The following is a 114,138-nucleotide window of genomic DNA, read 5'->3' as shown; positions in this document are numbered from 1 at the left end:
CCTACCGCTGCGGCAGCCAGGCCGGCGCACCGTACTGGTTCCGCACGGCCGCTCCCGGCGCGACGAGCACCGTCGCCAACCCCGGCGCGAGCGGCGCGCCGCAGGGCCGATTCAGCGCTGGTGCACGGCAACCCGGCACCAGCTACAACGACTACTGCGTGGGCTACCAGCTGATCCCCGGCACCGACGACGTCTACCAGGTGGTCCGCCTCCCCGACGGGCGGATGTTCTGGAAGGCCGCCGCGCCGATCTCGCAGTGGCCGTTCGCCGCGAGCGGGCCGGATTCGGTACGGCCCGCCGAGACCTGGCGCAGCACCAGCTCGTGCAACGACGGCAACATGGCCTGAGGCGGCACGGTTTCGCCCGAGAGAGTGGCGGGGCCAGATCGCCCTGTCAGCTGTCCGGCCTGGTCGATCCGAGGCAGGGCCGGTTGGTGCTACGCGGGCGACGCGGCCTGATCCGGACCGGTCGCGAACCGCATGACGGTCAGTGGCAAGCCCGCCATGGTGAACCAATCCCTTTCCGGCGCATGGACGAACCCGATGCGGTCGTACATGCGCCGGGCATCCACCATGGCGGGCATGGTGGTCAGCACCACCGCGTCGAAACCCTCGGCGCGGGCGATCTCGAAGACCGCGTCCACCAGCGCCGTTCCGACCCCGAGCCCGCGCGCGGCCTTGGCGACCGCGAGCATTCGAAACTCCAGCTCGCCGGGGCGGGCGATGTCGGCGAACGCGGTGCCGGGGCGGGCCACCGTGAGCGAGCCGACGATCTCGCCCTCGTGCACCGCGACCAGGATCTGCGCGGCCCGGGCACGCGCGGGCGTGTCGGCGAGCTCGGCGACGTACGCGCTGGCCGGGTTGATGAAGCCCTCGCCCACGTAGGTGTCGACCGTGACCCGGCCGACCGCGTCGTACTCCCCGGCCCGCGCGTCACGGATCTCGACGACACGCTCCCGTGCACCCATGCTCACCACTCCGTTCACCTCACCGATCCCGAACGCCGACGCGTCGGCGACAAGCCTCGCACCCGATTCGACCACGGGCGCCACTGGCGGCAACGCGGTTGTGGAGACCATAGATTCCCGCGCGGTGAGCACCACGAGCGATCCGCGGTCCGATGAGGTTTCCGCCCGCACCGTGGCGGCCCGTGGCAACTCGGGGGCGCTACGCGACAACGCGGCGCGACATCGGGAAGGCGCACCGGCCCCCGCACCTCGTGCCGGGGCGGCGTCGCCTACTCGTCCGGCTGGGTCACGGCGTCGGGCCCGTCTTCGAGGAGGCGCTTGAACCCCTCCTCGTCGAGGATGGGCACGCCCAGCTCCTCGGCCTTGGCGGCCTTGGAGCCGGGGGCGTCGCCGATCACCACGAAGGCGGTCTTCTTGGAGACCGAGCTCGCGGCCTTGCCGCCGCGCAGCAGAATCGCCTCCTTCGCGCCGTCGCGGGTGAAGTCCACGAGCGAACCCGTCACCACGATGGACAGGCCCTCCAGATTGCGGGTGATCGACTCGTCGCGCTCGTCTTCCATCCGCACCCCCGCGGCGCGCCACTTGTCGACGATGTCGAGGTGCCACGGCACTGTCAGCCATTCCTCGAGCGCCGTCGCGATGGTCGGGCCGACGCCGTCCACGGCCGCCAGTTCCTCGGCCGAGGCCTCCTGGATGCGCTCCATGCTGCCGAACGCCGAGGCCAAAGCCCGTGCGGCCGTTGGCCCGACGTGCCGGATGGACAGCGCGACCAGCACCCGCCACAGCGGACGGTCCTTGGCCGACTCCAGATTCTGCAGCAGCCGTTTGCCGTTCTGCGACAGCGTGCCCTTGTTATTGGTGAACAGCGATGTGGTGAGCAGCTTGTCCGCGTCGAGGTCGAACAGGTCGCCTTCATCGCCGATGGCGTTCGACTTCAGCAGATCGACGGCGGCCTCGTAACCGAGCGCCTCGATGTCGAACGCGCCGCGCCCGGCCACGTGGTAGACGCGCTCACGCAATTGGGCCGGGCAGAACCGCTGGTTCGGGCAGCGGATATCGGCGTCGCCCTCCTTGGCCGGGGCGAGTTCGGTGCCGCATTCGGGGCAGAGCGTCGGCATGACGAATTCGCGTTCGGCCCCGGTGCGGGCGTCGACCACCGGGCCGAGCACCTCGGGAATCACGTCACCGGCCTTGCGAATGGTGACGGTGTCGCCGATGAGCACACCCTTGCGCTTGACCTCGGAGGCATTGTGCAGGGTCGCCATCGAGACGGTGGACCCCGCGACGGTGACCGGGGCCATGACCGCGAACGGTGTCACCCGGCCGGTGCGCCCGACGTTCACCTGGATGTCCAGGAGCTTGGTCGTCACCTCCTCGGGCGGGTACTTGTAGGCGATGGCCCAGCGCGGCGCGCGCGAGGTCGCCCCGAGTCGGCGCTGCAGCGCGAAATCGTCGACCTTGACGACCTGGCCGTCGATCTCGTGCTCGATGTCGTGCCGGTGCTCGCCCCAGTAGGCGACACGCTCCAGCACCGCCTGCACGCCCCGCACCCGCATGGTGTGCGCGGACACCGGCAGGCCCCAGGCCGCCAGCGCCCGGTACGCCTCGTGCTGCGAGGCGGCGGTGAACCCCACCGAACGGCCGAAACCGTGGCAGATCATGCGCAGCCGCCGCCGGGCGGTGACCGCCGGATCCTTCTGCCGCAGCGATCCGGCCGCGGTGTTGCGCGGATTGGCGTACGGCGCTTTGCCTTCCGCGACGATCGAGGCGTTCAGATTCGCGAAGTCCGCGAGCGTCATGTACGCCTCGCCGCGCACCTCCAGCAGCTTCGGGATCGGGAATTCGGCGGTGCCGGTCAGCGTGTGCGGAATGTCGTCGATGGTGCGGGCATTGAGGGTGACGTCCTCCCCGGTCGCGCCGTCGCCGCGGGTGGCCCCGCGCACCAGCCTGCCGTCCTCGTAGACCAGGTTGAGCGCGACGCCGTCGATCTTGACCTCGCAGACGAAGTCCGTGTCCGCGCCGGTCTCGGTTTCCACGCGCGCCACCCAGGCGCGCATCTCCTCCGCGTTGAAGACATTGTCGAGCGAGTACATGCGCTCGAGGTGATCGACCGGTGCGAACTCGGTGGTGAAGCCGCCGCCGACCACCTGGGTCGGGGAATCCGGGGTGCGCAGATCCGGATGGGCGTCCTCGAGCGCACTCAGGCGCTGGAACAGCTCGTCGAATTGGCCGTCGGAGATGGTGGGTGCGTCCCGGACGTAGTACCGGAACTGGTGATCGCGCACCTGCTCGGCCAGCTGCTGCCACCGCACGCGCTCGTCGCCACTCGCCGGGGTGATCTCGATTTCCGATTCGCTCACAACCCCTACGATAGTCCAGGCCACCGACAGGTTCGTGCGACATTCCCGCACGTCGGGGCGCATTTTTCCGAGATTTTCGGAGCCCGGTTCGCGGTCCGGTGCGGGCCGCGCGGGCCCGGCGGCCGAGTGCCGGATTCGGCTCTCGCGGGCGTGATTTCGCGGTCGCCCGGCAGCGGCATTCCGGCCGCGGGCGCGCAGACGGCAGAACTCCCGGCTTGGCCGGGCGGCCCGGTCTCGTGTTGGCTGTCGGCGTGGAGTCTGCAGGGTGGGCGAAGTCCGTGACATCGGTGCGGCTCGCGAAATCCAAGGGTGTGCGAATCGCCGTCGAGGTGCTCGGGTGGGGCGCGGTGGCGGCCGGGGCGCTCGGAATCGGCTTGCACTTCAGTCGATCCGACGCGCAGCCGCTGGTGCTCGCGGCCTCGCTCGCGCCGTATCTGATGGCTTGCGCGCTGGTGGGCGCGGTGGTGTTCGGGGTCGCGCGGCGCTGGGCCGGAGCCGGGATCGCGGTCGCGGTGCTGGGCGTCGCCCTGGCGACGCAGGTTCCGCTGTTCGCCGGCGATCCCGCGGGCGAGGGGCCCGAGATCACGGTCATGCAGGCGAATCTGCTGTTCGACGGGGCGGATCCGGGTGTGCTGGTCGAGCAGGTGCGGAGCCGGAACGTCACGCTGCTGACCGTCAACGAGCTCACCGCGCCGGCGATCGAGGCGCTCGGCCGGGCGGGACTGGATCAGCTGCTGCCGTACAAGTACGTCTCCCCCGCGAAAACAGCTGCCGGAACCGGGATCTGGAGCGCGTATCCGCTCACCGACACCGTCGAGTACGACGGCTACATCCTGAATCAGCTCTCGGCCACGGCGACCCTGCCCGGGATCGGGCCCGTCACCGTCTTTGCCCTGCACCCGGTTCCGCCGGTCTACGGCACCGACGTGTGGGCCGACGAGCTGTCCCGGCTGCGCGCGATTCTGGACGCGGCGCCGGCCGACCGGCCCGTCATCGCGGGCGGCGATCTGAACGCCACCTACAACCACGCGCAGTATCGCGCAATGGTTTCCGGCCGCTACGCCGACGCCGCCGAACAGGCCGGAGCGGGCTACCTGCGCACCTATCCGACCGATAAGCCCTGGCCACCCCTGGTCGGGATCGATCACATCCTGCTGTCCGGCGCGCACGCGGCGGCGGTAGAAACGGTCGAGTTGCCGGGCGCGGATCATCGCGCGCTCGTGGCGCGAATCCAGCTGAGGCCCCGTTAATCCGGTGTGTCGCGGACCCGTGCCGGTGTGTCGCGTTCACCGGGACGGTTGTCCGAAAGGTGAGAGTCGCATTTCGGGCTCGCTACCGGCAGGATGACCAGGGTGTTGCGCAGTTTTCAGGTGACGAACCACCGATCCCTCGCCGAGCCGCAGGAGCTGCGACTCACCCGCGGCAATGGCCCGGTTGCCGCCCCGGTCACCGCCGTATACGGTGCGGCCGCCACCGGGAAGACCGGGCTGGTCGACGCCCTGGACCGCATGCGTGACGCGGTGCTGAACTCGGTCACCGGCTGGGACCCGTTCTCCGGGCCCGTCCGGACCCCGCATCTCGGATTCGCGGACCGCCCTTCGGAATTCGTCGCGCACTTCGTCGCCGAGGGATGCCCGTATACCTACGGGTTCAAACTCGACAACGCCGATGTGAGCGCGGAATGGCTGCATTCGCATCCGCACAACCGCAAGCGCGTGGTCTTCGACCGGCACGGGGACGACATCCGCATCGGGCCCATGTTCGAGGCCGCCCGCTACGGACTGGGCGCGGTCGTGCCGCTGGTGCGGCCGAACGCCCTACTGCTCAGCCTGTCCGGGCAGCTGTACGCCGAACCGCTGGTCCCGGCCTACCGCTGGTTCCAGTCGCTGCTGGAAGTGCAGGTGGGGCAACCCGATCCGAGCGACATCGCGCACCGGGTCGGCGCGCACATCTCCCGCTCCACCGAGCACGCCATGCGATTGCTGACGCTGCTGCGCGGTGCGGACCTGGGCATCACCGATCTGCTGCTGCCCGAGGACGATCCGATGTACGCGGACTACCTGCGCGACCTGGACACCGATATCGCGGCCACCACCAAGGAGGTCGAGAACTGCACGATCTCGGCCAATTACGCCGAGGAGATGTTCCTCGAGCACGGCATCACCGTGACCCTGCTGCGCCGCGAGCTGGCGAATCTGTACGCCGCGCGCGACGCCCTGTACTCGCGGATGGTGGCGCGGCGCGGGGTGGGCCTGGGCCTGTCCCATGAAGGGATCGAGACCGCGTTCGACATCACCGACGAGTCCAGCGCGACGCTGTCGATGCTACGGCTGCTGCCGCCGATGCTCGACGCCCTGGACGCGGGCGGGGTGCTCGCGGTCGACGACATCGACGCGCACCTGACCCCCGAGGTGGCGGATCGCCTGATCCAGCTGTTCCAGAACCCGGAGACGAATACCCAAGGCGCGCAACTGGTGTTCACCACCGCGAATCGCAGTCTGATCGACCGCGGCAACGGGCGGTCCCAGACCAAGCGGACGACGGTGTGGCAGCTGCGGCGCGGGGAGTTCGGGATCACGGACCTCACGCCGCAGTGAGGGTGGTGCGACGGCGGTGGACGCCGGCGGCCGGTCTGTGCCGAACCCCCACCGCGTAATTTGGTGGCCCGCAGGTCCATACGTGAGCGCAGCTCCGGACAGCGGGTGGCCGCGCCGCGCACGCTGGCGGGCGTCGGCCCACGCGGCGCATCGAATGACCGGTGCGGCCCACAACGGATTCACCACAGGTTGCGGGCGAGGAAATGACGCTGGTCGCGTAGCAGGGCGGCCGGGTGCGGCTGTCGTCGGCGCGGGTGGTCGCCGGTCGCGGCGGAGCTCTTCGCGGGTGTGGTCGCCGCGCGGGGGCGGGGTCGGGGCGAAGAAACGGACATCCGGGGGCCTAGCATGGGCTTCATGCTGGAGCTTGCGTTCGTCGTGTTGCTCGTCGGCGTGCTGGTCGCGTCGCTCATGTACTACCGGCGGGCGCGGGACGGCGCGCCGTTGGGGGCGAACGCCGAAGAGGGGACGCTGTACGTCCACGGGGTCAGCCCGCATCCGCAGGTGACCGGCGAGCAGTACGTCACCCTCACCGGGAGCATCTCCGGGCCGTCGGTGGTCGCGCACGAGGTGTACGGGCGATTCGCTTGGGATACCGCGCAGTGGCCGTCGGTCGGCGACCAGATCGCGGTCGTGTACCCGGCGGGGAAGCCGGACAGCTGGTCCATCGCGCATCCGGGGGCGCGGCCGTACTTCGGGTCCAAGCAGTCGCGGGAGCAGCAGGGCCCGGGGCAGCAGGGTTTCCCGCAGCACGAGCAGCTGAACCAGGACCCGTTCGGCACGCCCGGTCAGCCGGGTCAGCCGGGCCAGGATCCGTTCCGCAAGCCCGACCAGCCGGGCGACCAGCGCCCCTGAGTCTCGACCGGCGACGCCGCGCACGGCGACCAGCGCTACCGGGTATCGAACCGCGAGGCCGCGGCCGGCAACCCCGCGGCCCTGGCCATCCGGGCGGCTCGTGCCCTGTCGTACGGTGCGATACCGCGTCCATCGGCGGCCTTCGGACGCGCCACCGATTGCCCCGCGTCAGCGAGTCGCCGGGTCCGTGAAGTCCAGGGACTCGGGCTCGTCGGCGTAGACGGCGGCCGTCTCGGTGGCCAGGGTCAGAGCCTTGCGGGCCCAGTCCAGCGATGCCCCGGCCAGGCCGCAGGCGGGTGAGACCAGGATCTGCTCTGCCAGCAGGCGGCGGGGGAAGCCCAGGCGATCCATCAGGCGCACACCGGGTTCGGCTACGTCGCGCCAGGTGATGGGCAGGTCGGGCGGCGTGGTGGGGACCAGGCCGAGCACCAGATGCCTGCCGTCGTCGAGCAATTCGCCGACGCGGTCGAGGTCGGCGACGCCGATCGTGGCCATGTCGAAGGCGACGCCCGCGGCGGCCGACTTGCGCAGGAACCCGAGCGCCGGGCTCGCCGAGCAGCTGTGCAGCAGGACCGGGCCGGGCTGGGCGGTGATGACCGTGTCGAGGATGTGCAGCGCCTCCGGTTCGGGCAGGGCGCGCACCGTGTTCAGGACGCTGACCCCGCGCAGGGTCCCCTCCAGCACCCGGGTCAGCAGTGGCTCGTCCAGCTGCAGCAGGACTTTCGCGCCGAGTCGCTTCTCGACCTCGGCGACGTGCCGGGCGATGCCCTCGGTGAGCGACTCCGAAAGATCGCGCACCGCACCGGAATCGGTGAGCACCCGGTGCCCGTGCGGCAGCTCCACCTCCGCCGCGAGGGTCAGCGGTCCCGTGACCTGGAGTTTGACCGTCCGCCCCGAACCCGCGAGACCCGCTGTCTCCCAGGCTTCTTCGAGCCGGTCCAGATCCTCGCGCAGCAGATCGTGCGCGCGCCGCGCCACCGCGCCCGGCCGGACCGCGAGCCGGTACCCGCGCGTGGTGCCGTCGAAGCGCATGTCCACCAGCAGCGGCGACACCCGGCCGATCATGTCGGCCCCGACGCCCCGGGCGGGCAACTCCACCAGATGCGGCAGGCCGCCGAGTTCCCCGACCACGGTCGCGGCGGACTCACGCGCGTCGACGCCGGGCCAGGAGCCCATGCCGGTCGCGATGCCGCCGCGCAGCACCGAAACCCCGTCGTCGACGTCACTCATCCGCGCCACCACCGTTCACTCGGTCGTACCCGATATTTCGCAGCCGCCCGGTGACGACTACGCGAACCTTCGCACAGGCCCGCATCCGTGCGACGGACCGGGCACAACATTTCGGAGAACAGCCACCGGACCCGGACTCACAGCGCTCACGTTCCGCCAATTCGCGCGGAACGGCCGCGCTCCATTGTGCTCAGGACATGAATCCCGGCCAAATGCGCGGCCGGAGACCCCGGGTGGACGAAATCCGTGTCAGTCGAGCACGGGCGCGGGCGCGGCCCCGGGCGGCGAACATATCCGTTCACACTCGGTACAGCGCGGTCACCGCGGCGCCCCCGCGTTCGACCCGACTCCCGGCTACGCCTTGTCGGAGACCAATTCCCCCGCGTACGAATGCCGTTCGCGATCGGTGCCGGAGATCGTGCCACTGCCGAGGACCTCGTCACCATCGGTGTCGGGGCGGTAGAGGACCACGGCCTGGCCGCGGGCCACGCCGGTGAGGGGCTCGCGCAGGCGGACCACCAGGCCGTCGCCGTCGGGTTCGGCCACCGCGGGGGCGGTGCCGCCGTGGGCGCGGACCTGGGCGACGCACTCGATCGGGCCGTCCGGGGTTTCGCCGGAGGTCCAGATCGCGCGGTCGGCAAGCACCGTCCACACCTCGAGATCCTGGGCCGAGCCCACCGTCACCACGCCCGAGTCGGGGTCGATCCCGGTGACATAGCGGGGCTTGCCGTCGGCGGCCGGCCCGGGCAGGCCCAGGCCCTTGCGCTGACCGATCGTGAACTCGTGCACACCCTTGTGATCACCGAGCTTGGTGCCGTCCGCGTCGAGCACCGCGCCGGGGCGGATGCCGATCTTCGCGCCCAGGAACGCCTGGGTGTCGCCGGAGGGGATGAAGCAGATGTCGTGGCTGTCCGGCTTGTTCGCGACGGCGAGCCCGCGCTCGGCGGCCTCCTCGCGAATCGCCGGCTTCGGGGTGTCGCCGACCGGGAACATCGCGCGCGAGAGCTGATCCGCGGTGAGCACCGCGAGCACGTACGACTGATCCTTGTCCGCGTCGACCGCGCGGCGCAGCACGCCGTCCTCGAGCCGGGCGTAGTGCCCGGTGACCACGGCGTCGAAGCCGAGCGCCACCGCGCGATCGGCCAGCGCCGAGAACTTGATCTTCTCGTTGCAGCGCAGGCACGGGTTCGGAGTCTCCCCCGCGGCGTACGCGGCGACGAAGTCGTCGATGACGTCTTCCTTGAAGCGGTCGGCGAAATCCCAGACGTAGAAAGGGATTCCGAGCACGTCCGCGGCGCGCCGGGCGTCACCGGCGTCCTCCTTGGAACAGCAACCGCGCGATCCGGTGCGCAGCGTGCCCGGCGAGGCGGACAGCGCCAGGTGCACGCCCACCACCTCGTGTCCGGCGTCCACGGCGCGGGCGGCCGCTACCGCGGAATCCACACCACCACTCATCGCGGCAAGTACTCGCACTAGAAGCCTCCTTTCGCCCCGGCCATGCCGGCCGCCTTCGCCCGTTCGACGACCTGCGGCAGCGCGGCCAGCGCGGCGTCGATGTCGGCGTCGGTCGAGTTGTGTCCCAAGGTGAATCGCAGCGACCCGCGCGCCAGCCGCGGTTCCACACCCATGGCGAGCAGCACATGGCTGGGTCCGGCGACACCGGCGTTGCAGGCCGATCCGGTCGAGCATTCGATCCCGGCGGCGTCCAGCAGCATGAGCAGCGAATCGCCCTCGCAGCCGGGGAACGTGAAGTGGGCGTTGCCCGGGAGCCTGCGCTCACCGGTCGCGCCGTTGAGGATGGCGTCGGGCACCGCGGCCCGCACGCCGTCGATGAGCCGATCGCGCAGCCGCTCCAATTCGACGGCGCGGACTCGCATTCCGGCGACGGTCTCGCGCACGGCCGCCGCGAGCCCCACCGCCGCGGGCACATCGGAGGTGCCCGAGCGCACGTCGCGCTCGTGCCCGCCGCCGTGCAGCAGCGGCACCGCACCGACCTGCCGGCCCAGCAGCAGCACCCCGACCCCGTGCGGCCCGCCGACCTTGTGGCCCGCGAAGCTCGCCGCGGCCAGTCCGCTGCGGCCGAAGTCGATGGGCAGCTGCGCCGCCGCCTGCACGGCGTCGCTGTGCATGGGAACGTCGAATTCCTGTGCCACGGCGGCCAAGTCGACGATCGGCTGGATCGTGCCGACCTCGTTGTTGGCCCACATGACGCTCACCAGCGCGACCTCGTCGGGGTGCGCCGCGAGGGCGTCGCGCAGCACGCGCGGGGTGATGATGCCGTCCGCGTCGGCCTCGAGCCAGGTGACCTGCGCGCCCTCGTGCTCTTCGAGCCACTCCGCGGTGTCGATCACCGCGTGATGCTCGACCGAGCTGACCAGGATCCGGGTGCGCCGGGGATCGGCGTCGCGCCGCGCCCAGTAGATGCCCTTGATCGCGAGGTTGTCGCTCTCGGTCCCGCCGGACGTGAAGATCACTTCCGAGGGCCGGGCGCCGAGCCCCGCGGCGATGGATTCGCGCGCTTCCTCGAGCAGCCGCCGCGCCGCGCGCCCCGACCCGTGCAGCGAGGAGGCGTTACCGCCCGACCCCAGCACAGCGGTCATCGCCTCGACGGCGACCGGGAACATGGGAGTAGTGGCCGCGTGATCGAGGTAGACCGTCTGGGCACCGATGGACCCCGGGAAAGCCGACTTCATGACTGATAAAGGATAGCCGCCGCCGTCTCGCCGATATTCCCGCCGTGCCCGCCAGCCACACAACCCCACCCCGATACCTCCGCCAGGTCGATCATCACGCAGGCAAGACAACCACAATCGGGGCTTGCTCAGGACTGCCGGGCACGTTCGGCGAAACACCGCGGATGCGGGGCGCGACCGGGCGATCACCGGGCGCGGGGCGGCTCGGGGTCAACCGCGAGTGTGCCGTGCCGCGCCCACTGCCGTCGTTTCGTGCCCCGCGCCCGGGTCGGGCGTCATGACGGGCAGTATTCGGTCGAGCACCTTCGGGGCATCGCAGCCGCGCACCTCGGGAGCGTTCGGTTCGACGGCGGCGGACTCCCGCTGCTCTCCCCCACCGGCGCGCAGCAGCCGCTGCCGGGAGAGTTGCGAGTCGATGACCGCGCCGAGCAGCAGCGCGAAGTTGGACAGCCACATCCAGACCAGCACGATCACCGCGGCGGCCAACGAGCCATAGAGCCGGTTGAAGGAATCGAATCGGTCGGCGTAGAAGGCGAACCCGAGCGATCCCGCGATCCAGGTCGCCACCGCGAGCAGACTGCCGGGCGTCAGCCACCGCAGGCGCTGTCCCGTCACATTGGGTGCGGCCCAATACAGCAGCGCCAGCACCACACTCGCGATCAAGGCCAGGAGAGGCCAGCGCAGGACCCGCCAGACGTCGAGCACGGTCGAGCTGACGTGCAGCGAACCGCCGACCCGGGTCGCCACACCGGCGGTGAGGGCGAATCCCACGACGACCATGACGATCGCGGCGACGAGCAACACGCTCAGCACCAGACGGAGCACGATCGTCTTTGCCGCCGAGCGACTTTCGGGAACCCCGTACAGCGCGTTCGCCGCGCGCATGAAGGCCCCGAGGTAACACGAGACCGTCCAGACCGCGAAGACCAGCCCGATGATCGCCACCGGTCCCGACCAGTTCGCCGAGGGCTGCAGGTGTCGAATGGACTCCGCCAGCGCCGTTCTGCCGTCGGCCGGGCCCAGCCGCCCGGCCGCCTCCGCGATGGATTCGGCCGACCGGGGTTCGAGCAGCCCGAGCACCGCCATCGCGATCAGCAAGGCGGGGAACAGCGACAGCATGCCGTGGTAGGTGAGCGTCGCCGCCCGATCGGACAGCTCGTCGGACCAGGCCGCCCGGACCGTATGAATCGCCACCCGAACCGATCGCGCCCGCATGATCGAGTACCGCCGGCCCCACTGCTGCTTGACAGTCAACCCCACACCTCCCGCACCGTCGTGACCGACCACGCCCGTTTCTGTACAAGGACGTATGACCCACGACCGGCCTCCGGTAAACGCCCGGCGGCCGAATTGCCAGCACCGGCACATCTCCGCTTGCCGCTACCGCCCGCGGAACGAGCACACGGGCCGAGCCCGCCGCTCGCCTAGTGGTCAGCGGTAGTCAAGGCGGTATCCGAGCACAGCGGAGCGATGTTCCGCAGTCCGCCGGTGGTCGGTGAGGTGAGGTACAGGCAGGGATCTTCGCCGGCGTCGGTGATGGCCGTGCGGACCCGGTCCCACTGGTCGGGGGCCAGGGCGGGTGTGCGCGACAGGACGAAGCCGGACAACCGATAGGGGTCGGTGACCAGTGCCCACGAATAGTCCGCGCCGAGGGCGGTGACGATGTAGTTCGTCGGGCCGTATCGCATGTCCTGGGTGGGCACGCCCGGAAAACTGACATGCAGCTGCGCGCCCGTGTCCGGATCGTTGACCGTTGCCGTACCGCGGATCTCGTTCAGGGTTCCGCCCCAGGTGGTGCAGGTATTGCGCACCGAAACATCACCGGCGGCATCGAGGTCGTACTCGGCGCGGGTGTCGCGCGCGCAGACCAGGTTGAAGTACTGCGGGATCGCGGCGAGCTGATTCCAAGCGCCCAGGTAGCGGTCGAGTTCCAGTTGCGGAACAGGTGCGGGCGGCGCGGCCGAGGCCGGTGCGGACAAACCGGCGGCGGCGATGGCGGTGGCCAGCATGGTCAGGGCGACGGTCGAGCGAGCAGGACTCACGATGTTCCTCCTTGGTCACTTGCTGCCATCCTAGCCATTATCGATGCATAACCGATGCATTCATCCTGGAGCGCGAATGATCGCGGTCGACGCCGAAGTTCACCCGCGCCGGGCGAAGCGCCGTCGCCGAGCCCGGTCGTATCCTTCCGCCGAGGGTCTTCTCGATATGCGTCAATCACCCAACGAGGAGCGGGCATGTCGGTGCTGGTACCCGAGAGCCAGCGGCGCACGCTGGACGAATTGGTCGACCGGCTCGACCTGAGCACCGGGGACACCCGCGCCAAACGGTCCGCGTTCTGGATCATGCTCACCCTGTCCGCGGTGATCGCGGTGTCGGGCGTGGTCGGGGACTCGACGGCGACGGTGATCGGCGCGATGATCGTCGCGCCGCTGTCCGTGCCGATCCTCGGTGTGGGACTGGGCATCGCCACCGGCCGGGCCGCGCTGATCGGGCGCAGCCTGCTGTTGGTCGGCGCGGGCATCGCCCTGGTGGTCGCGATCGGGTTCCTGTTCGCGCAGGTGCTGCCGAGTCCGGACGACGTGCTGTCCAATTCCCAAGTGCTGGGCCGCACTTCACCCAAGCTCATGGATCTGACGGCCGCCCTGGCGACGGGGCTGGTCGGCGTGATCGCCATGACCCGCCGCGACGTGGGCGATGTCCTGCCGGGCGTGGCTATCGCCATTTCGCTGGTGCCGCCGCTGGGTGTGGTGGGCGTCTGCCTGGGCTCGCACGCACCGGGTCTGGCGCTCGGAGCCTTCGTGCTCTTCGCCTCCAACATGGTGGCCATGATCATCACCGCCACCGTGGTGCTGATCGCGACCGGCTACGGCCGCCAGGCCGGGGTCGCCGCCGCCCGCCGCGGCCGGGCCTACGTCGTGCTGACCGCCGCCTTGATCCTGGTCGCGGTGCCGATGGTGATCAACACCATGTCGACCCTGTGGGCGGGACAGATCTCCGACGCCACCCGCGCCTGGCTGAACGGGATGCCCGGCGCCGAGGTCACCGGCGTGACGCTGCACAGCGACACGGCCACCATCTCGGTGCTCGCACCGGGCGATCTGCCGCCGGCCGACGACCTGCAGAGCCGGGTGAACGAACTGGTCCCCTGGAATCCGCGGGTCGTCATCGTGCACACCGTCGGCAGCCGCATCGGCGACAGGTGATCGCGGGGTCAGTCCTCGCTCGGGGTGGTCAGGCTGCTGGTGCCGTGCAGGCTCAGGGCGGTGACGGTGAGCACGGTCCCGCCGATCATCAGGAAGCCGACGAGCGCGGCGACGACGAGCGGGGAACGCAGACGGGCGAGGGTGCGGCGGACGATCGTCATGACGGCCTCCTGGGACGTGGACTCGTTCGCAGCCCACCTTGACAGCCCGCGGCCGACACGAGGGGCGATGACACCTGAAGGGTTCTTCAGGAAGGATCTGCCACGCTTGACCGCATGCGCCTGCTGATCGTGGAGGACGAGAAGCGGTTGGCCGACGTGCTGGCCAAAGGGTTGACCGCGGAGGGGCTGGCGGCGGAAGTCGCCTACGACGGCCTCGACGGACTGCACAGAGCCCGGGCCGGGGACTACGACCTGATCATTCTCGACATCATGCTGCCCGGTATGAACGGCTACCGCGTGTGCTCGGCGCTGCGCACCGCCGGGATCCCCACCCCGGTGCTGATGCTGACCGCCAAGGACGGCGAGTACGACGAGGCCGAGGGCCTGGACACCGGCGCGGACGACTATCTGCGCAAGCCGTTCTCGTACGTCGTGCTGCTGGCCCGGGTGCGGGCGCTGCTGCGCCGGGGCGGGCGCGAGCGGGCCACCGTGCTGCAGGTCGGGGATCTCGTGGTCGACCCGAACACGCACGGCTGCCGGCGCGGGATCCAGGAGCTGCCGTTGACGGTGAAGGAGTTCGCGGTGCTGGAGTACCTGGCGGCACGGGCGGGGCAGGTGGTGCCCAAAAACGAGATCCTGGACCATGTTTGGCACAACGAGTACGACGGCGACGCGAACATCGTCGAGGTCTACATCAGCGCGCTGCGGCGCAAGATCGACGCCCCGTTCGGGTGCAGGTCGATCACGACCGTGCGCGGCGCGGGATATCGACTGACATCGGGCCATGACTGAACCGCGGTGGCTCGGCTCGGTTCGCGCGCGCACCACGTCGGTGGCGACCATGGTGGTCGCGGCGGCGATGATCGTGGCGGGGGCGGCGGTGCTGCTGGTGTTGCGGCACAACCTGATCGATGCGGCGAGCCTGCACGCGGAGATGACGGCGCGCGAGGTGGCGGCCCAGATCACCACGGGCGCCGAGTATTCCGCGCTCAGGCTGCCGGATCCCAATGACCAACCGGTGCAGGTTGTTTCGGCCGACGGGCGGGTGCTCGCCGCCGACGAGGAGCTGCTCGGGCTGCCGCCCTTCGCGAGTTTCGCGCCCGCCGCGCCGGTCGAGGACGCGAGCGCGGACGACCTGTGGGAGGACGGTGAACTCGAACCGGGCTCGGTGACGGGAGCGACGTTCCGGGACATGAAACTGCCCGTGGCCGAGGAGGATACCGGCAGCTACGACTTCCGGGTTGCGGCGATCGCGGTCACCGGACCGGACGGGCGGGCGGTGACGATCTATTCGGCCGCCTCCCTCGCCACCGCGGACGAAGCGGTGCTGGAGGTCCGCGACGCCATGCTCATCGGACTGCTCCCGCTGCTCGCCCTGGTGGCGACGGTGACCTGGTCGGTGACCCGGCGCGCGCTGCGGCCGGTGGAATCCATCCGGGCCGAGCTCGTGGAGATCATGGGCGGCGACCTGTCACGGCGCGTGCCGGAACCCTCGTCGCGGGACGAGATCGCCCGGCTCGCGGCCACCACCAACGCGACGCTGGCGGCGCTGGAGGAGTCCGCGCGCCAGCAGCGGCAGTTCATCGCGGACGCCGCGCATGAATTGCGCAGTCCCATAGCGAGTTTGCGCACGCACCTCGAGATCTCCCAGGCGCATCCGAACCTGCTCGATCTGGACGGGCTGCTCGACGACACCGTGCGGCTCGGGCAGCTCGCCACCGATCTGCTGCTGCTGGCTCGCCTCGACGCGGGTGAGCGGCCGCGACCGGATCGGGTGGATCTGGCCGTGCTCGTGCGAGAGACGCTGCTGCGGCGCATCGCCGATCGCCAACCCGTACGCGCCGATCTGCCGGACGCACCGGTTGTCGTGCTGGGCAGCCGAATTCAGCTCGGTCGCGTGCTGGACAACCTGGTGGACAACGCGCAGCGGCACGCGTCGAGCACCGTCCACGTCACCGTCCGCGCGGGCCGGACCGTCGAACTGGCCGTGGCCGACGACGGGCCGGGCGTACCCGAGGCCGACCGCAAACGGATCTTCGAACGCTTCGTGCGCCTGGACAACGCGCGCAGCCGGGACCACGGCGGAACCGGGCTGGGACTGGCCATCGCGGGTGATGTGATCAGGCGGCACGACGGGTCGATCGAGGTGAGCGAATCCGCTTGCGGGGGCGCGTTGTTCATCGCTCGCTTCCCTGCCGCCGACCACGAGAGCGGCGTGACCCGTGGGCCGGCGACCCGGCCGGGCGCGATCGGGCAGCACGCCCGGCACGCCGAGCAGCCCGGGATCGGCGGGTGCGCGCTCGACGCGAATGCCCGCGTCCCGGAGCATCTGGAGACGGCGGGCGGAAGCTGACGAGCGAACCGGGATGCCCGGGGTTCGAGCGTGGTGGCGGCGGCCGGCTCGCTATCGAAGGTCGAGGCGGATCAGGTCGCCGGACTCGGTGGCCAGAACCAGTTCGTGCGGAGCGTCCGGCGCGGACGCGAGGGCGGTCGCGGGCTGGCCGGACAGGACCGTGCAGGTCGCGCCGGTGCGCGGATCGAGCCGGATCACCTGGCCGAGTGTCGTTGCCACGTAGAGCGATTCGCCCGCCGCCAGCAGGTCGTCGGGGAGGGCGGTGCCCGCGAAGAGCAGATCGGCCGCGACCTCGGCGCGGTCCGGGGCGTCCAGCGGGATGCGCAGGACCCGGGCCGTCGGGCTCGAGGTGACGGTGACATACAGGTCGGAGCCCAGGATCGCCGCGCCGTTCAGGGTCATGCCGTTGACGTTCTTGGCCAGGTCGAGGTTCTTGGGGGCGGCCGCGTTCCATGCCGAGTCGGCCGCGCCGCCCGGCAGCAGCCGGAGGACGCCGAGTCTGCTGTCGGCGATGTACAGGCGCCCGGCGGCGTCGAAGTCGAGGCCGTTCGGCATGCCGAGTCCGGTCGCGTACGGCTGCGCCACGGGGGATTCCGCGTCCGGGTCGAAGCGAACGACCGACCCGTTCAGGGTGGGGGTGACCAGATTCCAGGGCAGCACGCCCGACGCCACGTACATCCAGCCGTCCGGGCCGAGCCGCACCGCGCCGGGGGCGGGGACCGCGACCGTGGCGGTCAGCCGGCCGGTGGCGTCGTAGCGCTGCACCTCACCGCGCAATATCCGGGCGACCCACAGGTTCCCGCGAGCGTCGTAGCCGAGGTTCTCCGCCCAGTCGAGCACCGGCGCCGTCGCGCGCACGCCGCCGACCTGGACGGCCGGGGCACAGCCCGGTGCGGCGACCCCCGCCACGTCCCCCGGCCGCGCGGACGCCTGCGCACCGCCGGTCGTGATCACTGCCAGCGCGAGCAGCGCCGCGATCGGCAGTCCGCCCCCGGTTCGGTTGCCGCGCATAGTCGATCGGCGCACGCGCCCACCCCTCTTCATTTACGATACGATCCGTAAATTAAGTAGCATGATCGGGTGCCGAGTCAAGACCCCGCCGCCCCGCCCCCGCGCGGCCGCCCCCGCCGCCCCGGCATCGACCACGACATCCTGCGGGCGACCCTGAACATCCTGGCGGCCCAGGGGTACTCCGCGCTCTCCCTGGAGGCGGTCGCGAAGGCGGCGGGCGTCACTCGCCCGACGATCTATCGCCGCTGGCCCGGCAAGGCCGCCCTGGTCGCCCACGCCCTCGCCGCGGGCCTGCCGCCCCTGGCCGCCCCCGACACCGGCGATCCCCTCGCCGACCTGCGCACGGTGGCCACGAACTTCATCACCGCATTCACCGAAAGCCCGCACGCCCCCGTGACTTTCGTCCTGCACGCCGAGGCCCGCCACGACCCCGAGCTGGCGAACCACCTGTTCGCCTCCTACCTCGCGCCCCGAGCCGCCGCCGTCCACACGCTGATAACCCGGGCGCAGGCCACGACCCAGCTCCGCGCCGATCTCGCCCCGGACCTGATCCGCGACCTGATCTTCGGCCCCCTGGTCTACCGCTGGCTGGTGGCGGGCGAGCCCATGACCCGCGCGGCCGCCGACCAGCTCGTGGAGCTGTCCTGCCGCGCGGTGGCCCCGTAACCTCCGGCAGCTTCCCGCCGTGGTCGTACCCCGTCGAATCGGCTGTATCTCAAGTTGTTTCGATCGTCCGCTCGGGATCGGCGGCGTTCAGGGTCAGCACGGTGTCGGCGAGGCGGTCGATCACCTCGGTCTGGTGGCTGATCAGGATGAGTGCCGTTCCGGCGGAGCGCAATTCGTCCAGGAGATCCACTATGCGGGCGCGGGTGCGGGGGTCGAGGGACGAGGTGACCTCGTCGCAGATGAGGACGCGGGGTTCGGCCGCCAGCGCGCGGGCTATCGCGGCGCGTTGTTGCTGACCGCCGGAGAGGCGGGCGGGGTGGCGGTTCACCAGGGGCGGGGCGAGTTCGACGCCGGTGAGGAGCTCGAGGGTTCGGGTGCGGGCGGCGGAGGCGGAACTGTTGCGCAGCAGGCGTTGTGGACGGTCGATCTGATCACCGATGCGGTACGACGGGTTGAGCGAGGTGGCTGGGTTCTGGAAGACCAGCTGAATCGCCCCGCGCTGGTCGAGGGTCCGGCGATCGACCCGGGGCGGCAGGACCGCGCCGTCCAACTCGATCTCACCCCGTACCGGAACGTGCAGGCCGGCCAGCGCCCGGGCCAGGGTGGTCTTGCCCGCCCCGGATCTCCCGGTGATGGCGAGGCACTCCCCCGCCCGCAGCGAGAACGACACCCCCTCGACGACCGGAGCGGCACTACCGCGATGCGCCACGGTCAGATCCCGCACCCCGATCACCGGCCGGCTCCCCGGCTCGCCATCGGAATCCCGCACTTCGGATGCCGACAACTCCTGTCCGACAACGTTGTTCACCGATTGGGCGGCCGTCGCGGACGGCGCCCGCGCAGGCGCCACTCCTGCCGGATCTTCCGCACGCGTCATCCGCGTGCTCTGGCCGGAGGCCGAATCCCGCACGTGCGGCGGCGAGAGCGCGGCTTTCGGCGTCGGGACGAGGACGCCCGCCGCCGCGCCGGACGCGGTCAGGGATGCGACGCGGCCCGAATCCAGTTCCAGCACCTGATCAATGAGCGGGGAGAGGGCGTCGAGATCGTGGGTGATCACCAGCAGGGTGGTCGAGGTGGTGGCGCGGACCCGGGTCAGGGTGTCGAGCAGGAGGGATCGGGTCCGGGCATCGAGGCCCGTGGTCGGCTCGTCGAGCACCAGCAGGGCCGGATCGCCGAGGAGAGCCTGGGCCAGCAGCACCCGCTGTTGCTGGCCGCCGGAGAGCTGGTGCGGATAGCGGCGGACGAAGGCGCGATCCGCGGGGAGATCGACGCGGCGCAGGGCGTCGGTGATCACGGCGTCGCCGTCGACATTCCCGTGCAGTCTTGCCATCTCGCGCAGGGCGACGCCGATGCGCAGGGCGGGGTTGAGGCCGGTCGCCGGGTCCTGCGGCACGTAGCCGACGCTCCGGCGGCCCGCCCGCCGGTGCAGGCCGACCGCACCGGAGACGGTCATACCCGCGGGCAGCGCGCCGAGGGCGGCCAGCGCGAAGGTGGTCTTGCCCGCGCCGGACGGGCCGACCACCGCCAGGCTCGAGCCCATCGGCAGTTCCAGCGAGATGTCCTCCAGCACAGCGTGTCCGCTCGCATCGCGGACGGTGAGCCCGGTCATCGACAAACCCGTGCCGGCCGCCGCGTCGACCGGCCGGGGCGGCACACTCGGCGCGCCCGCGCCGTAGGCCCGATCGGTCACCATGTTCACCGACACCACCAGCACCATGATCGCCAGCGCCGGGGCGAGCACCGCCCACGGCTGCACCCCGAACCCGGGCCGGTTCTCGGTGATCATCAGCGCCCAGTCCGAGGACGGCGGGCGCATGCCCAGGCCGAGGAAGCCGCTCACCGCGACCAGCGAGATGGTCGCCGACATGCGCACACCCGCGTCGGCGAGCAGCACCGGCCGGAGATTGGGCAGCACCTCGACCACGGCCAGCCGCCACAGCGGTTCGCCCCGCGCGCGAGCGGATTCCACGTAGCCGGATGGGGCGAGTTCCAGTACCCGGGTCCGCACGATCCGGATGATCCACGGCACCGACGCCAGCGCCGCGGTCAGCGCGATGGCGACCGGTCCCGCCCCGACGGCGGTGGCGATCACGGCGATCAGCAGAAACCAGGGAAGCACGATGACGGCGTCGGTCGGCCGCATGATCCAGCGGTCCCAGCCGCGGCGCAGGCCCGCGAGCAGGCCGAGCCCCACACCCAGCACGTACGCCAGCACAAGGGCGGGCAGCGCGATGGCCAGCAGCGGCAGCCCGCCGTGCAGCACCCGCGAGAACACATCGCGCCCGACCACATCGGTTCCGAACAGATGCCGACCCGAAGGCGATTGGAACGGCGGCCCCGCCGAGGCCGTCGGGGAATGCGGCGCCAGCACCGGTCCCAGCACCACGAGCAGCAGCATCGCCGCCAGAATCAGCAGCCACAGCGACCGGAGACGACCCGTCATACCCGCCCCCCCATCGCCGCGTGCCGCGCACGCGGACTCACCAGCAGCGTGAGCAGATCCGCCAGCAGGTACACCCCGATCCCGACCCCGGCCAGCAGCACCGCCGCCGATTGCACGAACGGGAAGTCACGAGCCTCGATGGCGCGCAACAACTCCTGCGAGAGCCCGGGGAACGCGAAGAGCGTCTCCACCACCGCGACGCCGCCGATCAACCCGACCACCGATCCGGCCAGCGGATGAATCGAGGCCGACAGCGCATTGGGCGCGACATGGCGCAGCATGAGCCGCGGCCCGCCGATTCCGTTGAGCCGCAACGTCTGCACGTAGGGACTCGCCATGACCTCGGTGGTCTGCGCGCGCACCATCCGCACGGGATGCGGCAGCAGCCCCAGCAGCAGACAGATCACGGGCAGCACCAGGATCTCCGGCCGGCTCCACACGCTCGCACCGGTCGGCAGCAGCGACACCGCGGGCAGCAACCGCAACGACAGCGACACGGTGGCGACCAGCAGCACGCCGAAGACGAAGGAGGGCATGGATTCCACCGCCAGCGACCCGACGCTGATCAACCGATCGGTCCGCGTCCCCGGCCGCGCACCGGCCAGCAGACCGAGGGCCAGCGCGATCGGGATCAGCAGGGCCGCGGTGACGGCCGCGAGCGCCACGCTGTTGCCGACCCGCCCGAGCAGCACCTCGGCCACCGGCCTGCCCGAGATGAGGGAGTCGCCGAAATCGCCGTGCACGAACCCGGCCAGCCATTCGGCGAACCGCACCGGCGCGGGCCGGTCCAGTCCCAATTGCGCACGCAGGGTGGCCAATTGCTCGGGCGTGGGGTCGCCGCCGCCCGCCCGCGACAGGATGACCGTCGCCGCGTCGGAGTCCAGCGACTCGAACAGCCCGAAGATCAGCAGCGCGACGACGAACAGTACGACGATCCCGCCGCCGGCCCGCCGGGCGGCATAGGCGATCACGACCGCCGAATCATTGCTCGGCCAGCCAGGTGGTCGCGTAGTTGGCCCAGTCGTCGGTGCCCGGCACACCGTCGCGCACCCCGCCCACATGGATGCGGGCGGCGTCGGGCCGCTTGGCGAAGCTGTGCAGGATGTAGCCGCCCTCGTCCCAGAGTTCCTGCTGGAGTTCGCGATACAGCGTCGCCCGGCGGGCCGGATCCATGGCCGCGCGCGCCTGCGCGAACTTGGCGTCCCAGCCGGGCCGCTTCCAGCCGGTGCCGTTGCTGGGCGCGTCGCTGGTCATCGTCTGGCCGTAGAAGTAGTCGAGACTGTAGTTCCACCAGCCGATGTGGGACAGTGCGGCCTTCCCGCTGACCTGTGAGAAGTACGTATCGGCGGGAACCGATTCGAGCTTGATCGTGATGCCCGCGGCCTTGGCCTGCTCGGCGAACAGCGTCGCGGATTCCAGCATGCCCGGGAAGCCGTCGGCGGTCGGCAATGTGACCGTGAGGTTCTCCTTGCCCGCCGCGCGCAGCAGTTCACGCGCGCGCTGCGGATCGTAGGCGCGCTGGGGCAGAGCGTCGTTGTAGAACGGCGCACCCTTGCCGTAGATGTCGTTGCCGAGCTCGGCGTAGCCGTAGTACACCGAATCGACCATCGCCTGACGATCCACCGCCAGCCGCATGGCCTGGCGCACCCGCACGTCGTCGAACGGCGCGGTGTCCACCCGCATCTGGAACGCGCCCATGAGACCGGCGGGCGGGGTCACGACCGTGATGTCGCCGTCCCCCGACAGGTTCCGCGCCTGCAGGTACGAGATCTCGTGCACCACATCGGCTTCCCCGGACAGGAAGGCGTTCACCCGGGCCTCGGTCTCGGCGATCTGGATGATCTCGACCTCGTCGAGGAATACCTGCCCGCCCCAGTACTTCTCGTTGCGGCGCAACAGGGTCCGGTCCCCCGGCGACCACTTGACCAGTGCGAACGGGCCGGTGCCCACCGGCAGCACCGAGCCGTCGATGGCGCCGGTGCCGTCCTTGACGATGTAGCAGTACCAGCCCGCGAGCACCGAACCGAAGTCCGCCAGCGGGGTTTTCATCTGCACGGCCAGCACGAGATCGCCCTCGGTGCGGGTGCGCGACATGTCGACCGCCGACAGGTCACCGGAGGACTTCTTCGCCGGATCGAGCATGCGCTGGAAACTCCACAGCACATCGCGGGCGGTCAGCGGGGAACCGTCGCTGAACACGACGCCCGGGCGGAGCTTGATACGCCATTGGCTGCCGTCGGCATTGGGCTCGATCGATTCGGCGAGCCGGTACCGCAGGGTCAGGTCGTTGTTGTACGCGACCAATTTGTCCCACACGTTCTTCGATACCGCGCCGCCGGCCGAGCTGCCGGCCTGATGCGGATCGAGCACGTCCGCGCTCGCCGAGCGCCCCGCGATCACCGTCCGCAGGCGGCCGCCCGGCCGGGGCGGACCCGAGGCCGCGGTCCGCGCGGCCGTATCCGAGCCGCAGCCCGCCAGGACGCCGGTGGTACCCAGCAGGACGGCTCCGAGCGCGCCCGCGCTGCCGAACAGGAATGTACGGCGGCCGGCAACCGGCCGCCCCGGTGTGTAGTTGTTCATCAATCCTCGTTGGTGTGATCCCGATACCGCGGGCGCAGGTATCCTGGCTCCCGGATCGACACACCCCGCCGGCCTTCCAACCTGGGCAGGTCGTGGCCATTACTCGGCGGATTGCTCCCCGGTGACAGTTGCGGGACAGCCCCGGATTCACACCGGTGTTCCCTACGCCGGGTACCGACCCTACGGGACGGAACGGGCGCGCGGGGACGCACATCCGGCGGCCGGCGACCGCCGCGCGCGGGTTACTCGACGACCGCCGGGGCGGCGCAGCTGTCCGGTACGGCGACCAGCGAGCACGTCACCGGCGCGCGCGTCGGCCGGTAGCCGCGCGGGACCCCGCCGTGCGCGGTGATGTCGCGGTAGGCGGCGACGCCGTCGGTGGGATGCCTGGTCAGGCTCGGATCATGTTGGGCGTCAACGGTGTACAGGCCGAAGCGGGCCGCATAGTCGCCCCATTCGTAGTTGTCGGTCAGGCTCCAGTAGTTGTACGAGACGACGTCGACGCCGTCCTGTTTGGCGCGCTGCAACCAATACACGGTGTCGCGCAGATGATCCCCGCGCGTGTACCCGTCGTCGCGGACGCCGTTCGGGCCCGTGGCCAGTCCGTTCTCGATCACGCGGATGGGTTTGCCCGGGAAGCGGGACGCTATGTGGCGCAGCACGTAGTAGATGCTCTCCGGGGCCTGGGTGCTCTTCCAGAATTCGCCCGTCGCACCGTAGGCGGCGGACAGGTCGGTGATCGAGGTCGAGTAGTAGTGATCCACGCCGATGAAATCCAGGGTGTCGCGCATCGGCTCCGGAAAGAGCTGCTCCAGCATCGATTGCACGCCCGGGATGGGAATGTAGGCCAGGTTGGAGGACACCTCGGCGTCCGGCTGCACGGAATGGATGTAGCGGTAGATCTCCCGGTGCGCGGAGACGATGCCGTCCGCCATGCGCCCCGCGTTCTCCAGGCGCAGGCCGCCGTACATGAGTTCGCGCCGGACGTATTCGGTCGGCTCGTTGAAGGTGATCCACAGCGGGCGCGCCCAGGAGTATCGGTCGACCACCCGCCGCGCGAAATCGACCAGTTCCGAGGACATCTCCGGTCGGTTCCACCCGCCGCGATCCACCTCCCACCCCGGATGGACCCAGTGGTTCAGGGTGATCATCGGCCGCATGCCGGATTCCACGATCCGGGCGATGACCGCGTCGTAGAACGCCCATCCCGCCGAATCGTCGCTGCCCGGAGCGGTTTCCACGCGGGACCACTCGACCGAGGTGCGATAGATCCGCACCCCCAGCCCCCGTGCCCGCTCGATGTCCGCCGCGTAGTTGTGGAAGAAATCCACCGAGTTCCCGATGGGCTCGCGCACCCGCCCCTGATCCCCGTAGCGCAGCCAATTGGAATCGGCGCTGTACCCCTCGGACTGAAATCCGGACTGCGCGACGCCGAACTCGAACTCGGGCCCGAGCCCCGGCGTCTCCGCCCCGGCGGGAGCGGTCCCCACCACCGCCATCGTCGCGAACGAGAAGGCCGCCGCCACCCCCGCCGTACACACCTTCGACCACCGCTGCCGCACTTCGACCCTCCGGTCCACCGAGCTCTACCGATACACCGGCGCATCGAAACACGCCGGTGTACGCGGTAGTATGCGGCGCGTCCCGCGATGTGCGCCAGGAATCGCGAACAAGACTCCGGGACAGTCGAATCCGTGTCCGGGCGGCCGGACGCGCCTCAGCCGCGGTCGGACAGGGTCGCCGAGGGTTGCAGCAGGCGTTCCTCCAGCGCCGCCACCTGGGCCGCGACGCGCTCGTGCTCGGCCAGGTGGACCAGGTCGGCGAAGGTGCGGTCGATACCCGCGTCGGCGATGGCGCGTTCGCAGCGGCGGGCCAGGTCGTGCCGGTCCGTGCCGGGGGCGAGCACCGGGCGCAGCGTGATCTCGGCGACGACGCCGCGTGAGCGCAGCACCCGCCGGATCGAGTCGGCCATGGTGTCGATGCCGACGAACGCGGGCACGGTGGACACCTCGCCGTGGGCGTCGAGATAGCGCAGCTGGATCGGCTGCACCGGCGTGCCGGTGTCCACCGCGGCCTGGAAGAGAGCGGGACGCAGGTGACCGTGGGCGCGGCCGCACCAGGTGGTGCCCTCGGGGAAGATGCCGACGCGTTCGCCCGCGCGCAGGCGGGTGGCGATCTCGGCGATGACGCCGGGCAGGGCGCGCAGGCGTTCGCGTTCGATCGGGATGACGCGGACCTTGCGGGCCACCGCGCCGAGCACGGGCCAGTCGATGAGATCGGCGCGGGCGACGAAGGACGTGGGCTCGACCGCGGACAGGGCCATGACGTCGGTCCAGCCGATGTGCGGGGCGACCACGAGCACGCCCCGTGCGGCGTCGGTCGTACCGGACTCGGTATCCGACTCCCCCGCGCGAACCGTGTCGGCGCTGTCCCCGGAGGTGCGGTTGTCGATCACTCGGACGCGGATTCCGCAGCAGTGCAGCAGGGTTCGCGCATAGCCGCTCTGCAGCGCCGCGCGGCGACGGCGCGGGGTGAGCACGTGGGCCAGCGGGAAGGACGCCAGGACCGCGCCGAACCCGAGGATGCGGGCCGCCATGAGCAGCGTGCTCGCCTCGGGCGCGGTGCGCACGCATTCGGGACCGCAGGGGCTGTGCGGCATCCACGCGTGCGCGCTGGATTCAGCGGGCGGACAAGACAATCCGGCCGTTCCGGGGGAAAGCAGGGCAGGCATCATGATTCATCACCGGGCATCCATACTGGCGACCGCGGACTGCAGGCGCTCCAGGTAACGGGTATTGACGGTCGACAGACCGAGCAGGGCAACGAAATCGGCGACCGCGAAATCCGGGTCGTGTGCCGGTTCGCCGCAGATCTGGGCGTTGAGTCGCAGGTAGCCGTTCATCAGCGCGGGCAGCTTGGGGCGCGCCGGCGGCTCGATCTCGTCGAGTGTGCGGCCCTGCACGACGACCGGGTTGTACGGGCGCACATGCCGTTCCGGCGCCAGGCCGTGCTTGCGCAGAATCAGGTCGCGGACCCCGCGCACGTTCGAGCCGGGCAGATCCTCGGGCGTCTGCTGCATGGGGACCGAGACGCAGCCCATGATCCATTCGTAACCGGTCAGCTGGATGTAGTGCAGGATGCCCGCCCACATCAGCGTCAGCACCGAACCGTTGCGGTGATCGGGCACCACGCAGGCGCGGCCCATCTCCACCATCCGGTTGCCGACCGGATCCAGTGCGCTCACATCGAATTCGGTGGCGGTGTAGTAGCCGCCGGCGGCGGTCACCTTGTCCGGGGGCAACATGCGGTAGCAGCCCACGAACTGATCGGTGAGTTCGTCGCGGACCAGCAGGTGATCGCAGTGATCGTCGAAACGATCGGCGTCCAGTCCGTGCTCGTTGTCGGGGATGGCGAAACCCGGTTCGGCGGCGAACACCTGGTAACGCAGCCGCTGCGCGGCCTCGCGATGCTCGGCATCGGAGGAAACGACCAGGGAGTACTGCGAACCACCCGGGGTACGAGGGGGTTCCGGGCGCACGAGGGGGGAAGACGCTGCGGGGAGCAGGCTGGACTTCGACACTGCCATGCTGGTCATGTCGTTGATCAAGCCAGGCCCAAACTGCGCCGGAGCGACCGCCAGATGGCGCGTCGATGCCAGTCCGATGAACGCGGCGGGGCCGCAACCCGGAGTTCATCGGATCGCTTCCGAACGTTCCCTACCAGGACAAACGCTCGTATTCCGGGTGGGTACCGGGCCCGATTCGAGGCTGCCGCGACGCCCGGCTTCGGGGCGCGGTCCGCCTCGGGCTGCGGATGAGAACGCGAGCCTACGCCACCGCCGCGCCCGGGTGCGCACCGGGTCGGCGGCGGAACAGCAGTGCGGTGTCACCGAATTCGTGCCAGAGGTATCCGGTGTCGACGGCCGCACGGTAGGCGCGCCCCACCACCTCGGCCCCGGCGACCGATTCCAGCAGGTGCAGGTGCGAGGCCCCGGGCGCGTGCCAGCCGGTGATGAGGCCGTCCACCACGCGGGCCGGGCGCGAACCGTCCAGCACCAGCGCGGTCCAGCCTGCGGTGGCGTGCACCCGGCCCCGATCGTCGGCGGCCGACTCCAGGGCGCGGGTCACGGTGGTGCCGACCGCGATCACCCGCCCGCCCGCCGCGCGGGTCAGATTCACCAGGCGCGCGGTGAGATCGGGGACGACGAGCCGTTCCGGATGCGGCGGCTCGCCCGTCTCCGGCGAGGAGACCCCGGTGTGCAGGGTGATCGGAGCCAGCGCGATACCGCGGGCCACCAGCTCGGTGACCAGCGTCTCGGTGAACGGCCTACCGGCGCTGGGCATTTCGGCGCTGCCGGGCTCGCGGCCGAAGACCGTGCGGTAATAGTCCGCCGACCACCGTTCCGGGACATAGGAGTAGGTGATGGGGCGGCCGTGCCGGGCGAGCAGCTCCCGGACCTCGGAGTCGACCTCGGCCACCCACAGGCGGGTCGCGCCGGGCAGCCACGGCTCCCGCAGCACCGCGGTGGCGTCACCCGGAAGCCGCAGCCGGGCACCGGATTCCGGCGGCCGCCCGGCCCACGGGGTGCCCGCCGGATCCCGAACCTCCACCACCCAGCGGTGTCCGGTCAGCCACGTGGAGAAGTGCAGCACCGCGGGCACGCCGTCGAGTTCGGCGTCCACCGCCGCGGCGAGCATCGCCGAATTGTTCACCACCACGAGGTCTCCCGGACGCAGGAACGCCGGCAGCTCGCGGAAACGGGCGTGAGTCAGGGTGTCGCCGTCGCTGACCAGCAGGCGTACTTCGTCGCGCGCGACCCCGCGCGCTTCGGGCGGCCTGGTCGCCGACAGCTCGGCGGGCAGGGTGAAGTCGAGGCCCGCCAGATCGACCGTCATGACGCCACCACCAGTTGCGAGGCCGCGTAGCGTCCGCTGGGCAGCTCTCCGCCGAGCAGGCGCAGCAGGGCGGGGACGACCGTATCGGGCTCGGGCCGGTCGGAGATGTCCTCACCGGGGAACGCCGCCTGATGCATCCCGGTGCGCATGTCGCCCGGATCGAAACCGTAGATCCGGAGTTCGGGATGCTCCACCGCCAGCACGGCGGTGAGTTGATCCAGCGCCGCCTTGGTCGCCCCGTACCCGCCCCAGCCCGCGTACGCGGCGACGGCGGCGTCCGAGCTGATGTTCACCACGACGCCGTCGGCGGCGCGCAGCGCGGGCAGGGCGAGTTGGGTCAGGGCGAGGGGCGCGATGACATTGGTGTCGAACAGGGTCCTCAACTCGGCCAGGGGGTAGCGCTCGAGCGCGGGCAGCGGACTGGGACCGAGCCCACCGGCGTTGTTGAGGACCAGGTCCACCGGCTCGCCGCCGAGCGCCCGGACCAGTTCGCGCCGATGCGCCGGATCCGCGATGTCCCCGGCCACGGCCGTCGCGCCGGTCGCGGCCCCCACCCGCGCCAGGCGTTCGGCCCCGCGTGCGGAAATGACCAATTGCCAGCCCCGGGACGCCAGTTCGAGCGCGACGGCCCGCCCGAATCCCGCCGACGCCCCGGTGATCAGTGCCTTCTTGTTTCGCTCCATACGGCCATGGTTCAACCTCAACTTATATTGAGGTCAATGGCATCGGCCCGCCTTCTGCCCAGGGCAGAACCGGGGCCTCCATCTCGTTGCCGGCGCCGTCCCGCGCTCGGGACTCACCCACGCCTGCCTACGCGAATTTCGCCGCAGCGGGCCGGGTTCGGCGAAGGGGGCGGCGGCGAGTGGCCGCGGTCCGCAGCGGGAGCGCACCCCGGATCAGCGCCCGGACCGTGCGCGCCAGGCCGCGGCGGACTCCAGATTCGCCAGCGGATGCAGCATCTCGTAGTCGAAGTCCGCCAGCGCGACACCCGATCGAACACGCTGCGGCAGATCGGGATTGGCGAGCGCGCCGCGTCCCAGGGTGAGCACGTCGGCGTGCCCGCCGGTCAGCACCGCCGCGGCCTGCTCGAGCACGTGCATGCCGCCGTTGGCGATCACGGGCCGGCCGGATACCGCCCGCGCCAGCTGGGTGATGGTGTCGCCGCTCGCGAAGCGCGAGGTCTCGATGAAATCCTTTCCCTCACTGGCGACGTGCAGGTAGTCCGCCGCGCTCAGCGCCGCGAACACCACGCGGGCGTCGGCCTCGCCGCCGGGCCAGCGGTAGCCGAAATCGTTGACCTTGGTCTGCGACAGGCGCACGCCGACCGCGAGGTCGCCCCCCGCCGCGCGCACCGCGTCCAGCACCCGGGCGGTGAGGCGGATGCGATCGGCGACCGCGCCGCCGTACTCGTCGGTGCGCAGATTCGTGTAGTCGGTCAGGAACTGGTCCAGCAGATAGCCGTTGGCGCCGTGGATCTCGACGCCGTCGAAGCCTGCCGCGCGGGCGTTCGCGGCGGCGGCCGCGAATCCGGCGACGACCTCGTCGATGTCGCGGGCGGTCATCTCCCGGGGTGCGGACCAGGCGCCGCCCGCCCCGCCGTAGTCGGCCATCATCTGCCCGCGCGGCGGGACCGCCGAGGGGCCGATGGTCTCGAATCCGCCGGCGTTGCCCTGCGAGATCGCGCCCGCGTGCATCAGCTGCGCGATGATCACCGCGCCCGCCTCGTGGGCGGCCTCCACCACCGGCCGCCACCCGGCCACGTGCGCGGCGGTGACCAGGCCCGGCTGGCCGAAGTAGCCCTGGCTGTGGGTGGCATCGGTGTAGACGCCCTCGGTGATGATCAAACCGAAACCGCCCGTGGCGTATTCGCGGTAGTACTCGGCCATGGCCGCCGTCGGGGTGCCGTCGGCGGCGGCGGACACCCGGGTCATGGGGGCGACCGCGAGCCGGTTGCGCAGGCGCAGCGCACCGAGTTCGACGGGCTCGAGCGCGGGATGGGTGGACTGCCTGGCGGCGGTGGTCATGCGAAGGTCTCCTCGAAAAGCGTTCGACGTTGTTCGGGAAAACCCTCATCGACCGCGCGCACGGGCGCCAGCGCCTGCCTCACCGCTGACTCGCCAACCTGGGTCCGGCAGAACTACCCTGGCTGTTCGACCTGGTCGGCGGACGGCGAATCGGGGTTGTCCGCGGACAGGAAATCCCGCAGCGCGCGGTGGGCCGGGGTGCCGGGCACGGCGGTGTAGGTCACCAGTGCGCGAGCGCCGGGATCGCCTATCAGGGGCAGGAATTCGTAGTTCAACTCGATCGGGCCCAGCACCGGATGCCGGAAGCTGTAGCTGCCGAACGCGACGTCGGTGACATCGTGACTGCTCCAGAGTTCGTCGAATTGCCTGCTGTTCGACCGCATTCGCGCGATGAACTCGGTGAACTCCGGATCGCCGGGGCGATGGCCGGCGCGCAGGCGCAGGTCGTTCGCGATCTGGCGGGCCAGGCCGGGCTGCTGTTCGGCCAGCAGCGCGTGGATCTGCGGATCCAGGAAGACCAGGTGTGCCCAACTCCGGTGCGCGGGAGGCACTCCGGCGAAATCCACGCCGAAGAACAGTTCCGCGGCCCGGTTCCAGCCGAGGATGTTGGTGTGGTGGCCGACGATGTAGGCGGGGATCTGCTCCATCGCGGCGAGCAGCGCGTGCAGCGCGGGGCGCAGGGCGGGAGCGTCGTCCGTATCGCCGGGGGTGTGCGGGGGACGGGCCAGGTTGTACAGGTGGGTGCGCTCGTCCGCGCTCAGGCGCAGGGCGCTCGCCACGGCGTCCAAGATCGCCGGTGAGACGTTCTCCAGTCTGCCCTGTTCGAGCCGGGCGTAATAGTCGACGCTGACGCCGGCCACCTGGGCGAGTTCCTCGCGCCGCAGACCCGGCACGCGGCGCCGGGTGCCGAAGAAGGGCAGGCCGACGTCCTCCGGGCGCAGGCGCGCACGACGGGAGGCCAGGAACCCTCCGATGTGCTCTGCGCTGTCCACGAGTACCGAATTCTAGGGTGGGTCCGGCAGACCTCGGTTCGGCGGCCATCGGTTGCGGCGGCACTGGTACCCCGATCCGCCGCCGGACAGGCTGATATCCGGCGCCGCGCCGGTGCGCCAGCCGACCAACCGTGAGGAACCGCCCGATGAGCGACCGCAATCCGCGTATCCAGAAGATCGCCACCAGCCCCGACTGGTACCACCCGTACCGGATCTCCCAGGCCATCACCGCGGGCGGCCTGATCTACGTCTCCGGCCAGGCCGGGTTCACCGAGGACGGCGGCACGGTCCCCGGCGGCTTCCTGAACCAGGGCCGCCAGGCCTTCCGCAACGTCGAACGGGTCCTGGCCGAGGCGGGCGCGAACCTCACCGACGTGATCAAGGTCGGGATCTTCGTCCGCGACCTGCCCGCCAACCTCCCCCACGTGATCACCCTGCGCACCGAGTTCCTCGCCGAGCCCTACCCCGCCGACACCCTCCTGGAGATCACCGCCCTGGCCCAGCCCGACTGGCTGATCGAGGTGGAGGTAATCGCCCTGGCCCCCAACTGACTCCGAAACCCTCAGTGCCCCATGCCGATCCCACCATCGACATTGATGACGGTGCCGGTGATGTACCCGGCGTCCGGGGAGAGCAGGAAGGCCGCGGCCGCGGCGATCTCCTCGGGCGTGCCGAATCGTCCCAGCGGAATGTGCGAGAGCGCGGTCTCGACCATCTTGGCGCTGACCGTCTCGGCCATATCGGTCTCGGTGAAACCCGGGGCGATCACGTTCGCGGTGATGCCGCGTGAGCCGAGTTCGCGGGCCAGCGACCGGGCGATGCCGACGACTCCCGCCTTGGCCGCGGTGTAGTTGACCTGGCCCGGCATGCCGGACAGCCCCGACGCGGAACCGATGATCACGATGCGCCCGGCGCGCTGCTTGAGCATGTTCCGGGTGGCGCGCTGCACGACCCGAAAGACGCCGGTGAGGTTGGTGTCGATCACCCGCCCGAACTGCGCGGTGCTCATCCGCATGACGAGCCCGTCCTCGGTGATGCCCGCGTTGGCGATGACCGCCTCGACCGGACCGTCCTCGGTCTCGACGAGCTTGAACGCCCGATCCACCGATTCGTCGTCGGTGACATCGCATTCGACCCCGCGCACACCGTCCGGCACCGCAGCGCCGCGATGGGTGCCCCACACCGTATGCCCTTCGGCGGAAAGACGACTGGCGATGGCGGCTCCGATGCCGCGATTGGCTCCGGTCACGAGGACACGCACGGGTACAACCTCCGGGATATCACTGGCTGAAACTGCCGCGCCCGAGCTGGATTCGGGGACGGCGGAGGAATCCGGCGATCACGTTCGCAATCCGGCTCGCCGGTACACCCCCTGTCCCACAGCATAAGTGAGGGTTGTGTCGTGGACGCCTACGGCACGGCGGGCTCGCAAACCAGGGCGCGTATCGGTCAGATCGGTTTCGGGGCGGGGGCTTGCGGGGTCATCGCGACGCGGAGGGTGTCGGGGTCCAGGGGAGCGCCGGGGAGGGGGTGGGCGGCCTCGGCGCGCAGGGCGTCGAGCAGGATCGCCACGTGGCGGCGCCAGGCGTCGGGGGCGAGGGGGCGGACGGTTTCGGTCGCGCGGACCACCGACCAGAGCATCAGGCCGACATCGGTGAGGTCCACGTCGGGACGGAGTTGGCCGCTGTCCCAGGCGCGTTGCAGGAGTCGCTGAAAGAGTTGGTGGCCTTCGGATTTCGCCTGTTCGATGGGACTGTCGGGGGGCAGGGAGCGGACGCAGATGTCGGTGAAGCCGCGGTCGGCGGCCTGCCATTGCGCCAGGGCCGTCAGGTGATTGACCAGGCCGGTCCAGGGGTCGGGGACCGCCAGCGACCGTTCGGCGTGGCGAACCGAATCCAGGACAAGATCGCGCAGGGCCGCGTCGATGAGCAGATCGCGGGTGGGGAAATGGTTGTAGAGGGTGCCGATGCTGACGCCGGCCGCCCGCGCGATCGCGGACAGCGAGGCGTCCAGGCCCTCGGCCGCGAAGTGGCGCCGGGCCGCGGCGAGCACCCGATCGCGATTGTCGCGGGCATCGCGCCGCCGCTGCCGGTCCGCCACCGCCCGCACCTCGCTCATACGGCAGATCCTAACAAGTTGAGCGCCCCCTCGATTTCTGCGCTAAGTTGAGGGCACACTCAAATTTGAGTGCTCCCTCAACTTAATTGCCGTTCGATTCCAAGGAGTCAGCAATGCCGCATCTGGCCCTGTTCGGCGCGGGTCCCGCGCTCGGACTCTCCACGGCGCAGCGCTTCGGCCGCGCCGGATACTCGGTCACCCTCATCGCCCGCAACACCGAGGTGCTCGGGCAGCTCGAGCGACAGCTCACCGCCGCGGGCGTCACCGTCGACCACCTGGTCGCCGACCTCACCGACACCGTCGCGGTCACCGCCGCACTCGACGAACTGCACGCCAGGCACGGACTGCCGGACGCGGTGGTCTACAGCCCCGGCGACGTCAGCCGCCTGCCCGTCAACGCGACCGCCCTGGACCTGGACACCCTGCGCAGCTGGCTGCCGCTGCACCTGCTCACCCCGGTCCACCTGCTGCACACGCTGCTGCCCGCCATGACCGAACGCGGATCGGGCGCGGCCCTGATCGCCCTGGGTTCCGGTGCGCGCCAACCACAATCGGCCCTGGCCAGCGTCAACGTGCCGCAGTCGGGACTGCTCACCTACCTGCACACGGTGAACGAGGAGGTCCGCCCGCACGGCGTGCGCGTCGGAGGCCTGCTGATCGGCCGCCTGATCGAGCGCAGCGCGGCCGCGAGCCTGGTCGAGTCCGGCCATTTCGACGAGGTGACCACCGAAGAGTTCCCGCGCGTGCACCCCGACGAGCTCGCCGAGGAGCTGTACCTGATGGCCACCACGGACACGGAGGTGGAACGAGCCGCCTGACCCGGCCCGACGTCATCCGGGAACGTCGCACGACGGACTCGAGGGACTTTGCGCGAGAGAGCCGCCCGGGGTGACCCGGGCGGCTCTCTCGATCTCTTGTGCTGCGAGCGGGCGCTGCGAAGCGTCACGCCGCCCGCGGCGGCTCCACTCTTCGTGCGGCGGAAGCCTTCTCGACCTCGGCGAACCCGGGCCGCCCGGTCCCGATGAACGACACCAGCCACGAGAACACCGCGGCGAACCGGTTGCGGAATCCGACCAGGTAGAACAGATGCACGGCCAGCCAGGTGAACCAGGCGATCGTGCCGGTGAACTTGATCTTGTCGTTCAGCTTGGTGACCGCGCTGAAACGGCTGATCACCGCCATGCTGCCCTTGTCCCAGTAGGTGAACTCGGTGGCCGTCTGCTTCTTGCCGCGAATGATGTCCGCGACGTGGCGGCCCTCCTGCATCGCGACCGGCGACTGCCCGGGGTATCCCTTGAGCGAGGTCATGTCGCCGATGGCGTAGATGTCGGCGTGCCCGCCCACGGTGCAGTCCGGATTGATCAATAGTCGCCCGGCGCGGTCGGTTTCGCAGCCGGTGGCCTCGGCCAGGATCTCGGCGAACCCGCCCGCCTGCACGCCGGCCGACCACACCACGGTCTCCGCGGCGATCCGGCGCTCGACCCCGTCCTTGCTCTTGACGGTGACCTTACCCTCGTCGATATCGGTCACGAAGGTGTCGGTCAGCACCTCGACACCACTCTTGGCCAGCGAGTTCTTCGCGTACTCCGAGAGCCCGCCGCCGAACGGCGGCAGCACCACACCCGCGCCCTCGACCAGGGTCACCGAGTCGTCGGTGTTGTAGTACCGCTTGGCGAGCTCCTTGAGCTGGCCCGCCACCTCGACGCCGGTCGCACCCGCGCCCACCACCACGAAGCTGAGCAGCCGGCGGCGGGTCTCGGGGTCGGCGTCCTTGGCCTCGGTGAACACCCGGTCGATCTGCGCGCGCAGCGCCTTGGCGTCGTCGATGGTCTTGAGCGAATAGGTCTTGTCGGCGAAATCGTCACGGCCGAAATAGGACTGGCTCGCACCGGTCGCGGCGATCAGCGATCCGTAGCGGATCTTGCGCGGGCCCTCGGGGGTCTCGTAGGTGAGGATCGCGTTCGGGGCGTCCAGCGCGACGACCCGGCCGAGCCGCGTCTCACCGTTGCGGTGGTGCCGAAGGATGTTCTTGATGGGCGGGGCGATCTCGTCGGAGGCCAGCACACCCGTCGCAACTTGGTAGAGGAGAGGCTGGAAGAGGTGCTCGGGCGTGCTCGAAATCAGAACGTAGGGCACTCCCGACTTATTGAGCTGCTTGGCGGCACTGAGCCCACCGAACCCCGAACCAACGATGACAACCTCTACGGACTCGACACCCGCATCCGCGATCTGCATGACAGCCTCCTTCTCTCATGACTAACCGTGATTCGAAGTGCGAATGTTCCAGGGGTCAGGGCGCATAATCAATATGACTCTTATCTAGATTGATCATGAATTGGAGAAGTGCCGTGGAGCTGCGACAGCTGGCCTACTTTGTCGCCGTTTGCGAAGAACTCAGCTTCAGCCGGGCGGCGACCCGGTGCTTCATTTCGCAATCGGCCATCAGCCACCAGATCGCACGGCTCGAACGCGACCTCGGGGTACCGCTGTTCGAACGCTCGACAAGATCGGTCGTACCCACCGACGCGACCACTCGGCTACTTCCTCTTGCGAAGCAAATGCTGAGCCTGGAATCCGCCATTCGTGCAGCTGTAAGGGCATCCGGACCGCGCATTCGCCTCGCGGCCAATATGAGCTTCGCAACAAGATCGCTCTCCGCCATCGCCGGAGCACGCGAAGCGCATCCCGGCGCGGAGATCGAATTCGTCATCAAACCGTTCCGCCAGCGCATCCAGGCGGTGGCCGACGGGGACTGCGATCTGGCGCTGATCCGGGGCAGCGTCGATCAGCCGGGACTGACCGTGGAGAAGCTCTGGGTGGAGGATCTGGTCATCGCCACCTCCACCGCGCACCCCCTGGCCGGCCGCCAGGATGTGGTCCTGACCGAACTCGGGGCCTACCCGCTGCTGCTGCCGCCGGAACTGGATCAGGTGCTGTTACACAATGTGGTGCGCGCGGCCTTCGCCGATCTGCCCACCGGCCCGGCCTACGGCCCGCCCATTCCGCCGGACCACACCGCCACGATGGAGCTCATCAATCGGCCCGACGCGTGGACCATCCTCTACGCGGACTCGCAGACCGAGGGCATCGCGACCCTGAAGCTCGCGGGCCACCCGTTGCGGGTGCCGGTTTCCGCGGTGGTGCGCAGCGATATTCGCCAATCGCCCATCCTGGCCACGCTGCTCGCGGCCCTGCACTGCGCCTAGTCCCCGGACTGATTAGCGGGTGCACCGATTCGTAGCGCGGGAGACCGCGTCCGACCTAGTCTGTGGTCGTGACCCAGGAGAACATGCGGGCCTCCGATGCCGACCGCGAACAGATCGTCACCCGGCTCCAGGCAGCGATGGACGAAGGCCGGCTCACCATCTACGAATACGACGCCCGGCTCAAGGACGTCTACGCCGCGAAGACCTACGGCGAACTGGCGCCGATCCTGTCCGACCTGCCCGCCCAACGGAATTCGCGGTCGCCGCAACTCGGCGGGGACGCCGTGCCGCAGTGGGTCGTCATCATGTGGATCCCGTGGGTCGTGGTGAGCCTGCTGGTCACCGGGATCTGGCTGGCGACCGGCGCCGGATATTTCTGGCCCGGCTGGGTGGCCGGACCGTGGGGCGCCGCCCTGTTGATTCCGACATTCATCGGCATCGTCACCAATCGCGGCGGCGGGGGCAAAGGTCCGCACAAGCGCTGAGCGACAGCGCTTCCCGTCAGCCCAGCAGCGCCGTCGCCACCGCCAGGTGCAGGCGCAGATCCTCCGGCTCCTCGTCCTGCTCCGCCCAGACGACCTCCTCCAGCGCGCGCATGAACGCCCACCCCCGTGCCCGATCCGCGTCGATCTCCAACGCGGCCGCGGTCCGATCCACCACCGCGCGTGCGTGTTCCGGGGTGGGCGCGCTCTGCACCTGAATCATGATCAGAAATCCGGCGTCGAACGCCGCCTCGCCCAGATAGGGCTTCGGGTCGATCATGAGCCACGGCTCCCGCTCGGCCGCAACGATATTGCCCAGATGGGTATCACGATTGACGATCAGCAGCGGGCCGTCGGGAACCGACAATTGTGCGCACCGGAACGCGGCGTGCGCCAGCAGTGCGGCCGGAATCAGCCGCGCGACCGCGGGTTCGGGATCGAGGAACAGTTCCCGCCATTCGGCCACCATGTCCGCCGCCGCCGGAATGGCCGGGTACTCCGGCGGAATCGCGGTGGCGGGGCGGCGCAAACGCCGATACAGGCGGCAGGCCAATTCGACCCTCTCGATATTCTCCGGCCTGCCCTCATTGCTCGGGAATCCGGGCTGAACCACCAATTCCGTTCCGGGCCGGGCCCATTCGAGCAGCATCGCGCCGGAGCCCGGATCGTATTCGTACAGTCGCACCGCGCCGTCGCCGGCGTAGGCCCACATTCCGGCGGGCTCGCCGATATTCTCCTCGTCCACCACCGGAACCTTCAGCACCGCGACCGAACCATCCGCGCGCCGGACCGGCGCCACATAGGAGTGCGTTCCGCCGCCGAAGGACTCGCCGGTGATCTCCAGCTCCCAGGCCGCGCACCGCTCGGCCACCACCCCGGGCAGCTCCGCCAGCCACCGCTTCCCGCGTTCGGAGAATACTTCGGCGATGTTCTCGGCGACCTCGGGCGGCAGGGTGATGGGCATGGCGCCAGCCTCTCAAATCCCGCCGCGCGCGGCCATCGGTTAATCGCCCGGCGCGTCCGAGGCGTACCCCGCGCCCGGTAGCCTCGCGGGGTGCAAGGGATGACAGAGGAACAATTCCGGGCCGTGCTGACCGGGCTGGCGGCGGATTTCGGCGCCTGGAGCCGGGCCGATGTGGCGACGGTGAGCAAGGCGGCGGGCTGGACGCTGACCGGCGACGGCATCGACATCCCCGGGATCGGGCGCCCGGCGTGGATTGCGGAGAACTCGATTCCCGGGCGCTCGGGCGCACCGGAGATGGAGGCGGTGGGCATTCGGATCACGCAGGCCGATCCGGAGGAATTCCACGAATACCTCGACACCGCGATCGACGTCTGGGGTGAGCCGTCCTGGTTCGGCGGCTGCCGCAACGTCTTCGTGCGCTGGCGGGACGCGGCGACCTTCCGGGAGCTGTCGCTGGACCGCAACGGCGCGCTGTCCGTGCGCGCGGGATCCACCCCGGCCTTCGAAGCCTGGTACGAGCGCGCCTGGGAACTCGAGGACGACCTGAACGAGGTGCCGTTCACCTGGATGGCCGATATGGACGGCCCCGGCATGGACGATTTCACCTACGGCGAGAAGGTGCTCTCGCAGTGGGACGACGTCACCGACACGCTGGCCGACACGCTGCTCGACGTGCACCTGGCCATGCGGGCGCTGGGGACCGAGGACGACGATTCGGTCGCGGGGCCGGACCGGCTGGTCATCACCCTGCAGGGCAATCCGGACGCGTACCGGGGCCCGGACGATCAGGACGACCCCGACGACGAGGACTGGACGACGGTCGATCCGGAACTGAAGGTGCAGATCGCGCTCTACCCGGACTCGGTCACCCTCGCGGTCAGCGAGCACCCGGAGTGGCGGGCCGAGCTCAAGGCCAAGGCCTTCAACCCGGGCCAGGACGGCGTGCAGGTGCGCCAACTGCCCGATGACCGGGCATCGCTGATCGAGGTCGCCGAACTCACCGTGCACTTCCTGCGCCGCTTCGGATTCGCCTCGCCCGAACACGTCGCCCACGATTCCTGGCGCTTCCCCAGCCCGTTCGACTTCTTCACCCTGACCAGCGTCGGATTCTTCGAAACCGAAGCGCCAGAAGAAGATTAGGACTCGGCGGGCGTACTCGTCTCGTGGACCGAACGCCACAGATGGGTGCGCCCGTCGGTCACCAGCACGGCGGTGGACACGCGCCGCGTGACGACGCCCGCCATGCGGTTCTCCGCAGTGAACCGCACGATCACGAGATTGCCGCTGCGCGCGATCTCCCGCACGTCGGAGACCGCGATCTCCAACCCCGGCTGCGTGTTTCGCGCCGACCACACCCCGGTCAGCAGCATCTCGCGGTCCACCGTCTGCCCGGTCGTGACCACCGAGGTGAACTGCTCGTCCAGCGCCGCCGCTACCCGGTCGAAAACCTTGGGCGCGCAGTCGGTTCCGAGAACTTCCGCCAGGTCGAAGTGCAGCGCGGCCACCACCGCGGTGAGCTCGTCGCGGTCCGGCGCCCCGCGCTCGGCCGATCCGCCGGCGTCGTCCGGCGCCTCCCTGGATCGTCGCCCCATGTACCGCTCCCCCGCTCGACCCAGCCGATTACCGATCCTCACACGAGAACCTCGCTGTTCGCATTGGGAGTCGGCACAATCCGCGCCACCGGCGCCGGTGCGAACGGCCGACGGCCCCCGGTCGTTTCGACCGGGGGCCGCCCACCGCAGCGAACTCGCGTGACCATGGTCCGCGATGCTACGGAACAGTGTGGAATCAGTTCGTGCCGGGGATACCGCAGCCGCTGATGACCGCGCACGCGGTGACGGCGGACGAACCGAGCAGGAACAGCACCGCGTAGGCGGTGCTCGCCGAGCCGGACAGCTCGGGCTGGTCCTGCGCGACCTGTGTCGTCGACGGTTCGGTCAAGGTCAGCGGCGCGGCCGTGGCCTGCCCGGCCCCGGCGATGAGGATGCCGGAGACACCTACGGCGGCAATGAGAGAACGCATGGCGGAACACCTTTCAAGTTCAAATACAGCAATTTCACTATGCTGTAGCATCACTCGCGCCTCGTGCCCCCAATTTTCGGGGCGCCGAAACCACTGTCCCCGAGTCGTTTCCGGCACGATCCGCGCCCATCGCCCGGCTACCGCCCGCGGTGCTCGGCGGTCGATACCGCCACAGGTGGGTGAATTGTCCACCGGCAGCCGACGATTCGGGACCGGAGGTCGCGCGGGGCACCGCTGCCGGGGCGGCGAGGACGCGGATCGCCACCCGTCCGGAGCGGACACCGGGTGCCGCGGCATCGCGCTGGCGGCACCTCCCCATCGACGACGATGACCCCCGGCCGTTTCCGGCCGGGGGTCATCGAATCAGCTTGCGCCCGTCAGGGCGTCAGCGTCAGCCCTTGTGGGACTTCACAGCCTCGGTGAGCTGCGGGGCGACGTTGAACAGGTCGCCGACGATGCCGTAGTCGCTGATCTCGAAGATCGGAGCTTCCTCGTCCTTGTTGACAGCGACGATGGTCTTCGAGGTCTGCATGCCCGCGCGGTGCTGGATCGCGCCGGAGATGCCCAGGGCGATGTACAGCTGCGGGGAGACCGTCTTACCGGTCTGACCGACCTGGAACTGACCCGGGTAGTAGCCGGAGTCGACCGCGGCGCGGGAAGCGCCGACGGCGGCACCGAGGGAGTCGGCCAGCGGCTCGACGACCTTGCCGAAGTTGTCGGCCGAGCCGACGCCACGACCACCGGAGACCACGATCGCGGCCTCGGTCAGCTCGGGACGATCGCCACCGGCGACCGGCTCCCGCGAGACGACCTTGGTGACGCCCTCTTCCTGGGCGGGGATCTCGACGGCGACCTTCTCGCCGGCGCCGGCCTGCGGGGCGGCCTCGACGGCGCCCGGGCGGATCGAGATGACCGGGACGTCACCGGTGGCCTTGGCGGTCACGGTGAACGCGCCACCGAAGATCGAGTGCACGGCGGTGCCGTCGGCGTCGACCGAGATGACGTCCACGAGCAGGCCGGAGCCGATGCGCGCGGCCAGACGGCCCGAGATCTCCTTGCCGTCCGCGGTGGCGGCGACCAGGATCGCGGCCGGAGCGGCCGACTCGGACAGACCGGCGAGCACGTCGACCTTCGGGGTCACCAGGAAGCCTTCGGCGTCCTCGGACTCGGCGACGTAGATCTTCTCGGCGCCCGCGGCGGTCAGGGCGTCGGCCAGCTTGTCAGCGGTGCCGGGGGCGGCGACCACGACGGCGGCCGGGGTGCCCAGGGCACGCGCGGCGGTGATGAGCTCGGAGGTGACCTTCTTGGGCGCACCCTCGGCGTGCTCCACGAGCACGAGTACTTCTGCCATTGTTCTTTCTCCTGAAGTTGGTTCGGCTCGAGGGGCTTTAGATGATCTTCTGACCAACGAGGTAGGTGGCGATCTGCTGGCCGCCCTCACCCTCGTCGACGATCTTCTCGCCCGCCGTGCGCGCCGGCTTCGGGGTCACACCGGTCACCTGGGTGCCGGCGTTCGCAACGCCCACGGTCTCCGGGTCGACGCCCAGATCGGCCAGGGTGAAGGTCTGAACTTCCTTCTTCTTCGCGGCCATGATGCCCTTGAAGGAGGGGAAGCGGGGCTCGTTGATCTTCTCGGTGACCGAGACGATGGCCGGGAGGCTGGCCTCGAGCTTGAACACGCCCTCGTCGGTCTCGCGCTCGCCGGAGATGCGGTCGCCGTCGACGGTGAGCTTGCGCAGGTGGGTCAGCTGCGGCAGGCCGAGGTACTCGGCGATGATCGCGGGGACGGCACCGGCGCGACCGTCGGTCGCCTCGTTGCCGGCGATGACCAGCTCGACGCCCTCGATCTGGCCGAGAGCGGCGGCCAGGACGTAGGAGGTCTGCACGGCGTCCGAGCCGTGGATGGCGTCATCCTGGATGTGGATGGCCTTGTCGGCGCCCATGGACAGCGCCTTGCGGATGGCATCGGTGGCACGGGCCGGGCCCATGGCCAGCACGGTGACCTCGCCGCCCTGGGCCTCCTTGATCAGCAGCGCCTCTTCGACGGCGCGCTCGTTGATCTCATCGAGGATGGCGTCGGCGGCTTCGCGATCGAGGGTGTAGTCACCATCGGTCAGCTTGCGCTCGGACCAGGTGTCAGGAACCTGCTTGATCAGTACGACGATGTTTGGCATGGGTCTTCGTCGACCTCCTGTTCTGGGTGGCACGGGTGTGGCGGTCGCACGATCGGGTTGTCCGTACGTCCACAGGTAGCTCGGCCAGGAGATTACCCTACGTTAAGTTACTCGCGGGTAACTTAGGCTGTGATGTTTCTCCACCATCGGATCCGGGTGCCGCTGTGATATGGACAACCGCTAACGTCGGACCCATGAGCGAGGCCGTGATACCCACCGAAAACCACACCGATCCCCTGCCTTTGACCGGTGAGCGGACGGTGCCCGGCATCGCCGAGGAAAACTACTGGTTCCGCCGCCACGAGATCGCCTACGTGCGTTTGCTGGAGCGTTGCGAAGGCAAGATCGTGCTCGAAGCGGGTTCGGGAGAAGGCTACGGCGCCAACATGATCGCCGGAGTTGCCGAGCGTGTGATCGGCCTCGACTACGACGACAGCGCCGTCGCGCATGTGCGTGCCAAGTACCCCGCGGTCGAGATGATCCAGGGCAATCTGGCCGACCTGCCGCTCGACGACGCGTCCGTGGACATCGTGGTGAATTTCCAAGTCATCGAACACCTTTGGGATCAGTCACAATTCATCCGCGAATGCCTGCGGGTGCTCAAGCCCGGCGGCAAGCTGCTGATCAGCACGCCCAACCGGATCACCTTCTCCCCCGGCCGCGACACCCCGCTCAACCCCTTCCACACCCGCGAGCTCAACGCCGCCGAACTGACCGAACTCTGCGTCGAGGCCGGTTTCCGGCTCGAGCTGATGGCGGGCGTGTTCCACGGCGCGCCGCTGGTCGCGCTGGACGAGAAGTGGGGCGGGTCGATCATCGACGCGCAGATCGAGCGCGCCCTGGCCGGTGAGCCGTGGCCCGCCGACCTGACCGCGGACGTCGCCGCCGTGCGCACCGACGACTTCGACCTGCTCGCCGACACCGAGAGCGACATCGATGCCAGCCTCGACCTGGTCGCCATCGCGGTGAAGCCGTGACCTCGTCCTCGAACTCCGTGCCGGGCCAGTTCACCCTGGTCCTGCACTCCCACCTCCCGTGGCTGGCCCATCACGGGCGCTGGCCGGTCGGCGAGGAATGGCTCTACCAGTCCTGGGCGGCCTCCTACCTGCCCGTCGCCGAGGTGCTCGGAAAGCTTGCGGCCGAGGGCCGTTCGCATCTGCTGAGCCTGGGCATCACGCCCGTGCTGGCGGCGCAGCTGGACGATCCGCATTCGCTCGCGGGCATGCACCACTGGCTGGGCAACTGGCGGTTGCGCGCGGACGAGGCGTCGATGTCCGGCAACACCGCGCTGGGCGGACACGAGCACCGGCTGGCCAACGCCGCGCTGGCCGATTTCGAAACCAACTGGCGGCACGGCGCGTCGCCGGTGTGGCGCGGGCTCATCGACGCCGAGGCCATCGAGTTGCTGGGCGGACCGCTGGCGCATCCGTTCCAGCCGCTGCTCGACCCGCGACTGCGGGCCTATCAGCTCAGCGAGGGACTCGCCGACGCCCGCCAGCGCTGGGGTCACACCCCCGCCGGCATCTGGGCGCCCGAGTGCGGGTTCACCCCGGGCATGGAACGCGGATACGACGCCGCGGGTGTGACGCACTTCATGGTGGACGGGCCCGCGCTGCGCGGCGACACCACCCTGGGCCGCCCGGTGTGGGATTCGGACGTCGTGGCCTTCGGGCGCGATCTGCACGTCAGCTATCGCGTGTGGTCGCCGAAATCCGGCTATCCGGGCCACGCCGCCTACCGTGATTTCCATCACTACGATCACGCCACGGGTCTCAAACCGTCGCGGGTCACCGGCAAGACGGTCGCGGGTGCGGACAAGGCTCCCTACGATCCCGAACTCGCCGCGGCGGCCGTTCGCGAACACGTCGCGGACTTCGTGGAAACGGTGCGTGAACGATTGATCTCCGAGTCCGAGCGCATCGGCCGCCCGGCGCTCGTGGTGGCCGCCTTCGACACCGAACTCTTCGGCCATTGGTGGCACGAGGGACCGCGGTGGCTCGAGCAGGTCCTGCGCGCGCTGCCCGGGGCAGGCATCGAGGTCGGGACCCTGGCCGACGCCCGAGCCAAGGGTTATGTCGGGGAATCGGTGCAGCTCAGCGACTCCTCGTGGGGCTCGGGCAAGGACTGGCGCGTGTGGGCCGGGGACCAGGTTCAGGATCTGGTCGACCTCAACGCGGAGGTGGTGCAGCTGGCGCTGGACACCCTCGACAAGATGCGGGTGGAAACCGGCGCGAACGCCTCGGAAACCGGCGAAACGGGTTTGCAGGGCCTCCGGAATCCGGTCGCCGACCAACTCCTGCGGGAGGCGATCCTGGCGGTCTCCAGTGACTGGGCGTTCATGGTGTCCAAGGACTCCGCGGCGGGGTACGCGCGTGACCGTGCCCACGAGCACGCCCACGCGGTGCGCGAGATCGCGGCCGCAGTTTCCGGCGGGCAACTCGCCAAAGCGGAGCAGTTGGCGGCAGGATGGTATGCGGCCGACGGATTCTTCCCAGCGCTGGATGCGCGCCGGCTCGGCCCCTCCTCAGAAGGACCCCAATGAAGATATTGATGGTGTCGTGGGAGTACCCACCCGTCGTTGTCGGCGGGCTGGGCCGTCACGTCCATCACCTGGCCACCGAGCTGGCCGCCGCCGGGCACGAGGTCGTCGTCCTCGCCCGACGTCCCATGGGCACCGATGCCTCCACCCATCCCACCCACACGTTCATCGAGGACGGCGTGCTGGTGGTCGCGGTGGCCGAGGATCCGCCCTGCTTCGATTTCGGCGACGACATGCTGGCCTGGACCCTGGCCATGGGACACGCCATGGTGCGGGCCGGGATCGCGCTGAACAAGCCCGGCATCGGCGAGGGCTGGACCCCCGATGTGGTGCACGCGCACGACTGGCTCGTCGCGCACCCGGGTATCACGCTGGCCGAACACTATGACGTGCCACTGGTTTCCACGATTCACGCGACCGAGGCGGGCCGGCACAGCGGCTGGGTCTCGGGGCGGGTGAACAAGCAGGTGCACTCGGTGGAGTGGTGGCTCGCGCACGACTCCGACGCGCTCATCACCTGTTCGGAATCGATGAAGGACGAGGTCGAGCGGCTGTACCGGCCCGAGCGCTCGCCGATCACGGTGATCCGCAACGGCATCGACGTGAGCTCGTGGACCTTCCGCGAACGCGCGCCGCGTTCGGGACCGCCGCGGCTGCTCTATGTCGGGCGGCTCGAGTACGAGAAGGGCGTGCAGGACGCGATCGCGGCACTGCCGCGCATTCGCAAGCAGTACCCGGGCACCACCCTGACCATCGCGGGCATCGGCACCCAGTTCGATTGGCTGCGCGAGCGCGCCCGGGCCGCACGGGTGGCGCGCGCGGTGAACTTCGTCGGCCGCCTGGACCACACGGATCTGCTGGGCTGGCTGCACGGGGCCGACGCCATCGTGCTGCCCAGCCGCTACGAACCCTTCGGCATCGTGGCGCTCGAGGCCGCGGCCGCGGGCACCCCGCTGGTCACCTCCACCGCGGGCGGGCTCGGCGATCTGGTCACCGACGGCGTCACCGGCGCGTCCTTCGAACCGGCCGATGTGAACGGCATCGTCGAGGCCGTGTGCACGGTGCTGGACGATCCGGCCGCCGCGCAGGATCGGGCCTGGGCGGCGCGGGAACGTCTCACCGCCGATTTCGCCTGGGACGTGGTCGCGCAGGAGACCGCCCTGGTCTACCAGTCCGCCAAGCGCGGTGTCCGGAACCCGCTGGGCCGGCCCGAGATCTCCGAACGTCCGCTGCCGGAACGGGATCCGAACCAGCCGTACTGAACGAACGGAACCGGCGACGGTTCCGCGGGACACCCTTCTGCCATGAACTAGAACGTGTTCTAATTCATGGCATGGGTGGACAGGTCGACGGCTTCGTGGATCCGAGATTCCGGGCGGTCCGCGACATCTTCGAGGAGAGTTTCGCGGACGGGCAGAACCTGGGCGCGGGACTGACGGTCTACGCGAACACGCGATTGGTCGTGGATCTCTGGGGCGGAGTGGCCGATTCGCGCACCGGGCGGCGCTGGGAGCGGGGCACGCCGTGCCCGACGTTCTCGTGCACGAAGGCCGTGACGGCCACCGCGGCGTTGCAGGTCGCCGCGAAGCACCGCGTGGATCTGTACGCGCCCGTCACCCGGTGGTGGCCCGAATACGGCTGCGCCGGAAAGGAAGCCACCACGACGGCCGACCTGCTCGCCCATCGCGCGGGCCTGCCCGCGTTCGATCGGCCGATCTCCGCGGCCGAGGCCGCCGATCCCGCGCACATGGCGGGACTGCTGGCCGCGCAGACCCCGGTCTGGGAGCCCGGCACCCGGCACGGTTACCACGCACAGACATTCGGCTGGCTCGCCGGGGAACTGGTACGGCGGCACACGGATTCGACGGTCGGCGAATACGCGCTGCGGTATCTGAAAGCCGGCCTGTACATCGGGGCGGACGAGGCCGTGCGCGCGGAGACGGCCCGCACCGAGTTCCCGCACGCCGACCAAATGGCCTGGGACGACATCGATCCCATCCCCCGGGAGACCGCGGACCGGATGGCCGCCGCCTTCCGCGATCGCGATTCCCTCACCCTGCGCGCCACCGCGAACCCCCTCGGCCGCTACAACGATCCCGAGGTCCTGGCGGGCGGCTGGCCCGCCACCGGCCTGGTCACCACCTCCGACACCCTGGCCAGGTTCTACCGAACCCTGATGCAGGGCAGATATCTGCACCCCCGGTACCGGATGGAGGCGACCGCCGAACAGGTGCGCGGCCCCGACGAGGTCTTGCTCTCCGAGAGCGCTTTCGCCCTCGGCTACATGCTCCCCTGCGAGAACTTCATCGTCCCGCCCGCGGTCCCCGCCGGCGTGTTCGGCCACCCCGGCGCCGGCGGCGCACTGGCCTTCGCCGACCCGAACTCCCTCCTGTCCTTCGCCTTCATCCCGAACCTGCGCCGCGACTGGATGGCCGGCGACCGCCGCGCCTACAACCTGGTCGAGGCCGTCTACGCCGCGCTGTGACCGGCGTGGCCGGCCCGGTGCGACGGGGCGCGGCGTATTCGGTTCGGCGGGGTCAGGATTCGAGTTTCTTCAGGGTGCGTTCCACAGTCAGGTAGGTGCGGGTCGTGATGTCCTTGCCGTAGGTCTTCTCCAGCCAGGCCATGAAGGTGGTGGTGCGGGGGTCGCTGTTGTCGACGATTGTGAGGATCGCGGCGGCGGGCCTGTCGTAGCGGACTATCGAGACCGCCTCGGCGAGGGTGTCCGAGGGTTTCGCGGGCGGGCCCGCCTCGGGGTCCTTCACGAAGGTGACGGTCAGGTAGGTCTCGCGGCAGTGGGTCAGGCCGGGGAAGGGGTTGGTGTCCACCAGCTCGCGGAGTTGTTCGCGGCTGCGGATCAGGGTGCCGCCGCCGATCCCGAGCTCGGCTTGCAGGGCGTGCTGGATCCGGTCCTCCAGGGCGGGGACATCGGTCTCGGGGCTGTCGAAATACACGTTGCCGCTGGTCAGCAGGGAGCCCACCCGCTCGAAACCCAGGCCCTCGAACACGCCGCGCAGCTTCTCGTTCTTCATGTTCGGGTTGGTGGGCATGATCCCGCGCAGGAAAGCGGCGTAGCGATTCATGCCCCGAACCTATCGGGTGGGAACGACAATGGCCGGACCCGAGAGCCCGGCCATTCGTGGTTTGCGCGATTCAGGAAGCGCTGACGCCGTTCTTCTTTCGCTCGATGTCCTCGAGGGCCGCCATGTGCGCGGCGCGCGCCTCGGCGGCCGCGTCCCAGGCGTCCTTGCGGTTCTTGACCACCCGGGCGGGCGCGCCCACGGCAATGCCGAAGTCCGGGATATCGCCCTTGACCACCGCGTGCGCACCGAGCACACAGCCGCGGCCCACGCGAGTGCTGCGCAGCACCGTCACCTTGGCGGCGATCCAGGTGTCGGGGCCGATGCGCACCGGGGACTTCACGATGCCCTGATCCTTGATCGGCATGTTGATGTCGTCGACCACGTGGTCGAAGTCGCAGATGTAGCACCAGTCCGCGACGAGGGTCGATTCACCGATCTCGATGTCGAGGTAGGTGTTCACGACGTTGTCCTTGCCGAACACGACCTTGTCGCCGATGCGGAGCGAACCCTCGTGGCAGCGAATGGCGTTGCCGTCGCCGATGTGCACCCACTTGCCGATTTCCAGGCGGGCCAGTTCGGGGGTCGCGTGCACCTCGATGTTGCGGCCGAGGAAGACCATGCCGCGCAGGATGATGTGCGGGTTGGCGGCCTTGAACTTGAAGAGCCGGTAGTAACGCACCAGGTACCAGGGGGTGTAGGCGCGGTTGGCGAGCATCCATTTGAAGGAGGCGACCGTCAGGAAGCGGGCCTGCTCGGGGTCGCGGCGCCGCGACCCGGCCCAACGCGTGCGCAGCGGTGCGCCCCACATGCTCGTCACGAACTTGCTCCCTGTGATTGTGGCCGGGTTCACGCCCCGGCCGGGCCTGCTACGAGTACACACCATACAAGCCGCGCCGTCGGCGCCTCGCGCGTCGTCCGGCCCGCTACCGCCGTGCGATATATCGCCGATCGTCGCGGCGGCGCTGCGACAACGTCGCGGTGACCGCGCCCGCGGCCGCGATGGCGGCCAGCCCGAAGGCGAGATAGCGCGCGGAATCGAGCAGGACCGGACTGCCCAGATTGACCAGGACCCCGGCCAGCGCGGAGGCGATCGCGTTGGCGATGAGCTGGGTGACGCTGATGCCCGCCGCGGCCTTGCCCGCCTCCGAGTCGTCGTCGGTGCTGCTCATGGCCGCCACGCTCAGATGTGGGAAGGCGAAGCCGATGCTGACCCCCGACAGGAACAGCAGCGCGACCCAGCCCAGAATGCGCGGGCCACTCGCGAATTCGGCCTGCAGCATCCCGTATCCGGTCATCGCGGCGGTCAGGGTCAGCGCACCGGCCACCACGGCCCGGCGCCGCGCCGGCGCGGTGGTGATGCCGACGCTGGTCAGCTGCCCGGCGATCCAGCCGACCGCCAGGGTCGCCCCGAAGAACCCGGCCACCACCGGGGTGAGACCGCCGAGCCGCTGACCGAACAGCGGCAGGAACGCCTCCACCATGGCCACGCCGCTCAGCGCGGCCAGGGTCAGGTACACCCACTTGAGCGGATTGCCCGCCCGGTAGGTGAGCCGCGGCAGGACCGAGGTGGCCGAGCGGCGTTCCACCAGCACGAAGGCGATCAGCAGGCCGATACCGGCCGCCAGGCCCGCGACCGTCGCGATTCCCCTGGGCAGCACCGCGGTCACGCTGAACAGCGCGGCCGCGGCGGTCAGCAGTATCAGCGCCGTGACCGGCAGCCGGGGACGCTCGCCGGCGGTGACCGGCGCCGCGGGCAGGACCCTGCGCGCGATCACGGCCAGTGCCAGCGGCAGCGCGATCATCACCGCGAATGCCGCCCGCCACCAACGCAATTCGGCGAACACCCCGCCGAGGGAGGGCCCGAGCAGATTGCCCACCGCCCACATGGCGGACACGAGCGCGGTCGCCCGCGCCCACAGCGGCGCGGGCAGGGCGGACCGGATCACCGCGTACCCCAGCCCCGAGAGCAGGCCGCCGCCGAAACCCTGCACGGCCCGCCCCGCGACGATGATCTCCATCGCGGGGGCGACGGCGTTGATCAGCGACCCCAGGGCGAAGATCCCGAATGCCACCGCGTACGCGCGCCGCGCACCCCACAGCAGCAGCGCCCGCGGGACGAGCATCGCCGACACGACCGAGGCTGACAGGAACGCGGTGGTCACCCACGCGTAGAACCGATCCCCGCCGAGTTCCGCCACCGCCGAGGGCAACAGCGCCGCGGTGACGTATTCGTTGGTCGCGTACAGCGCCACGCCACCCGCCAGCACGGTGACCGCGGCCAGCCGCCGCGCCTCGAACAGCGCTCGCCACCCGTCGCCACCCGCGCCGGTCTCGTCCTCGGATCGGCCCGCCACGGGCTCCCTGACTTCGGTCATGCGCCCGACCGTATTACCTGAACCACTATTGAGGTAAAGCCTTCGTGACCAGCGTCGATCTGCCACCGAAGGCTTTGCATAGCCCGGACTTTCAGCGTAACGACATCGATCAGCAGGGTTGAACCCGAGGCGGCGGCGGCACCCCGTTCGCGAATCCGGACCACGGACACGCGCCGCCCGCACCGACGCGGAGCGGATGCCCTGCCGTCGCCCGCCCGCGGTACCCCGCACCCCAGAAATCACCCGCGCGCAGTCAGATGCCGGGCGTGCGCGATCACGACGTTCGGCGACCGCCGCAACGGACGGCCGCCGCCGGCGATGTCACGGCCTGACTTGGGTGGGGGTATGCCGCCCGAACCGCTTGTGTGGCCCATTCTCGGGCATATGGTCCGCGCACACACGCGGACCGGGGATGGGGTAGACGAAACCCCGGCGGGGGTGCGGGTAGCCGTGCCGGGGGCTCCTCTGCGGGTTGTGTCTGTGGAGCAACTCGCTGTGCAAATCCTTAGTCATCGTGGTTTCTGTGCCGTGATCACCTGACCTTTCTCCCGAACGTGTTGGAGTGGTCTTTCAGTCGTCCCCTTCAGCGGTTTTGCTGCGGTGATGGCTTCGGATCGGAGCCGGTCTTGTTCGTGGTGGATCTCGGTCCGCAGGTTCGCCGCCACCGCACACAGATCCGATTCGACCAGTGGCATTCCGGTCGCCTGACACCATGCCCGGATATCCGGACCCAACGGAACTTTGCGACCTCGCTCGATCGTCGAGACCTTCGACTGTGACCAGCCCAACCGGCGTGCGAGCGCCCGCCCCGAGATTCCCGCCGCCTCACGCAACGCACGCATCCGCTCTCCGAACCGCTCTCGATCCTCGGCAAGCTCATCGGTCATGTCGATGGCAGATCGCATCGGAACACCGATGCCTCACGGGCATAGGTGCGCTCCGGGTGCACGGTGACCACATCCACTCGCGTGGCCAGCGAATCGGGTACTACATCCATCAAGTGCGCGAGCGACGGAACGAATACCGCTTCCGCGTCCAACCGGGTGATCTGGGCGTTGAGCCGGGCCAACGGCGGCCGGCCGAACTTCGGTTCGTAGACGATCATGTCGGAGAAGTCGTAGCCGAACCGTTCGGCAAGTGCGCGGATCGCGGTCTCGTCCCGCTGGCGGCTCGCCCCGGAGATCTCGAGGTTCACGTACCCCAGACATGTTGGCCGATAGTCCATCTCATCCCCTGATTCCTCATCCGGACTCACCGCGGATTCTCGATCCGTGCGGGGCCGCCATTCCAGGTAGACCCCCGCATCGTCGGCCTCGCCGTAGGCGTCGGTTTCCAACACCCCGCCCTCGAAGGTGTAGAGCCTGCGCCGTGCGGTCACGGTCACCACCTCGCCTGTGCGTGTGGGTGTTCGGGCGGTTGTTCGGCCCACTGGTTCATCGCGTCGGCGAACCTCAGCATGACCTCGATCGAGGGCATCGGGAACGTCCACGCGATCAACCGGAACTGCGACGGTTTCGGTTGCGGTAGTTGATGACTCACGATCTCTCCCCGGCAGACGACCCACGATTGGTGAGGCAGTCCGAGGCCGAGACTCCAACGACCCCGGACGCCCAAATTCGACCGTATGAAACGCACGGTCCCGGGAGCCATGCCTATGCCGAACTATGCTGAAATCGATCTAATTCGTGGTGGCGCAGCACATTTGAGAGGGACAATCAGGACACGCAAGCATAGATGCGCGTAGTCCAGATAGGAGACCGATCATGTTGTTGCAGTTTCTCGGCAAGGGCGGTTCAGGCGATGGTGAGTGCCCAACCCTGTACGCGACGGACAGTGAGACGTACGTGGTGGTGGGGTGGAAGACCGCGACCCCAGGAACGATCGAGATTCCTCACCTGCTGCTGGGATTCGCGGAGCCGGACACGTTCATCGGTGCCACGATGAGCGACACCGGACGGGGGACGTTCCTGCTGTCCGGTCAGCCTGTCATCGATCCCGAGACGGTTGAGAAGATGGACATGGAACCCCACGAGACCGCCGTCGAAGTTCCAAAGGCGGGGAGGACTTTCTACGGTGATATTGCGGCAGCCTAGCCCGTGGCCCGAACTGTTCAGTGCCGCCAAGCAGGAAGCGTTCCACATGGAGGTCCGAGACACGTACTCGGTGCCTTCCGAGTCGGAGCCGTTGCGGCGCTTCTTGAACGGTGAGCCGCCAGCGCCGGAGTACGACAAGCGTCCCTGGAATGAGCTTGTCCACGAGACCGTCAGTCGAGGCGTCCGGGTTACCCGGATCCGAGTGGTCACTGAACCTCACTCGGACTACCAGCGTTGGCTACTCTCCATCACAGCGGGCAATGTCGAGGCCGGAGAAGATATCCGGTACCTGCCCCGCCACCTTGCCGGGGACGTGCCCACGGATGACTGGTGGTTGTTCGACGGTTCGACCGTCGGTTTCAACCTGGTGGATGGTGACGGCAAGCCTGCCGGTGCAGCAATTACGACCGATCCAGGGATTGCGGCGTACTGCCGAAGCGTGAAGGACAAGCTATGGGAATCCGCGGTGACCTTCCGCGAGTACGCCGGTGATGTCTGACCGGTGGCGGATTCGGTACAGCAACAGCGTGAAGTGCTCGGGGAACGTCTCCGGGCGCTTCGCCAGTTTGCCGGGCTGAGCGGTAGTGAGCTTGCCCGCCGGGCTGGCTGGCATCAGACCCGGGTTCCCAAGATCGAGTACGGCAAGACCAAGCCATCGGTTGCAGATATTCGGGTGTGGTGCAAGCTCACCGGGGCTGAGGGGGAGATACCGGGGCTTGTCGCATCGCTCCAGAACATCGACACGGCGTACCGCGAGTGGCGCAGAACGCTCAGCGGTGGGACCAAGGTCAAACAAAATGAGATCTTGCGCCTGATGCAGCAGGCCAAGGTGATGCGGGTGTATCAACCGTCGCTGGTACCTGGATTGCTCCAGACTGCGGAGTACGCCGCAGTGACCTTGCAGCGGTCTATCAGATTCCATCAGATACCCAATGATCTGGATGAGGGTGTAGCCAAACGTCTGGAGCGGCAACAGATCCTCTACCGGGGCGACCACCGGATTCATCTCCTGATGGGCGAACAAGCCCTGTACAACGATGTCGGTGGAGATCCAGTAATGAGAGGACAGCTAGACAGACTGATAGCAGCGATGGGCTTACCGCGATTGACGTTCGGAATCGTCCCTCTCGACGCCGAACTCCCGATGCAGCTGACGAACTTCGTCATGTTCGATGAACGCCGGGTCTCCGTCGAAGGGATTGCAGCGGAGCTGACCATCATTCAGCCAGGAGAGATCAGGGTCTATCACCGGACGTTCGATATGCTGGCCAACCAATCAATGACCGGTGATGCGGCCCGAGCGTTGATCCGTAAGGCCATCGACGCCCGGACCTAAGGTCGGAGCTTACTGAGCGATCAAGAACCTCTACCCGTACCTCGGTATGGGAAAGATAATTTCGTGGCTTGGAAGCGAAACCAGCCCCCGATTTTAGTCGGGGGCGTGGATCTTAGCCCTATCGGTATTTCGGGCAAATATCAGCATATGTTCGCGCGGGAGCATCCGTAGGCGTGCATATCTAGGGGGATGAAAGGAGTGTAAGGACAGGGATGGATCAAAATCGAAAATTCTGAGCGATGAACCTAGTGCTAGTTTATGTACAAGGATCTTGTCTAGGAACTCTTCCAGCGTTGCAAGCTTGATCTCCAGGCTAGTGCTGGACCAGTACTGAGGGCTTTCCGTAAGCTCTACGAGTGCTTCGTCATCGGACAAAATCGCGTGTAGCGAATATTTTCCGAGAGTATCGCGCAGAGGCCAGAGTCCCTTCATCTGCTCCCGCCACGCATATGAGGTCCGGGAAACCCACTCCCAACATTCGCGCATCACCTGTTCGAGCTCGCGCTGTTGCCGCTCGAAGTCGCCCTCTTGATAAGCAGTCTTGCGTGGTGCCGACTGGTATTTTAATCGCAAAGACCAATCATGGACTTCATTTCGCAAGCTGGTTAGAAATGGGTGCAAACCTGCCCAAAGGTCGTGTTCTGCCACTCTGACGATCTCGCACGCCTCCCCACTTTGCATCCCACAATGGTGCTGCGGAGATCGCCCGAGCGCAAGAGGCGCAGAACCGTCCGCCTGTTGGGCCTATGCATGACTATGGGGTCATTGTTCGACAGGTAGCGATACACGGTCGCCCGGGAGCATCCGAGCATCTTGGCGATGTCCGGGGCGCTAAGCCCCTTAGCCTTCAGGTCCTTAGCCTTAGCGGCGTCCGCGTCGTCCACCTTGCGAGGACGCCCCCCCCTTGCGGCCGTCCCGAGTGCTGTTTCCCCAGCACGCCGAACGATCATGCGGAAGCCGTCTCGGGTCTCATCAACCGATCGTTTATGAGACACGCCCGCAGTATCAGTAGTCGAAGCGTTCTGCGTCCTTCGGCGAACCGACGATCCAAGCGCCGGTGATGAACTCGTGGCCCTCATCGCAGCGGCGCACCTCGCCGCGTTCCGGACCTAGGTATCGGATCGGCTCCGTGTCTATCGTGTCATCGCAAACTGGGCAATGCATCGTCCGATGCTCCCGAATCCACTTGCCGTATTCCTTTGTCACGCTCAACCTTTCGAGGTCAGGGATGGTTAACAGTACTCCCGCTGGGCGTGTAAAGCAGGGGCTCAAAGGGGTGGCAACATGTGGATGAGGCCGATCCGGCGGGGTGCTGCTACCTGCCTCGGGTAGCGCAGGTGGGTGCACCTCTCCTGGGTGCAGGGCAGCGAGGATGGGCGCCCTCAGAGTGGGGGTGTGCCAGGCGCCCCGGGTGGGCACCGGCCAGGGAGTGCAGGCGGGTTGCGTGGGAGCACTCGGCTGTGCCGGAGTGTGCCTGCCGTGGTGCTGGAGACCGGGTCCGCGCGTCCATTCCGGGCAACCCTTGGTGTGTGTGGAGGCGTGAGTGCCGGGTGGTGTGGTGTCCGGCACCGGGCCGGGTCGGCACCCAGGGGGTATGCCCCTGCCCCCGGGCTCGAAGACCGCCTCATTATGCGGCTGCCAACTTCTGTACGGGTTTAAGGTCCGGAACCCGCGCATCTTGGTCGAACTGACGCGCGGCTCCTGCTTCACCTACAGAACTGCTGCTAGCGCCTTGAGTACCGCAGGTCGGTCCGGCCCGGACACACCGTCCAGTGCCTCACGTACGAGCCGGACTTTGATCCGGGTAGTGACTATGTGAGCCGTGGCGGCGGATACAGATGCCGAGCCTGCCGAGATAGCTCCAATGACGACGAAGGGGTCCATTGCGCTTTCCTCTCTCGTTGGCCGAGAAGAGGAGGCACGCGCACCTCAGCTCGACCAGTGCATTTCTGCCTGGTTGAGCCAAGGCCCGCCCTCCCGTTGGGCAGACACCAGCATGGCTTTCGATCGTCCGCGTTAGTTGGAGTCATCAGTCGTGCGTTAGTACGTCTACCGCCGGGATCCCCAGCGGCACTATGACACTGGGAACTGAAGCAGCCTTCACGGCCACGCTATGCCCCAGGCGCTAGTGGCGCAATACGCCCACAGTGAAATCTGCTCCGACCTTGGGAGGTAAAGCTAGACAACCGAGTACTCGGCCGTGCTCATGCTGCTGGACCCACGCCGGGAGCAGGCGCAACTGCTTACGGCCGCACCGGAAGCGGACGGAAGAGCTGTCCTGGGAGCGCGGGCCGCGCGGCTGGGGCCGGAGGTGGTGACCGCGAGGCACCCGCCGACCGCCGAGCGGGATCAGCCGTGGCCCATATGGCCGGAGTCGCTCATACCCGGCATGCCCGGCACTTCGGCCATTTCCATGGGCGCGGGTTGTTCGCCGGGGGCCAGGACCAGGAACTGGCCCATCATGCCTTTGTCCTCGTGCAGGAGCAGGTGGCAGTGGAACATGTACGGGTAGGTCGGGTCGCTGTGGCCGGTGAACCGCATAGCGAGGGTGTAGGTCGAGCCGGGGGCCGTGTAGACGGTGTCCTTCCAGCCGGACAGCTCCGGTGGCGGGGTGCGGCCGTCGATGTCGGTGATCTGGAACTGGACGTCGTGGACGTGGAAGTTGTGCGGCCAGTTGTCACTATTACGGACGGACCAGACCTCGGTGGTGTCGACGGGGATGGTCATGTCGATGCGGTTCATGTCCATGCGCTGGTTGTTGATCATGAACCACTTCAGGTCGAAGTGCCGGGCGGGCTTCGTGCCCGCGGGCACCAGGGGTGCGATGACCGCCAGCGAATCAGTTAGGGCCGCAGCCGGTTTCAGCTGCGCGGTGGGTCGCAGGCGCAGGATGTCGAAGGCGTCGTCGAAGCCGAACGCGGCGGCGTGATCGATCCCGGCGCGCTGCTCGATGGGCAGCGAGCGCAGGGTGACGGGTTCGCCGCCGCGCAGGTCCACGACGATCTCGACGCGTTCGCCGGGGCTGATCTGGATGGCGCGCAGGGGAACCGGGGCCGCGAGCAGTCCCCCGTCGGTGCCGACCAGCCGGAACTCGCGCCCGTCCGAGAGGGCCAGCCGATAGAGGCGGCCGGAGGAACCGTTGAGAATCCGCAGGCGGACCCGTTCGGTGGTCACGTCCAGGTGCGCGCCGGCGATGCCATTGGTGACGATGACGTCGCCGAGCAGGCCGACATCGCTGGGATCCGACTCGTCCAGCGCACCGGCCGGGGTGAACCGGCGATCCTGGATGACCAGCGGAATGTCGTCCACGCCGTAGTCGTTCGGGAGACCGGGGGTCGCGGCCGGATCATCCACCAGAAAGAACCCGGACAGGCCGCGATAGACGTGTTTCTCGGTGGAGCCGTGCGGATGCGGGTGGTACCAGAGCGTGGCGGCCGGCTGATCGACGGTCCAGCTCGGCTGCCACGTCCCGCCCGCGGCGATCGTCTGATGCGGGCCGCCGTCGCAGCTCGCCGGGACGTGCATGCCGTGCCAGTGCACGGTGGTGGGCTCCGGCAGGTCGTTGCGGATATCGAAGGCGACGGTCTCCCCGCGCCGGGCGCGCAGCGTCGGTCCCAGCACCGAGCCGTTGTACCCCCAGGTGGTCGTGGACTTTCCGGGCAGCATCTCGGTCGTGCCCGCGGCGGCGCGCAGGGTGAAGCGCCGCACACCGCCGGGGCCGACCGTCGAGTCGGCCAGCGGCGGAACGGGCAGCGGGCGGGTCGAACCCGACGGACCGGGCGCCGCCGAGCCCGACGGACCGGCGGATCCGCCGCGACCGGCGCATCCGGTCGTCAGGGCCACCGAGGCCACGGCGAATCCGGTGAGAAAGCCTCGTCTCGAGACCACGACCAACTCCTACTCGTCCACCGGCGATCGACTGCCGCCGAGTTACCTCCAGCATCGATTGCCCCGGGGTAACCGCGACTCCTGCGCGCGGCCGGGTCCCCGCCGCGCACGCCTCCTACCCACGACCCTTGTGGCGGTCTCCGAAACGTGCTAACCAGCGCTTTCGACGGCGTTTCACCCGAGCCTCGGCCGCACGCCGCCACACCCGGTCCCCTACGGTGGGGGCGTGAGCGAGATGTGGTCCCGATGGCATCCGGAGGCAGCCGTGCGCTGGCTGCCGGTGGTGCTGGTCCCACTGCTGCTGGCGGCGAGCACCTTCCCGGGGCAGTACCGGGTGCCGTGGGTTTACTGGATGTTGTCCATGGCCGCGAGCGTGCTGTTCGCGCTGGGCGCGCAGTGGCCGCTGGCGGTGTCGCTGCTGCTGGCGGCGCTGGCCGTGCCCATGTTCCGGATTCCGGCGTGGGGGCTCTCGGGACTGGTGCCGTTCCTGGGCGCGGTGGCGCTGGTGGATGTGATTCGCCGGACGCCCCGCAACGCCCCGGTGCTGCTCGCGATCGTGGGCTGGACGGCGGCGGTGGTGATCGGGCGCGGGGCCACCCATGATCCGGGCGTCTCGCGCGCCACCCTCGTCCTCGAGGTCGGCACCTACGTCGGGCTGCCGGTGCTGCTGGGGCTGTTCCTGCGCGGGCAGCGAGAGTTGGCCGCCACCCTGCGATTACGCGCCGCCGAGGCCGAGATGCGCCGCGCCGACGCCGAGCAGCGCACGCGCTCGGCCGAACGCGAGGCCCTCGCCCGCGAACTGCACGACCTCGTCGCCCATCACATGGCCTCGATCGTGCTGCGCATCGGAGTCGCGCGGCACGTGCTCGCCGACGCGGGGGCGAGCACCCCGGATGCGCGGACCTTCCCGGACGGCTCCACGACAGCCCACGGCGCGGCCGAGATCGTGGTGTCCGAATCCGAAGCGGTCGAACCACATTCGAGCGCGAGACCGGGCGGGTCCGGGTTGCCCGCCGTGCTCGACGATGTGCACGGCACCGCCGCCGCGGCGCTCGCCGACATCCGCCGGCTGCTGACCGCGCTGCGCGATCCGGCGCTGGGCGAGGTCGCGCTGGTGGACGCCGAGGCGGTGCGGACCGAGATCGGGGCCGCGGCCGATCGGGTGCGGGCGGCCGGCTTCGACGTGCGCGCCGAGATCCGCGCGAGCGTGGCGGGATTGGATGCGATCGGGCGGCTCACCCTGCTGCGGCTGGTCCAGGAATCGCTCACCAATGTCATGAAGCACGCCGATCCCGCGCGCCCGGTGCTGCTCACCGTCGACGACGCCGACGGGGGTATCGCGCTGACCGTGCGCAGCGGCCGCCACGAGCGCCGGGCGAATGCCGGGACCGGGCACGGCATCATCGGCATGCGCGAACGGGTGGAACTCGCGGGCGGGCGGCTCGCCATCGACGGCGCGGACCCCGCGAAGACCGATCACGGTGGACGCGAGCACCGATTCCCCGCCGACGCCGCATGGACGGTCCGGGCGTGGCTGCCGAATATTCCGACTCAGGAGGCGGGCCGATGACGACCGTGCCGCAGGTGATCACCGTGTTGCTGGTGGACGACCAGCGCCTGGTGCGCGCCGGACTGCGCATGCTCATCGAATCCACCGCGGATCTGCGCGTGGTCGGCGAGGCGGCGAACGGCGTGGAGGCGATCCGGCTCGCGGCCGAACTCTCCCCCGATCTCGTACTCATGGATCTGCGCATGCCCGGACTCGACGGCGTGGCCGCCACCGAGCGCATCACCGCGAGCGGCGCCCGATCGAAGGTCCTGGTGCTCACGACCTTCGACGACGACGAGCACCTGTACCCGGCGCTCGCGGCCGGGGCGACCGGCTATCTGGTCAAGGACACCGAGCCGGGCGAGCTGCTGACCGCCATCCGCCGCACCGCCGAGGGCGACATGCTGTTCTCGCCGCCGCTGCTGCGCCGCCTGGTCGAACGGGTGGTCGCCGTCACCGAACCCGCCGAATCCGTTCCCGCGCAGGCGGATACGACCCCGCGCGAGCGGGAGGTCCTGACCCTGGTCGGCGAAGGACTGAGCAATCAGGAAATCGCGGACCGCCTGCACCTGGGAGTGACCACGGTCAAAACCCATGTCGCCAATCTGATGGACAAGACCGGCTGCGACAATCGCGTGCGACTGGCGGTGTACGCGTTCCGAACCGCCCGCACACCACCGCGATAGGCACTCCGCATGGGGTATCGATCCCGGCGGTCGGTACCGAAAGTAGGCTGTGCTCCGGTTGCATCAGCCCCACGAGAAACCAGAGACTCCGTACTGGCAGAAGGGACACCAGCAGGTGCGAAACGGCAGGCGGCAGACCGGGCGTGACGAGCGGCGATCGTATTCCGGACCTCGCGTCCCCGATCGCGGCGCCCTGTCCTGGCGCCGGACGGGTCCCCTCGCGGTGGCGGCGGTGAGCGTGCTGGCCCTGAGCGCGTGCGGCAGCACGACGGTCGACGACATCCGGGTCGGGCCGGGCGATGGCTGGCCGCTGGCGTTCCACGACGCGCGCAACAGCGCGGCGAGTCCGGTCACCGGTTCGCGTGCGCTGACGCTCAGCTGGTCGCGGCCCGTGGGCGGGCCGATCGCGGCGCCGGTCACGATCGGCCCGGAGGGTCAGCTCTTCGTCACCACCCGCACCACCTCCTGCAACATCTTCTCCTTCCTCATGCCCACGGGGCGCAAGCGTTTCTGCAATCCCATGGGGCCCAGTGCGATCTACGGCGGCACCGCCGTGGACGGCACCACCAACATCTACGTCGGCGACGACGGCGGGACGTACTCCTTCAACGCGCTGGGTCAGCCACGCTGGCGCACGCCGCAGGCCGGGGTGCCGATCTCGGTGCAGTTCACCGGCGACGGAAATGTGCTGTCGGTGACCCAGTCCGGGCAGATCGACGTACTCAGCCGGCAGACCGGCGAGCGCCGGGTCTCGAGCATGCAGTTGCTCGGCGAGCCCGATTTCATGAAGTACCCCAACCTGAATCGGCCGCCCGACGGCGAGGGCCTCGAGGAGTGCGCCATCGGCGGCGCGAGTTGCCCCGTCGCGAATGTGTCCGCGGTCGACGAGAAGTCGGGCAGGTTCTTCGTCACGGTGTGGCGGCCCGGTTCCGGCGCCGCCGACCTGGTCGCACTGACCTACGACGGCAAAGAGATTCGTCAGGACTGGAGCGCGCAGATGCTCGCGGGCGGCAGTTCCACCAGCCCGACCCTGTCCGCGGACGGCTCCACGGTGTACGTGGGCGACAACAACAATCGCCTGCTCGCGGTCGACACCGCCGACGGCCGCACCAAATGGGCGCAGGATCTCGGCTTCCCCGCTCGCGGCGCGATCTCCGCCGCCGACGGCCTGCTCATCCCCTCGGGCGACGGCGGTCACCTGCTGGCCATTCGCGACCGCGGCGACAGCGCCGAGATCGCCTGGGAGCGCAAGGATCTGGCCCTGCGCGGCCGCCCCGTCCAAACGGACGGCGGTACCGGCTACACGGTGGCCCCCATCGGCGACAGCCTCACCCTGGTGACCTTCGACAGCCGCACCGGCGAGACGGTCGACTCCGATGACCTGCCCGGCGCGGAAGGCAGCACGTCCGGCACCTCGATCGGCGCGGAAGGCGAGGTCGTGGTAGCGACCCGGATCGGCGAGCTCTTCGTCTACAAGCCGGAGAAGAAGTAGCGGCTCCTCGCGGCCGGGCGCGTGCCGCCGCACCGGATCCGGTGCGGGGGCGCGCTCACCGCGCCCGCAACCCCGCGAGCAATCGGGTGAGGTGCCCGGCGGCCTGGGCCGGGTCCAGGGGCGCGTGATCGACCAGCATGCGGTACCAGAACGGGCCGAAGATCAGGTCCGCGGCGTAGTCGACGTCCAGGCCCGGATCGAGTTCGCCCGTGGCGATTCCACGCCGCAGCAGGTCCGCCACGACCGCCCGGCGGGTACCGGTCCACGCGGTGAAGGCGACGCGGAAGTCCGGATCGAGTTGTGCGGCGGCCATCATCCCGCGCAGCGACTCCATGCGCAGCGGATGATGCACGACCGCGTACAGCGCGGCCATGAACTCCGTGAGATCCTGTGCCGCCGAACCGGTGTCGGGCACCGGCATACGGTCGGCGACGGTGCGGGCGTAGGCCTCCAGCACGAGTTCGGGCAGTGAACGCCACCACCGGTAGATGGTGCTCTTGGCGACCCCCGAGCGCGCGGCGATCTTCTCGATGGTGAGTGCGCGACCTCGCCGCGACCCTCGTCGACCATGACGTCCGGGTGCCGCAGATGCCGAATCCCGAAGCGCCCGAACCGCAGCCGTGGCTGGACGCGGTGCGGGCCGAGATCACCGACCCGGCCGACACCGTCCTGGTCGGGCACAGCCTCGGCGGCGTCACCATGCTGCGCGCGCTCGAGCGCCACGAGGGTGAACCCTTCGCCGGACTGGTGCTCGTCGCCGCGATGGCGCACGAGGTCGGCTACGACCAGCTCGCGCCGTTCTTCGACGGCGGCTTCGACTGGGACCGGATTCGCAATGCCGCCAAGGGTTTCCGCGTCCTGGTCGCCGTGGACGACCCGGTCCTGACCCCCGCCCCGCTCGAGCACGTCCAGCTCTTCGCCACCCATCTGGGCGCCAAGGCCCTGGTGACCCCGGACGGCATCCACTTCAGCCGCCACCAGAACCGGCGCGAGCTGCACGAAGCGGTGGATCTGGTGCGTGACCTGCTGCCCTGATGCGATCACCGGGGACGAGCCGCCCGTAGCGGAGGCGGATCACCACGGCCCTCCGCGCCCGCAACGGACGCGGGCGGCGCCACCGCACGGGACCCCCGGACAGTATTCGGCGACTCGACCCGGCCGCCCCGAACCCTCGGGGCGGCCGAACTCGTTTCAGCGCGTGTGCGCGAAGCCCTTGCGGCGGTGACTATTCCGGGCGGATCGCATCCAGGCGAGCCGAGGCGCGGTCGAGCAGGGCCATCAGGGTTTCGCGTTCCTCGGGGGTGAATTCCTTCGCGAGGGTGCGTTCGACGTGGATGGCGCGGGCGTCGGCATCCGCGAGGACGGCGGCCCCGGCGGGGGTCAGGCTGGTTTCGAGGATGTTCCGGTGCCACGCGTGGGGGGTGCGCTCGATCAGGCCGCGTTCACGCAGGTTGGCCAGGACGGTGTTCATGGTCGGTGGGGTGACGCCGCACTCGCGGGCCAGGGCAGCGGCGGAGATCCCCGGGTTGCCGTTCAGCACGAGCAGGGCCGCGTACTGGGGCACGGTCACCCCGGCGGGCTTCACGGCCGGGTTCTTCGCGCCCTGCAGGGCTTGTTCGGCGCGCTTGATGTACGAACCCAGGCGCTCCCCGGCAGGCATCGACGTCACGGGAGCCATCCTATTCGACCCTTCCTGACATTCGAGTCTTGACGATCATTAGAACTCTAATCTATGTTCGTGTCCGAATTCGATAACGGTTCCACCGGAAGGTCCACCCCATGTCTCGCGTGCACCGCCTACGTTTCACACTCCCCGCAGCGGCGTTGCTGCTCGCCCTGACGGCGTGCTCGAACAGCGCGGAATCCCCCGCCACCCCCGGCCGGAACGCGCGGATCAGCACCGCCTACGAACTACCGGAGGAGCGCGCCTACCCCGAAGGCATCGCGGTCGACGGCCGCACCGGGGACGTCTACGTCGGGTCGTTCACCACCGGCGCGATCTACCGCGGCACATCGGGCCATCCGAAGGCCGAGATCTTCCTGCCCCCGGGCGCCGACGGCAGGCACACCGCCAACGGCCTCCGCGTGGACGCCTCCGGCCGGCTCTGGGTCATCGACCACACGAAGGGTGTCACGGTCTACAACCTCGAAACCCGCGCTCTCGTGGCACGTTTCGACGCGGCCACCGAGAACCCGTTCCTCAACGATCTGACCGTCACCCCGGACGGCGCGGTGTACCTGACCGACAGCGTGCGGCCGGTGATCTACCGCATCACCCCCGCTGAACTCGACGCCGCCGTCGCCGCGGGCGGGCGTGCCGAGTTGACGGTCTTCACCGATCTGAGCGCGGCCAAGGATCCCGCCGCCACCCTGCTGCTCAACGGCATCGTCTCCGATCCGGCGGGCCGGTACCTGCTCACGGTCTGCATGGCGACCGGCGATCTGTACCGGGTCACGCTGCAGGGCGAGCCGCAGATCAGCAAGGTCGCACTCGACAAGGGCAACATGCTGTTCGGCGACGGCCTGGAACTGCGCGGCGACACCCTGTGGGCCGTGCACAACAAGGACAATTCGGTGAGCCGCTGGCGCCTGTCCGCCGACGGCACGAGCGCCGAACTCCAGAATCTGGTCACCGACGAAGCCCTGCGTATCCCCACCACCATCGCGCACGCGGGCGATCGGGCGCTGGTCGTGGTGTCGCAATTCGACCGCGGCGGCCCGATGGGCGAGGGCACCCCGACCACACCGTTCCGCGTGGTCGCCATCGACGGCCTCTGACAGCTCCGACGGCTCCTACGATTCCGACGGCTTCGGAACCCGGCGCCGGCATCCACCCGGAGCCCGGACAGGGCCGGGCCGCCGCGCGCTCAGGGCGTCGCGCAGAGAAAAACCGTGGCGGTCTTGCCGATTCGCGTGATGACGAGCGTATGCGGTTGCGAGCCCTTGGGTTTGAGCCGCGCACGCAACTGGTCCGGATCGATATCCACACCGCGCGTGAGGATTTCGAGCGGCCCGCAGTCCCGCCGATGCAGTTCGGCGCGCAGCGGCTTCTCCCGGAAGTCCATGCGATCCAGGACGCGGAACCCGCGTACCCCGTCGGGCACCTTGTCGCCGGTGAGATAGGCGATGCGCGGATCCAGTTGCCACAGGCCGTGTTTGGCGGCGTAGTGCCGCACCAGCCCAGCGCGCACGATCGCCCCGTCGGGATCGACGATCCACTCCCCCGGCGCCCGTTCGGGAATCTCGTCCGGGTCGGCGTCGGTGAGCACTTCGGGATCCCTGGAGGACGACAGCACGGTCGCCCGGCGGGTCACCCCGGGCGCGGCCAGGCCCGGCGACCACAGGCACGCTTCGCGCACCGAGCCGTCCAGCGAGGCCACCTCGATCTCGCCGGCCCAGGCGAGTTTGTCGAAATCCAGTCCCGGAGCGCATTTCACGGCCAGATCGCGTCCGGCGTAGGCGGTGAGCAGATCCGGCAGCGGGGGTTGCAGTTTGGCGGGGTCGTGGGTGCGGCGGCCGTCGGCCCGGCGGGCGGGATCGGCGATCACCACCTCGGCGGTGCTGCACGGCACGAGCGCATCGGCCTTGGCCAGCACGATGTTTCGGCCTGCCGCCGCGGCCGTGCGATGCTCGTCCCCGGCGGGCTCGAACGCTTCGCCGGTCGCGGTGAAGCCCCGGCGCACCGGGGCGCCCACCGCCCGGACGCCGAGATTGTGCGCGGCGATGGCCAGCCGCACCGCGTCCAGGTCGCTGCCGACGACGGCCGGGCACACCCGCGCCAGTTCGGCCAATTCCGCACCGATGGAACAGGTTACGTCGTGCACCGTGCGACCAGCGAGCCGCTGCGCGCGATGGCGGGCCACCGCGGTCGGCGTGGCCTGCTGCAGGGCGTCGTCGGTGAAGAGCCAGTCCCGTGCCCCGTCGAGCTTGGCGACGGCCCGGCGGCGCAGCCGGACCGTTTCCACCAGGGCCGCGGTGTGCTCGCCGTGATCGCGCCGCAGCCGCTCGATGTCGCGCAGCAGTGTGGCGGGGGTGAGCGCGAAAGCCGCCACCTCGCTCAGCGCGGCCGTGGCGGCCGCGCTCGCGAGGTAGGCGACGTCGTCGCGCGTGAAAGCGAACCCGCTGGAGACCACCGGTTCTCGGGGACTACTTGGCGGAAGCGCCGGGCTTCACGCCGGTGATCATGGCGTTGTAGAAGAACTGACGCGGGACCACGTGCCGCAGCACCTTCTCGTCCAGCCAGCTGAAGCCGAGCCACGCCCGGTACTGGGCCATCCGGTAGCCGACGGTCAGCTTCTCCTCGGGCACGGCGGCCTCGAAGGTGCGCACCGGCCAGCCCCACAGGGCGGCGGCGAACTCTTCGGTCTCGGCCTTGACCTCGACCGCGCCGGCGCTGCGGGCCATGGCCTCGAGGTCGGAGGGATCGAAGGTGTGCAGATCCACGACGGCCTCGAGCGCGGCGGCGCGCGAGGACTCGTCCAGCTCGGACTGCGGGCGGCGCCAGCCGGACAGGAACGGCAGCTTGGTGATCTCGGTGGTCACCTTCCAGGTCACCTGGCCCAGGCGGCGCGCGTAGATGTTGCCGATGGTTGTCGGCTCACCCGCGAACACGAAACGCCCGCCGGGCTTGAGCACGCGCAGGCACTCCTTGAGCGCCAGTTCCACGTCCGGAATGTGGTGCAGCACCGCGTGACCGACGACGAGGTCGAAGGTGTCGTCGTCGTACGGGATGGTCTCGGCGTCGGCGACCCGGCCGTCCACGTCCAGGCCCAGGTTCTGGCCGTTGCGGGTGGCGACCTTGACCATGCCGGGGGAAAGGTCGGTGACCGATCCCCGCTTGGCCACGCCGCCCTGCATCAGGTTCAGCAGGAAGAAGCCGGTGCCGCAGCCCAGTTCGAGGGCGTGGTCGTAGGGCAGGGGCGCATTCGGGACCACCGCGTCGAAACGCCCGCGCGCGTATTCGATACAACGCTCGTCGTAGGAGATGGACCACTTCTCGTCGTAGGTCTCGGCCTCCCAGTCGTGGTAGAGGACCTGCGCGAGCTTGTTGTCGGAATACGCGGCCTGGACCTCCGCCTCGGTGGCGTGCGGGTTCGGCGCGGGGTCTTCAGGACGAACGGTCATAACAGGGCAGCCTAATGAATGCCCCGGTGGGGGTGCCTATCGGCCCACGAAACCGGCCGCTCCCGGGCCGGATGCCTCATAAGAACGTGTTCCAACCTGCTGATCTTCGGTGCCGAACAGCGCGGCCCATTCGGTGCGGGCGCGATCGTGGCCGTGGGTGCCCGCCTCGAAGACCCGTTTGGCCGCGGCGATCGCCAGCGCCGGGGCGCCGGCGTATCGAGCGGCCCAGCGCAGCGCGGCGGCGAAGACATCGTCGGGGGCGACGACCTCGTCGACCAGGCCCAGCGCCGCGGCTTCCTTCGCGTCGACGAACCGGCCGCTGTAGACCAGATCCTTGGCGCGCGACGGGCCGATGAGCAGGCTCAGGCGACGGATCCCGGCGAGCGGAATCAAGCCCGCCTTGATCTGCGGCAGGCCCAGCTTCACGTTGTCGCCGATGATCCGGTGATCGGCGCCCAGCGCCAGTTCCAGACCCGCGCCGAGCGCGTAGCCGCTGATGGCGGCCACGGTCGGCTGGGGCAGTCGCGCGAGGCTGTTCAGTGCGGCCTGGAAGTCGGCGACCACGGCTTCGGCCTGGCCGGGCGTGAACGCGGCCAGTTCGGCCATCTCGTCCCCGGCGGAGAACACGCGCTCGTCCCCGTAGACGATCACCGCCGAGACGCTCGCGTCGCCCGCGATCTCCTCGACCGCGCCGGCGACCTCCAGGGCCACCTGCAGATCGATCAGATTCATCGGCGGGCGCGCGATCCGGAGGACGGCAACGCCCTGCGCGACATCCCGGTCCACGGTCACAAATTCGGCCACAGCGGTCACCCTACTGCCGCCGCGCGCCCCGGCACCGGCCGGGCGGCCGCTGCCGGGGGCTACTCGGGGCGCTGCGAACCGCGAATGCGGGCCGACTTGGGCATGGCCGCGAAGTACTGGTCCGCGCGCGGGAAGGCCAGCGCCGGACTGGCTTCCGGGTCGTAGACGGGCATGATCGGGTCGATCGTGCGGGCGGAGTCGAGAATGTCGGCGGTGGTGGCGAATTCGGCCAGATCCACCAGCTGGGTCCAGGTGGGCGGGAGCAGCACGTCCAGCCCCTGCTGCCAGCGTTCGATGGCCTCGTTCGGGGTGCACCAGGTGACCACGTCGGCCTCGGTGGTCGCGCCGTCGGCGAGCTGGCCCTCGGGCAGCACCGCCACGAAGAAGCGGGTGTCGTAGCGGCGGGGCTCGACCACCGGGGTGATCCAGTGATCCCACGGGCGCAGCAGGTCCGCGCGCAGCACCAGGTTCTCGGTGGTGAGGAATTCGGCGAAGGACAGCTCGCGGCGCTCGAGTTTGCCGCGCGCCTCGGCGTAGATCGAGGTGTCCGAGACGACGGAGTCGGCGGTCGGCCCGGCCAGCAGCACCCCGCACTCCTCGAAGGTCTCGCGCACCGCGGCGCAGACCAGGGTCTGGGCGCGCGCGACATCGGTGTCGAAGCGATCGGCCCACCACCGCGCGTCGGGCCCGGCCCACTCCAGGGACAGCTCGGCGTCGGAGGGGTCGACACCGCCGCCCGGGAAGACCGTCATACCGGCGGCGAAGGCCATCGCGGCCACCCGGCGCTGCAGGAACACCTCGGGCCCGCGCGCACCGTCGCGCACCAGGACCACCGTGGACGCGTCCTTCACGGGCGCGGTGGCGGGCTGGGATTCGGGCTGGGCAACTGTCTCACTCACAATTCGCACCCTAACCCCTGCTCGGTCGCAGCGACAGAACCTGGTTCGGTTACCGGCGTTCGCGGGTGCGGTCAATCGGTGAGGTGTACTGCCCCGCTGCGAGTTTCGAACGTGAAGGGGGCCGCGGGATCCGGCCGGCGCGCCCAGGTGCCCTGCACCTTGCCGGTGCGGTAGTCCTGGACCTGGCTGATCACCGCGCCGGTGCCGTCCTCGGCCCAGGTCACCAGGAAGATCCCGGATTCGATGGGTGCGATGGCGACCGGCGCGGTGGTTCTGCGGCCGGTGTCGGCGGCGACGTAGGTGAGGGTGTCGCCCTGTTCGGAATAGGTGGCGGTGCCGCCGGAGCCGCTGTCATAGGTGATCTGCACGGTCTTGCCGTGGAGATTCGCGGGCAGAGCGGCGGGCGCGACCCCCTGGGCGGCCTCGGAGGCCGAAACCTTGTGCGGCGGCGCCGGATCGGCAGCACACCCCACGGCGGCGCATGCGATGGCTCCGAGCGCCACCGCACCGAGTCTGCGACCCAACCCCAGCTCCCTCCGTCAGCGGCGGCCGAATTCGCCACCGCTCCATGCCGAATATTTGCCACTAATGACAAATCATCAACGAGTGCCTAGGTGTAACAGCTCAATTCACCGACTACCGCAATGACTAATGCGTTGCCGACAGTTTGCCCGTCACGAGCGAGTGATGCAATGGCAGCGCGCCGAAGTCGCGGGACCGGACCGTGGGATACCGGGCCCCGAACCGGGACCCGGCCGAATCACCGAGTTCTGTGCCGCCCGAAGCGCTGGGCGCGGCGCGCGAAATAGCGACCCTCGATGCGATCGAGCGCGATCGACTGCCGGAACGCCTCGCTCAGGTTCTCGGCGGTCAGCACATCCTCGAGCAGGCCCTGCGACACCACGTCGCCCTCGTTGAGGAGCATGGCGTGGGTGAAACCCGGCGGAATCTCCTCCACGTGATGGGTGACCAGGACGGTGGCCGGTGCGTCCGGGTCCGCGGCCAGATCGCCGAGGCGCTCCACCAGTTCCTCGCGCCCGCCCAGATCCAGGCCGGCGGCCGGCTCGTCCAGCAGCAGCAGTTCCGGATCGGTCATGAGCGCGCGGGCGATGAGCACCCGCTTGCGCTCGCCCTCGGACAGTGTCCCGTAGGCGCGGTCGGAAAGGTGTTCCGCCCCCAGACTTTCCAGGATGTCCACGGCCCGGTCGTTGTCGACCTCGTCGTAGCGCTCGCGCCAGCGGCCCATGACCGCGTAGCCCGCCGACACCACCAGATCGCCGACCTTCTCATCGCGCGGCACCCGGCTGGCCACCGCCGCCGAGGACAGGCCGATGCGGGGACGTAGCTCGTTCAGGTCCACCTTGCCGAGCGTCTCGCCCAGCAGCACGGCGCTGCCGGAGGTCGGATACATCTCGGCGGCGGCCATACGCAGCAGCGATGTCTTGCCGGCGCCGTTGGGGCCGAGCACTACCCAGCGTTCATCGAGCTCCACCTGCCAGGTGACTGGCCCGACCAGCGTATGGCCCGAGCGTCGGACGGTGACATCGTTGAAATCGATGAGCAGATCGAGATCCGGTTGCGGCACGGGGTCCATCTTGGCTCACCCGTCCCGGAGTTGCTCAACGCGGTGGGAAAACTCGATGCGTGTCACCTTCTTCCACGGTGATTCCGGACGCGAATCCGCCGGGGGTGCGGTCGAATTCCGGGCGCCTGACCAGCTCGGAATCGGCGTCGCCCCGGGTGCGCGCGTCGTGGCGAGTGGAGCGGAACATTCGCGCCAGGAGCAGTGCCACCGGAATCGAGAGCACAACCCACGCGATGAGTATCACCAGCAGTGTCGTCATATCCGTGTTTCCTCCCGAGGAAACTCCCTATCGCCCGCCCGGCACCGCGATGACCGTCATCGAGCCCGGGGCCACTTCGGTGAACCCGGCGTCGCGGACGGCCACGGCGGAGCCCGCGCTCACCCGGCGCTGTAACCGCACCCAGCGCTCGGGATCGGCTTCGGCCACGCCGCAGCGGAATCCGCTCGCGGCCCAGTCCCTGGCCTCCCGCACCGGCAGGGCTCCCGCGAGCAGCATGCTCGCGTGCCCGACCTGTGCGGCGGCCTTACCCACTGACATACCCAATTCTGGATCCACCCATAGCCCTGGATACTCGGGAACGATCAATCCGGGTTCACCGGAAGGCAATTCGGTACCGCCGATCTGCAGGCGCCGGATGCGCGGATCGATGTTCCCGACCGGTCCCGGGACCAGCGCCCGCGCCTGCGCGCCGCCGAATTCGACGGTCACGCCGTCGACCTCCTGCGCGGCCAGCCACTGCGCGCCCCGCGCACGCCGCGCGACCTTGCGAATTCGCGAGCGCTTCCAGGTGAGATAGCGCTCCTCCCAGTCCCCGCCCGCGCCGACCCGCTCGTCCAGGCACAGCGCCACCACCGCCGCGGCGGCCGCGGCCAGCAGCGCGTTGCGCTCGGGCGGAACGTCCTTGGGAATGTGCAGCACCATCTGCATGGCCTGCACCAGCGCCGGATCCTGCGGATCGCCACCGCCGCCGTACCCGCGCGCCAGCTCCGCGTGCCGGGCCGCGAAACCGGCATCGATCGTGGACTCGACGCTCGACACCGGCATCACTCCTGTCCTGGACAACGACTTTCGGCCAGCTTAGCCACGCCGGGCGAACGTCCCGTTCACGCGACGGACAGGTCCAGGGTGAATGTTTCGGCGGGCGGCACGCCCTGCTCCCAGGCGCGGCGGTACTGCAGTTGCAGGCGGGTCGCGCCGGGTGCGACGGCGGTGAAGCTCCACAGCGTCTTGCCGCCGACCCCGACCATGCCGTCCGGGCTGGGGTCCTGCTCGTACTCCGCGCCGCCGTTCTGCTTCACGATGTTCTGATCGAGCATGGCCACATCCCAGGCGTATCCGGTGCTGGGATTGGCGGCGAGCCAGACCGAGAGCGACTGCCCTACCGCGAGGCGGACCACCTGCCCGTTGGCGTCCGGCCCGAGTCGCAGCGGGTCCGGGACGGGCGCCTCGCCGGTGGTGACCACCGGCGATGCCGTCACCGCGGCCTCGGAAGTGGTTGCGGGCGCGGAGGTTACCGCCGCGCCGGTGGTGGACGCCACCACCTCGTTGGGATTGCGATTGTCCCCGCAGCCCGCCGCGGCCAGGCCCGCCGCCAGCAGTACCGTCAGCGTCATCCGTACTCGCACAACCGTCTCCCATCGCCGAGCGGGAGCTGACGCGGGCGGCTACCGTGGCCGCGGCCAGGTCCCGGTGATCGTGTGGACACTCCGGACCGTAGGTACGGGGCCACACGCTACCCAGGGGATTCACTGCCGCGCGGCAGGTGAAACGGCCCCGTCGCCGAACGAATTCGGAGCGCGCCGGTCCGGCGACGGGTCATCGGCCGGAAGCCGGCGTCAGCGGAGCGTCGATCGATACCCCGGCGGCGTTGCCGGTCCGGCTCAGCGCGGCGGGGCCGAAACCGATGTCAGCGGGTCAGCGGAACCCGGCGCACGCCACCGTCTCTGGCGTCGGCCGCTTCGACCTCTTCGCGGGTGACGCCGAGGATGAACAGCACCGCGTCCAGGAACGGATGCGACAGGGCGGCGTCGGCCACCTCGCGCAGGGCGGGCTTGGCGTTGAAGGCGATGCCCAGCCCGGCGGCGTTGAGCATGTCGATGTCGTTGGCGCCGTCGCCGACGGCCACGGTCTGTTCCATGGACACCCCGGTCTCGGCGGCGAAGCGGCGCAGCGCGACGGCCTTGGCGGCGCGGTCCACGATCTCCCCGACCACGTGTCCGGTGAGCTTGCCGTCGATGACCTCGAGGGTGTTGGCCTGGACGAAGTCCAATTCCAGCTCGTGGGCCAGGGGTTCGATGACCTGGCGGAAGCCGCCGGAGACCACGCCGCAGCGGAAGCCGAGCCGGCGCAGGGTGCGAATGGTGGTGCGCGCGCCCGGGGTCAGCTCGATCTGATCGGCGACCTCGTCGATGACCTTGGAGTCGAGTCCGGCCAGGGTTGCGACGCGCTGGCGCAGCGATTCGGCGAAGTCGATCTCGCCGCGCATGGCGGCCTCGGTGACCGCGCGGACCTCGTCCTCGACGCCGGCGTGCGCGGCCAGCATCTCGATGACCTCGCCCTGGATGAGGGTGGAGTCCACGTCGAACACGACGAGCCGCTTGGCCCGGCGCGCCAGGCCCGCGCGCTCGACCGCGATGTCGACCGACTGCTTGGCCGCGACCACGGCCAGGGCGGTGCGCAGCGCGGTCTCGGTCTCGGCGGTGTGGTTCGCGACGGTGACCATGAGTTCGAGGCCGGTCACCGGGTACTGGGCGATGCCGCGAATGGAGTCGATGTTCACGCCCTGCTCGGCGAGCTTGCGCGAGATGTTGGAGAAGGCCCGGGCGGTGACCGGGCTGCCGAGCACCACGACCGCGTGCGTGGACAGGCGCGCGCCCGCCGCGTTCTCGCCGATGGAGACGTCGACCTGCATGCCGACGGTGGCCATGGCGTCCTCGAGCTGATCCTGCAGCGCTTCGGGATCGGTGGGACACGACACCAGCACGCCCAGGGTCAGCCGCCCGCGAATCACGACCTGCTCCACGTCCAGCAGGCTGACCGCGTTGTTGGCCAGGGCCGCGAGTAGCACCGATGTCACGCCCGGCTTGTCGGGTCCGGTAACCGTGACCAGAACCGTCGTATCAGACGTGCTCAATCGAAACTCCGTTCTCGCGCCCATCCCCCGCGTGACGTGCGAGGGCGCTGCTCATTCTGTCAGGTCGGCCGCGGCCCGCCCGCGCCGCCCGATCCCCCGGTGGCGGGGATCACCCCGGTGCGGTGAAAGACCAACGCCGCGGCGGTCTTACAACGACAGCGGCGCCCGTCCTCTCGGGACGGGCGCCGCTGTCGATTAAGTGGTGGAGAACTCCGATTACTTGGAGATCTTCTCCAGCTCCTTGACCGTGTGGGACTTCGAGCCCCAGCCGACATGGGCTTCAGCGCGCATGCGCTCGACCATGTGCGGGTAGTGCAGCTCGAACGCGGGGCGCTCGGAGCGGATGCGCGGCAACTCGTAGAAGTTGTGGCGCGGCGGCGGGCACGAGGTGGCCCACTCGAGGGAGTTGCCGTAGCCCCACGGATCGTCCACGGTCACGACCTCGCCGTAGCGGTAGGACTTGAAGACGTTCCAGATGAACGGCAGCATCGACGAGCCCAGGATGAAGGCGCCGATCGTGGAGATCGTGTTCAGCGCGGTGAACCCGTCGGTGGGCAGGTAGTCCGCGTAGCGGCGCGGCATGCCCTCGTTGCCCAGCCAGTGCTGCACCAGGAACGTGGTGTGGAAGCCGACGAAGGTGGCCCAGAAGTGCCACTTGCCCAGGCGCTCGTCCATCATGCGGCCGGTCATCTTCGGGAACCAGAAGTAGATACCGGCGAAGGTCGCGAACACGATGGTGCCGAAGAGCACGTAGTGGAAGTGCGCGACGACGAAGTAGGTGTCCGAGACGTGGAAGTCGATCGGCGGCGAGGCCAGGATGACGCCCGACAGACCACCGAAGAGGAAGGTCACCAGGAAGCCGATGGACCACAGCATCGGTGTCTCGAAGGTCAATTGACCTCGCCACATCGTGCCGATCCAGTTGAAGAACTTCACGCCCGTCGGAACGGCGATGAGGAACGTCATGAACGAGAAGTACGGCAGCAGCACGGCGCCGGTGGCGTACATGTGGTGCGCCCACACCGCGATGGACAGCGCGGCGATACCCAGCGTGGCGTACACGAGCGTGGTGTAACCGAAGATCGGCTTACGCGAGAAGACCGGGTAGATCTCCGAGACGATGCCGAAGAACGGCAGCGCGATGATGTACACCTCGGGGTGACCGAAGTACCAGAACAGATGCTGGTAGAGCAGTGCACCACCGTTTGCCGGGTCATAGATGTGACCACCCAGGTGCCGGTCGTAGGCCAGGCCGAACAGCGCGGCGGTCAGCAGCGGGAACGCGAGCAGCACGAGCACCGAGGTCACCAGGATGTTCCAGGTGAAGATCGGCATGCGGAACAGCGTCATACCCGGGCAGCGCAGGCAGACCACGGTGGTGATCATGTTGACGCCACCGAGGATGGTGCCCAGGCCGGAGACGGCCAGGCCCAGGATCCACAGGTCCGCGCCGACGCCGGGCGAGTGCACGATGTCGGACAGCGGGGTGTACGCGGTCCAGCCGAAGTCGGCCGCGCCGCCGGGGGTGATGAAGCCCGCGGTCGCCATCGTGCCGCCGAACAGGTACAGCCAGTAGCTGAACGCGTTCAGACGCGGGAACGCCACGTCCGGCGCGCCGATCTGCAGCGGCAGGATGATGTTGGCGAAGCCGAACACGATCGCCGTCGCGTAGAACAGCAGCATGATCGTGCCGTGCATGGTGAACAGCTGGTTGAACTGCTCGGGCGAGAGGAACTGCATGCCCGGCCGGGCCAGCTCGGCGCGCATGAGCAGCGCCATCAGGCCGCCGATCATGAAGAAGGACAGCGCCGTCACCAGGTACATGACGCCGAGAACCTTCGGGTCCGTCGTGGTGACCATCTTGTAGATAAACGAACCCTTCGGACCCACACGTTGCGGGTATGGCCGAGCCGCTTCCACTTGACGGACTGGCTGTGGCTCTACGGCAGTCACTCTTCCTCCTGAACGTGTGCCTTCTGGTCGTTCGCACGCAGTGCTTCCGGCATCCGGTTCGACGCATGACGAACGGCGGCGGGCGTAGCGCTCCATGGATCGTAAACCGTGCTCCCACAGGGGTCGCGGGCTGGTCCTACTCTGTGTCGTAATTGGGCGTCGCGGTGCACGGCTGTACGCTGCCAGCCATGCCGGTGCGCGAGTCCGCTTCCACCCGAATCACGTTCGCCTCCACCCCCGCCCCCGCGCGACGTTTGCGCACCTGGGGCGCGGTTACCACCGCCGCGGCGGTGCTATCCGCGGGATTGCTGGCAGGCTGCTCCAAAGGGTCCGACGATGCCATGAGCTCGATCGTGCGCACCACCACCAATATCGCGGGGGCGGGTGTGGTCGGGGTCGAGCGCGACACCCGGACCGCGTGCGCGCTACCGGGTCCGGCCGACGCCGCCGCCGGCGCGACGCGCTCGATCACCCACACCGCGGGCGAATCCGAGGTGCCCGCCGATCCCAAGCGGATCGTGGTGCTGTCCACCGCCGCCCTGGACGCGGCCTGCGCGCTCGGACTGTGGGAGCGGGTGGTCGGCGCGGCAACGATTTCCGGGCCCACCCCGCAACCCGCCTACCTGGGCACGGGCATCTCCGAGATTCCCGGCGTCGGTGCGGTCTCGGACCCGGATCCGGCGAAAGTGGCTGGGCTGAAACCGGATCTGATCCTGGGCGCGGCGAGCGACAAGCCCGACTACGACGCGCTGCGCGCCATCGCGCCCACCGTCCTGGTCGGCACCGACAAGGGCTGGCAGGCCGAGTTCAGCGCGCTGGCCGAGGCCGTGGGCCGCGAGGGCGCGGCGGTCAAAGCCCTCGACGACTACCGCACCGTGGCCCGCGAGAGCGGTATCGCGGTCAACGCGAGCCTGAGCCAGGCCTCGGTACTGCGCTTCGACGCCAAGGGCATTCGCGTGCAGGGCGGGGACACCTTCGCCGGGCAGGTGCTCGGCGACGCCGGGGTGCAGCGGCCGCAGGCCCAGCGCGGCGCGTCCTTCGAGCTGCCGGGCCTGGACACCGAACAGGAACGCAATCGGGCCGAGGGCGACATCATCTACCTGATGTTCGACGGCGCGGACGGCCAGAAGTACGGCGAGTCGGTGATGCGCGGGGACGACTGGAAGTCCCTGAGCGCGGTGAGCGACAAGCGCGACTTCGCGGTGGCCGACACCATCTGGCACGGGTCCGGGGTGACCGCGGCCAAGGCGCTGCTCGAGGACATGCGCAACTCCCTCAACGGCTACGTCATCGACTGACCCGCACCGCGGGTCGACCGGCCCGCCCCGCGAAAAAGCCCGGCCTCGTGAATTCGAGAGCCGGGCTTGTGTTTTCCGGTGTGCGAGTCGGGCTCGACTCAGAACTCCCAGTCTTCGTCCTCGGTGTTCACGGCCTTGCCGATCACGTAGCTCGACCCCGAGCCGGAGAAGAAGTCGTGGTTCTCGTCGGCGTTGGGCGAGAGCGCCGAGAGGATGGCCGGGTTGACCTCGCACTCGTCCTTGGGGAACAGCCCCTCGTAGCCGAGGTTCATCAGCGCCTTGTTGGCGTTGTAGCGCAGGAACTTCTTGACGTCTTCGGTCAGGCCGACCTCGTCGTACAGGTCCTGGGTGTACTCGACCTCGTTCTCGTACAGCTCGAACAGCAGCTCGAAGGTGTAGGCCTTGAGCTCCTCGCGCTCGGCTTCGGAGACCAGCTCCAGGCCCTTCTGGTACTTGTAGCCGATGTAGTAGCCGTGCACGGCCTCGTCGCGGATGATCAGGCGGATCATGTCGGCGGTGTTGGTGAGCTTGGCCCGCGAGGACCAGTGCATCGGCAGGTAGAAGCCGGAGTAGAACAGGAAGGACTCGAGCAGGGTGGAGGCCACCTTGCGCTTGAGCGGGTCCTCGCCGTTGTAGTAGCTCAGGACGATCTCGGCCTTGCGCTGCAGGTTCCGGTTCTCCTCGGACCAGCGGAAGGCTTCGTCGATCTCCTTGGTGGAGCACAGCGTGGAGAAGATCTGGCTGTAGCTCTTGGCGTGCACCGACTCCATGAACGCGATGTTGGTGTACACCGCTTCCTCGTGCGGGGTCAGCGAATCCGGGATGAGGCTGACCGCGCCGACCGTGCCCTGGATGGTGTCCAGCAGGGTGAGCCCGGTGAAGACCCGCATGGTGAGTTGCTTCTCGCTCGCGGTGAGCGTGGCCCACGAGGGAATGTCATTGGATACCGGCACCTTTTCCGGCAGCCAGAAGTTGCCCGTGAGCCGATCCCAGACCTCCGCGTCCTTCTCGTCGATTACGCGGTTCCAGTTGATCGCGGATGCTCGATCGATCGTTTTCACGCTGGTTACTCACCCTTCCCTGCCCACCGGCCCGTTGCGGACTTCCTTAACCTGAACACTACTACTGGTGTATGACATCGACACACAACACAAGACCTTGTGTCTTGGGCTATCCAGCAAGAACGCTCGAATGGGTGCGTGAACACACGCCAGCGATCGGAAATCTACAGCGGTGCAATCGGTCACAGCGGGCCGGGGCGGCGTGTGCGGTCGCCCCGGGCCCTCGGGTTGCGGATCAGATGCCGAGCACCAGTTTCGCGGTCGTGAAATAGATGATCAGGCCGGTCGCGTCGACCAGCGTGGTCACCATGGGCGCCGAGATCACCGCCGGGTCGATCCGCAGCTTCTTGGCCAGCAGCGGCATGGTGCCGCCGATGGTGGCCGCCCAGCCGCAGATGAGCACCAGCGTAATGCCCACCACCGCACCGATTTTCGCACCGACGAAGATTCCGCCGATCACGAGCCCGGCCGCAGCGAGCATAGCGCCGAGGACCAGCCCGACCCGGCATTCGCGCCATACGACTTTCAACAGGTCCGATACGCGCACCTCGCCGACCGCCAGCGCGCGCACGCACGAGGTGGCCGCCTGCGCGCCCGCGTTGCCGCCCGCGCCGATGATCAGCGGGATGAACAGCGCCAGGTGCGCGGCCTGTTCCAGGGTCGCGGCGAACATGTCGGTGACGCTGACCGTGAAGATCGCCGCCAGCAGCAACAGCATGAGCCACAGCGCCCGGTAGCGGGCGAGCTGGAAGACCGTGGCGGCCATGTAGTGGCCCTCCCACGGCGCGGTGCCGGCCTGGCGGGCCATGTCCTCGCTGTCCGCGGCCTCGATGACCTCGATGGCGTCGTCGATGGTGAGCAGGCCGACGAGGCGGTCCTCGCTGTCCACCACGGGCAGGTTGATGAGGTTGGCGCCCTGCATGAGGCGGGCCGCCTTCTCCGCGGAGTCGGTGGCGCGCATGAACGCCGGCTCGGACTCCACCAGATCGGCGATCATGGCGTCGGGCGAACTGAGCACCAGTTCGCGCAGTTCCACGATGCCGATTAGGCGGCGGCCCGCGTCGATCACCGGCAGGGTGTAGACGGTCTCGGCGTTGCCGCCCTCGGTGCGCACCATCTGCAGCGCCTGCGCGACGGGCAGATTGCGGGGCAGCGCAACGACTTCGGGGGTCATGTAGAACCCGACCGAGCCCTCGGGGTAGCCCAGCAGAATCGCGGTCATGCGGCGTTCGTGCGGGCTGAGCCCGGCGAGCACCTTCTTGGCGACCTTGGCCGGGGCCTCGCGCAGCATGCGGGCGCGATCGTCGGGATCCATCTCCTCGACGAGTTCGCGGAAGCTCTGATCGCGCAGTCCGGTGAGGATCTGCTGCTGGTCGACCGGCTCGAGCTCCTCGAAGACGTCGAGGGCGCGATCCTTGTCGAGCAGGCGGAACGCCATGCCGGCCGAGAGCGCGTCCATGCGCGCGAGTTCGTCGGCGATGACGTGCGGCGGGTGATTGTCCAGCCACTCGAGGGTGGCGCCCAGGTGGTGGCAGTCGACGATGTCGCGAAGCGAATCGCCTTCGGCACACAGGGTTTCACGCCCGGCGGAGTGTGAGTCCCGAGCCGCGGGCAGCGTCTCGCGGCCGCCGGACAGGGCGTCGGCGGCGCGCGGGCGCGGCTCACGGGAGCCGGTGAGTACGGCGGTGCCGGTCGCGGGCAGCGGACGGGCAGCGGGCAGCGTCGAAACGACGGGCAGATCGGTCTGCGTCATGGCGGAACCTCAGCCGAGTGGCGAGTCGGGGGTGAACGGTTGGCAGCACCAGGTCACACCGCGGGGCACCGAACCCGCCCGTACGCACGCCGCAGAGAACTACAGGCGAGAAAAAGAGGGGCCGGTGCCGCGCGGCCTTCGACTAGGGGGCTCGCTACGCATGCGACCCACCTCCTCGAAGCCGTCGTGCACCGATATCGTCAATCCCGAAACCGTCTCGGGGGAGGTCGTGCGGAGCGATGAGAGGATCAACCCTCGTACGACACACAGAGCATCCTCGTGCAGGATACCGACTCCGGCCAAATCGCGCCCGCGTGGTGTGCGACACCCCGAGCGATCCCGCACGACACTCCGAGCAGTGGCGCGGGCTGCCCGGGCGCTCCGCACGACCCGTCGCGCCCGGCCCGATGCCGCACGCGGCGGAACCCCCGGCGTGGGCGGCCGATTCGGTAGCGCGGTGACGCCCGAGTGTGCTGGGCTACCACGCGTGGCTTTGCAATCGTTGACGATGATCCGGCACGGGGAGAGCACGGCGAACGCGGAGGCGGCGGCCGCCGCCGGGCGCGCGGGGGCCGAGGAATACGACAAGGGTCCGCGCGATCCCGACATCGCGCTGACCGAGCTCGGGCGCAAACAGGCGGCGGCGGTGGGCGATTGGCTCGCCGAGCAGGATCGCCCGCCCACCTCGGTGCTGTGCTCGCCGTTCCTGCGCGCGCGCGAAACCGCCGACATCGCACTGCGATCGGTCCGCACGCCGCGGGTGCGCTACGACGAGCGGCTGCGCGATCGCGACGTCGGCCTGCTGTGGGGCCTCACCGCGCTCGGCATCCGCCGGCGGTATCCGCTCGAGCATCGCGAGCGAGAGCGCATGGGCCGCTTCTACTATCGGCCGCCGGGCGGCGAGTCCTGGACCGACGTGGCGCTGCGGCTGCGCTCGCTGCTGCGCGAATTGGACGGGGATGTACTGGTTTTCGCGCACGACAACGTGGTGGTGCTGACCAGGTACATTCTCGAGGAACTCGACGAGCCCACGGTCCTGCGGATCGAGAGCACCCAACTGCCCAACGCCTCCATAACCCGTTGGGAGCGTGGCGAATCCGGGCTCGTTCCGGCCCTCTACGGCGAAGTCGGTCACTTGCCCAGGTAAACGCGGCATCTTTGTGATCGTTCACAACTGGTTCGCCGGTCGCGTTGGACTCCGTCACAGGGGTTACTGGAAGGTAATGAACACCCGCCCCGGGTGCGTTACCTTTTCGTAATCACAAGGGGGTGGAAGGAGTCGCCCGTGTCCACCGACAGCACGATCAGCGCGGAAATCACCGTGTCCGGCACGCCCATGTCCTCGCCACTTCGGGACGTCCGGAACCTGGCCCGCCAGATGGTCGGCCACTTCGTCGAGACGGTCGCGCCCTGCGGGACGCTGCCCGGGGACGCCATCAACGGCGACATCACCACGATCACCCGCATCTGCCTCGAACTGGCGGTCGCCATGCTCGACGGCCTCGATATCCCGGAGAAGACGCAGCGGCTCCAGGACGCGGCGGCGCAGTGGGCTCGCGAGGGCATTCCCATCGACACCATCCACCACGCCATCCACGAGGGCTTCAAGATCGGCTTCGATCTGGTGACCTCGCACACCGTGGCCGACCAGCGCCGCGCGGCGGGGCCGGACGCGGACGCCATGCTCGTCATCAGCGTGCGCGACTACGACAGCATCACCGACGGCGCACGCCGGGTGGTGGACATCCTGGACCGGATGACCGCCGCGGTGTCGCTGGCCTACGTGCGCGAATTGCGGGCCGTGGTCAGCGAACACCACACCGCGGTCCACACCCTCACCTCGGCCCTGCTGGGCGGGCACTCGACCTCGACCATGGCGCGGGAATGCGGCATCGAGATCGCGGACTCGTATCACGTACTGGCGCTGGCGTTTCCGGCGCATTCCGACGAGCACGCCCCGGCGCTGAACTCGCAGGTGGTCGCGCGCCGCAAACTGCGGCGGGTGCAGGCCGAGCTGGCCACCCGCACCGCGAACAAGCCTCTGGCGCTGCTCAGCGTGGACGGCGGGACCGTGCTGGTGCCCACCACCGACATCCCCGAGGAGGAACTCGGCGCGCTGATCGAACAGCTCTCCCAGGCCGCCCGGGTGCCGATCACCGCGACCGTGGTTTCGGCGGAGCCGCAACAGATTCCGCACGCGGCCGACCGCGCGCACGATCTGCTCGACATCGTGCAGCGGCTCGCCCTGGAACCGGGCCTGTACCGCTTCGACGAACTCGCCCTGGAATATCAGCTCACCCGGCCCGGACCCGGCCGCGATCATCTGGGGTCGTTGCTGGATCCTCTGGACGGGCATCCCGAACTGCTGGAAACCCTGCGCACGCACATCAGCAACAACATGAATCGCCAGCGCACCGCCCGATTCCTGCACGTGCACACCAACACCATCGACTATCGGCTCAAACGCGTGGGCCAGCTGACCGGCTTCGACCCGACCCAGGCCGCCGGGCTGTGGCAGTTGCGCTCGGCGCTGGTCGCCCGGACCTACCCCGCGCGCTGACAACCGGTGCGGCACCTGCCGGGTGGTGGTTGCATGCCACCCGGCAGGCGCCTCTCCGCCGCTTCGGCGCGCCGACCTCAGCGCGGGTCGGAGCCGATCGGCTCGGTGCGGGTCCGACGGCGGAGGATGCGCGGCCGGGCGACGTTGGGGCGTTGGAACCCGGCCACGCACGTTCTGGGTTGGGTTGTGCCACCGTTCCTTTCAGCAGTTGCTCGGTGCGGGCTCGCCGCGGAAGCGGGCGTCCAGCCAGCCCAGGGCGGACGGGATGCCCAGCACGGCCGCGGTCAGGTGGTCCGGCACCGGGACCTCCTCCGTTTGCAGCCGGGTGCCCGCGGCGCAGTAGCGGCGCACGGTGTTGCGCACCGCGTCGATCGGAATGAGCCCGTCGATGGGCGAATGCCATTCGAACACCGGGATATTCGGCACGCCGCCGTACAGCTCGAGGCTGTTCTCCTCCACCACCGCGCGGGCGTCGGGGTTCTCGGTCATGACGGTCGTCTCGGCGACGTCGAGGGCGCCGCGGCCCGCGCCGGCGGCGATGATGTCGTTGGTGCAGCTGTCCGTCAGGCGATCCCGGATCTCGAGGCCCTGGGCGTTGAGCTGACTGCTGATCGGGAAGCGATCCGGGTACTCGCGTTCGAGCCCCAGACCGGCGGCCAGGGCCAGGCCGAAGACCGGATGCCGGCCCAGCCCGAGGGTTTCCAGCATGGTCACCAGGTTCATGGGCACCCCGCCCATGGCCGCGCCGGCGAGTTTCAGATCCGGGGCGTAGGTCGGGGCCAGCGCCGCGGCCCAGGCGGTGGCCATGCCGCCGCCGGAGTAGCCGATCAGGCCGACCGGACTGTGCTGCACGCGCAGTTCGGGCACCTGCTGGACCGCGCGGATGCCGTCGAGGGTGATCTGGCCGCCGAGTTTGGCGGCGCCGTAGGCGGATCGGGGACCCAGGTGATCGGGGAGCGCGATGCTCCAGCCGCGCGCCAGCAGCAGGTTCCAGGCGGGGGCCTCGCGCACCACGAGGTTCTGATCGGTGGTGTAGAGCACGCGGGAGACCGAGCACTGCGCGCCCAGCGCGTTGATGATGTGCTGCAGGGACAGCAGCGGGGTGTCGGGCTTGCGGTTGCGGGGTGAGAGCACGGTCGTGGTGGCGACGATGGGATGTCCGGTGGAATCGGTGGACCGGAACTTGACCAGGGTGATGTCGATGCCGGGGAACAGCGGCAGCGGCGGCATCGCCCGGGTGCCGAGGGTTTCGCCGGGTTGCTTGTCCGCCAGGTCGGCGGACGCCGCGAAGAACGGGTCGGGGTCGGGGGTGGGGTAGCGCGGTTCGCCGATCGCGACGCCGCAGGAGAGTGTCAGCGCGGCCACCGCGCCCAGGACTCCCGCCGTCGCCCAGCGCCATCGCCGGTGGGCGCGCACGCCCGGCCTTCTGATCGATTCCGGACGATGCATGAATATCGTTCCCTCCGAAGCGATTTCCGGTCCGTCGTGATCACGGACCGGTGCCTGGGAGAAGGGTATGGAGGCGCGCGCCGATTCCGGACGGACGACGCGGATTTCCCGACAAGTCACAACGTGCCGCGCGGGGGCTTGTGGTGTTGAACGATACCGTTTGACACAGATACCAAGGGGACGCGGCGGGGCGCTGTGAATATTACAGCGAGAAAGTGAAACACGTTACCGGACTTGGGATCCCACTAGCGTCGACGGCACGGGCGGAACCGTCACCGGCGCCGGGCCGCATCCGCAGCAGACACTTGTGGAGGGGATTACGCAATGACCGACATCGCCGATCAACCGACCCGGCGGCAGGCCGCGGGCGACGCGCTCACCCATCGGGTCACGGTGTACGTGGGCACGCCGGGGACAGCCGCCGAACTCGTCATGGAATACGCGGCCACCCGGGTCGAAGCCTACGAATACATCGTCACCGCGGTGCATTCCGGCATGCTCGTCACCGTGGACGGCAAGGTGCGGCCGGGTTTGCGGCGGCTGCCGAGTCCCCGGCAGCGGTTCTGAGACAGCGCGTTTCGCGCGCCGGCCCGTCTCATTTGCCCGGCGCCGTGCCGAAGGCTGCGGCGATGCTGCGCCACGCGGGCTCCAGCTGCACCGCGAAGTCGAGCCAGGAGTGGATGCCGGTCGGCAGGTAGAGCACGGTCGCCGGAATCTGTAACTCGTTCAGCCGCTGGGCGAATCGTTCGGTGCAGTAGTGCGCGCCGGCCTCCAGGCTGATGCCGCCGCCCGCGACGCCCATGGCCTCGACCGCGTCGCGGGCGGTGAGCGCCTCGGCCAGGTTCAGCACGCCGGGGACGCCGGTGGCGGCCGAGACGTACACGGCGGTGCCGCGCAGGCCCTCAGCGTTCAGGAGGCTGTCGTGCGCCTGCCATTCCGGGGAACCCCAGGGGCCCCAGAGGTTCTCGACATTGCCGCCGCGGGAGCCGACGGTCATGGTGGTCACCGCCCGGCCCGGGGCGTCGGTGGTGGAGTAGCAGCCGCTGATGCCCGCGACCGCGCGGTAGAGCCCCGCGTGCCGGTGCGCGAGCATCATGGCGGCCTGCGCGCCCATCGACACCCCGCCCACCGCGCGCCGCCCGTCCCCGTTCAGGTACGGCTCGACCACCGCGGGCAGTTCCTCGGTCAGGAAGGTCTCCCACCGGTTCCAGCCCAGGACGCGGTCCGGCTGTTCCCAATCGCTGTACATGCTGCCCGCGCCGCCCGCGGGCAGCACCACGTCGACGGGCTTGTCCGCGAAGAACTCCGCCGCCCGGCCCTTGGTCAGCCAGTCCGACACCAGCTTCCCGTCGACCCCGTCCAGCAGGTACAGCGTGGGCAGCGGCCCGTCGCCGACGCCGCGCAGCACATCCACGGCCATCACCCGTCCCATGGCCGCCGATTCGATCCAGACCCGCTCCTGTGCCGCGCCGTACCGCTCGACTCGAATCGGCTCGCCGCGCACCGCCAATGCCACCGTGTCTCGCGGCTGCTCCGCCGGCGCTCCCGCCATCGCCGCCAGCACCACGGCCAAGCCCACTGCCACGCGTCGAATCATGCACGAGAAGCTAAACCGTTCCTACCCACCAGTACTTCACTTTGCCCGATCCCTGGACGCCTGCCCTACCCCGCCCCAATTCCCCTGTAGTCCATCACAACCCGCCCCCACCACCCCCGAACCAATCCACCCACTGCCCGTGCGGGGCCGCGTACCCCACCGCTCGATCATCCAGCGCCAGCACCATGTTCGCCCGCGCCCGCGCGGGCGACGGCCTGCCCGAGCCGAATCCGAGCACCCCGGCGCCACCTCTCCCGGCCGGCGACACGGCAGCGAATCCGGGGGCGGACCCCGTCGCGCCTCAGCGAAACAGACTTCTGAAAAAATTCAGAAGTCGCTACAATCGTCTGTATGAGCAGCCAGGAGGTCGTCTCACCGATCGAAGAAGGGGTCATCGTGGTCACAGAAGTGCAGTGGAGCGAACTACAACGCGACCCCAAGCAGGTGGCACTGCTAGCCGATCAGGGAACGGTCCGAGTACGCCGCCGCGACGGCGCTCCGCTGCTGCTGATCCGAGAGGACCGCGCCCAGGCCACGTCGGACGGTTCGATTGCCGCGGCACGCGCGCTGCGGAACGTTCTCTCCCACCTGCCGCATGACATCGCGGCGCGCGCTCTGCTCGACGAGTTTCCGTGGGTCGATGTCATGCCGGCCGACGCCCAGGCGGAATTCGTGCGGGATTTCGCCCGGGCCTTTCAGGCATCTGCCGAGCTCGGGGAATGGTCGGTGCTCGCCCACATGATGCACGAGTGGCGTGCTACGGCGGCGATCATGGCCGACCCGGCACTCGCCGAACAGCTCAGCCGGCCGATCGAGGGCGATTTCGACGCGGGCCCTGTCCCCGAACCCGTCGGGGAGGATGTCGATGCCCGCCAGGAGGGGTGACCGAGTAGCACCGCCTGGCCGACCAGGCGGGTGGGAAGCACGATTCGCGACCACGGAAGCGGCCAGAGGCTGGGAGGACCTGTGCCGCAGTGCGAGATCGAATACCTGGGAAGCGTGGATCGTCCTGACCGAACGACCCACCACGCCGGAGAACCCTTACCGCCAGCACCGGTTGCACGGCCCACTCGCGACGCGCTCGATCGGCGGGAATCTCCTCGATCAATGGCAGTACGAGGTCACCGCCGGTGGGCGAATCTGGTACTGCCCCCAGACCGAGAAGTGCATCGTGTGGATCGTGTACGCCGGAACCGGTCACCCCGGGCTGACCGAGTGAGACCATGAAACTCGAAGGGCGCCCCCGGTTTTCACCGCGGGCGCCCTTCGAGTTCGGCGCTTACAGCATGCAGCTCACGCAGCCCTCGACCTCGGTGCCCTCCAGAGCCATCTGGCGGATACGGATGTAGTACAGCGTCTTGATCCCCTTGCGCCAGGCGTAGATCTGGGCGCGGTTCACGTCGCGGGTCGTGGCGCTGTCCTTGAAGAACAGGGTCAGGGACAGGCCCTGGTCCACGTGCTGGGTGGCGGCGGCGTAGGTGTCGATCACCTTCTCGTAGCCGATTTCGTAGGCGTCCTGGAAGTACTCGAGGTTCTCGTTCGTCAGGTAGGGGGCCGGGTAGTAGACGCGGCCGATCTTGCCTTCCTTACGGATCTCGATCTTGGAGGCCACCGGGTGGATCGAGCTGGTGGAGTGGTTGATGTAGGAGATCGAACCGGTCGGCGGGACCGCCTGCAGGTTCTGGTTGTAGATCCCGTGCTCCATGACCGAGGCCTTGAGCTCGCGCCAGTCGTCCTGGGTCGGGATGTGCACGTCGGCGTCGGCGAAGATCTGGGCGACGCGCTCGGTCGCGGGCAGCCACTCCTGCTCGGTGTACTTGTCGAAGTACTCGCCCGAGGCGTACTTGGACTCGGGGAAGCCGCCGAAGTACTGCCCGCGCTCCTTGGCGATCAGGTTCGAGGCCCGGACAGCGTGGTAGGCGATCGTGTAGAAGTAGATGTTCGTGAAGTCGATGCCCTCTTCGGAGCCGTAGTGCACGCGCTCGCGGGCCAGGTAGCCGTGCAGGTTCATCTGCCCCAGGCCGATGGCGTGGGATTCGTTGTTGCCCTGCTCGATCGAGGGCACCGAGACGATGTGCGTCTGATCCGACACCGCGGTGAGCGCGCGGATCGAGGTCTCGACCGTCTTGGCCAGATCGACCGAGTCCATGGTCTTGGCGATGTTCAGCGAACCCAGGTTGCACGAGATGTCCTTGCCCACATGGGAGTAGGACAGATCGTCGTTGTACAGCGACGGCGTGGAGACCTGCAGGATCTCCGAGCACAGGTTCGAGTGGGTGATCTTGCCCTTGATGGGGTTCGCCCGGTTCACGGTGTCCTCGTACATGATGTACGGGTAGCCGGATTCGAACTGCAGCTCGGCGATGGTCTGGAAGAACTCGCGAGCCTTGATCTTGGACTTGCGAATTCGCTTGTCGTCGACCATCTCGTAGTACTTCTCGGTCACGTTGATGTCCGCGAACGGCACGCCGTAGATGCGCTCCACGTCGTACGGCGAGAACAGGTACATGTCCTCGTTCTTCTTGGCCAGCTCGAACGTGATGTCCGGGATGACCACGCCGAGGGACAGCGTCTTGATGCGGATCTTCTCGTCCGCGTTCTCCCGCTTGGTGTCCAGGAAGCGGTAGATGTCCGGGTGATGCGCCTGCAGATACACCGCGCCCGCGCCCTGACGCGCACCCAGCTGGTTGGCGTAGGAGAACGAATCCTCGAGCAGCTTCATGATCGGGATGACGCCCGAGGACTGGTTCTCGATCTTCTTGATCGGCGCGCCGGTCTCACGAATGTTGCTCAGCAGCAACGCCACACCGCCGCCGCGCTTGGACAGCTGCAGCGCGGAGTTGATGGAGCGCCCGATGGACTCCATGTTGTCCTCGATGCGCAGCAGGAAGCACGACACCGGCTCGCCGCGCTGCTTCTTGCCCGAGTTCAGGAAGGTCGGCGTGGCCGGCTGGAAGCGGCCCTCCATGATCTCCTCGACCAGCTCCGAGGCCAGGGTCTCGTTGCCGGCGGCCAGGGTCATCGCGACCATGCACACGCGGTCTTCGAAACGCTCCAGGTAGCGCTTACCGTCGAAGGTCTTGAGGGTGTACGAGGTGTAGTACTTGAACGCGCCGAGGAAGGTCGGGAACCGGAACTTCTTTGCGTACGCCTGCTTGAACAGCTTCTTGGTGAAGTCGAAGCTGTACTGGTCGAGCACCTCGGTCTCGTAATAGTTTTCCTTGACCAGGTAGTCCAGCTTCTCCCGCAGATTGTGGAAGAAGACGGTGTTCTGGTTGACATGCTGCAGGAAGTACTGGTGCGCGGCCTCGCGGTCCTTGTCGAACTGGATCTCGCCGTTGGGGCCGTACAGGTTCAGCATGGCGTTGAGCGCGTGGTAGTCCATCCCGTCGGTGGACTCGCCGCTGACGGGGCGCTCTACGCGGGCAGTCTTTCCGACCGGTGCGGTTGTCGTTGCCAAAACAATCCCAATCCCTCTCGGACGCGCTCGACGTCCTCGGCTGTTCCCATGAGTTCGAAGCGATACAGGTACTCGACTCCGCACTTGCGCGAGATGACTTCGCCCGCATAGCAGTACGTATTGCCGAAGTTCGTGTTGCCGGCCGCGATGACGCCGCGCAGGAGCGCGCGGTTGTGTGGATCGTTGAGGAACTTGGCCACCTGCCGGGGCACGAATTCCTTCTCCGAACGTTCACCACCCAGCACGTGCTTACCGCCACCGTAGGTGGGGACGATGAGCACGTAGGGTTCGTCGACTCGCAGACTGTCGGCGGTATGAAGCGGTATGCGGACGGCGGGCACGCCCAGCCGTTCCACGAAGCGGTGCGTATTCTCCGAAGCGCTGGAGAAGTAGACCAGATTCGGTGTCCGCGTGGACAACTCGGTCATTTCAACTCCTTTCGCACCGGGAGACCCGCTGACTCTCGATCAGCGGGTCCGGTCCGCTAGGCGACGGCGACGGACTCGGCCAGCGCCTTGATGCGATCGGGACGGAAGCCGGACCAGTGATCCTCACCGGCGACCACGACGGGGGCCTGCAGGTAGCCCAGCGCCATCACGTAATCGCGGGCCTCCGGGCTCTCCGAGATATCGATGACGTCATATGCGACGCCGGCCTTGTCGAGGGCGCGGTACGTGGCATTGCACTGGACACAAGCGGGCTTGGTGTAAACGGTGACGGTCATTGGTATCTCCCCTTCTCCTTGCCTTAGATCCGTATGCAGTGCACGGCTGAAACAAGAACCATGTAGTAAGTGCGCAAACCCCTGGACGCGAGACCGAAGTCCCTGGTCGCGCGGCTCCCTTCGAGGGTCTCGCCGCACGCCCTTCCAGCTCCCAAGACACTACACCTAGTGGCCGACAGATACACACGACACGACATGTTGCGACTAACAAAGATGGGATTCGGATCGGCGAAGTGCCAGCACGCTCGATTCGCAACTCCGCACGACTGAGGTGCAGGTCACATTTCGAGCGATCAGCACATTCTCAGCAAACACACTGTTCTCGCTGATCAACACCCTTCACGCGAGTCACACGCGTACCTGCGGAGCGGACTCCGGCGGGTTCGAGCGTGCACCCGCGCGCTTCCGAAATCACCGTCGGCCCCAGCGTGTCGCGAGCGACGGAGTGCCGCCGCCGGTATGCCGGTGCCGAGCGAAGAGCGGTAGCCGGTAGGCGTGCGCGCCCCTCGATCATGCGATCCCACCGGTCGATTCGACGAATCGCGCAGGTAGTACGGTCGCGGGCATCGAACGCCTTCGGCGAAAGCGTCTCGCCCGCCGTCGGTCCGAGAGTCGGCGCGCGATCGGCAGCGGCGGGTCCTTCCCGGACACCCATGCGTAGCTAGAAGATTGCTTCATGCGGAGAAGCTAGCGCAACGTCTCCGGAAACGGGTGATGCCACGGCCGAAAGACCGTGGCATCATGCCGGATTCAGCGGTACAGCCGCCAATTACTAGATGGTTGCAGACACATTCGCAGCTGCGGCGAGCGAACGCACGGTCGCGGCGAGCTGGGTGAGCGCCTCGGCGTCGTCGGCCGGATGGGTCTCACCGAAGCGCTGACCGATGCCGCCGAAGTTCAGCGACGCGTCCTCGAGCACGGCCGCACCGGCCACGCCGAGCGCCTTCACCGCGTCCGCGTGCGACCACTTGGCCGCGTTGGCGGAGATGGACGCGCTGATCACGCCGACCGGCAGACCCTTGAGCGCACCCGCGCCGTACGGGCGCGAGGCCCAGTCGATGGCGTTCTTGAGCACCGCGGGCAGCGTGCCGTTGTATTCGGGGGTGAGCACGAGCAGACCGTCCGAGGCGGCGACGGCCTCGCGCAACGCCGCCGCGGCGGCCGGAACCTGGCCCTCCACATCGAGGTCCTCGTTGTAGAAGGGAATGTCGGCCAGACCCTCGTACAGCACGACCTCGACGCCCTCGGGCGCGGCCTGTACGGCGGCCTCGGCGAGGCGGCGGTTGATCGAGGCGGCGCGAAGGCTGCCGACCAGGGCGAGAAGGCGGGTCTGCGACATGGTGACTACTCCTACGATGCTGATCCATTGGCGGGATTCTGAAGACAGTAACCGGACCGTGGTCCGATTCCATTCCCGGGGGCGGCGATCGCGTGCCGTGACCCGCGCCACAGCCCACAATGGCCGCCGAACCCGGCTCGGACACCGCTTTCACTCGAGCAGAATCCAATGCCCGGCCAGTGGAGACCTCGCGGCGACCCGGGCCCGGATGCGCTAAGCTATAAGCGGACCATGGTCCGATTGCAGATGCCGACAAAGGGGTCGAAGCCGTGTCTTGGGACGTTCCGCTGGTACTACCGCTCGCCGACGGCGAACCCGTCGAACGCGCGGATGCCGCGCGCAATCGACGGCTGCTGCTCGACGCGGCCGCCGAACTCGTCCAGACCCACGGCGCGGACGCGCTCACCATGGACGCACTCGCCAAACACGCGGGCGTCGGCAAGGGCACGGTCTTCCGCCGCTTCGGCAATCGCGCCGGGCTCATGTACGCCCTGCTCGACGAATCGGATCGAAAGCTGCAGGCCGCCTACATGTTCGGCCCGCCCCCGCTCGGCCCCGGGGCGCCACCGCTGGACCGACTGATCGCCTACGGCCGGGCGCGGCTCTCGTTCACCGAGATCGAGGGCGACGTGCTGCGCGCCGCCACCGACCAGCCGAAGAAGTTCCAGGGCGCGCCCTACGCGGTCACCAAGACCCACGTCTCGATGCTCCTGCGCCAGGCCGGAACCGACGGGGAGATCTCACTGCTGGCCGACAGTCTGCTCGCACCCCTGGAAGCCGCCCTGGTGCTGCATCAGATGCGGGTGCTCGGCTTCACCCGCGAGCAGGTCGGCGACAACTGGGAGGCCCTCGTCCGGCGCGTCGTACCGGGCGTCGCGCAGTAGAGTGAGCGCCATGGGGAACCTGCGCGAAGAGATCATCGCCGAGCTGGGCGTGCTGCCCGTCATCGAGCCCAAAACCGAAGTGCGGCGGCGCATCGACTTCCTCAAGGAGTATCTGCGCGCCACGCCCGCCAAGGGTTTCGTGCTCGGCATCAGCGGCGGCCAGGATTCCTCGCTGACCGGCAAGCTCTGCCAGCTCGCGGTGGCGGAACTCCGCGCCGAGGGCGACGAGGCCGAGTTCGTGGCCGTGCGCCTGCCCTACGGCGTGCAGGCCGACGAGCACGACGCCCAGATCGCGCTGGAGTTCATCGCACCGGATCGCTCGGTGTCGGTGAACGTCAAGCCCAGCGCCGACGCCGCGGGCGAACAGGTCGCGGCCGGCGTGGCCGAACTGCTGGGCGGCGAGACGCGCCTGCGCGATTTCGTGCGCGGCAACATCAAGGCCCGCGAGCGCATGGTGCTGCAGTACGCGATCGCCGGCCAGCTGAACCTGCTGGTGGTCGGCACCGATCACGCCGCCGAGGCGGTCACCGGCTTCTTCACCAAGTTCGGCGACGGCGGCGTGGACATCACCCCGCTCACCGGACTCACCAAGCGCCAGGGCGCGGCGCTGCTGCAGGAACTGGGCGCACCGCCGAGCGTGTGGCAGAAGGTCCCCACCGCCGATCTCGAGGACGACCGCCCGGCCCTGCCGGACGAGGAGGCCCTCGGCCTGAAATACGCCCAGATCGACGACTACCTCGAGGGCAAGCCCGTCGCCCCCGAGGTCGCCGAACGGGTGGAGACGATCTTCCGCAACACCCGCCACAAGCGCACCGTCCCGGTCACCCCGCACGACACCTGGTGGAAGTAGCCGGGGCTCTCGGCTCTCACGCCCGCCGCACTCACATGCGGCGGGCGCGGTCGTATCGAGGAAAGACCTTCGCGCCCATGCCGGTTCGACGAGCTACCGGTCGCACGGGCGAGTCGGCGAACCACCTTCCCGACGCCGTCTCATCGCCACACGGGTGCAACCGGTACGCGACCTGACCGGCATCCCGACGCGTGCCCGGACGACCTACGTGGCCCGGGCGGCAACCCGACCCGGGAGACACTCGACGTGACATGGGCAGCCGCGCCGACCTGACGCGGGCGGCACCCTGTGCGAAATCCCGAGGCCACGACGGGCGGCCCGACCACGCCTGCGCCGCACCGGAGCGAGCGGTGTGGGCGCGAGAAGGAGGCGCGGGGCCGGAAAGGCCTCGGCCGGAGTCAGATTCGGAGGGGGTCGACTCTGGGCGCGACGGTCTGGTATTCGACGGTCGAAGCCTGCTGACAGTGCAGGGACTTGAGAGATACGCCGTTCATGAGCGCTGAGACGGCGAAGGCGACCACGACGGCGCCGAGGAGTAGAGCGGGTACGAGTCGCGCCATGGCGCCACCTCCCGAATAGGCGGATCGGACATTCAGATATCGGGTCGGCGACCGTTCCGTTACCGATCCATTATCTGATCGTCCGACCAAATATACCTGGTCAAACGACTGCGGTGCAGCAGAATGCCACTCCGGCGGGGGCGGCTGGCTACCACCGGGAGCAGCGCATCGGGTGGATGATTCGGTACTCCACAGACGCCTCCGGTACGCCACAGAGGCCTTCGACCGGCGCACGACCAGCCAGGCATTCGAGAGAGCGCACCATTCGAAACGGGCACGTGCGGTCGCCTCCCGGGCCTCCAGGCCCCGGAGCGAGCGGATCAGCCGCCCGCGAAGGGGGGCAGGACGTCTACGCGGGGCGTCAGGGCGGCCGTGCCGTCGCGGGTCAGTTCGTCGCCGATCAGGTAGGCGCAGACCGCAAGCATCGGGTCCAGTTTCGGGCCGTAGGCGGTGGTGAGGGTGGTGCGCAGGTCGGCGACGGTCGCACCGGCGGGCAGGTCGAGCAGCTCGCCCGGCTTGCCGATCACGTCGGCGATCGCCGCGAAGTAACGCACCTCAACCACCGATTGCTCCCATCGTTCGTTCGGGCGGTACGAAACCGGCGGCGTCGATGCCGTGCCCGGCGGACTTGTTCCACATGGCCCCGCGCCACAGCTCGGCGATCTCGGCGTCGCCCGCGTGTGCGCGCAAGGCCGCGCGCACATCGTATTCCTGATCGCTGAACAGACAGGACCGCAGCCGGCCGTCGGCGGTGAGCCGGGTGCGATCGCAGTCGCCGCAGAAGCTGCGCGTCACCGAGGCGATGATGCCGACCGTCGCGGGACCGGAGTCGACCCGCCACTGTTCGGCGGGCGCGGACGGGTCATCGCGCCCGACCGGCGTGAGGGTGAACCGCTCCCCCAGCACCTCGAGCAGTTCGGCCGCGGTGATCATGTTCGCGCGCGCCCACTCGTGATCGGCGTCCAGCGGCATCTCTTCGATGAACCGCAGCTCGGCGCCCTCGGCGATGCACCACGCCAGCAGATCGGCTGCGCCGCTCAGGGTTTGGCGCATGAGCACCGCGTTCACCTTGACCGGAGAGAGCCCGGCGGCGCGGGCGGCGCGAATGCCGGCGAGCACCGAATCCAGCCGATCACGGCGGGTCAGCCGGGCGAAGCCTTCGCGATCCACGGTGTCCAGGGAGATGTTGATCCGATCGAGCCCGGCCGCGACGAGTTTGCGGGCGCGATGCTCGAGACCCACCCCGTTGGAGGTCATGGACAGCGGCGTGTCCGGCAGTTCGGCCCGGCAGCCCGCGATGATCTGCTCGAGATCACGGCGCATGAGCGGTTCGCCACCGGTGAACCGCACCTCGTGGACCCCGAGTTCGCGCACCGCCAGCACCACCAGGCGGATCAGCTCGGCGGTGGAGAGCAACTCGTCCGCCGGAATGGCGGGCAGCCCCTCCTCCGGCATGCAGTACGTACAGCGCAGCGAACACTTCTCGGTGATGGAAACCCGCAGATCGCGCGCGGTACGGCCGAAACGGTCGACGAGATACGGGGTATCCGGGCGGCCGTCGACACTGGGCTGCCCGGCTCGTATGGCAGGCATGCCCATCGCGACCACGGTCATTCGACCATTATGTCGCTACCGATACCGCCCGGCGCCGTTCGAGCGCCGGGGATTGGTCACAGTGTCGCGCGAAAAGGGCCCGAATCGGCCGCGTATAGGCTCAGCCGCATGAGTTCCCGGCACGCCACGGTCCCGGCCCGCTCCGTCGAAGACCATCGGCAACGCATCGTAAATTTGTTCGCACCGCTCGCCGACCGCGGCGGTGAGGCGGTTCCGATGGCCCGCGCGCTGGGCCGGCGACTCACGACCGACGTGTACTCCCCCCTGGATCTGCCGGTCTTCCGCAACTCGGCGATGGACGGCTACGCGGTGCGGGCGGATTCGATCGCGACCGTGCCCGTGACACTGCCGCTCGCGGGCGTGGTGGCGGCCGGAAACACCGGTGCGCCAACGTTGCCCGAGGGCGCGGCGCTGAAAGTCATGACCGGCGCGCCCATTCCGGTCGGCGCGGACTGTGTGGTGCCGGTCGAGCACACCGCCGGGACGGACGGCACGGTCACCATCGAGAAGAGCCGCTCCGCGGGGGATTTCATCCGCGAAGCCGGAACCGACGTGCGCACCGGGCAACTGCTGGTGGCGGCGGGCACGGTACTCAAGCCGCGGCACATCGCGGCGCTGGCGGCGGTCGGCCTGGTCGAGCTGCCGGTGTGGCGGCGGGTGCGCGCGGCGGTCATCACCACCGGCGACGAACTGGTGCAGGCCGGGCTGAGCCTGCTGCCCGGGCAGATCTACAACTCCAACGGCATCGCGCTGGCGGCCGCGCTCGCGGACAACGGGGTCGAGGTGGTGTCGGTCGCGCACGCCACCGACGATCCGCGCGAGTTCACCCGCCGGCTCGGCGAGGCCACCGCGACCGCCGATCTGGTGTTCACCTCCGGCGGGGTCTCCATGGGGGATTTCGAGGTGGTCAAGGACGTGCTCGCCCCGCTGGGCGGCGAATTCGGTTCCGTGGCAATCCAGCCCGGCGGGCCGCAGGGCCTGACCGTGGTGGACGGGGTGCCCGTGCTGAGCTTCCCGGGCAACCCGGTGAGCACCATGGTGTCGTTCGAGGTCTTCGCCCGGCCGCTGCTGCGCGCACTGGCCGGACTGCCCGAGATCGCCGGTGTCGCACTGCCGCTGCGGGATTCGGTGCGGTCCCCCGCCGGAAAACGGCAGTTCCTGCGTGGCCGGCGCACCGGCGACGGCGTGGAACTGGTGGCGGGCCCGGGATCCCACCTGATCGCGACCATGGCCCAGGCCGACGTACTGATCGAGATTCCGGGCGAGGTCACCGAGGTGCCCGCCGGAACACCCCTCACGACCTGGGAGCTGTGACCGTATGAGCGCCGATGAGCAGACCGTCGCGGAACTACGCGGGCTCGCCGAGGATTGGGCGGCCGCCATCGTCGCCAACGACGCGGAACTGATCTCGGTCTTCATGGCCGAGGAATGGGTGATCGTCTCGGAGACGGGCGTGTCCACCAAGGGCGAGTTCCTGGACGAGATCCTGTCCGGCCGGCTCACCCACTCGGCCATGGATCGGGTCGGCGAGCCGCACATTCGCGTGTACGGCGACACCGCGATCGTCACCGCCCGCGTGACCAATACCGCGCACTACAACGGCAGGCGCTTCGACGCCGACGAATGGACCACCGACGTCTTCCGCCGCCGCGACGACTGCTGGTTCTGCGTCCACAGCCACATCACCCCGGTCCGCCCGGGCTGACGTCCCGCCCCGGCGAGCCCGGGTTTCCGGTGTGGCACCTACGCGATGCGCCCCGGCGAGCATCCACCGCGACCGACTGTGCCGACACCGGTGCTGCGGACTTCGAGCCCGGTCCGAGGCTGCCGAGCGCCGGGGTATCCGCACATCGCCACGAGCTCACCGGGTGGTCGCCCGGCATCGCGCTGTTTCCACCCGGCACGCGCCGACGGCAGTGCACTCACCATCTCGATCCGCCCGCGGTGAGGCCGAACACCGGGCCGCCCCGTGCGACCCGGGCGCGGGACAGTGCCTACGCTTGCGGGTATGAGTGAGTTGTCGCATGTCGACCAGGAAGGTCGCGCGCGCATGGTCGATGTGAGCGCGAAGGCCGACACCGCCCGCATCGCGGTGGCGGCCGGCGAACTGCACACCACCGCGGCGGTGGTGGCCCTGGTCCGGGCGGACGACATGCCCAAGGCGGACGTGCTGACCACCGCGCGCCTGGCCGGGATCAACGGGGCCAAGAAGACCTCCGAGCTGATCCCGCTGTGCCATCAGCTGGCGCTGTCCTCGGTGAACGTGAGCTTCGGATTCACCGCGCACACCATCACCATCGAGGCCGTGGCCAAGACCAAGGGCCCGACCGGTGTGGAGATGGAGGCGCTCACCGCGGTCGCGGTCGCCGGACTCACCCTGCACGACATGATCAAGGCCGTGGATCCGGCGGCGACCCTCAACGGGGTGCGGCTGCTCACCAAAGACGGTGGCAAGCGCGGACATTGGGAACGGTCGGCTGCGACGTCCGGTGAGCCGGGCAGCGACGTCGCGCCGCGGTCGGGCGAGGGTACCCAGCCGCACGACGCCGGGGCGGATTCGGGCGGCACGGGCGACCCGGAAGCGCCTGCCGGGCAGGCGAACGAGCAGACCCAGCGGCACAGTGCCGCGTCCGGTGCGCATTCGGACCCGAAACATGCTGTGGCGCAGACCGATTCCGACACCGTGGGACAGAATGCTTCCAGCACCGCGACACAGGGCGAATCGGGTGGCTTCGGTGCACGGCGAGCGGCCGTGGTGCTGGTCGCTTCCACCGGTACCGCGGCCGGTACCCGCGTAGACACGACCGGGCCGGTGCTCGCCGAATGGCTGGGCGGACTGGGCTTCTCGGTGCGCGGTCCCCTGGTCTACGCCGACGCCGACATCGCCTTCGGACTGGCCGAGGCGCTGGCCGGCGAACCGGCGCTGGTGATCAGCACCGGCGGCACCGGAGCCTCCCCCACCGACGGCACCCCGGAAGCCACCCTGGCCGTGCTGAACCGCGAACTGCCGGGCGTGGCGGAGTCGATTCGGCAGCGCGGCACCGCGAAATTCCCGCTCGCCGCGCTGAGCCGCGGCGTGGCCGGTCTGGCGGGACGCACCGTCGTGGTCAATCTGCCGGGTTCGCCGGGCGGGGTGAAGGACGGCATCGCGGTGCTCGAACCGCTGCTCGATCATCTGCTGGCCCAGGTGGCCGGAGGAGGCAACCATGAGTGAGACGCACGCGCTGCTCGCGCGGATCAGCGATCAGCCGCTGAATCCGGACGAGGTGGAGAAGTCCGTGACCGGGCCGGAACACGGCGCGGTCGTGGTGTTCACCGGCAAGGTCCGCAATCACGATGGCGGGCAGGCGGTTTCGGCGCTGGAGTACTCCGCCCACCCCGACGCCGAGAAGTTCCTGGCCCGGGTCTGCGCCGAGGTGGCGGCCGAGTCGGGCCTGCCAGTGGCCGCGCTGCACCGGATCGGCGCGCTCACCATCGGCGATATCGCGATCGCCGTGGCGGTCGCGGCCCCGCATCGCCGCGAGGCGTTCATCGTCTGCGCCGACCTGGTGGATCGCATCAAACACGAAGTGCCCATCTGGAAACGGCAGCTGTTCGCCGACGGCATGTCCGAATGGGTCAACGCCTGCGGGTAGGTCGGCAGTCGGAAACGCACGCACTCCACGGCGGATGACAGCCGAGGCCGCGGGTTCCGGCGACGCCGAGGTGAGAGCTCACGGCGCTGGAACCCGCGGCCTCGTCCCCGATGAGGAGGCGGGGCTTCAGGCGGCGACCGGGTCCGGCGGCACCGGGTCGACCGGTTCCGGATCGGTTGCGCCGCGGGCCAATTCACCCAGTCGGGTGTGATTGAAGAGCAGGTTCAGGACGAACACCGTGACCGCCGCCAGGGTGACGCCGCTGTTGAGCAAAATCTCCAGCGAGCTCGGGAACCGGTCGAACATCCCCTTGGTCAGAACCGGTACCAGTCCGACGCCGATGGCGATCGCGACGATGCCGAGATTCACCCGGTCGGCGAGATCGGCCCTACGCAGTATGCCGATGCCGATGACGGCGATCGTCGCGAACAGCATCAAACCCACCCCGCCCACCACGGGTTTCGGCACCGCCGCCACCACCGCGCCGATGCGCGGGATCGCGCCGAGCAGAACCAGTATCGCGCCGCTGACCGCCGTCACGTAGCGGCTGTACACGCGGGTGCCGGCGACCGCGCCGACGTTCTGGTTGAAGACGGTGTCGATGAAGGAGTTGAACACGCCCGCCAGGACGGCCGAGAGCCCGTCGCCGACCAGGCCGCGCGCGATGTCCGCCTGCCGCAGGGGTTTTCCGGTTATCTCACCGATCGCGAGCATGCTCGCGGTGGATTCGGCGAAGACCACGGCCATCACGATGCTCATGGCCACGACGGCGGTCAGCGGGAACTCCGGGGCGCCGAAGTAGAACGGATGCGGGACGCCCAGCCACGACGCGTCCGAGACGCCGCCGAGCTGGACCAGTCCCATCAGAATCGCGATCAGCACGCCGGCGATCAGCGCGATGAGCACGCCGAGCTGCGACCACACCCCGCGCCCGAGCGTGGTGCACACGAGCGCGATGAGCAGCACCGCCGCGGCCAGGGCGATGTTCGACGGCGCGGCGTAGGACGCCGACTTCGGGTCGCTGCCGACGATCAGGCCGCCCGCCACCCCGATGAGCGAAATCCCGACCACGGTGAGCACGGTGCCGCTGACCAGCGGCGTGAAGAACCGCACCACCTTCGCGAACGGCCAGGCCAGGGCCACCCCGAGGATGCCGCCGACGAGCATGGATCCGTACACCGCCGGAAGCCCGTATTCCTTGGCGATCAGGATCATCGGGCTCATCGCGACGAAGGTCGCGCCGGTGACGATCGGCAGCCGCGCACCCGCGAAGCGTCCGAGACCGAGGCTCTGCACCAGCGTGATGATGCCCGCGACCAGCAGGTCCGCGCTGATCAGCATGGCGATCGTCGATTTGTCCAAACCGACGGCGGCGCCGAACACCAGGGGGACCGTGACGCAGCCGGTGTACATGATCAGCACGTGCTGAATGCCGAAGACCAGCAGCCGATGCCAGGGCAACCGGGTGTCGACGGGGTGGGGCGCGGTCATGGTGCCTCCTTGCGGCGCGTCGGTTGTGGTCAGGCTAGGCAGCGGCGACGGGAGGGCGGTTTGTCGAAATGCACTGATACCGGACCCCGGCCGAGGCGGTGTTTTGTGTTCGGAACCAGCGTGTGCGGCGGCGGGGATGGGCCAGAGTGGGGCAAGGTGATCATCGACCACGGGAGGCGACCATGTCCGAACTGTCCGGCAAGATCGTGCTCGGCCCGCACCAGTACGGCAAGGCCGAGAACCGGGTGGTGCGCATCTACCGCGACACCGCCCGGCATCGCATCCGCGACTTGAACGTATCGTCTTGCCTGCGTGGAGCTTTCGACGCGGCGCACACCGTGGGTGATCAGGGCGCGGTGCTGCCGACCGACTCGCAGAAGCAGACCATCTTCACCTACGCCAAGACGCACGGCGACGGCAGCGTCGAGGAGTACGGGCGGGCGCTGGCCCGGCATTTCGTGGACGACGTCGAGCCGGTGGAGTCCGCGCGCATCGAGATCGAAGAGTTTGCGTGGCAACGGGTTCCGGTCGACGGCGTGGGCCACGACCACACCTGGACCCGGCTGGGCCCGGAGGTGCGCACCGCCGCGGTGACGGTGAGCGGTGCGGGAACCGCGCAGCGGGAGTGGGTGATCGGCGGTTTCAAGGACCTGGTGATCCTCAAGTCCACCGGTTCGGAGTTCACCGGCTTCCTGACCGACGAGTTCACCGTGCTGCAGCCCGCCGACGACCGCGTGCTCGCCACCTCCCTGACCGCCCGCTGGCGTTTCGCCGCCGACCCGGCCGACTGGGACGCCACCTACGCCGGCATCCGCTCGACGATGATCGCCACGTTCGCCACCCGCCACTCGAAAGCGCTGCAGCAGACCCTGTTCGACATGGGCAGCGCCGCCCTCGAGGCTCACCCCTGCCTGGCCGAGATCCGCCTGTCGGCCCCCAACAAACACCACTGGTCCTTCGACATCACCCGCTTCGGCGTCGAGAACAACGCCGAGGTCTTCTACGCAGACGACCGCCCCTACGGCCTGATCCACGCGAGCGTCCTGCGCGCCGACGCCCCCGACCCGGGCACCGCCTGGGACCCGTACACCGGCCTGGCCTGACCCCGCCCCGACGAACGCGACCGAGCCCGCGGCCGACAGCATGCTTCGCGCTCGTGCGACCCGCCGAGTTAGGGCCCTCACTTCTCGGCGAGGGCTGCCCGGCCCGAGAGGGTCCGGACGGCGAGGTAGAGGTCGAGGCGGTCGTCGAGGCGGTTCGGGTCGCGGCCGGTCAGGTCCGCTACGCGGCCGATCCGGTAGCGAACCGTGTTGAGGTGCAGGTGCATTCGGGCGGCGGACTCGCGCCAGGAGCCTTCGCAGGCGAGGAAGACCTCGAGGGTGTCGAGCAGGCCGGCGTTGTTCTTGCGGTCGTAGTCGAGGACGGGGCCGAGCACGCGTTCGGCGAAGCGGCGGCGCAGGCCGCCGGGGACAGCGGTGAAAAGATCCGCGGCCGTGTCGAGGTCGGCCGCGCGGACGGCGATCGGGCGCTCGTCGTCGCGGACGGTGGCGGCGGCCGCCGCGGCGGCCACGGCCCCCGACATCGATTCGCCGGGCTGCCTGGCGCTGACACCGAGGGTCAAACGAATCCCGTTGAGCGCGGGGGTCAATCGCCCGAGGCGGCGGCGCAGGGCCCGGACGACCTCGTCCTGCGCTCCGGCGCACACCCCCACGAGGCGGCCCTCGTGGTCGACGCTCGTCGTGATCCCGGGCAGGGCGTCGTGCAGCACGGCGCGGACGACGGCGACCACGTCGGCGCCCTCGCGTGAGCTGTCTCGGCCCGCCTCGGCCGCGTGGCCCGGATCAGCGGGGTGCGCACCTCCCGAATCACCACCGGGCACGGTCCCCCCGCCACCGGGTGTGCGAATCGGAGCGCGGCCGAGCGAGATTCCCGTGCTGTCGGGCGCGCGACCCGGCGCATTCCTCGGATCACCGTCGGAGAGGCCCGGGCCGGCCCCGAAGGGGAACGGAGGGGCGGCGACGTGGGCGCCGGGCAGCTGGACCTCGCAGACCAGCGCGACCGTCGACGCGGCGGGTCGATCCGTGTGGGGGGCGGGGAAGCGGTCGGTCAGTTCCCAGTCCAGGTGCAGGCGGTCGGCGGCGCGGCGGCGGTAGAGCTCGGCTACTGCGGCCAGATCCGCGGCCACGGGGGCAGGGTCGGGGGTCGAGGGGCGAATCACCAGGTACCAGGCGGTCATTCGGTCGCCCGTGCCGACCTGGAGTACTCGCATCGCCCCGGCGGTGACGGCGGGGAGGCGGGGCGCGCCGAGGGCGGTGGCGACCACGGGGTCGAGTTCGTCTTCCGTCAGGGGCGCGGTGCCGGCGACGACGCGGCCGGTGGCCGTGACGAGCCAGGCCGAGATCCGCTGGGCGGCGGCGACGTCCGCGAGGAGCTCACCGATGTCGCTGCCGCCCGCCACCGCGGCGAGCAGCCTGCGCTGCTGTTCGGCGTCCGATCGCACGCGCCCCCAGCGCGCCTCGGCGGCCTGCTCCGCCAGATGTTCGACGACCCGGCTGAAGGGCACGCTCTGCGGGGAAGCCAGCAGCGGCAGGCCGCGTCGCTCGCACGCGGCCACCACGTCCTCGGGCACGTGCCCGTGCAGCGCGCGGCCCGCGACCACACCGGCCGCGCCCGCCGCGTCGAGCATCTCGATGTAGCGGTCCGAGTCACCCGGCGCGTGCCGCCACACCAGCCCGGTGCACACCAGCGCGCCCGGCGTGACGAACGGCCGCGGATCGGGCATGTCGGTCGTGCACACGCGGGCGACCTGCCGTTCGAGCGCGGCCTCGTCCCCGTGCAACAGCCGCATACGCAGCTGCGGCGCGTCGAGAATGTCCCGTACCCGCACGGCGCACCTCCGATTCGGTCGAATGTCCGCCACGGTAGGACGCCGGTATTTCCGGCCCGTTTCCGCCATGCTGCGGGCGGCGCACAGCCCCTCGGTAGGGTGGCCGGGTGAGTCGGCGCATCCCTGTCCTGATCGTGGCCGGATTCCTCGGCGCGGGAAAGACCACCCTGCTCAACCGCCTGCTGCGCAATCGCGATCTGCGAATAGGCGTGGTGGTCAATGACTTCGGCGCGGTGAACATCGACGCCATGCTGGTGGCGGGCCAGGTGGATGCCATGGTCTCGCTCGGCAACGGCTGCGTGTGCTGTGCGGTCGACGTCACCGAACTCGACGACCTGTTCACCAAGCTCTCGCATCCGAAGCAGAAGATCGACGTCATCGTGGTGGAGGCCAGCGGGCTGGCCGAACCGCGCAACCTCATCCGCATGGTGATCAACAGCGAGAACCCGCGCATCCGCTACGGCGGGCTCGTCGAGGTCGTCGACGCCGAGCACTTTGCCGAGTCCCGCGCCCGCCACCCCGAACTCGCCACCCACCTGCGCATGGCCGATCTGGTGGTCCTCAACAAGTCCGACCGAGTCACCCCCGAGGCCCTGCACACGCTGCGCACCGAGATCACCGACCTGGTCGGCCAGGTGCCCGTCTACGCCACCACCCGCGGCCACCTCGACCCCGGCCTGCTCTTCGACATCCCCACCCGCGACGCGCGCGAGCCCCGCGTCGGCGAGCAACTCAGCTTCGACGAACTGATCTTCGCCGCCGACGACGACCACGGACTCCCCCTCGACCCGGCCGCCTGCCACGACGCGGAATCCCATGGCGCCGAAGGTCACTCGTGCACCGGCACCCACCCCGGTCACCGCCACCTGCACGACGACTACACCAGCGTCTCGTTCACCTCCACCGCTCCCCTGAACCCCCGCTCCCTCATCGCCTTCCTCGAAGACCCGCCCGCCGGCCTGTTCCGGGCGAAGGGCGTCCTGTCCTTCGCCGTCCCCGAGGACCCCCGAAAGTTCGTCCTGCACATGGTCGGCCGCCACATCACGATCACCCCGACCCCACGCCCCCGCCACGAACCCCCCACCACCGATCTGGTCCTGATCGGCACGACCCTGAACTCCGCCGACGCGACCTCGCGCCTGGAGTCCACCGTTCACACCGACCCCACCCCGCTGGACGAGAACGCCCTCCTCCCCCTGTGGCGGTACGCCCCCGCCGACTTGGAGTCAGCCGACAGCTGAGTCCCCAACCCGCAGGGCACATCTCACCGGACTCCTTGCTCCGACCGGTCGACATGGGAACAGTGTCAGTGCACCCGGACTCGAACCTCGCACGGCGACCGAGTTTTCCACGCCTCGGTAACTTGCCCGCCGGACCCATAGCGAAAGGCCCGGCTGCGACGGTTCAGTCGCGGCCGGGCCTTCGGGACATGCCTCAGGAAACCGGGAGCTCCGGAATCCGCGTCGCACGGGCGTACACCGTCTCACCGTCGGCCAGGTGCAGGGCCTCGGCGTCGCCGCGGGTCACCTGGGCGGTGAACAGGTCGCCGGTGGCCGCGTTGCGCAGCTCCACGCGCACCTCGAAGCCCAGGTGCACCACGCGCTCCACCGTCGCGCGGGTGACGCCCGCCGACTGCGCGGTGCCCTCGTGCGCGGCCAGGGCCATGCTGGGGTCGCGGCCGACGCGGATGTCGTGCGGGCGGACCAGGTGGCCGTTGAGCTTGGCCACCGCGCCGAGGAACGACATGACGAAATCGTTCGCCGGACGGTCGTACACGTCCTCGGGGGTGCCGACCTGTTCGATGCGGCCCTTGTTCATGACCGCGATCCGGTCGGCCACGTCCAGCGCCTCTTCCTGGTCGTGCGTGACCAGCACCGTGGTGACGTGCACTTCCTCGTGCAGGCGGCGCAGCCACTGCCGCAGATCCGCGCGCACCTTGGCGTCGAGCGCGCCGAACGGCTCGTCCAGCAGCAACACCTGCGGGTCCACCGCGAGCGCCCGGGCCAGGGCCATGCGCTGACGCTGACCGCCCGACAGCTGCGCGGGGTACCGGTGCTGGAAGCCGTCCAGGCCGACGATCTCGAGCAGGTCGTCGACCTTCTTCTTGATCTCCGGCTTGGGCCGCTTGCGGATCTTGAGGCCGAAGGCCACGTTGTCGCGCACGGTCATGTGCTTGAACGCCGCGTAGTGCTGGAACACGAACCCGATGTCGCGCTTCTGCGGCGACACCCGGGTCACGTCCTTGCCCGCGATCACCACCACGCCGCTGTCCAGCGATTCCAGGCCGGCGATCGAGCGCAGCAGCGTCGACTTGCCCGAACCGGACGGGCCCAGCAGCGCGGTCAGCTCACCGGAGGGGATCTCCAGGCTGACGTCGTCGAGAGCGGCGAAGGAACCGTAGTTCTTGTTCGCGTTGGTCACGGTGATCATTTGGCAGTGCCCCGCTTGCGTTCGAGGAGTGTCATCAGGAGAAGGACAACGATGGCGATGGCCATGAGCAGGGTCGCCGCGCTATATGCGCCGAATGTGTTGTGGTCGTCGATGTAGCGGCCGTGCACCAGCAGCGTCAGGGTCTGCGACACACCGGGCAGACCGGTGGACACCATGATGACCGCGCCGAATTCACCGAGCGAACGCGCCACGGTGAGCACCACGCCGTAGGTCAGGCCCCAGCGGATGGCGGGCAGGGTGATGCGCCAGAAGGTCTGCCACCGCGACGCGCCCAGGGTGGCCGCGGCCTGTTCCTGATCGTCGCCGATCTCGTGCAGCACCGGCTCGACCTCGCGCACCACGAACGGCAACGTGACGAAGATGGTGGCCAGCACCATGCCCGGCAGGCCGAAGATCACCTTGATGCCGTGGTTCTCGATACCGCCGAACCAGCCGTGCACACCCCACAGCAGGATCAGCGACACACCGACCACGACCGGCGACACCGCGAACGGCAGATCGACCAGACCCTGAACCAGGTTGCGGCCGGGGAACTTTCCGCGCACCAGCGCGATGGCGGTGAGCACGCCGAAGATCACGTTCACCGGCACCACGATGGCCACGATGATCAGCGACAGCTGGAACGCCGACTGCGCGGCGGGGGTGGTGATCGAGTCGAAGAACGCGCCGATTCCACGTTCGAAGGTGCGCCACAGGATGATCACCAGCGGCAGCACCAGTAGTACGGCCAGGTAGCTCAGCGCGACCGTGCGCAGCGAGATACGGGCCCAGGGAGCGAGTTTCATCGCGCCTCCTGCTCCTTTCGCGCGGTGCGATCGGCGAAGACGCGCAGCACCAGCAGGGTCAGGAAGGAAATCGCCAGCAGCACAACCGAAACCGCCGCGGCGTTGACCGGCCGGTCGACCTCGATCTGCTGCTGGATGTACTGCGAGGTCATCTGGGTCGTGCCCGGGATGTTGCCGCCGATGAGCACCACCGAGCCGTATTCGCCGATGGCGCGGGCGAAGGCGAGCCCGGTGCCGCTGATGATGGCCGGGGCCAGCGTCGGCAGCAGCACGGTACGGAAGGTGGTCCAGTTGTCCGCGCCCAGCGACGCGGCCGCCTGTTCCACTTCCTTGTCGACCTCCATGAGCACCGGCTGCACCGAGCGCACCACGAAGGGCAGCGTCACGAAGGCCAGCGCCACGATGATGCCGGGCTGGGTGGCGTTGAGATGGACGCCGACCGGGCTCTGCGGCCCGTACAGCGACAGCAGCACGATGCTGGCCACGATGGTGGGCAGCGCGAAAGGCAGGTCGATGAGCGCGTTGACGATCCCCTTGCCCGGGAACTCGTCGCGCACCAGCACCCAGGCGATGAGGGTGCCCATGAAGACGTTGATCAGCGCGACGATGATCGAGACGAAGATCGTCACCTTCAGCGAGTCGATCGCCCGGGGCGCGGTGACCGCGTCCCAGAAGCCGGACCAGCCGTCCTCGAAGGAATTGACGGTCAGCGCCGCCAGCGGCAGCAGCACCATGATGCTGAGCCAGAGCACCGCCGTGGCAATGCCGAGCGGACCGACCGAGCCGGTCACCCGAAGCCACGACCGCGGATCGCGGCCGCGTTTCGCGGGTTTCTTGGTTAGCGAAACGCCGGGACCGGAGACGGTCCCGGCGTTCGTGCTGCTGTCACTCACGGTATCGAGTATCGCTTGTGCTTCAGGTCACTCGACTACTTGGTCGCCTTGTCGTAGATGATCGCGACGCTGCCGGTGCCCTGCGCGAAGAGCTCCTTGTCCACGGTCTTCCAGCCGCCCAGGTCGGCGATGGTGTAGAGCTTGGCCGGGGCCGGGAAGTCCTTGGCGAACTCGGCGGCGACCTTCGGATCGACCGGGCGGAAGCCGGCCTCGGCCCAGGCGCGCTGGCCGGCCTCGGTGAACAGGAAGTCCTTGAACGCGGTGGCCTTGGCGGCGTTCTTGCCGTTCTTGATCACGGCGACCGGGTTCTCGATCTTGAAGGTGACCGGCGGGTTGATGTGCTCGATCGGGTCGCCCTTGCGCTCGGAGAAGATGGCCTCGTTCTCGTAGCTCAGCAGCACGTCACCGGTGCCCTGCAGGAAGGTCTCGGTGGCTTCGCGGCCCGACTTCGGCTGCACCTTCACGTGCTCCGGGGAGACCAGCTTGGACAGGTAGTCCAGACCGGCCTGCGGGTTCTTGCCGCCCTCGCTCTTGGCCGCGTACGGGGCCAGCAGGTTCCACTTGGCCGAGCCCGAGGAGAACGGGTTCGGGGTCACGACCTCGACGCCCGGCTTCAGCAGGTCGTCCCAGTCCTTGATGCCCTTGGGGTTGCCCTTGCGCACCACGATGGACACGACCGAGCCGAAGGGAATTCCCTTGTTGGCGTCGGCATTCCAGCTCGCGTCGACCAGACCGGCGTCCACCAGGCGGGTGATGTCGGGCTCGACGGAGAAGTTCACGAGGTCGGCCTCGGCGCCGTCCTTGACCTTGCGGGACTGATCGCCCGAGGCGCCGTAGGACTGCTGGACCTGCACGCCCTTGCCGGCGTCGGTCTTGTTGAAGGCCGGGACAACCTTGTCGTAGCCGGGCTTGGGAACCGCGTAGGCGTAGAGGTTGATGGTGCCGCCGCTGCCGTCGGCCACGCTCTCGTCGGTGGAGTCACTCGCGCCGCCGCTGCACGCGGTCAGGACGGTGGCGGCGACCGCGGTGAGGGCGACAGCGAGGGAACGGCGCGAGAGCCGCGAGCTGGGGGACATCTGGGTGGACCTTTCCGGGGGCCCGTCGCGCGAAAGATGCTCGACGGGAAGAAGATTCGTACTGCCGTAGACCCGTCCCCGGACAAAGGGACGGTGACGCGAAGACCCGGGAGGGTCCGCCGGGATTCGAACACAGGCCACGGAGGTGCGCGCGCCAGTCTACTGAAGAGATGTGCGGCGGTGTTCGGTCAGCGATCAACGACAGTGAATGTCCGCGACCACGAGGCAGCCCACAGCGATCAACGCCAATTCATGGCGGACCTGGGGAACAACACTCGACGACACGCGGCAGACTGTAGCAGAGCAACGCGACACGTCGCGACTCACTGTGAACCTGCACACGGGGGAAGATCATGACCAGTCCCGCACGACTCCGCCGGGAATTTCCCGGAATATCCACGCGCGCTTGGGAACACCCGGCCGACCGGACAGCGCTGGTGATGCTGCGCTCGCTGTCGGGCTTCGACCTGGTGCTGCGCACACTCTCCGGTCTGCTGGCCGAGCGACAGCACCGGCTGCTGTACCTGGCGACCGCGGTCCGGGTGGACGAACGCCAGTTCAAACAGGTGCATCACCTGCGCCAGGACGCCGTCCGCATCCTGGACGCGCGGACCACGCCGGAGATGTTCGTCCTGCAGGATCCGCACGCCAACGCCTTCACCATCGGCATGGACCGGCCGTTCATCGTGCTGACCACCGGCCTGCTGGATCTGCTCGATCCGGAGGAACTGCGCTTCGTGGTCGGGCACGAGCTCGGGCACGCGCTGTCCGGGCACGCGGTGTACCGGACCATGCTGATGCACCTGATGCGGCTGGCTTCCAACGTCGGCTGGATGCCGGTGGGCGGCTGGGCATTACGGGCCATCGTGGCCGCGCTCATGGAGTGGAGCCGCAAATCCGAGCTGTCCGGCGATCGCGCCGGGCTGCTCGTCGGGCAGGACGTGGAAGCCTCGGTGCGCGTGCACATGAAGCTGGCGGGCGGCTCCCGCGTGGACGAGATGAGCCACGCGGCGTTCCTGGCCCAGGCCGACGACTACGCGCGCTCCGGCGACCTGCGCGACGGCGTGCTGAAACTGCTGAATCTGGAACTGCAGACGCACCCGTTCTCGGTGCTGCGCGCGGCCGAGCTGCGCCGCTGGATCACCAGCGGGGACTACGACCGGATTCTGGACGGGCGCTACCCGCATCGCGACCAGGACAAGACCGCGAAGGTCAGCGATCAGGTGCGCGAGGCGGCACGGTCGTACCGGGCGAACTTCGACCAGTCGGAGGATCCGCTGATCCGCACCGTGCGCAACCTGGGCCGCGACGCGGCGGCCACGGTCGGCACGGTGGGTCAGGAGGTCGGCGAAACCGTCACCAAGATCGGCAAACGGTTCAGCGAATGGCGGGACGGTCAGGTGAGTTGACCGACGGCGGGGGTGACTATTCGTCGCCCTCGACCACCGGCGGGGTCTCCAGGATGTCGAGAATCCACTCTTCGGTGGCGGTCTCGGTATCGTCCTCGTCGGGGCGGATGCGGTTGGCGAGCCGGACGCCCAGGCCCAGCAGCTGCGCCGCCTTGACCATTTCCAGCGCATCGTCGGGGCCGCACAGGTGGGTGGCGATCAGGCGCGGCTCGTCCTCGAAATCCTCTTCGGACAGCAGCAGCGTGTCGAGTTCCAAGCCTTCATCGGTTGACATGGTGCAGCAGCGTACGCGCAGCATTCACCCGGCAGGGAGTGAAGTCCGATTCCCCCGATGAACGGCCGGCGAAATCAGCGCGCGAAGAACCAGGCGACGACCAGCAGGACGAGCAGCGCGATCAGGGCGAGCTGGACGCGTGAACGCGGCATCAGGCGGCTTCCTTCTTCAAACGACGCGGCGTGGCGGCGGGCGCCGCGGCCTCCTGAACAGCCACGCGATCCCGGCCCAGCGCATGCAGCGCAAAGCGCAGCACCCGGTCGAGAACGTAGGCGATGACGAAACAGACCGGCACCACCGTGACGAGCACCACGGCGAACTGGGGGACGAAGGGCAGACCGGCGACCCACAACTCGACGCCGTCCCACCATCCTGCGATCCGATGCACGACATCAGCCTAGGCCGACGAGTCGATGGTGGACGATTCGGGCCGATCGGACCGATCATGGTGGCATGGAGTCCTTCGACGAACCGGAGTACGACGACAAGCCCCGCCGCGGTGACAACCCCGCTCTCGACGCGGTGACGATCGGCCCGCCCCGGGACGCCGTGGAACGGCCCGACGCCTCGATCGGCGACGACTACCTGCCGTCCGTCGCCGGCGGCACCTCCCACAAATCCCCGTTCCCGCCCATCGACGACTACGCGTTCCTGTCCGACTGCGAGACCAACTGCCTGATCGCCCGCAACGGCGCGGTGGAGTGGATGTGCGTGCCGCGCCCGGACTCCCCCAGCATCTTCGGGGCCGTGCTGGACCGCAGCGCCGGGCACTTCCGGCTCGGGCCGTACGGGCGCAGCGTGCCCGCCGCGCGGCGCTATCTGCCCGGCGGGCTCATCGTGGAGACCACCTGGCAGACCGAGACCGGCTGGATCATCGTGCGCGACGCACTGGTGCTGGGCCCCTGGCACGACAACGAGGAACGCAGCCGCACCCACCGCCGCACCCCCATGGACTGGTCCGCCGAGCACATGCTGCTGCGCACCGTGAAATGCGTGAACGGCGTGGTCGAGCTGGAGGTGAGCTGTGAACCCGCCTTCGACTACCACCGTGCGCCCGCGCGCTGGGAGTACAGCGGCGACGTGTACGAACAGGCAACGGCCACCTGCAACGTCGAGGGCGTGGCCAACCTGACCCTGACCACCGATCTGCGCCTGGGCCTCGAGGGCCGCGAGGCGCGCGTGCGCACCCGGATGAAGGAGGGCGACGAAGCCTTCGTGGCGCTGTCCTGGTCGGACGAGCTGCCGCCGCCGCGCACCTTCGCCGACGCGGCGCAGAAGATGTGGACCACCATCGAATCGTGGCGGCAGTGGATCACCCTGGGCCGCTTCCCGGATCATCCCTGGCGCGGCTATCTGCAGCGCAGCGCGCTCACCCTCAAGGGTCTGACCTACGCCCCGACCGGGGCGCTGCTGGCCGCTGCTACCACCTCGCTGCCGGAAACACCGGGCGGGGAACGCAATTGGGACTACCGCTACACCTGGGTACGCGATTCCACCTTCGCGCTGTGGGGCCTGTACACCCTCGGACTGGATCGCGACGCCGACGATTTCTTCGCCTTCCTGCACGATGTGACCACCGACGGAAACGGGCAGACCCTGCCGCTGCAGGTGCTCTACGGCATCGGCGGGGAACGCGAGATCACCGAGACCGAGCTGCCGCACCTGTCCGGCTACGACGGCGCGCAGCCGGTGCGCATCGGCAACGGCGCGTACAACCAGGACCAGCACGACATCTGGGGCACGATCCTGGATTCGGTGTACCTGCACGTGAAGTCGCGCCAGCAGGTGCCGGAAACGTTGTGGCCCATGCTCGAACGACAGGTGCGGGCGGCGATCGACAACTGGACCGAGCCCGATCGCGGCATCTGGGAGGTGCGCGGCGAGCCGCAGCACTTCACCTCCTCGAAGGTCATGTGCTGGGTGGCGCTGGACCGCGGCGCGAAACTGGCCGAGTGGCACGGGGAGTACGACTACGCCAAGAAGTGGCATGACATCGCGGATCAGATCCACCAGGACATCCTCGATCACGGCGTCAACGCCGACGGGGTCTTCACCCAGTCCTACGGCAGCGACACCCTGGACGCCTCACTGCTGCTGGTGCCGCTGCTGCGCTTCCTCCCGCCGACCGACCACCGGGTGCGCGCCACCGTGCTGGCCATCGCCGACGAGCTGACCGAGAACGGGCTGGTGCTGCGCTATCGCACCGACACCACCGACGACGGCCTCATGGGCGAGGAGGGCTCGTTCACGATCTGCTCGTTCTGGCTGGTCTCGGCGCTGGTCGAGATCGGTGAACTGGATCGCGCCCGCGCGCTCTGCGAACGCCTGCTCGGTTACGCCAGCCCGCTCAAGCTCTACGCCGAGGAGATCGACACCCGCACCGGCAGGCACCTGGGCAACTTCCCGCAGGCCTTCACCCACCTGGCCCAGATCAACGCCGTCATGCACGTCATCAGGGCCGAGGAGTCGCACACCGCGGGCCAGTTCCACCCGGCTCACCCGAGCCGCTGAGCCCGGGCGGGTGAACCCCGCCCGGGCCGTACGGCCCGGGCGCAGAACACCGATGACCGGGTCGGGCGCGACCCTTTAGCGGACCCACACCCGCCCGAACCGGGCCTGCTGAACACGGGGCGAGTCCGGTGGCCCCGCCTCTTCGAGCGGTTGCGCCGACCATCGGCAATGGGCCGACCCCGGTTCGAAACGACGGAACCGGCCGCATCGCAGCCGGTTCCGTGGTCTGTCGAGCCCTCGATCAATAGGGGCGCGCGTCGCCCTGGGTGTCGGCGCGTTCGCGGAGGTCGCGCAGGCGGACCAGGGAGGTCTCGATCTCGGTGAGGCGCTGTTCGCGACGCTGGCCCGAGTGCACGGCCGCGGCCTCCTCGGCCGCGCGCAGCGAGGCGTCCACCGAGCGCAGCGTCTCGTTGGCGATCTCGGTGAAATGGTCACGGAGACTGCGCTGTACGCCGCGCAGGCGGTAGCGCGATTCCTTGCTCACCTGGAAGATGACATCGTCCATGAGCCGGGCGACGGCCACCTTCGCCTCGGCCTGACGGCGCTGGCGACGGGCTTTGCGGTCGTCCCACAGCGCGTTGACGCCCAGCAGTACGCCCGCACCCGCGGAGTACCAGTTGACCAGGGACATGCCCAGCAGGCTGGTGGCCAGGCCGACCATGAGGATGCCGCCGTAGGAACCGCGCAGCGCGCTCAAAGCCTGCTGCGTGACACTGGGTTTGGCGCTGTCCAGGGTATCGATCGGCGCCACCGGCTCCAGCACCGCGCCGACCTCACCCGGATTGTCCAGGCGCAGTTCGGGTGTCGGGATGCCCCGGTCCGGGAACTTCGCGGCCACCTGTTCGGCCAGTTCGACCGAGCGGTAGTGCGCGATGACGAAGTTCTCCTCCACCGCCTCGCAGATCTTGGCGTCCAGCTCGGCCCCGAACTCGGGCCAGCGCCGCGCCGGATCGCGCTGCATGATGTCGGCCTCGGCGTCGCGGATCAGGCTGCGCAGGCGATGCCGCAGATCGTGTTCGGTATCGGCCATCAGCTCGCCCGCGCCGTCGGCCAGGGTCACCTGCCAGTTGGCCGAGCGCTGGCGCAGCTGCTCGGCTTCTTCGCGGGTGCGGCGCAGCTGTTCGGTGATGACGCTGTACCGGCGCGGATCGCGCAGCGTCTCGGCCTCGGTGCGCAGCGACAGCGCCAGGTGATCGGTGATGAGCCCGATGTCGCGCACGGCCGCCTCCGCGGCGACCACGTCGGCGCGCCCGAGCACGTAGTCGCGCAGATGATCGAGCAGTTGCGGCACACCGGATTCCAGATCCAGCTGCTGATCGCCGGAGGTCATGGCCTGCTGGTGCAGGCGCGCGGAGGCGGGCGCCACCGCGAAGGCCAGTTCGGCGGCGTCGAGCAGGCGGCGGTCGTGCTGCTGCACCTGGGGCCACTGCGGATACTGGTCGATCTTGTTCAGTACGCAGATCACCGTCGGGCACACCTGCTGAATGCGCTTGAGCTGGTTGATCTGATCCGCGGTAAAGGGCTTCACCGCGTCGGCGACGTAGAGCACCGCGTCGGCGACCGCCAGCAGCGACCAGGTGGCCGGGGTCTCGGCGGGCGAGCCCGGGGCGTCCAGCACCACGAACCCCTCGGCCAGCAGCGGGCTGGGCGCGGTGTACTCGGCGCGAATCACGCCCTCGGACAGTGCGTTCAGCGCGTATTCGGCATCCACGACCTGTCGTTCGGCCCGGCCGCCCGCGGCCACGCGCACCAGCGTCGCGGTGGCCTGTTCGCCGTACTCGGCGACCACGGGCACGCTCAGCTGACCCTCGGTGGCGCTCACCGGCGTGCCGACCAGGCTGTTGACCAGCGTGCTCATCCCGCTCTTGGACTCACCGACCACGACCAGGCGCACCCGCGGATCGGCGAGCCGGGCCCGGGCGACACCGAGCCGCCCGGCCAGGTCGGCCCGTCCCGCGGTGTGCACCGGCTCGAGCAATTCGTCGAGCAGGCCCAGCAGCGGGCCCATCGCATCGGGGTTCTTCACAGCGATTCTGTTGTGTTCGGCGCCGCTCACAGCAGCGCGTGGTCGTATACGCCGTGTACCTCGTAGTGCGTCTCGGCGAAGGTCTCGGGCATGAGGTGGGTCGACAGCCCGCCGTCGTGCAGCAGGTAGGGCGAGTGCAGTCCGGCATCCGCCGCGACCGGCAGCAGCCCGTGGCTCGAATCCTGCACCTCGGCAACCGGTTTGGCCGGCTTGGGCAGATCCGGCACCGGCTTGGGCTGGGTGGTCATCGGGTTGACCGTCGGCACCGTCGGGGCGGGCTGATCCAGCGAGACGCTCGGCTGATGGGTCGGCACGTCCACGGTGGGCGCGACGGTCGGGACCGTCCCGTCCGGATCGGTCACCACCGGCGGCTTGGTCGGATTGCTGACCGAGGGCTGATGGGACGGCCCGGTGTCCACGTCGTGCGGCCGGGTGGTCGGCGGGGTGCTGTCGTCGCTGGGCACGCTCGGGCGGGTGGTGACCCCGTCGTTGTCCGAGGGATCGGGCTTGGTGGTCACCTCCGGCGCGGTGGTCGGCGGAACCAGGGTGACGGCGGGCAGTTTCGTGGTGGCCGGATCGGTCACCACCGGCGGCTTGGTCACCGAAGGCAGCGACGGCGCGGTGGTGAGCACCGGGTCCTTGGTCGGCACGCTGACCGAGGGGACGGTGGAACCGGGAATGTCGGTGACCGGCAACGGTTTCGCGACCACGGTGCCCGAATCGTCGTGCGCCCCCGGCTTGGTCGTGGTCAGCGCGGGCGGGCGGCCGTGATCGAACAGGGTCGGCGCGATCGCGGCGGGCGCGGTCAGCGGCGACTGGCCGGGCATGCTCAGCAGATTCGCGATGGGCTGGGTCGCCGCGTCCGGCTGAATGGTGGTCTGCAACGGGGTGGTCACCACGGGCTGGGCCACGGCGACCGGCGCGACCGCGACCGGGGCGACCACGGCGGGCACCACGGGAGCGACGGGCGCGATCTGGGCGGCGGGGGCCACCGGCGCGACCGGGGCGACGGGCG

General features: G+C 69.2%; 111 protein-coding genes, 1 pseudogene and 1 riboswitch (1 of these 113 only partly in view). Of the genes and pseudogenes, 41 read left to right on the top strand and 71 right to left on the bottom strand.

What is annotated here, in order from left to right:
- A protein-coding gene (locus ABZ319_RS05715; RefSeq protein ID WP_354985142.1) for a hypothetical protein crosses the window boundary here: on the top strand, nt 1-347 show its 3' portion. The gene continues 199 nt to the left of window position 1, outside the view; the window shows 347 of its 546 coding nt (coding positions 200-546); its start codon lies off the left edge, out of view; the stop codon is at nt 345-347.
- Between the two features lie 89 nt (nt 348-436).
- Here ABZ319_RS05715 and ABZ319_RS05710 read toward each other — a convergent pair whose 3' ends face one another.
- Nucleotides 437-967 carry a GNAT family N-acetyltransferase gene (locus ABZ319_RS05710; RefSeq protein WP_354985141.1) on the bottom strand — a complete coding sequence of 177 codons (531 nt, stop codon included), beginning with the start codon at nt 965-967 and terminating at the stop codon, nt 437-439.
- A gap of 269 nt (nt 968-1,236) precedes the next feature.
- Entirely contained in the window at nt 1,237-3,327 is a 2,091-nt protein-coding gene (ligA, locus tag ABZ319_RS05705) for an NAD-dependent DNA ligase LigA (RefSeq protein ID WP_354985140.1), read from the bottom strand.
- A 251-nt stretch (nt 3,328-3,578) separates the two neighbouring features.
- On the opposite strand from ligA, the gene ABZ319_RS05700 reads away from it, so the two are divergent.
- The 3 genes from ABZ319_RS05700 to ABZ319_RS05690 all read left to right on the top strand — a co-directional run bounded on the left by ABZ319_RS05700 (nt 3,579) and on the right by ABZ319_RS05690 (nt 6,776).
- A complete protein-coding gene (locus tag ABZ319_RS05700; protein ID WP_354985139.1) occupies nt 3,579-4,577 on the top strand; it encodes an endonuclease/exonuclease/phosphatase family protein in 999 nt (332 codons plus the stop codon).
- Nucleotides 4,578-4,697: 120 nt separating this feature from the next.
- On the top strand, nt 4,698-5,924 hold the full coding sequence (locus ABZ319_RS05695; RefSeq protein ID WP_354985138.1) for an ATP-binding protein: 1,227 nt from the start codon (nt 4,698-4,700) through the stop codon (nt 5,922-5,924).
- A gap of 354 nt (nt 5,925-6,278) precedes the next feature.
- Nucleotides 6,279-6,776: a hypothetical protein gene (locus tag ABZ319_RS05690; protein WP_354985137.1), complete on the top strand. Its 498-nt coding sequence runs from the start codon at nt 6,279-6,281 to the stop codon at nt 6,774-6,776.
- Between the two features lie 168 nt (nt 6,777-6,944).
- Here the strand turns inward: ABZ319_RS05690 and ABZ319_RS05685 are convergent, their stop codons facing one another.
- The 5 genes from ABZ319_RS05685 to ABZ319_RS05665 all read right to left on the bottom strand — a co-directional run bounded on the left by ABZ319_RS05685 (nt 6,945) and on the right by ABZ319_RS05665 (nt 12,708).
- Nucleotides 6,945-8,006 (bottom strand): methionine synthase, encoded by a 1,062-nt coding sequence (locus ABZ319_RS05685; RefSeq protein ID WP_354985136.1) that lies wholly within the window; start codon nt 8,004-8,006, stop codon nt 6,945-6,947.
- Nucleotides 8,007-8,360: 354 nt separating this feature from the next.
- Nucleotides 8,361-9,479 carry a tRNA 2-thiouridine(34) synthase MnmA gene (mnmA, locus tag ABZ319_RS05680; RefSeq protein ID WP_354985135.1) on the bottom strand — a complete coding sequence of 373 codons (1,119 nt, stop codon included), beginning with the start codon at nt 9,477-9,479 and terminating at the stop codon, nt 8,361-8,363.
- Nucleotides 9,479-10,699 carry a cysteine desulfurase family protein gene (locus ABZ319_RS05675; RefSeq protein WP_354985134.1) on the bottom strand — a complete coding sequence of 407 codons (1,221 nt, stop codon included), beginning with the start codon at nt 10,697-10,699 and terminating at the stop codon, nt 9,479-9,481. The genes mnmA and ABZ319_RS05675 overlap by 1 nt, the downstream gene beginning before the upstream one ends.
- A gap of 210 nt (nt 10,700-10,909) precedes the next feature.
- Entirely contained in the window at nt 10,910-11,953 is a 1,044-nt protein-coding gene (locus tag ABZ319_RS05670) for a YihY/virulence factor BrkB family protein (protein ID WP_354985133.1), read from the bottom strand.
- A gap of 170 nt (nt 11,954-12,123) precedes the next feature.
- Nucleotides 12,124-12,708: a lipocalin family protein gene (locus ABZ319_RS05665; RefSeq protein ID WP_354985174.1), complete on the bottom strand. Its 585-nt coding sequence runs from the start codon at nt 12,706-12,708 to the stop codon at nt 12,124-12,126.
- A 228-nt stretch (nt 12,709-12,936) separates the two neighbouring features.
- Between ABZ319_RS05665 and ABZ319_RS05660 the strand changes: the two genes are divergently transcribed.
- Nucleotides 12,937-13,905, top strand: coding sequence for a DUF389 domain-containing protein (locus ABZ319_RS05660; RefSeq protein ID WP_354985132.1), 969 nt, complete (start codon nt 12,937-12,939; stop codon nt 13,903-13,905).
- 8 nt (nt 13,906-13,913) lie between these two features.
- Here ABZ319_RS05660 and ABZ319_RS05655 read toward each other — a convergent pair whose 3' ends face one another.
- On the bottom strand, nt 13,914-14,066 hold the full coding sequence (locus ABZ319_RS05655; RefSeq protein ID WP_354985131.1) for a hypothetical protein: 153 nt from the start codon (nt 14,064-14,066) through the stop codon (nt 13,914-13,916).
- Between the two features lie 114 nt (nt 14,067-14,180).
- On the opposite strand from ABZ319_RS05655, the gene ABZ319_RS05650 reads away from it, so the two are divergent.
- Together ABZ319_RS05650 and ABZ319_RS05645 are read left to right on the top strand one after the other, a co-directional pair.
- On the top strand, nt 14,181-14,858 hold the full coding sequence (locus ABZ319_RS05650; RefSeq protein ID WP_354985130.1) for a response regulator transcription factor: 678 nt from the start codon (nt 14,181-14,183) through the stop codon (nt 14,856-14,858).
- Nucleotides 14,851-16,419, top strand: a complete 1,569-nt coding sequence (locus ABZ319_RS05645; protein ID WP_354985129.1) for a HAMP domain-containing sensor histidine kinase — start codon at nt 14,851-14,853, stop codon at nt 16,417-16,419. The genes ABZ319_RS05650 and ABZ319_RS05645 overlap by 8 nt, the downstream gene beginning before the upstream one ends.
- A gap of 51 nt (nt 16,420-16,470) precedes the next feature.
- On the opposite strand, the gene ABZ319_RS05640 is transcribed toward ABZ319_RS05645, so the two are convergent.
- Nucleotides 16,471-17,445 carry a hypothetical protein gene (locus ABZ319_RS05640; protein WP_354985128.1) on the bottom strand — a complete coding sequence of 325 codons (975 nt, stop codon included), beginning with the start codon at nt 17,443-17,445 and terminating at the stop codon, nt 16,471-16,473.
- Between the two features lie 54 nt (nt 17,446-17,499).
- On the opposite strand from ABZ319_RS05640, the gene ABZ319_RS05635 reads away from it, so the two are divergent.
- A complete protein-coding gene (locus ABZ319_RS05635; protein WP_354985127.1) occupies nt 17,500-18,096 on the top strand; it encodes a TetR/AcrR family transcriptional regulator in 597 nt (198 codons plus the stop codon).
- 49 nt (nt 18,097-18,145) lie between these two features.
- Here ABZ319_RS05635 and ABZ319_RS05630 read toward each other — a convergent pair whose 3' ends face one another.
- From ABZ319_RS05630 to ABZ319_RS05585, 10 genes are all read right to left on the bottom strand, one after another.
- Nucleotides 18,146-20,539 (bottom strand): ATP-binding cassette domain-containing protein, encoded by a 2,394-nt coding sequence (locus ABZ319_RS05630; RefSeq protein ID WP_354985126.1) that lies wholly within the window; start codon nt 20,537-20,539, stop codon nt 18,146-18,148.
- A complete protein-coding gene (locus ABZ319_RS05625; RefSeq protein ID WP_354985125.1) occupies nt 20,536-21,510 on the bottom strand; it encodes an ABC transporter permease in 975 nt (324 codons plus the stop codon). The genes ABZ319_RS05630 and ABZ319_RS05625 overlap by 4 nt, the downstream gene beginning before the upstream one ends.
- Nucleotides 21,511-21,520: 10 nt before the next feature.
- Nucleotides 21,521-23,119: an ABC transporter substrate-binding protein gene (locus tag ABZ319_RS05620; RefSeq protein WP_354985124.1), complete on the bottom strand. Its 1,599-nt coding sequence runs from the start codon at nt 23,117-23,119 to the stop codon at nt 21,521-21,523.
- 36 nt (nt 23,120-23,155) lie between these two features.
- Nucleotides 23,156-23,283, bottom strand: a riboswitch (cobalamin riboswitch).
- Between the two features lie 78 nt (nt 23,284-23,361).
- Nucleotides 23,362-24,618: a family 1 glycosylhydrolase gene (locus tag ABZ319_RS05615; protein WP_354985173.1), complete on the bottom strand. Its 1,257-nt coding sequence runs from the start codon at nt 24,616-24,618 to the stop codon at nt 23,362-23,364.
- A gap of 218 nt (nt 24,619-24,836) precedes the next feature.
- Nucleotides 24,837-25,850, bottom strand: a complete 1,014-nt coding sequence (locus ABZ319_RS05610; protein WP_354985123.1) for a lysophospholipid acyltransferase family protein — start codon at nt 25,848-25,850, stop codon at nt 24,837-24,839.
- A 9-nt stretch (nt 25,851-25,859) separates the two neighbouring features.
- Nucleotides 25,860-26,714, bottom strand: coding sequence for a GNAT family N-acyltransferase (locus ABZ319_RS05605; RefSeq protein ID WP_354985122.1), 855 nt, complete (start codon nt 26,712-26,714; stop codon nt 25,860-25,862).
- Nucleotides 26,715-26,946: 232 nt separating this feature from the next.
- Nucleotides 26,947-28,014, bottom strand: a complete 1,068-nt coding sequence (locus ABZ319_RS05600) for an S-adenosylmethionine:tRNA ribosyltransferase-isomerase (protein ID WP_354985121.1) — start codon at nt 28,012-28,014, stop codon at nt 26,947-26,949.
- Entirely contained in the window at nt 28,011-28,697 is a 687-nt protein-coding gene (locus ABZ319_RS05595) for an SDR family oxidoreductase (RefSeq protein ID WP_354985120.1), read from the bottom strand. The genes ABZ319_RS05600 and ABZ319_RS05595 overlap by 4 nt, the downstream gene beginning before the upstream one ends.
- Nucleotides 28,698-28,910: 213 nt before the next feature.
- On the bottom strand, nt 28,911-30,038 hold the full coding sequence (locus tag ABZ319_RS05590; RefSeq protein WP_354985119.1) for an NADH:flavin oxidoreductase: 1,128 nt from the start codon (nt 30,036-30,038) through the stop codon (nt 28,911-28,913).
- Between the two features lie 113 nt (nt 30,039-30,151).
- The gene (locus tag ABZ319_RS05585; RefSeq protein WP_354985118.1) at nt 30,152-31,030 is read right to left on the bottom strand and encodes a helix-turn-helix transcriptional regulator; all 879 of its coding nucleotides are present in this window, start codon (nt 31,028-31,030) and stop codon (nt 30,152-30,154) included.
- 146 nt (nt 31,031-31,176) lie between these two features.
- Here ABZ319_RS05585 and ABZ319_RS05580 point away from each other — a divergent pair, with 146 nt between their 5' ends.
- Nucleotides 31,177-31,581: a RidA family protein gene (locus ABZ319_RS05580; protein WP_354985117.1), complete on the top strand. Its 405-nt coding sequence runs from the start codon at nt 31,177-31,179 to the stop codon at nt 31,579-31,581.
- A gap of 11 nt (nt 31,582-31,592) precedes the next feature.
- Here ABZ319_RS05580 and fabG read toward each other — a convergent pair whose 3' ends face one another.
- Entirely contained in the window at nt 31,593-32,291 is a 699-nt protein-coding gene (fabG, locus tag ABZ319_RS05575; RefSeq protein ID WP_354985116.1) for a 3-oxoacyl-ACP reductase FabG, read from the bottom strand.
- Between the two features lie 188 nt (nt 32,292-32,479).
- On the bottom strand, nt 32,480-33,148 hold the full coding sequence (locus ABZ319_RS05570; protein WP_354985115.1) for a helix-turn-helix domain-containing protein: 669 nt from the start codon (nt 33,146-33,148) through the stop codon (nt 32,480-32,482).
- Between the two features lie 113 nt (nt 33,149-33,261).
- Here ABZ319_RS05570 and ABZ319_RS05565 point away from each other — a divergent pair, with 113 nt between their 5' ends.
- Nucleotides 33,262-33,966 carry an SDR family NAD(P)-dependent oxidoreductase gene (locus ABZ319_RS05565; protein ID WP_354985114.1) on the top strand — a complete coding sequence of 235 codons (705 nt, stop codon included), beginning with the start codon at nt 33,262-33,264 and terminating at the stop codon, nt 33,964-33,966.
- A 124-nt stretch (nt 33,967-34,090) separates the two neighbouring features.
- Here the strand turns inward: ABZ319_RS05565 and ABZ319_RS05560 are convergent, their stop codons facing one another.
- A complete protein-coding gene (locus ABZ319_RS05560) occupies nt 34,091-35,383 on the bottom strand; it encodes an NAD(P)/FAD-dependent oxidoreductase (RefSeq protein WP_354985113.1) in 1,293 nt (430 codons plus the stop codon).
- A 113-nt stretch (nt 35,384-35,496) separates the two neighbouring features.
- Here ABZ319_RS05560 and ABZ319_RS05555 point away from each other — a divergent pair, with 113 nt between their 5' ends.
- Both ABZ319_RS05555 and ABZ319_RS05550 read left to right on the top strand, forming a co-directional pair.
- The gene (locus ABZ319_RS05555; protein ID WP_354985172.1) at nt 35,497-36,354 is read left to right on the top strand and encodes a LysR family transcriptional regulator; all 858 of its coding nucleotides are present in this window, start codon (nt 35,497-35,499) and stop codon (nt 36,352-36,354) included.
- 68 nt (nt 36,355-36,422) lie between these two features.
- The gene (locus ABZ319_RS05550) at nt 36,423-36,839 is read left to right on the top strand and encodes a DUF1707 domain-containing protein (RefSeq protein WP_354985112.1); all 417 of its coding nucleotides are present in this window, start codon (nt 36,423-36,425) and stop codon (nt 36,837-36,839) included.
- Nucleotides 36,840-36,855: 16 nt separating this feature from the next.
- Here ABZ319_RS05550 and ABZ319_RS05545 read toward each other — a convergent pair whose 3' ends face one another.
- Entirely contained in the window at nt 36,856-37,800 is a 945-nt protein-coding gene (locus tag ABZ319_RS05545; protein WP_354985111.1) for an aminoglycoside phosphotransferase family protein, read from the bottom strand.
- A 99-nt stretch (nt 37,801-37,899) separates the two neighbouring features.
- On the opposite strand from ABZ319_RS05545, the gene ABZ319_RS05540 reads away from it, so the two are divergent.
- Entirely contained in the window at nt 37,900-38,940 is a 1,041-nt protein-coding gene (locus tag ABZ319_RS05540) for a hypothetical protein (protein WP_354985110.1), read from the top strand.
- Here the strand turns inward: ABZ319_RS05540 and ABZ319_RS05535 are convergent.
- From ABZ319_RS05535 to ABZ319_RS05520, 4 genes are all read right to left on the bottom strand, one after another.
- Nucleotides 38,937-39,392 carry a hypothetical protein gene (locus ABZ319_RS05535; RefSeq protein ID WP_354985109.1) on the bottom strand — a complete coding sequence of 152 codons (456 nt, stop codon included), beginning with the start codon at nt 39,390-39,392 and terminating at the stop codon, nt 38,937-38,939. The two genes, ABZ319_RS05540 and ABZ319_RS05535, sit on opposite strands and share 4 nt — an antisense overlap.
- Nucleotides 39,393-39,588: 196 nt before the next feature.
- On the bottom strand, nt 39,589-39,822 hold the full coding sequence (locus tag ABZ319_RS05530) for a hypothetical protein (RefSeq protein WP_354985108.1): 234 nt from the start codon (nt 39,820-39,822) through the stop codon (nt 39,589-39,591).
- A 391-nt stretch (nt 39,823-40,213) separates the two neighbouring features.
- Nucleotides 40,214-41,173 (bottom strand): electron transfer flavoprotein subunit alpha/FixB family protein, encoded by a 960-nt coding sequence (locus tag ABZ319_RS05525; protein WP_354985107.1) that lies wholly within the window; start codon nt 41,171-41,173, stop codon nt 40,214-40,216.
- Between the two features lie 37 nt (nt 41,174-41,210).
- Nucleotides 41,211-41,996, bottom strand: coding sequence for an electron transfer flavoprotein subunit beta/FixA family protein (locus ABZ319_RS05520; protein WP_354985106.1), 786 nt, complete (start codon nt 41,994-41,996; stop codon nt 41,211-41,213).
- Nucleotides 41,997-42,190: 194 nt separating this feature from the next.
- Between ABZ319_RS05520 and ABZ319_RS05515 the strand changes: the two genes are divergently transcribed.
- From ABZ319_RS05515 to ABZ319_RS05500, 4 genes are all read left to right on the top strand, one after another.
- Nucleotides 42,191-42,973, top strand: coding sequence for a class I SAM-dependent methyltransferase (locus ABZ319_RS05515; RefSeq protein WP_354985105.1), 783 nt, complete (start codon nt 42,191-42,193; stop codon nt 42,971-42,973).
- A complete protein-coding gene (locus ABZ319_RS05510; protein WP_354985104.1) occupies nt 42,970-44,538 on the top strand; it encodes a glycoside hydrolase family 57 protein in 1,569 nt (522 codons plus the stop codon). Before ABZ319_RS05515 ends, ABZ319_RS05510 begins: the two co-directional genes overlap by 4 nt.
- A complete protein-coding gene (locus ABZ319_RS05505) occupies nt 44,535-45,797 on the top strand; it encodes a glycosyltransferase family 4 protein (protein WP_354985103.1) in 1,263 nt (420 codons plus the stop codon). The genes ABZ319_RS05510 and ABZ319_RS05505 overlap by 4 nt, the downstream gene beginning before the upstream one ends.
- Nucleotides 45,798-45,868: 71 nt before the next feature.
- A complete protein-coding gene (locus ABZ319_RS05500; protein WP_354985102.1) occupies nt 45,869-47,020 on the top strand; it encodes a serine hydrolase domain-containing protein in 1,152 nt (383 codons plus the stop codon).
- Nucleotides 47,021-47,072: 52 nt separating this feature from the next.
- Here ABZ319_RS05500 and ABZ319_RS05495 read toward each other — a convergent pair whose 3' ends face one another.
- The 5 genes from ABZ319_RS05495 to ABZ319_RS05475 all read right to left on the bottom strand — a co-directional run bounded on the left by ABZ319_RS05495 (nt 47,073) and on the right by ABZ319_RS05475 (nt 51,371).
- A complete protein-coding gene (locus ABZ319_RS05495; RefSeq protein ID WP_354985101.1) occupies nt 47,073-47,618 on the bottom strand; it encodes a DUF1697 domain-containing protein in 546 nt (181 codons plus the stop codon).
- A gap of 70 nt (nt 47,619-47,688) precedes the next feature.
- A complete protein-coding gene (locus ABZ319_RS05490) occupies nt 47,689-48,435 on the bottom strand; it encodes an acyltransferase (RefSeq protein ID WP_354985100.1) in 747 nt (248 codons plus the stop codon).
- 106 nt (nt 48,436-48,541) lie between these two features.
- Nucleotides 48,542-49,993 (bottom strand): MFS transporter, encoded by a 1,452-nt coding sequence (locus tag ABZ319_RS05485; RefSeq protein ID WP_354985099.1) that lies wholly within the window; start codon nt 49,991-49,993, stop codon nt 48,542-48,544.
- A 509-nt stretch (nt 49,994-50,502) separates the two neighbouring features.
- Nucleotides 50,503-50,880 (bottom strand): helix-turn-helix transcriptional regulator, encoded by a 378-nt coding sequence (locus ABZ319_RS05480; protein ID WP_354985098.1) that lies wholly within the window; start codon nt 50,878-50,880, stop codon nt 50,503-50,505.
- Nucleotides 50,877-51,371 (bottom strand): hypothetical protein, encoded by a 495-nt coding sequence (locus ABZ319_RS05475; RefSeq protein ID WP_354985097.1) that lies wholly within the window; start codon nt 51,369-51,371, stop codon nt 50,877-50,879. The genes ABZ319_RS05480 and ABZ319_RS05475 overlap by 4 nt, the downstream gene beginning before the upstream one ends.
- 385 nt (nt 51,372-51,756) lie before the next feature.
- Here ABZ319_RS05475 and ABZ319_RS05470 point away from each other — a divergent pair, with 385 nt between their 5' ends.
- The 3 genes from ABZ319_RS05470 to ABZ319_RS05460 are packed head-to-tail and all read left to right on the top strand — an operon-like array spanning nt 51,757 to nt 53,422.
- A complete protein-coding gene (locus ABZ319_RS05470) occupies nt 51,757-52,086 on the top strand; it encodes a hypothetical protein (RefSeq protein ID WP_354985096.1) in 330 nt (109 codons plus the stop codon).
- Complete coding sequence (locus tag ABZ319_RS05465; RefSeq protein WP_354985095.1) at nt 52,067-52,585, top strand: DUF6879 family protein; 519 nt, start codon at nt 52,067-52,069, stop codon at nt 52,583-52,585. Before ABZ319_RS05470 ends, ABZ319_RS05465 begins: the two co-directional genes overlap by 20 nt.
- Nucleotides 52,586-52,588: 3 nt before the next feature.
- Nucleotides 52,589-53,422, top strand: a complete 834-nt coding sequence (locus ABZ319_RS05460; RefSeq protein ID WP_354985094.1) for a helix-turn-helix transcriptional regulator — start codon at nt 52,589-52,591, stop codon at nt 53,420-53,422.
- Nucleotides 53,423-54,027: 605 nt separating this feature from the next.
- Here ABZ319_RS05460 and ABZ319_RS05455 read toward each other — a convergent pair.
- From ABZ319_RS05455 to ABZ319_RS05445, 3 genes are all read right to left on the bottom strand, one after another.
- Nucleotides 54,028-54,372: a helix-turn-helix domain-containing protein gene (locus ABZ319_RS05455; protein ID WP_354985171.1), complete on the bottom strand. Its 345-nt coding sequence runs from the start codon at nt 54,370-54,372 to the stop codon at nt 54,028-54,030.
- A 55-nt stretch (nt 54,373-54,427) separates the two neighbouring features.
- The gene (locus tag ABZ319_RS05450; protein WP_354985093.1) at nt 54,428-54,628 is read right to left on the bottom strand and encodes a hypothetical protein; all 201 of its coding nucleotides are present in this window, start codon (nt 54,626-54,628) and stop codon (nt 54,428-54,430) included.
- 1,143 nt (nt 54,629-55,771) lie between these two features.
- Nucleotides 55,772-57,310, bottom strand: coding sequence for a multicopper oxidase domain-containing protein (locus ABZ319_RS05445; protein WP_354985092.1), 1,539 nt, complete (start codon nt 57,308-57,310; stop codon nt 55,772-55,774).
- A 235-nt stretch (nt 57,311-57,545) separates the two neighbouring features.
- Between ABZ319_RS05445 and ABZ319_RS05440 the strand changes: the two genes are divergently transcribed.
- From ABZ319_RS05440 to ABZ319_RS05430, 3 genes are all read left to right on the top strand, one after another.
- Entirely contained in the window at nt 57,546-58,880 is a 1,335-nt protein-coding gene (locus tag ABZ319_RS05440; RefSeq protein WP_354985170.1) for a histidine kinase, read from the top strand.
- 14 nt (nt 58,881-58,894) lie between these two features.
- Nucleotides 58,895-59,545 carry a response regulator transcription factor gene (locus ABZ319_RS05435; protein WP_354985169.1) on the top strand — a complete coding sequence of 217 codons (651 nt, stop codon included), beginning with the start codon at nt 58,895-58,897 and terminating at the stop codon, nt 59,543-59,545.
- Nucleotides 59,546-59,777: 232 nt separating this feature from the next.
- Entirely contained in the window at nt 59,778-61,037 is a 1,260-nt protein-coding gene (locus tag ABZ319_RS05430; protein ID WP_354985091.1) for a PQQ-binding-like beta-propeller repeat protein, read from the top strand.
- A 55-nt stretch (nt 61,038-61,092) separates the two neighbouring features.
- On the opposite strand, the gene ABZ319_RS05425 is transcribed toward ABZ319_RS05430, so the two are convergent.
- Nucleotides 61,093-61,494 carry a TetR-like C-terminal domain-containing protein gene (locus tag ABZ319_RS05425; protein ID WP_354985090.1) on the bottom strand — a complete coding sequence of 134 codons (402 nt, stop codon included), beginning with the start codon at nt 61,492-61,494 and terminating at the stop codon, nt 61,093-61,095.
- A gap of 80 nt (nt 61,495-61,574) precedes the next feature.
- Here ABZ319_RS05425 and ABZ319_RS05420 point away from each other — a divergent pair, with 80 nt between their 5' ends.
- Nucleotides 61,575-62,072, top strand: coding sequence for an alpha/beta fold hydrolase (locus tag ABZ319_RS05420; protein ID WP_354985089.1), 498 nt, complete (start codon nt 61,575-61,577; stop codon nt 62,070-62,072).
- Between the two features lie 190 nt (nt 62,073-62,262).
- On the opposite strand, the gene ABZ319_RS05415 is transcribed toward ABZ319_RS05420, so the two are convergent.
- Nucleotides 62,263-62,697: a MarR family transcriptional regulator gene (locus ABZ319_RS05415; protein ID WP_354985168.1), complete on the bottom strand. Its 435-nt coding sequence runs from the start codon at nt 62,695-62,697 to the stop codon at nt 62,263-62,265.
- A 119-nt stretch (nt 62,698-62,816) separates the two neighbouring features.
- Here ABZ319_RS05415 and ABZ319_RS05410 point away from each other — a divergent pair, with 119 nt between their 5' ends.
- The gene (locus tag ABZ319_RS05410; RefSeq protein ID WP_354985088.1) at nt 62,817-63,815 is read left to right on the top strand and encodes a superoxide dismutase; all 999 of its coding nucleotides are present in this window, start codon (nt 62,817-62,819) and stop codon (nt 63,813-63,815) included.
- Between the two features lie 89 nt (nt 63,816-63,904).
- Here the strand turns inward: ABZ319_RS05410 and ABZ319_RS05405 are convergent, their stop codons facing one another.
- From ABZ319_RS05405 to ctaD, 11 genes are all read right to left on the bottom strand, one after another.
- Nucleotides 63,905-65,170, bottom strand: a complete 1,266-nt coding sequence (locus tag ABZ319_RS05405) for a class I SAM-dependent methyltransferase (RefSeq protein ID WP_354985087.1) — start codon at nt 65,168-65,170, stop codon at nt 63,905-63,907.
- Between the two features lie 13 nt (nt 65,171-65,183).
- Nucleotides 65,184-66,161, bottom strand: coding sequence for a class I SAM-dependent methyltransferase (locus ABZ319_RS05400; RefSeq protein ID WP_354985086.1), 978 nt, complete (start codon nt 66,159-66,161; stop codon nt 65,184-65,186).
- 36 nt (nt 66,162-66,197) lie between these two features.
- Entirely contained in the window at nt 66,198-66,965 is a 768-nt protein-coding gene (locus tag ABZ319_RS05395) for an enoyl-CoA hydratase-related protein (RefSeq protein WP_354985085.1), read from the bottom strand.
- 59 nt (nt 66,966-67,024) lie between these two features.
- Nucleotides 67,025-67,864, bottom strand: coding sequence for an NUDIX domain-containing protein (locus tag ABZ319_RS05390; RefSeq protein WP_354985084.1), 840 nt, complete (start codon nt 67,862-67,864; stop codon nt 67,025-67,027).
- A 71-nt stretch (nt 67,865-67,935) separates the two neighbouring features.
- A complete protein-coding gene (locus ABZ319_RS05385; RefSeq protein WP_354985083.1) occupies nt 67,936-68,367 on the bottom strand; it encodes a hypothetical protein in 432 nt (143 codons plus the stop codon).
- Between the two features lie 257 nt (nt 68,368-68,624).
- Nucleotides 68,625-69,458: an ABC transporter ATP-binding protein gene (locus tag ABZ319_RS05380; RefSeq protein WP_354985082.1), complete on the bottom strand. Its 834-nt coding sequence runs from the start codon at nt 69,456-69,458 to the stop codon at nt 68,625-68,627.
- A 25-nt stretch (nt 69,459-69,483) separates the two neighbouring features.
- Nucleotides 69,484-69,708 carry a hypothetical protein gene (locus ABZ319_RS05375; RefSeq protein ID WP_354985081.1) on the bottom strand — a complete coding sequence of 75 codons (225 nt, stop codon included), beginning with the start codon at nt 69,706-69,708 and terminating at the stop codon, nt 69,484-69,486.
- 27 nt (nt 69,709-69,735) lie between these two features.
- Nucleotides 69,736-70,488, bottom strand: a complete 753-nt coding sequence (locus ABZ319_RS05370) for a peptidyl-tRNA hydrolase (protein WP_354985080.1) — start codon at nt 70,486-70,488, stop codon at nt 69,736-69,738.
- 65 nt (nt 70,489-70,553) lie between these two features.
- Nucleotides 70,554-71,063 carry a protease inhibitor I42 family protein gene (locus ABZ319_RS05365; RefSeq protein WP_354985079.1) on the bottom strand — a complete coding sequence of 170 codons (510 nt, stop codon included), beginning with the start codon at nt 71,061-71,063 and terminating at the stop codon, nt 70,554-70,556.
- A gap of 293 nt (nt 71,064-71,356) precedes the next feature.
- Nucleotides 71,357-72,583: a phosphoserine phosphatase SerB gene (serB, locus tag ABZ319_RS05360; RefSeq protein ID WP_354985078.1), complete on the bottom strand. Its 1,227-nt coding sequence runs from the start codon at nt 72,581-72,583 to the stop codon at nt 71,357-71,359.
- 216 nt (nt 72,584-72,799) lie between these two features.
- Complete coding sequence (ctaD, locus tag ABZ319_RS05355; protein ID WP_354985077.1) at nt 72,800-74,536, bottom strand: cytochrome c oxidase subunit I; 1,737 nt, start codon at nt 74,534-74,536, stop codon at nt 72,800-72,802.
- Nucleotides 74,537-74,724: 188 nt separating this feature from the next.
- Here ctaD and ABZ319_RS05350 point away from each other — a divergent pair, with 188 nt between their 5' ends.
- Nucleotides 74,725-75,834, top strand: a complete 1,110-nt coding sequence (locus tag ABZ319_RS05350) for an ABC transporter substrate-binding protein (protein ID WP_354985076.1) — start codon at nt 74,725-74,727, stop codon at nt 75,832-75,834.
- Between the two features lie 98 nt (nt 75,835-75,932).
- On the opposite strand, the gene nrdF is transcribed toward ABZ319_RS05350, so the two are convergent.
- Both nrdF and mgtE read right to left on the bottom strand, forming a co-directional pair.
- Nucleotides 75,933-76,895 carry a class 1b ribonucleoside-diphosphate reductase subunit beta gene (gene nrdF / locus ABZ319_RS05345; protein WP_354985075.1) on the bottom strand — a complete coding sequence of 321 codons (963 nt, stop codon included), beginning with the start codon at nt 76,893-76,895 and terminating at the stop codon, nt 75,933-75,935.
- 235 nt (nt 76,896-77,130) lie between these two features.
- Nucleotides 77,131-78,648 carry a magnesium transporter gene (gene mgtE, locus ABZ319_RS05340; RefSeq protein ID WP_354985074.1) on the bottom strand — a complete coding sequence of 506 codons (1,518 nt, stop codon included), beginning with the start codon at nt 78,646-78,648 and terminating at the stop codon, nt 77,131-77,133.
- A gap of 487 nt (nt 78,649-79,135) precedes the next feature.
- Here mgtE and ABZ319_RS05335 point away from each other — a divergent pair, with 487 nt between their 5' ends.
- Both ABZ319_RS05335 and ABZ319_RS05330 read left to right on the top strand, forming a co-directional pair.
- Nucleotides 79,136-79,795, top strand: a complete 660-nt coding sequence (locus tag ABZ319_RS05335; protein WP_354985073.1) for a histidine phosphatase family protein — start codon at nt 79,136-79,138, stop codon at nt 79,793-79,795.
- Between the two features lie 138 nt (nt 79,796-79,933).
- Entirely contained in the window at nt 79,934-81,208 is a 1,275-nt protein-coding gene (locus ABZ319_RS05330) for a helix-turn-helix domain-containing protein (protein WP_354985072.1), read from the top strand.
- A 201-nt stretch (nt 81,209-81,409) separates the two neighbouring features.
- Here the strand turns inward: ABZ319_RS05330 and ABZ319_RS05325 are convergent, their stop codons facing one another.
- A complete protein-coding gene (locus ABZ319_RS05325) occupies nt 81,410-82,657 on the bottom strand; it encodes a lipase family protein (RefSeq protein ID WP_354985071.1) in 1,248 nt (415 codons plus the stop codon).
- Between the two features lie 324 nt (nt 82,658-82,981).
- Here ABZ319_RS05325 and ABZ319_RS05320 point away from each other — a divergent pair, with 324 nt between their 5' ends.
- A complete protein-coding gene (locus ABZ319_RS05320; protein WP_354985070.1) occupies nt 82,982-83,224 on the top strand; it encodes a hypothetical protein in 243 nt (80 codons plus the stop codon).
- Nucleotides 83,225-83,252: 28 nt separating this feature from the next.
- Here ABZ319_RS05320 and ABZ319_RS05315 read toward each other — a convergent pair whose 3' ends face one another.
- Both ABZ319_RS05315 and ABZ319_RS05310 read right to left on the bottom strand, forming a co-directional pair.
- Complete coding sequence (locus ABZ319_RS05315) at nt 83,253-84,242, bottom strand: alpha/beta hydrolase family protein (protein WP_354985069.1); 990 nt, start codon at nt 84,240-84,242, stop codon at nt 83,253-83,255.
- A gap of 106 nt (nt 84,243-84,348) precedes the next feature.
- The gene (locus ABZ319_RS05310; protein ID WP_354985068.1) at nt 84,349-84,492 is read right to left on the bottom strand and encodes a hypothetical protein; all 144 of its coding nucleotides are present in this window, start codon (nt 84,490-84,492) and stop codon (nt 84,349-84,351) included.
- 113 nt (nt 84,493-84,605) lie between these two features.
- Here ABZ319_RS05310 and ABZ319_RS05305 point away from each other — a divergent pair, with 113 nt between their 5' ends.
- Both ABZ319_RS05305 and ABZ319_RS05300 read left to right on the top strand, forming a co-directional pair.
- Nucleotides 84,606-85,139 (top strand): hypothetical protein, encoded by a 534-nt coding sequence (locus tag ABZ319_RS05305; protein WP_354985067.1) that lies wholly within the window; start codon nt 84,606-84,608, stop codon nt 85,137-85,139.
- A gap of 172 nt (nt 85,140-85,311) precedes the next feature.
- Complete coding sequence (locus tag ABZ319_RS05300) at nt 85,312-85,473, top strand: hypothetical protein (protein WP_354985066.1); 162 nt, start codon at nt 85,312-85,314, stop codon at nt 85,471-85,473.
- Nucleotides 85,474-85,533: 60 nt separating this feature from the next.
- Here ABZ319_RS05300 and nrdE read toward each other — a convergent pair whose 3' ends face one another.
- The 4 genes from nrdE to ABZ319_RS05280 all read right to left on the bottom strand — a co-directional run bounded on the left by nrdE (nt 85,534) and on the right by ABZ319_RS05280 (nt 89,777).
- Nucleotides 85,534-87,639 carry a class 1b ribonucleoside-diphosphate reductase subunit alpha gene (gene nrdE, locus ABZ319_RS05295; RefSeq protein ID WP_354985167.1) on the bottom strand — a complete coding sequence of 702 codons (2,106 nt, stop codon included), beginning with the start codon at nt 87,637-87,639 and terminating at the stop codon, nt 85,534-85,536.
- A 32-nt stretch (nt 87,640-87,671) separates the two neighbouring features.
- Nucleotides 87,672-88,142 carry a class Ib ribonucleoside-diphosphate reductase assembly flavoprotein NrdI gene (gene nrdI / locus ABZ319_RS05290; protein ID WP_354985065.1) on the bottom strand — a complete coding sequence of 157 codons (471 nt, stop codon included), beginning with the start codon at nt 88,140-88,142 and terminating at the stop codon, nt 87,672-87,674.
- 56 nt (nt 88,143-88,198) lie between these two features.
- Nucleotides 88,199-88,438 (bottom strand): redoxin NrdH, encoded by a 240-nt coding sequence (locus tag ABZ319_RS05285; RefSeq protein WP_354985064.1) that lies wholly within the window; start codon nt 88,436-88,438, stop codon nt 88,199-88,201.
- 772 nt (nt 88,439-89,210) lie between these two features.
- Entirely contained in the window at nt 89,211-89,777 is a 567-nt protein-coding gene (locus ABZ319_RS05280) for an NAD(P)H-dependent oxidoreductase (protein WP_354985063.1), read from the bottom strand.
- A 269-nt stretch (nt 89,778-90,046) separates the two neighbouring features.
- Here ABZ319_RS05280 and ABZ319_RS05275 point away from each other — a divergent pair, with 269 nt between their 5' ends.
- Complete coding sequence (locus ABZ319_RS05275) at nt 90,047-90,661, top strand: helix-turn-helix domain-containing protein (RefSeq protein WP_354985062.1); 615 nt, start codon at nt 90,047-90,049, stop codon at nt 90,659-90,661.
- 10 nt (nt 90,662-90,671) lie between these two features.
- Complete coding sequence (nadE, locus tag ABZ319_RS05270) at nt 90,672-91,511, top strand: ammonia-dependent NAD(+) synthetase (protein WP_354985061.1); 840 nt, start codon at nt 90,672-90,674, stop codon at nt 91,509-91,511.
- A 398-nt stretch (nt 91,512-91,909) separates the two neighbouring features.
- On the opposite strand, the gene ABZ319_RS05265 is transcribed toward nadE, so the two are convergent.
- From ABZ319_RS05265 to moaA, 3 genes are all read right to left on the bottom strand, one after another.
- Entirely contained in the window at nt 91,910-92,071 is a 162-nt protein-coding gene (locus ABZ319_RS05265) for a hypothetical protein (RefSeq protein ID WP_354985060.1), read from the bottom strand.
- 320 nt (nt 92,072-92,391) lie between these two features.
- Entirely contained in the window at nt 92,392-92,634 is a 243-nt protein-coding gene (locus ABZ319_RS05260; RefSeq protein ID WP_354985059.1) for a MoaD/ThiS family protein, read from the bottom strand.
- On the bottom strand, nt 92,627-93,685 hold the full coding sequence (moaA, locus tag ABZ319_RS05255) for a GTP 3',8-cyclase MoaA (protein WP_354985058.1): 1,059 nt from the start codon (nt 93,683-93,685) through the stop codon (nt 92,627-92,629). Before moaA ends, ABZ319_RS05260 begins: the two co-directional genes overlap by 8 nt.
- Nucleotides 93,686-93,793: 108 nt before the next feature.
- On the opposite strand from moaA, the gene glp reads away from it, so the two are divergent.
- The 4 genes from glp to ABZ319_RS05235 all read left to right on the top strand — a co-directional run bounded on the left by glp (nt 93,794) and on the right by ABZ319_RS05235 (nt 97,320).
- The gene (gene glp, locus ABZ319_RS05250; RefSeq protein WP_354985057.1) at nt 93,794-94,999 is read left to right on the top strand and encodes a gephyrin-like molybdotransferase Glp; all 1,206 of its coding nucleotides are present in this window, start codon (nt 93,794-93,796) and stop codon (nt 94,997-94,999) included.
- Between the two features lie 4 nt (nt 95,000-95,003).
- Nucleotides 95,004-95,390, top strand: coding sequence for a nuclear transport factor 2 family protein (locus ABZ319_RS05245; protein ID WP_354985056.1), 387 nt, complete (start codon nt 95,004-95,006; stop codon nt 95,388-95,390).
- Between the two features lie 303 nt (nt 95,391-95,693).
- Complete coding sequence (gene moaCB, locus ABZ319_RS05240; RefSeq protein ID WP_354985055.1) at nt 95,694-96,899, top strand: bifunctional molybdenum cofactor biosynthesis protein MoaC/MoaB; 1,206 nt, start codon at nt 95,694-95,696, stop codon at nt 96,897-96,899.
- Entirely contained in the window at nt 96,892-97,320 is a 429-nt protein-coding gene (locus tag ABZ319_RS05235; protein ID WP_354985054.1) for a molybdenum cofactor biosynthesis protein MoaE, read from the top strand. Before moaCB ends, ABZ319_RS05235 begins: the two co-directional genes overlap by 8 nt.
- Nucleotides 97,321-97,446: 126 nt before the next feature.
- Here ABZ319_RS05235 and ABZ319_RS05230 read toward each other — a convergent pair whose 3' ends face one another.
- Nucleotides 97,447-98,811 carry a nucleobase:cation symporter-2 family protein gene (locus tag ABZ319_RS05230; RefSeq protein WP_354985053.1) on the bottom strand — a complete coding sequence of 455 codons (1,365 nt, stop codon included), beginning with the start codon at nt 98,809-98,811 and terminating at the stop codon, nt 97,447-97,449.
- A 182-nt stretch (nt 98,812-98,993) separates the two neighbouring features.
- On the opposite strand from ABZ319_RS05230, the gene pucL reads away from it, so the two are divergent.
- Entirely contained in the window at nt 98,994-99,914 is a 921-nt protein-coding gene (gene pucL / locus ABZ319_RS05225; protein WP_354985052.1) for a factor-independent urate hydroxylase, read from the top strand.
- Nucleotides 99,915-99,991: 77 nt separating this feature from the next.
- Here the strand turns inward: pucL and ABZ319_RS05220 are convergent, their stop codons facing one another.
- Complete coding sequence (locus ABZ319_RS05220; RefSeq protein ID WP_354985051.1) at nt 99,992-101,698, bottom strand: PucR family transcriptional regulator ligand-binding domain-containing protein; 1,707 nt, start codon at nt 101,696-101,698, stop codon at nt 99,992-99,994.
- Nucleotides 101,699-101,805: 107 nt separating this feature from the next.
- Between ABZ319_RS05220 and ABZ319_RS05215 the strand changes: the two genes are divergently transcribed.
- Nucleotides 101,806-102,939, top strand: a complete 1,134-nt coding sequence (locus ABZ319_RS05215; protein WP_354985050.1) for a CobW family GTP-binding protein — start codon at nt 101,806-101,808, stop codon at nt 102,937-102,939.
- A 193-nt stretch (nt 102,940-103,132) separates the two neighbouring features.
- On the opposite strand, the gene ABZ319_RS05210 is transcribed toward ABZ319_RS05215, so the two are convergent.
- From ABZ319_RS05210 to ABZ319_RS05190, 5 genes are all read right to left on the bottom strand, one after another.
- Nucleotides 103,133-104,128, bottom strand: coding sequence for a sulfate ABC transporter ATP-binding protein (locus ABZ319_RS05210; protein ID WP_354985049.1), 996 nt, complete (start codon nt 104,126-104,128; stop codon nt 103,133-103,135).
- Complete coding sequence (gene cysW / locus ABZ319_RS05205) at nt 104,125-104,934, bottom strand: sulfate ABC transporter permease subunit CysW (RefSeq protein WP_354985048.1); 810 nt, start codon at nt 104,932-104,934, stop codon at nt 104,125-104,127. The genes ABZ319_RS05210 and cysW overlap by 4 nt, the downstream gene beginning before the upstream one ends.
- On the bottom strand, nt 104,931-105,827 hold the full coding sequence (cysT, locus tag ABZ319_RS05200; RefSeq protein ID WP_354985047.1) for a sulfate ABC transporter permease subunit CysT: 897 nt from the start codon (nt 105,825-105,827) through the stop codon (nt 104,931-104,933). Before cysT ends, cysW begins: the two co-directional genes overlap by 4 nt.
- Nucleotides 105,828-105,862: 35 nt before the next feature.
- Complete coding sequence (locus ABZ319_RS05195; protein WP_354985046.1) at nt 105,863-106,903, bottom strand: sulfate ABC transporter substrate-binding protein; 1,041 nt, start codon at nt 106,901-106,903, stop codon at nt 105,863-105,865.
- 195 nt (nt 106,904-107,098) lie between these two features.
- On the bottom strand, nt 107,099-107,188 hold the full coding sequence (locus ABZ319_RS05190) for an Ms4533A family Cys-rich leader peptide (RefSeq protein ID WP_324192512.1): 90 nt from the start codon (nt 107,186-107,188) through the stop codon (nt 107,099-107,101).
- A gap of 65 nt (nt 107,189-107,253) precedes the next feature.
- Here ABZ319_RS05190 and ABZ319_RS05185 point away from each other — a divergent pair, with 65 nt between their 5' ends.
- The gene (locus tag ABZ319_RS05185) at nt 107,254-108,312 is read left to right on the top strand and encodes a M48 family metallopeptidase (RefSeq protein ID WP_354985166.1); all 1,059 of its coding nucleotides are present in this window, start codon (nt 107,254-107,256) and stop codon (nt 108,310-108,312) included.
- Nucleotides 108,313-108,328: 16 nt separating this feature from the next.
- On the opposite strand, the gene ABZ319_RS05180 is transcribed toward ABZ319_RS05185, so the two are convergent.
- Nucleotides 108,329-108,586 carry a hypothetical protein gene (locus ABZ319_RS05180; protein WP_354985045.1) on the bottom strand — a complete coding sequence of 86 codons (258 nt, stop codon included), beginning with the start codon at nt 108,584-108,586 and terminating at the stop codon, nt 108,329-108,331.
- A 151-nt stretch (nt 108,587-108,737) separates the two neighbouring features.
- Nucleotides 108,738-108,974 (bottom strand): hypothetical protein, encoded by a 237-nt coding sequence (locus ABZ319_RS05175; RefSeq protein ID WP_354985044.1) that lies wholly within the window; start codon nt 108,972-108,974, stop codon nt 108,738-108,740.
- A 65-nt stretch (nt 108,975-109,039) separates the two neighbouring features.
- Here ABZ319_RS05175 and ABZ319_RS05170 point away from each other — a divergent pair, with 65 nt between their 5' ends.
- On the top strand, nt 109,040-111,097 hold the full coding sequence (locus ABZ319_RS05170; protein ID WP_354985043.1) for a glycoside hydrolase family 15 protein: 2,058 nt from the start codon (nt 109,040-109,042) through the stop codon (nt 111,095-111,097).
- A gap of 241 nt (nt 111,098-111,338) precedes the next feature.
- On the opposite strand, the gene ABZ319_RS05165 is transcribed toward ABZ319_RS05170, so the two are convergent.
- Both ABZ319_RS05165 and ABZ319_RS05160 read right to left on the bottom strand, forming a co-directional pair.
- Entirely contained in the window at nt 111,339-113,123 is a 1,785-nt protein-coding gene (locus tag ABZ319_RS05165; RefSeq protein ID WP_354985042.1) for a hypothetical protein, read from the bottom strand.
- Nucleotides 113,124-113,149: 26 nt separating this feature from the next.
- Nucleotides 113,150-114,138, bottom strand: a pseudogene (locus ABZ319_RS05160) (hypothetical protein); the annotation flags it as partial.

It is taken from the genome of Nocardia sp. NPDC005978 (genome assembly GCF_040614455.1).
Lineage (GTDB): Bacteria > Actinomycetota > Actinomycetes > Mycobacteriales > Mycobacteriaceae > Nocardia.
The sequence above is the reverse complement of the archived record's forward strand: the minus strand, read 5'-3'. Positions and strand labels throughout refer to the sequence as shown.

Coding starts and splice junctions, on each gene's coding strand:
- ABZ319_RS05325 (WP_354985071.1), bottom strand. CDS start 82,657: ATGCATCGTCCGGAATCGATCAGAAGGCCGGGCGTGCGCGCCCACCGG.
- ABZ319_RS05615 (WP_354985173.1), bottom strand. CDS start 24,618: ATGGCGGTGGTGGGGACCGCTCCCGCCGGGGCGGAGACGCCGGGGCTC.
- ABZ319_RS05650 (WP_354985130.1), top strand. CDS start 14,181: ATGCGCCTGCTGATCGTGGAGGACGAGAAGCGGTTGGCCGACGTGCTG.
- cysW (WP_354985048.1), bottom strand. CDS start 104,934: ATGAAACTCGCTCCCTGGGCCCGTATCTCGCTGCGCACGGTCGCGCTG.
- ABZ319_RS05675 (WP_354985134.1), bottom strand. CDS start 10,699: ATGAAGTCGGCTTTCCCGGGGTCCATCGGTGCCCAGACGGTCTACCTC.
- ABZ319_RS05305 (WP_354985067.1), top strand. CDS start 84,606: ATGAGCAGCCAGGAGGTCGTCTCACCGATCGAAGAAGGGGTCATCGTG.
- glp (WP_354985057.1), top strand. CDS start 93,794: ATGAGTTCCCGGCACGCCACGGTCCCGGCCCGCTCCGTCGAAGACCAT.
- ABZ319_RS05455 (WP_354985171.1), bottom strand. CDS start 54,372: ATGATCGTTCGGCGTGCTGGGGAAACAGCACTCGGGACGGCCGCAAGG.
- ABZ319_RS05590 (WP_354985119.1), bottom strand. CDS start 30,038: ATGACCACCGCCGCCAGGCAGTCCACCCATCCCGCGCTCGAGCCCGTC.
- ABZ319_RS05570 (WP_354985115.1), bottom strand. CDS start 33,148: ATGAGCGAGGTGCGGGCGGTGGCGGACCGGCAGCGGCGGCGCGATGCC.
- moaA (WP_354985058.1), bottom strand. CDS start 93,685: ATGACCGTGGTCGCGATGGGCATGCCTGCCATACGAGCCGGGCAGCCC.
- ABZ319_RS05210 (WP_354985049.1), bottom strand. CDS start 104,128: ATGATCACCGTGACCAACGCGAACAAGAACTACGGTTCCTTCGCCGCT.
- ABZ319_RS05580 (WP_354985117.1), top strand. CDS start 31,177: ATGAGCGACCGCAATCCGCGTATCCAGAAGATCGCCACCAGCCCCGAC.
- nrdI (WP_354985065.1), bottom strand. CDS start 88,142: ATGACCGAGTTGTCCACGCGGACACCGAATCTGGTCTACTTCTCCAGC.
- ABZ319_RS05400 (WP_354985086.1), bottom strand. CDS start 66,161: ATGACCGTTCGTCCTGAAGACCCCGCGCCGAACCCGCACGCCACCGAG.
- ABZ319_RS05230 (WP_354985053.1), bottom strand. CDS start 98,811: ATGACCGCGCCCCACCCCGTCGACACCCGGTTGCCCTGGCATCGGCTG.
- nrdE (WP_354985167.1), bottom strand. CDS start 87,639: ATGGACTACCACGCGCTCAACGCCATGCTGAACCTGTACGGCCCCAAC.
- ABZ319_RS05485 (WP_354985099.1), bottom strand. CDS start 49,993: ATGACCGAAGTCAGGGAGCCCGTGGCGGGCCGATCCGAGGACGAGACC.
- ABZ319_RS05600 (WP_354985121.1), bottom strand. CDS start 28,014: ATGACGGTCGATCTGGCGGGCCTCGACTTCACCCTGCCCGCCGAGCTG.
- ABZ319_RS05525 (WP_354985107.1), bottom strand. CDS start 41,173: ATGGCAGAAGTACTCGTGCTCGTGGAGCACGCCGAGGGTGCGCCCAAG.
- ABZ319_RS05500 (WP_354985102.1), top strand. CDS start 45,869: ATGGGTGGACAGGTCGACGGCTTCGTGGATCCGAGATTCCGGGCGGTC.
- ABZ319_RS05710 (WP_354985141.1), bottom strand. CDS start 967: ATGGGTGCACGGGAGCGTGTCGTCGAGATCCGTGACGCGCGGGCCGGG.
- ABZ319_RS05620 (WP_354985124.1), bottom strand. CDS start 23,119: ATGAACAACTACACACCGGGGCGGCCGGTTGCCGGCCGCCGTACATTC.
- moaCB (WP_354985055.1), top strand. CDS start 95,694: ATGAGTGAGTTGTCGCATGTCGACCAGGAAGGTCGCGCGCGCATGGTC.
- ABZ319_RS05365 (WP_354985079.1), bottom strand. CDS start 71,063: ATGACGCTGACGGTACTGCTGGCGGCGGGCCTGGCCGCGGCGGGCTGC.
- ABZ319_RS05470 (WP_354985096.1), top strand. CDS start 51,757: ATGTTGTTGCAGTTTCTCGGCAAGGGCGGTTCAGGCGATGGTGAGTGC.
- ABZ319_RS05610 (WP_354985123.1), bottom strand. CDS start 25,850: ATGCCTGCCCTGCTTTCCCCCGGAACGGCCGGATTGTCTTGTCCGCCC.
- ABZ319_RS05495 (WP_354985101.1), bottom strand. CDS start 47,618: ATGAATCGCTACGCCGCTTTCCTGCGCGGGATCATGCCCACCAACCCG.
- ABZ319_RS05195 (WP_354985046.1), bottom strand. CDS start 106,903: ATGTCCCCCAGCTCGCGGCTCTCGCGCCGTTCCCTCGCTGTCGCCCTC.
- ABZ319_RS05410 (WP_354985088.1), top strand. CDS start 62,817: ATGTCTCGCGTGCACCGCCTACGTTTCACACTCCCCGCAGCGGCGTTG.
- ABZ319_RS05265 (WP_354985060.1), bottom strand. CDS start 92,071: ATGGCGCGACTCGTACCCGCTCTACTCCTCGGCGCCGTCGTGGTCGCC.
- ABZ319_RS05170 (WP_354985043.1), top strand. CDS start 109,040: ATGGAGTCCTTCGACGAACCGGAGTACGACGACAAGCCCCGCCGCGGT.
- ABZ319_RS05285 (WP_354985064.1), bottom strand. CDS start 88,438: ATGACCGTCACCGTTTACACCAAGCCCGCTTGTGTCCAGTGCAATGCC.
- mgtE (WP_354985074.1), bottom strand. CDS start 78,648: ATGACGCAGACCGATCTGCCCGTCGTTTCGACGCTGCCCGCTGCCCGT.
- ABZ319_RS05560 (WP_354985113.1), bottom strand. CDS start 35,383: ATGCAGATCGCGGATGCGGGTGTCGAGTCCGTAGAGGTTGTCATCGTT.
- ABZ319_RS05630 (WP_354985126.1), bottom strand. CDS start 20,539: ATGACGGGTCGTCTCCGGTCGCTGTGGCTGCTGATTCTGGCGGCGATG.
- ABZ319_RS05690 (WP_354985137.1), top strand. CDS start 6,279: ATGCTGGAGCTTGCGTTCGTCGTGTTGCTCGTCGGCGTGCTGGTCGCG.
- ABZ319_RS05535 (WP_354985109.1), bottom strand. CDS start 39,392: ATGGGGCGACGATCCAGGGAGGCGCCGGACGACGCCGGCGGATCGGCC.
- ABZ319_RS05540 (WP_354985110.1), top strand. CDS start 37,900: ATGACAGAGGAACAATTCCGGGCCGTGCTGACCGGGCTGGCGGCGGAT.
- ABZ319_RS05415 (WP_354985168.1), bottom strand. CDS start 62,697: ATGCCTGCCGGGGAGCGCCTGGGTTCGTACATCAAGCGCGCCGAACAA.
- ABZ319_RS05480 (WP_354985098.1), bottom strand. CDS start 50,880: ATGACCGATGAGCTTGCCGAGGATCGAGAGCGGTTCGGAGAGCGGATG.
- nadE (WP_354985061.1), top strand. CDS start 90,672: ATGGGGAACCTGCGCGAAGAGATCATCGCCGAGCTGGGCGTGCTGCCC.
- ABZ319_RS05565 (WP_354985114.1), top strand. CDS start 33,262: ATGCCGCATCTGGCCCTGTTCGGCGCGGGTCCCGCGCTCGGACTCTCC.
- ABZ319_RS05235 (WP_354985054.1), top strand. CDS start 96,892: ATGAGTGAGACGCACGCGCTGCTCGCGCGGATCAGCGATCAGCCGCTG.
- ABZ319_RS05645 (WP_354985129.1), top strand. CDS start 14,851: ATGACTGAACCGCGGTGGCTCGGCTCGGTTCGCGCGCGCACCACGTCG.
- ABZ319_RS05515 (WP_354985105.1), top strand. CDS start 42,191: ATGAGCGAGGCCGTGATACCCACCGAAAACCACACCGATCCCCTGCCT.
- ABZ319_RS05520 (WP_354985106.1), bottom strand. CDS start 41,996: ATGCCAAACATCGTCGTACTGATCAAGCAGGTTCCTGACACCTGGTCC.
- ABZ319_RS05655 (WP_354985131.1), bottom strand. CDS start 14,066: ATGACGATCGTCCGCCGCACCCTCGCCCGTCTGCGTTCCCCGCTCGTC.
- ABZ319_RS05440 (WP_354985170.1), top strand. CDS start 57,546: ATGTGGTCCCGATGGCATCCGGAGGCAGCCGTGCGCTGGCTGCCGGTG.
- ABZ319_RS05605 (WP_354985122.1), bottom strand. CDS start 26,714: ATGACCAGCATGGCAGTGTCGAAGTCCAGCCTGCTCCCCGCAGCGTCT.
- ABZ319_RS05375 (WP_354985081.1), bottom strand. CDS start 69,708: ATGACGACACTGCTGGTGATACTCATCGCGTGGGTTGTGCTCTCGATT.
- ABZ319_RS05660 (WP_354985132.1), top strand. CDS start 12,937: ATGTCGGTGCTGGTACCCGAGAGCCAGCGGCGCACGCTGGACGAATTG.
- ABZ319_RS05245 (WP_354985056.1), top strand. CDS start 95,004: ATGAGCGCCGATGAGCAGACCGTCGCGGAACTACGCGGGCTCGCCGAG.
- ABZ319_RS05180 (WP_354985045.1), bottom strand. CDS start 108,586: ATGTCAACCGATGAAGGCTTGGAACTCGACACGCTGCTGCTGTCCGAA.
- ABZ319_RS05595 (WP_354985120.1), bottom strand. CDS start 28,697: ATGGAGCGAAACAAGAAGGCACTGATCACCGGGGCGTCGGCGGGATTC.
- ABZ319_RS05505 (WP_354985103.1), top strand. CDS start 44,535: ATGAAGATATTGATGGTGTCGTGGGAGTACCCACCCGTCGTTGTCGGC.
- ABZ319_RS05665 (WP_354985174.1), bottom strand. CDS start 12,708: ATGCTGGCCACCGCCATCGCCGCCGCCGGTTTGTCCGCACCGGCCTCG.
- pucL (WP_354985052.1), top strand. CDS start 98,994: ATGTCCGAACTGTCCGGCAAGATCGTGCTCGGCCCGCACCAGTACGGC.
- ABZ319_RS05530 (WP_354985108.1), bottom strand. CDS start 39,822: ATGCGTTCTCTCATTGCCGCCGTAGGTGTCTCCGGCATCCTCATCGCC.
- ABZ319_RS05350 (WP_354985076.1), top strand. CDS start 74,725: ATGCCGGTGCGCGAGTCCGCTTCCACCCGAATCACGTTCGCCTCCACC.
- ABZ319_RS05280 (WP_354985063.1), bottom strand. CDS start 89,777: ATGTCGCAGACCCGCCTTCTCGCCCTGGTCGGCAGCCTTCGCGCCGCC.
- ABZ319_RS05380 (WP_354985082.1), bottom strand. CDS start 69,458: ATGGACCCCGTGCCGCAACCGGATCTCGATCTGCTCATCGATTTCAAC.
- ABZ319_RS05685 (WP_354985136.1), bottom strand. CDS start 8,006: ATGAGTGACGTCGACGACGGGGTTTCGGTGCTGCGCGGCGGCATCGCG.
- ABZ319_RS05320 (WP_354985070.1), top strand. CDS start 82,982: ATGACCGACATCGCCGATCAACCGACCCGGCGGCAGGCCGCGGGCGAC.
- ABZ319_RS05545 (WP_354985111.1), bottom strand. CDS start 37,800: ATGCCCATCACCCTGCCGCCCGAGGTCGCCGAGAACATCGCCGAAGTA.